The organism is Streptomyces sp. NPDC002276, assembly GCF_053891435.1.
In genome coordinates this window covers 57,672-173,014 of sequence record NZ_JBSFCQ010000003.1, presented here as the reverse complement: position 1 = coordinate 173,014, position 115,343 = coordinate 57,672, and the positions used below count along the sequence as shown (strand labels likewise).

92 protein-coding genes (2 of these 92 cut by a window edge) are annotated in these 115,343 nt (G+C 70.2%); 43 read left to right on the top strand and 49 right to left on the bottom strand.

Going from position 1 to position 115,343, the window contains the following annotated elements; all coding sequences use genetic code 11:
* The 5 genes in view from sbnA to ACWIHT_RS09870 are tightly spaced (at most 55 nt apart) and all read right to left on the bottom strand, a layout consistent with a single transcriptional unit that may run on beyond the window.
* A protein-coding gene (gene sbnA, locus ACWIHT_RS09890) for a 2,3-diaminopropionate biosynthesis protein SbnA (RefSeq protein ID WP_456166314.1) crosses the window boundary here: on the bottom strand, positions 1-843 show its 5' portion. The gene continues 144 nt to the left of window position 1, outside the view; only the first 843 of its 987 coding nucleotides appear in the window; the start codon lies at positions 841-843; the stop codon falls past the left edge of the window.
* 34 nt (positions 844-877) lie between these two features.
* Positions 878-1,921 (bottom strand): 2,3-diaminopropionate biosynthesis protein SbnB, encoded by a 1,044-nt coding sequence (gene sbnB / locus ACWIHT_RS09885; protein ID WP_456166312.1) that lies wholly within the window; start codon positions 1,919-1,921, stop codon positions 878-880.
* Positions 1,918-2,922, bottom strand: coding sequence for a TauD/TfdA family dioxygenase (locus tag ACWIHT_RS09880; RefSeq protein WP_456166310.1), 1,005 nt, complete (start codon positions 2,920-2,922; stop codon positions 1,918-1,920). Before ACWIHT_RS09880 ends, sbnB begins: the two co-directional genes overlap by 4 nt.
* Positions 2,923-2,977: 55 nt before the next feature.
* Positions 2,978-5,062 carry a non-ribosomal peptide synthetase gene (locus ACWIHT_RS09875; RefSeq protein ID WP_456166308.1) on the bottom strand — a complete coding sequence of 695 codons (2,085 nt, stop codon included), beginning with the start codon at positions 5,060-5,062 and terminating at the stop codon, positions 2,978-2,980.
* Positions 5,063-5,104: 42 nt separating this feature from the next.
* Complete coding sequence (locus tag ACWIHT_RS09870) at positions 5,105-7,555, bottom strand: Pls/PosA family non-ribosomal peptide synthetase (protein ID WP_456167099.1); 2,451 nt, start codon at positions 7,553-7,555, stop codon at positions 5,105-5,107.
* Positions 7,556-8,018: 463 nt separating this feature from the next.
* Here ACWIHT_RS09870 and ACWIHT_RS09865 point away from each other — a divergent pair, with 463 nt between their 5' ends.
* On the top strand, positions 8,019-9,206 hold the full coding sequence (locus ACWIHT_RS09865) for a YihY/virulence factor BrkB family protein (RefSeq protein ID WP_456166306.1): 1,188 nt from the start codon (positions 8,019-8,021) through the stop codon (positions 9,204-9,206).
* 28 nt (positions 9,207-9,234) lie between these two features.
* Here ACWIHT_RS09865 and ACWIHT_RS09860 read toward each other — a convergent pair whose 3' ends face one another.
* Positions 9,235-10,071 carry an NmrA family NAD(P)-binding protein gene (locus tag ACWIHT_RS09860; protein WP_456166304.1) on the bottom strand — a complete coding sequence of 279 codons (837 nt, stop codon included), beginning with the start codon at positions 10,069-10,071 and terminating at the stop codon, positions 9,235-9,237.
* An 81-nt stretch (positions 10,072-10,152) separates the two neighbouring features.
* On the opposite strand from ACWIHT_RS09860, the gene ACWIHT_RS09855 reads away from it, so the two are divergent.
* Together ACWIHT_RS09855 and ACWIHT_RS09850 are read left to right on the top strand one after the other, a co-directional pair.
* Complete coding sequence (locus ACWIHT_RS09855) at positions 10,153-11,088, top strand: AraC family transcriptional regulator (protein ID WP_456166302.1); 936 nt, start codon at positions 10,153-10,155, stop codon at positions 11,086-11,088.
* Positions 11,089-11,098: 10 nt separating this feature from the next.
* Entirely contained in the window at positions 11,099-11,797 is a 699-nt protein-coding gene (locus ACWIHT_RS09850; protein ID WP_456166300.1) for a helix-turn-helix domain-containing protein, read from the top strand.
* On the opposite strand, the gene ACWIHT_RS09845 is transcribed toward ACWIHT_RS09850, so the two are convergent.
* Both ACWIHT_RS09845 and ACWIHT_RS09840 read right to left on the bottom strand, forming a co-directional pair.
* Positions 11,794-12,195, bottom strand: a complete 402-nt coding sequence (locus ACWIHT_RS09845; RefSeq protein WP_456166298.1) for a VOC family protein — start codon at positions 12,193-12,195, stop codon at positions 11,794-11,796. The two genes, ACWIHT_RS09850 and ACWIHT_RS09845, sit on opposite strands and share 4 nt — an antisense overlap.
* Before the next feature lie 59 nt (positions 12,196-12,254).
* Positions 12,255-12,887 (bottom strand): VOC family protein, encoded by a 633-nt coding sequence (locus ACWIHT_RS09840; RefSeq protein ID WP_456166296.1) that lies wholly within the window; start codon positions 12,885-12,887, stop codon positions 12,255-12,257.
* Between the two features lie 38 nt (positions 12,888-12,925).
* Between ACWIHT_RS09840 and ACWIHT_RS09835 the strand changes: the two genes are divergently transcribed.
* From ACWIHT_RS09835 to ACWIHT_RS09825, 3 genes are read left to right on the top strand one after another with little or no spacing between them, the layout of a single operon-like run.
* Entirely contained in the window at positions 12,926-13,522 is a 597-nt protein-coding gene (locus ACWIHT_RS09835) for a hypothetical protein (protein WP_456166294.1), read from the top strand.
* A gap of 28 nt (positions 13,523-13,550) precedes the next feature.
* The gene (locus ACWIHT_RS09830; RefSeq protein ID WP_456166292.1) at positions 13,551-14,219 is read left to right on the top strand and encodes a ThuA domain-containing protein; all 669 of its coding nucleotides are present in this window, start codon (positions 13,551-13,553) and stop codon (positions 14,217-14,219) included.
* Complete coding sequence (locus ACWIHT_RS09825; protein WP_456166290.1) at positions 14,216-14,899, top strand: hypothetical protein; 684 nt, start codon at positions 14,216-14,218, stop codon at positions 14,897-14,899. The genes ACWIHT_RS09830 and ACWIHT_RS09825 overlap by 4 nt, the downstream gene beginning before the upstream one ends.
* 22 nt (positions 14,900-14,921) lie before the next feature.
* On the opposite strand, the gene ACWIHT_RS09820 is transcribed toward ACWIHT_RS09825, so the two are convergent.
* The 7 genes from ACWIHT_RS09820 to ACWIHT_RS09790 form a co-directional block, all read right to left on the bottom strand.
* Complete coding sequence (locus ACWIHT_RS09820) at positions 14,922-15,965, bottom strand: LacI family DNA-binding transcriptional regulator (protein WP_456166288.1); 1,044 nt, start codon at positions 15,963-15,965, stop codon at positions 14,922-14,924.
* A gap of 178 nt (positions 15,966-16,143) precedes the next feature.
* On the bottom strand, positions 16,144-17,745 hold the full coding sequence (locus ACWIHT_RS09815) for a family 43 glycosylhydrolase (RefSeq protein WP_456166286.1): 1,602 nt from the start codon (positions 17,743-17,745) through the stop codon (positions 16,144-16,146).
* Positions 17,742-18,647 carry a carbohydrate ABC transporter permease gene (locus ACWIHT_RS09810; RefSeq protein ID WP_456166284.1) on the bottom strand — a complete coding sequence of 302 codons (906 nt, stop codon included), beginning with the start codon at positions 18,645-18,647 and terminating at the stop codon, positions 17,742-17,744. Before ACWIHT_RS09810 ends, ACWIHT_RS09815 begins: the two co-directional genes overlap by 4 nt.
* Positions 18,647-19,531: a carbohydrate ABC transporter permease gene (locus ACWIHT_RS09805; RefSeq protein ID WP_456166282.1), complete on the bottom strand. Its 885-nt coding sequence runs from the start codon at positions 19,529-19,531 to the stop codon at positions 18,647-18,649. Before ACWIHT_RS09805 ends, ACWIHT_RS09810 begins: the two co-directional genes overlap by 1 nt.
* Before the next feature lie 10 nt (positions 19,532-19,541).
* Positions 19,542-20,873, bottom strand: a complete 1,332-nt coding sequence (locus ACWIHT_RS09800) for an ABC transporter substrate-binding protein (protein WP_456166280.1) — start codon at positions 20,871-20,873, stop codon at positions 19,542-19,544.
* 201 nt (positions 20,874-21,074) lie between these two features.
* Positions 21,075-22,166: a LacI family DNA-binding transcriptional regulator gene (locus tag ACWIHT_RS09795; RefSeq protein ID WP_456166278.1), complete on the bottom strand. Its 1,092-nt coding sequence runs from the start codon at positions 22,164-22,166 to the stop codon at positions 21,075-21,077.
* A 120-nt stretch (positions 22,167-22,286) separates the two neighbouring features.
* The gene (locus tag ACWIHT_RS09790; RefSeq protein WP_456166276.1) at positions 22,287-23,300 is read right to left on the bottom strand and encodes a hydroxyacid dehydrogenase; all 1,014 of its coding nucleotides are present in this window, start codon (positions 23,298-23,300) and stop codon (positions 22,287-22,289) included.
* 225 nt (positions 23,301-23,525) lie between these two features.
* Here ACWIHT_RS09790 and ACWIHT_RS09785 point away from each other — a divergent pair, with 225 nt between their 5' ends.
* Positions 23,526-25,103, top strand: coding sequence for a carboxylesterase/lipase family protein (locus ACWIHT_RS09785; protein WP_456166274.1), 1,578 nt, complete (start codon positions 23,526-23,528; stop codon positions 25,101-25,103).
* 198 nt (positions 25,104-25,301) lie between these two features.
* Positions 25,302-26,351 (top strand): LacI family DNA-binding transcriptional regulator, encoded by a 1,050-nt coding sequence (locus ACWIHT_RS09780; protein WP_456166272.1) that lies wholly within the window; start codon positions 25,302-25,304, stop codon positions 26,349-26,351.
* On the opposite strand, the gene mmuM is transcribed toward ACWIHT_RS09780, so the two are convergent.
* On the bottom strand, positions 26,338-27,264 hold the full coding sequence (mmuM, locus tag ACWIHT_RS09775) for a homocysteine S-methyltransferase (protein ID WP_456166270.1): 927 nt from the start codon (positions 27,262-27,264) through the stop codon (positions 26,338-26,340). The two genes, ACWIHT_RS09780 and mmuM, sit on opposite strands and share 14 nt — an antisense overlap.
* Positions 27,265-27,308: 44 nt before the next feature.
* A complete protein-coding gene (locus tag ACWIHT_RS09770) occupies positions 27,309-29,420 on the bottom strand; it encodes an autotransporter (RefSeq protein WP_456166268.1) in 2,112 nt (703 codons plus the stop codon).
* A 186-nt stretch (positions 29,421-29,606) separates the two neighbouring features.
* Between ACWIHT_RS09770 and ACWIHT_RS09765 the strand changes: the two genes are divergently transcribed.
* Together ACWIHT_RS09765 and ACWIHT_RS09760 are read left to right on the top strand one after the other, a co-directional pair.
* Complete coding sequence (locus ACWIHT_RS09765) at positions 29,607-30,677, top strand: glycoside hydrolase family 43 protein (RefSeq protein ID WP_456166266.1); 1,071 nt, start codon at positions 29,607-29,609, stop codon at positions 30,675-30,677.
* A gap of 1 nt (position 30,678) precedes the next feature.
* Positions 30,679-32,091 (top strand): RICIN domain-containing protein, encoded by a 1,413-nt coding sequence (locus ACWIHT_RS09760; protein ID WP_456166264.1) that lies wholly within the window; start codon positions 30,679-30,681, stop codon positions 32,089-32,091.
* A gap of 8 nt (positions 32,092-32,099) precedes the next feature.
* Here ACWIHT_RS09760 and ACWIHT_RS09755 read toward each other — a convergent pair whose 3' ends face one another.
* On the bottom strand, positions 32,100-33,173 hold the full coding sequence (locus tag ACWIHT_RS09755; protein ID WP_456166262.1) for a pectinesterase family protein: 1,074 nt from the start codon (positions 33,171-33,173) through the stop codon (positions 32,100-32,102).
* Positions 33,174-33,364: 191 nt separating this feature from the next.
* The gene (locus ACWIHT_RS09750) at positions 33,365-35,032 is read right to left on the bottom strand and encodes a rhamnogalacturonan lyase B N-terminal domain-containing protein (protein WP_456166260.1); all 1,668 of its coding nucleotides are present in this window, start codon (positions 35,030-35,032) and stop codon (positions 33,365-33,367) included.
* 187 nt (positions 35,033-35,219) lie between these two features.
* On the opposite strand from ACWIHT_RS09750, the gene ACWIHT_RS09745 reads away from it, so the two are divergent.
* The 4 genes from ACWIHT_RS09745 (at position 35,220) to ACWIHT_RS09730 (ending at position 44,326) form a co-directional block, all read left to right on the top strand.
* Positions 35,220-36,263 carry a rhamnogalacturonan acetylesterase gene (locus ACWIHT_RS09745; protein ID WP_456166258.1) on the top strand — a complete coding sequence of 348 codons (1,044 nt, stop codon included), beginning with the start codon at positions 35,220-35,222 and terminating at the stop codon, positions 36,261-36,263.
* Between the two features lie 87 nt (positions 36,264-36,350).
* Complete coding sequence (locus ACWIHT_RS09740) at positions 36,351-38,120, top strand: DUF2264 domain-containing protein (protein ID WP_456166256.1); 1,770 nt, start codon at positions 36,351-36,353, stop codon at positions 38,118-38,120.
* A gap of 99 nt (positions 38,121-38,219) precedes the next feature.
* The gene (locus ACWIHT_RS09735; protein ID WP_456166254.1) at positions 38,220-43,469 is read left to right on the top strand and encodes a caspase family protein; all 5,250 of its coding nucleotides are present in this window, start codon (positions 38,220-38,222) and stop codon (positions 43,467-43,469) included.
* Complete coding sequence (locus ACWIHT_RS09730) at positions 43,466-44,326, top strand: hypothetical protein (protein WP_456166252.1); 861 nt, start codon at positions 43,466-43,468, stop codon at positions 44,324-44,326. Before ACWIHT_RS09735 ends, ACWIHT_RS09730 begins: the two co-directional genes overlap by 4 nt.
* A 44-nt stretch (positions 44,327-44,370) precedes the next feature.
* Here the strand turns inward: ACWIHT_RS09730 and ACWIHT_RS09725 are convergent, their stop codons facing one another.
* Positions 44,371-45,936 (bottom strand): hypothetical protein, encoded by a 1,566-nt coding sequence (locus ACWIHT_RS09725; RefSeq protein WP_456166250.1) that lies wholly within the window; start codon positions 45,934-45,936, stop codon positions 44,371-44,373.
* 170 nt (positions 45,937-46,106) lie between these two features.
* On the opposite strand from ACWIHT_RS09725, the gene ACWIHT_RS09720 reads away from it, so the two are divergent.
* Positions 46,107-46,529, top strand: coding sequence for an NUDIX hydrolase (locus ACWIHT_RS09720; protein WP_456167097.1), 423 nt, complete (start codon positions 46,107-46,109; stop codon positions 46,527-46,529).
* On the opposite strand, the gene ACWIHT_RS09715 is transcribed toward ACWIHT_RS09720, so the two are convergent.
* The 3 genes from ACWIHT_RS09715 to ACWIHT_RS09705 all read right to left on the bottom strand — a co-directional run bounded on the left by ACWIHT_RS09715 (position 46,516) and on the right by ACWIHT_RS09705 (position 49,386).
* On the bottom strand, positions 46,516-47,241 hold the full coding sequence (locus tag ACWIHT_RS09715; RefSeq protein WP_456166248.1) for a hypothetical protein: 726 nt from the start codon (positions 47,239-47,241) through the stop codon (positions 46,516-46,518). The genes ACWIHT_RS09720 and ACWIHT_RS09715 overlap by 14 nt on opposite strands.
* A 22-nt stretch (positions 47,242-47,263) precedes the next feature.
* Positions 47,264-48,673, bottom strand: coding sequence for a hypothetical protein (locus ACWIHT_RS09710; RefSeq protein ID WP_456166246.1), 1,410 nt, complete (start codon positions 48,671-48,673; stop codon positions 47,264-47,266).
* A gap of 131 nt (positions 48,674-48,804) precedes the next feature.
* Positions 48,805-49,386 (bottom strand): TetR-like C-terminal domain-containing protein, encoded by a 582-nt coding sequence (locus tag ACWIHT_RS09705; RefSeq protein ID WP_456166244.1) that lies wholly within the window; start codon positions 49,384-49,386, stop codon positions 48,805-48,807.
* Positions 49,387-49,512: 126 nt separating this feature from the next.
* Here ACWIHT_RS09705 and ACWIHT_RS09700 point away from each other — a divergent pair, with 126 nt between their 5' ends.
* From ACWIHT_RS09700 to ACWIHT_RS09690, 3 genes are all read left to right on the top strand, one after another.
* Positions 49,513-50,793, top strand: coding sequence for a YhgE/Pip domain-containing protein (locus ACWIHT_RS09700; RefSeq protein WP_456166242.1), 1,281 nt, complete (start codon positions 49,513-49,515; stop codon positions 50,791-50,793).
* 65 nt (positions 50,794-50,858) lie between these two features.
* Positions 50,859-51,476 (top strand): ArsR/SmtB family transcription factor, encoded by a 618-nt coding sequence (locus ACWIHT_RS09695; RefSeq protein ID WP_456166240.1) that lies wholly within the window; start codon positions 50,859-50,861, stop codon positions 51,474-51,476.
* Positions 51,473-52,747: an MFS transporter gene (locus ACWIHT_RS09690; protein WP_456166238.1), complete on the top strand. Its 1,275-nt coding sequence runs from the start codon at positions 51,473-51,475 to the stop codon at positions 52,745-52,747. Before ACWIHT_RS09695 ends, ACWIHT_RS09690 begins: the two co-directional genes overlap by 4 nt.
* A gap of 60 nt (positions 52,748-52,807) precedes the next feature.
* On the opposite strand, the gene ACWIHT_RS09685 is transcribed toward ACWIHT_RS09690, so the two are convergent.
* The 15 genes from ACWIHT_RS09685 to ACWIHT_RS09615 all read right to left on the bottom strand — a co-directional run bounded on the left by ACWIHT_RS09685 (position 52,808) and on the right by ACWIHT_RS09615 (position 69,410).
* The gene (locus ACWIHT_RS09685) at positions 52,808-53,299 is read right to left on the bottom strand and encodes a PASTA domain-containing protein (protein WP_456166236.1); all 492 of its coding nucleotides are present in this window, start codon (positions 53,297-53,299) and stop codon (positions 52,808-52,810) included.
* The gene (locus tag ACWIHT_RS09680; protein ID WP_456166234.1) at positions 53,296-53,865 is read right to left on the bottom strand and encodes a SigE family RNA polymerase sigma factor; all 570 of its coding nucleotides are present in this window, start codon (positions 53,863-53,865) and stop codon (positions 53,296-53,298) included. Before ACWIHT_RS09680 ends, ACWIHT_RS09685 begins: the two co-directional genes overlap by 4 nt.
* A 90-nt stretch (positions 53,866-53,955) precedes the next feature.
* Positions 53,956-54,762 (bottom strand): ABC transporter permease, encoded by an 807-nt coding sequence (locus ACWIHT_RS09675; RefSeq protein WP_456167095.1) that lies wholly within the window; start codon positions 54,760-54,762, stop codon positions 53,956-53,958.
* Positions 54,762-55,565 carry an ABC transporter permease gene (locus ACWIHT_RS09670; protein WP_456166232.1) on the bottom strand — a complete coding sequence of 268 codons (804 nt, stop codon included), beginning with the start codon at positions 55,563-55,565 and terminating at the stop codon, positions 54,762-54,764. The genes ACWIHT_RS09675 and ACWIHT_RS09670 overlap by 1 nt, the downstream gene beginning before the upstream one ends.
* Position 55,566: 1 nt before the next feature.
* The gene (locus tag ACWIHT_RS09665) at positions 55,567-56,598 is read right to left on the bottom strand and encodes an ABC transporter ATP-binding protein (protein ID WP_456166230.1); all 1,032 of its coding nucleotides are present in this window, start codon (positions 56,596-56,598) and stop codon (positions 55,567-55,569) included.
* A gap of 34 nt (positions 56,599-56,632) precedes the next feature.
* Positions 56,633-57,790, bottom strand: coding sequence for an MFS transporter (locus ACWIHT_RS09660; RefSeq protein WP_456166228.1), 1,158 nt, complete (start codon positions 57,788-57,790; stop codon positions 56,633-56,635).
* Complete coding sequence (locus tag ACWIHT_RS09655) at positions 57,787-60,648, bottom strand: glycoside hydrolase family 2 TIM barrel-domain containing protein (RefSeq protein ID WP_456166226.1); 2,862 nt, start codon at positions 60,646-60,648, stop codon at positions 57,787-57,789. Before ACWIHT_RS09655 ends, ACWIHT_RS09660 begins: the two co-directional genes overlap by 4 nt.
* A 27-nt stretch (positions 60,649-60,675) precedes the next feature.
* Positions 60,676-61,548 (bottom strand): carbohydrate ABC transporter permease, encoded by an 873-nt coding sequence (locus tag ACWIHT_RS09650; protein ID WP_456166224.1) that lies wholly within the window; start codon positions 61,546-61,548, stop codon positions 60,676-60,678.
* On the bottom strand, positions 61,545-62,510 hold the full coding sequence (locus ACWIHT_RS09645) for a carbohydrate ABC transporter permease (protein ID WP_456166222.1): 966 nt from the start codon (positions 62,508-62,510) through the stop codon (positions 61,545-61,547). The genes ACWIHT_RS09650 and ACWIHT_RS09645 overlap by 4 nt, the downstream gene beginning before the upstream one ends.
* 17 nt (positions 62,511-62,527) lie before the next feature.
* Positions 62,528-63,793 (bottom strand): ABC transporter substrate-binding protein, encoded by a 1,266-nt coding sequence (locus ACWIHT_RS09640; RefSeq protein WP_456166220.1) that lies wholly within the window; start codon positions 63,791-63,793, stop codon positions 62,528-62,530.
* Between the two features lie 213 nt (positions 63,794-64,006).
* On the bottom strand, positions 64,007-65,863 hold the full coding sequence (locus ACWIHT_RS09635; RefSeq protein WP_456166218.1) for a glycoside hydrolase: 1,857 nt from the start codon (positions 65,861-65,863) through the stop codon (positions 64,007-64,009).
* Between the two features lie 11 nt (positions 65,864-65,874).
* Positions 65,875-67,122 carry an ROK family protein gene (locus ACWIHT_RS09630; RefSeq protein ID WP_456166216.1) on the bottom strand — a complete coding sequence of 416 codons (1,248 nt, stop codon included), beginning with the start codon at positions 67,120-67,122 and terminating at the stop codon, positions 65,875-65,877.
* Positions 67,123-67,297: 175 nt separating this feature from the next.
* The gene (locus ACWIHT_RS09625; protein ID WP_456166214.1) at positions 67,298-68,542 is read right to left on the bottom strand and encodes an FAD-binding protein; all 1,245 of its coding nucleotides are present in this window, start codon (positions 68,540-68,542) and stop codon (positions 67,298-67,300) included.
* On the bottom strand, positions 68,539-68,865 hold the full coding sequence (locus ACWIHT_RS09620; protein ID WP_456166212.1) for a hypothetical protein: 327 nt from the start codon (positions 68,863-68,865) through the stop codon (positions 68,539-68,541). The genes ACWIHT_RS09625 and ACWIHT_RS09620 overlap by 4 nt, the downstream gene beginning before the upstream one ends.
* Positions 68,866-68,870: 5 nt before the next feature.
* A complete protein-coding gene (locus ACWIHT_RS09615; RefSeq protein WP_456166210.1) occupies positions 68,871-69,410 on the bottom strand; it encodes a TetR/AcrR family transcriptional regulator in 540 nt (179 codons plus the stop codon).
* 127 nt (positions 69,411-69,537) lie between these two features.
* Between ACWIHT_RS09615 and ACWIHT_RS09610 the strand changes: the two genes are divergently transcribed.
* The 8 genes from ACWIHT_RS09610 (at position 69,538) to ACWIHT_RS09575 (ending at position 78,421) form a co-directional block, all read left to right on the top strand.
* Positions 69,538-70,197, top strand: a complete 660-nt coding sequence (locus tag ACWIHT_RS09610; RefSeq protein ID WP_456166208.1) for a pyridoxamine 5'-phosphate oxidase family protein — start codon at positions 69,538-69,540, stop codon at positions 70,195-70,197.
* 119 nt (positions 70,198-70,316) lie between these two features.
* Positions 70,317-71,636: a radical SAM protein gene (locus tag ACWIHT_RS09605; protein WP_456166206.1), complete on the top strand. Its 1,320-nt coding sequence runs from the start codon at positions 70,317-70,319 to the stop codon at positions 71,634-71,636.
* 214 nt (positions 71,637-71,850) lie between these two features.
* The gene (locus ACWIHT_RS09600) at positions 71,851-73,347 is read left to right on the top strand and encodes a cellulose-binding domain-containing protein (RefSeq protein WP_456166204.1); all 1,497 of its coding nucleotides are present in this window, start codon (positions 71,851-71,853) and stop codon (positions 73,345-73,347) included.
* A gap of 154 nt (positions 73,348-73,501) precedes the next feature.
* Positions 73,502-73,945: a MarR family winged helix-turn-helix transcriptional regulator gene (locus tag ACWIHT_RS09595; RefSeq protein WP_456166202.1), complete on the top strand. Its 444-nt coding sequence runs from the start codon at positions 73,502-73,504 to the stop codon at positions 73,943-73,945.
* Between the two features lie 28 nt (positions 73,946-73,973).
* Positions 73,974-76,073 (top strand): MFS transporter, encoded by a 2,100-nt coding sequence (locus tag ACWIHT_RS09590; RefSeq protein ID WP_456166200.1) that lies wholly within the window; start codon positions 73,974-73,976, stop codon positions 76,071-76,073.
* Positions 76,064-76,720 carry an isochorismatase family protein gene (locus ACWIHT_RS09585; protein WP_456166198.1) on the top strand — a complete coding sequence of 219 codons (657 nt, stop codon included), beginning with the start codon at positions 76,064-76,066 and terminating at the stop codon, positions 76,718-76,720. The genes ACWIHT_RS09590 and ACWIHT_RS09585 overlap by 10 nt, the downstream gene beginning before the upstream one ends.
* On the top strand, positions 76,717-77,283 hold the full coding sequence (locus tag ACWIHT_RS09580) for a YbhB/YbcL family Raf kinase inhibitor-like protein (protein ID WP_456166196.1): 567 nt from the start codon (positions 76,717-76,719) through the stop codon (positions 77,281-77,283). Before ACWIHT_RS09585 ends, ACWIHT_RS09580 begins: the two co-directional genes overlap by 4 nt.
* A gap of 145 nt (positions 77,284-77,428) precedes the next feature.
* A complete protein-coding gene (locus ACWIHT_RS09575) occupies positions 77,429-78,421 on the top strand; it encodes a L,D-transpeptidase (protein WP_456166194.1) in 993 nt (330 codons plus the stop codon).
* On the opposite strand, the gene ACWIHT_RS09570 is transcribed toward ACWIHT_RS09575, so the two are convergent.
* Positions 78,405-79,622, bottom strand: coding sequence for a SufS family cysteine desulfurase (locus ACWIHT_RS09570; RefSeq protein WP_456166192.1), 1,218 nt, complete (start codon positions 79,620-79,622; stop codon positions 78,405-78,407). The genes ACWIHT_RS09575 and ACWIHT_RS09570 overlap by 17 nt on opposite strands.
* A gap of 68 nt (positions 79,623-79,690) precedes the next feature.
* On the bottom strand, positions 79,691-79,864 hold the full coding sequence (locus ACWIHT_RS09565) for a hypothetical protein (RefSeq protein ID WP_456166190.1): 174 nt from the start codon (positions 79,862-79,864) through the stop codon (positions 79,691-79,693).
* Here ACWIHT_RS09565 and ACWIHT_RS09560 point away from each other — a divergent pair.
* Complete coding sequence (locus ACWIHT_RS09560; RefSeq protein WP_456166188.1) at positions 79,833-80,105, top strand: OsmC family protein; 273 nt, start codon at positions 79,833-79,835, stop codon at positions 80,103-80,105. The genes ACWIHT_RS09565 and ACWIHT_RS09560 overlap by 32 nt on opposite strands.
* A 182-nt stretch (positions 80,106-80,287) precedes the next feature.
* Here ACWIHT_RS09560 and ACWIHT_RS09555 read toward each other — a convergent pair whose 3' ends face one another.
* Positions 80,288-81,187 carry a LacI family DNA-binding transcriptional regulator gene (locus ACWIHT_RS09555; protein ID WP_456167093.1) on the bottom strand — a complete coding sequence of 300 codons (900 nt, stop codon included), beginning with the start codon at positions 81,185-81,187 and terminating at the stop codon, positions 80,288-80,290.
* Positions 81,188-81,360: 173 nt separating this feature from the next.
* Between ACWIHT_RS09555 and ACWIHT_RS09550 the strand changes: the two genes are divergently transcribed.
* The 7 genes from ACWIHT_RS09550 (at position 81,361) to ACWIHT_RS09520 (ending at position 97,661) form a co-directional block, all read left to right on the top strand.
* Positions 81,361-82,005: a bifunctional 5,10-methylenetetrahydrofolate dehydrogenase/5,10-methenyltetrahydrofolate cyclohydrolase gene (locus tag ACWIHT_RS09550; RefSeq protein ID WP_456166186.1), complete on the top strand. Its 645-nt coding sequence runs from the start codon at positions 81,361-81,363 to the stop codon at positions 82,003-82,005.
* A gap of 352 nt (positions 82,006-82,357) precedes the next feature.
* Positions 82,358-86,593 carry a LamG-like jellyroll fold domain-containing protein gene (locus ACWIHT_RS09545; RefSeq protein WP_456166184.1) on the top strand — a complete coding sequence of 1,412 codons (4,236 nt, stop codon included), beginning with the start codon at positions 82,358-82,360 and terminating at the stop codon, positions 86,591-86,593.
* A gap of 193 nt (positions 86,594-86,786) precedes the next feature.
* Complete coding sequence (locus ACWIHT_RS09540; protein ID WP_456166182.1) at positions 86,787-93,557, top strand: polymorphic toxin-type HINT domain-containing protein; 6,771 nt, start codon at positions 86,787-86,789, stop codon at positions 93,555-93,557.
* Between the two features lie 30 nt (positions 93,558-93,587).
* Positions 93,588-93,866 carry a DUF6959 family protein gene (locus ACWIHT_RS09535; protein ID WP_456166180.1) on the top strand — a complete coding sequence of 93 codons (279 nt, stop codon included), beginning with the start codon at positions 93,588-93,590 and terminating at the stop codon, positions 93,864-93,866.
* A 616-nt stretch (positions 93,867-94,482) separates the two neighbouring features.
* The gene (rsgA, locus tag ACWIHT_RS09530; protein WP_456166178.1) at positions 94,483-95,598 is read left to right on the top strand and encodes a ribosome small subunit-dependent GTPase A; all 1,116 of its coding nucleotides are present in this window, start codon (positions 94,483-94,485) and stop codon (positions 95,596-95,598) included.
* Between the two features lie 117 nt (positions 95,599-95,715).
* The gene (locus tag ACWIHT_RS09525) at positions 95,716-97,161 is read left to right on the top strand and encodes a bifunctional transcriptional activator/DNA repair enzyme AdaA (protein ID WP_456166176.1); all 1,446 of its coding nucleotides are present in this window, start codon (positions 95,716-95,718) and stop codon (positions 97,159-97,161) included.
* Positions 97,158-97,661 carry a methylated-DNA--[protein]-cysteine S-methyltransferase gene (locus ACWIHT_RS09520; RefSeq protein ID WP_456166174.1) on the top strand — a complete coding sequence of 168 codons (504 nt, stop codon included), beginning with the start codon at positions 97,158-97,160 and terminating at the stop codon, positions 97,659-97,661. Before ACWIHT_RS09525 ends, ACWIHT_RS09520 begins: the two co-directional genes overlap by 4 nt.
* Here ACWIHT_RS09520 and ACWIHT_RS09515 read toward each other — a convergent pair.
* On the bottom strand, positions 97,658-98,029 hold the full coding sequence (locus ACWIHT_RS09515; protein ID WP_456166172.1) for a PPOX class F420-dependent oxidoreductase: 372 nt from the start codon (positions 98,027-98,029) through the stop codon (positions 97,658-97,660). The genes ACWIHT_RS09520 and ACWIHT_RS09515 overlap by 4 nt on opposite strands.
* A gap of 172 nt (positions 98,030-98,201) precedes the next feature.
* Between ACWIHT_RS09515 and ACWIHT_RS09510 the strand changes: the two genes are divergently transcribed.
* The gene (locus ACWIHT_RS09510; RefSeq protein ID WP_456166170.1) at positions 98,202-99,437 is read left to right on the top strand and encodes an SGNH/GDSL hydrolase family protein; all 1,236 of its coding nucleotides are present in this window, start codon (positions 98,202-98,204) and stop codon (positions 99,435-99,437) included.
* 55 nt (positions 99,438-99,492) lie between these two features.
* On the opposite strand, the gene ACWIHT_RS09505 is transcribed toward ACWIHT_RS09510, so the two are convergent.
* Together ACWIHT_RS09505 and ACWIHT_RS09500 are read right to left on the bottom strand one after the other, a co-directional pair.
* Entirely contained in the window at positions 99,493-99,975 is a 483-nt protein-coding gene (locus tag ACWIHT_RS09505; protein WP_456166168.1) for a DUF456 domain-containing protein, read from the bottom strand.
* Between the two features lie 36 nt (positions 99,976-100,011).
* Positions 100,012-100,992, bottom strand: a complete 981-nt coding sequence (locus tag ACWIHT_RS09500) for a helix-turn-helix transcriptional regulator (RefSeq protein ID WP_456166166.1) — start codon at positions 100,990-100,992, stop codon at positions 100,012-100,014.
* A gap of 471 nt (positions 100,993-101,463) precedes the next feature.
* Between ACWIHT_RS09500 and ACWIHT_RS09495 the strand changes: the two genes are divergently transcribed.
* Positions 101,464-103,245: a protein phosphatase 2C domain-containing protein gene (locus ACWIHT_RS09495; protein ID WP_456166164.1), complete on the top strand. Its 1,782-nt coding sequence runs from the start codon at positions 101,464-101,466 to the stop codon at positions 103,243-103,245.
* Positions 103,246-103,318: 73 nt separating this feature from the next.
* Positions 103,319-105,061, top strand: a complete 1,743-nt coding sequence (locus tag ACWIHT_RS09490) for a pyruvate dehydrogenase (RefSeq protein WP_456166162.1) — start codon at positions 103,319-103,321, stop codon at positions 105,059-105,061.
* Here ACWIHT_RS09490 and ACWIHT_RS09485 read toward each other — a convergent pair.
* On the bottom strand, positions 105,058-106,176 hold the full coding sequence (locus tag ACWIHT_RS09485) for a helix-turn-helix domain-containing protein (RefSeq protein WP_456166160.1): 1,119 nt from the start codon (positions 106,174-106,176) through the stop codon (positions 105,058-105,060). The genes ACWIHT_RS09490 and ACWIHT_RS09485 overlap by 4 nt on opposite strands.
* Positions 106,177-106,364: 188 nt before the next feature.
* Here ACWIHT_RS09485 and ACWIHT_RS09480 point away from each other — a divergent pair, with 188 nt between their 5' ends.
* Positions 106,365-106,835: a hypothetical protein gene (locus tag ACWIHT_RS09480; protein WP_456166158.1), complete on the top strand. Its 471-nt coding sequence runs from the start codon at positions 106,365-106,367 to the stop codon at positions 106,833-106,835.
* A 475-nt stretch (positions 106,836-107,310) separates the two neighbouring features.
* Positions 107,311-107,763, top strand: coding sequence for an ATP-binding protein (locus tag ACWIHT_RS09475; protein ID WP_456166156.1), 453 nt, complete (start codon positions 107,311-107,313; stop codon positions 107,761-107,763).
* An 81-nt stretch (positions 107,764-107,844) separates the two neighbouring features.
* On the opposite strand, the gene ACWIHT_RS09470 is transcribed toward ACWIHT_RS09475, so the two are convergent.
* Both ACWIHT_RS09470 and ACWIHT_RS09465 read right to left on the bottom strand, forming a co-directional pair.
* The gene (locus ACWIHT_RS09470) at positions 107,845-108,876 is read right to left on the bottom strand and encodes a DUF2637 domain-containing protein (RefSeq protein ID WP_456166154.1); all 1,032 of its coding nucleotides are present in this window, start codon (positions 108,874-108,876) and stop codon (positions 107,845-107,847) included.
* Between the two features lie 303 nt (positions 108,877-109,179).
* Positions 109,180-110,028: a (2Fe-2S)-binding protein gene (locus ACWIHT_RS09465; protein ID WP_456166152.1), complete on the bottom strand. Its 849-nt coding sequence runs from the start codon at positions 110,026-110,028 to the stop codon at positions 109,180-109,182.
* A 157-nt stretch (positions 110,029-110,185) separates the two neighbouring features.
* On the opposite strand from ACWIHT_RS09465, the gene ACWIHT_RS09460 reads away from it, so the two are divergent.
* Positions 110,186-110,998 carry a GntR family transcriptional regulator gene (locus ACWIHT_RS09460; RefSeq protein WP_456166150.1) on the top strand — a complete coding sequence of 271 codons (813 nt, stop codon included), beginning with the start codon at positions 110,186-110,188 and terminating at the stop codon, positions 110,996-110,998.
* Positions 110,999-111,126: 128 nt separating this feature from the next.
* The gene (locus tag ACWIHT_RS09455) at positions 111,127-111,384 is read left to right on the top strand and encodes a hypothetical protein (RefSeq protein ID WP_456166148.1); all 258 of its coding nucleotides are present in this window, start codon (positions 111,127-111,129) and stop codon (positions 111,382-111,384) included.
* Between the two features lies 1 nt (position 111,385).
* Here ACWIHT_RS09455 and ACWIHT_RS09450 read toward each other — a convergent pair whose 3' ends face one another.
* On the bottom strand, positions 111,386-112,168 hold the full coding sequence (locus ACWIHT_RS09450; RefSeq protein ID WP_456166146.1) for a hypothetical protein: 783 nt from the start codon (positions 112,166-112,168) through the stop codon (positions 111,386-111,388).
* A gap of 117 nt (positions 112,169-112,285) precedes the next feature.
* The gene (locus ACWIHT_RS09445) at positions 112,286-113,959 is read right to left on the bottom strand and encodes a PucR family transcriptional regulator (protein ID WP_456166144.1); all 1,674 of its coding nucleotides are present in this window, start codon (positions 113,957-113,959) and stop codon (positions 112,286-112,288) included.
* A 311-nt stretch (positions 113,960-114,270) separates the two neighbouring features.
* Between ACWIHT_RS09445 and ACWIHT_RS09440 the strand changes: the two genes are divergently transcribed.
* Together ACWIHT_RS09440 and ACWIHT_RS09435 are read left to right on the top strand one after the other, a co-directional pair.
* Positions 114,271-115,161 carry an FAD binding domain-containing protein gene (locus tag ACWIHT_RS09440; RefSeq protein WP_456166142.1) on the top strand — a complete coding sequence of 297 codons (891 nt, stop codon included), beginning with the start codon at positions 114,271-114,273 and terminating at the stop codon, positions 115,159-115,161.
* Positions 115,161-115,343: the 5' portion of a (2Fe-2S)-binding protein gene (locus ACWIHT_RS09435; RefSeq protein ID WP_456166140.1), read on the top strand. Its footprint extends 411 nt past the window's final position; only the first 183 of its 594 coding nucleotides appear in the window; the start codon lies at positions 115,161-115,163; the stop codon falls past the right edge of the window. The genes ACWIHT_RS09440 and ACWIHT_RS09435 overlap by 1 nt, the downstream gene beginning before the upstream one ends.

Sequence of the window (115,343 nt, the reverse complement as noted above, 5' to 3'; positions counted from 1 at the left end):
CCAGCCGTTCCGGGCCAGCCACTGCCCCGCCCCGCTGACGACCGTGCCGGTGGACCCGCCGAACAGGAAGCCCCGCGCGGCCAGTCGGCGGCAGGTCTGGACGGTGTCCGTCTCCTCGACATGGATCACGTCGTCGATGTACGACTCGTCGAGGAAGGGCGAGCCCACGCTGGTGCCGAGCCCCGGGATCATCCGGGGTCCCGCCTCCCCGCCGAAGGTCACCGAGCCGACGGCGTCCACGGCGACGATCCGCACCCGGCGCCGCCACTGCCAGAACCAGCGCGCGCAGCCCATCAGGGTCCCGGTGGTACCGGCCCCCACGAACAGCACGTCCAGCTGCGGGAACCGGCGGGCGATGGCGGGTGCCGTGGTGCGGTAGTGCGCCCGCCAATTCCCTTGGTTGGTGTACTGGTTGAGCCACACGTACCGCTCGTCCGAGGCGCACAGCGCCCGCACGTACGCGATCCGGGCGCCCAGGAAACCGCCGTGCCCGTCCGGCTGGTCGATGATGTGGACCCGGCTGCCCAGTGTCTCCATCAGCCGCACCGTGGGCAGGTTGCACCGTCTGTCGGTCACACAGAGGAACCCGTAGCCGCGGCTCGCCGCGATCACGCTCAGGGCCACCCCCAGGTTCCCGGACGACGACTCGACCAGCACCGAGCCGGGCCGCAGGATGCCCTCCCGCTCGGCGGCGTCCACCATCTCGGTGGCGGCCTTCATCTTGATCGAGCCGGCGAAGTTGAACCCCTCACACTTCAGATAGAGCGGCAGCCCCAGCGAGGCCCGCAGATCGACGTACAGCTCGTCCTCGTTGAACTCCGCGGGATCGGAGATCACAGCCATGATTTTCCCCCCTTGTGGTGCGCCACGATCGCCGTCAGCCGTACCGGCGCAGCTCGTGGAAGAACCCGTCGACGACGCGCAGTTCGCCCCGTCGAGCCACTTCGTCATGGACGAACCTGCCGACCGCGAGGTCCAGCACCCCCAGGCCGAAGGGCGAGAACACCACCGTGCGGTCCGCCGGTACGCCCACCCGCCCGGTCAGCACGTCGTCCAGCGTGCCGTCGATGAACTCCCGGCTCCCGGTGGCCTGTTCGGCCAGATGCGGTGAGGTGTCGGCCTTCAGGCAGTGCTCGACGTCGTCCACGAAGTTCGCGGACGCGAGCAGGATCGCCGGGTCGAGATCCCGCAACGACACGTGCAGGACCAGCGGATGGTGGTCGAACCAGGCCGGATCGTGGATGTGCGGCGAGCCGGCGATCGTCGCGAAGACCAGCAAGTCGCTGGAACGGACGAGGCCTTCGGCCTTGTCGTGCACGGTGATCCGCCCCTGCGCGCCCGACCGCTCCAGATACCCCCGGAACCCCTCCGCGCTGTCCGCGGACAGGTCGTACACGCCCGTCTCCTCGAACTCCCAGCCGGTGGCCCGGAGATGGGTGTGGATGTAGCGGGCGATCAGCCCCGTCCCGACGAACCCGACCCGCGGTGGACGCGTCCGCCCCTGGCTGAGCTTCTCGGCCGCGAGCGCCGCCGAACTCGCCGTACGCGTCGCGCTGATCACCGAACTCTCCAGGCACGCGTACGGATAGCCGGTGTCGGGGTCGTTCAGGATCAGCACCGCCGACGCCCTGGGCAGCCCCGAGCCGGTGTTCCCCGGGAAGCTGGAGATCCACTTCAGGCCGTCCACCCGCAGCGGCCCGCCCAGCGACGCGGGCAGCGCGATGATCCGGGACGAGGGGCGGTCCGCGAAGCGCAGGAAGTACGACGGCGGGTTCACCGAGTCGCCCGCGCCGTGCAGCCGGTAGGTGGCCTCGACGAGTTCGCCGATCTCCGACTCCCGCCCTGCCAGGGCCTGTTGGACCTGTTCGCCGCTGACGACCGCGAACGAGGGCGTGTCGAAGTCCCTGGTGAATTCGCTCATGCCGCCCTCACCCCTCCCGTCGGCGCGCAGTCCGTGAGCCGTACCGGGTCGCCGAGTCCCGCGAGCACCTCGCGCGGGCCCTCGAAGGGGTCCCGGCCGTGCGCGGTACGGATGTTGTCCACCAGCAGCAGATCCCCGGAGCGCCACGGCGTGCGCCGGACGTGTGTGTCGTAGGCCCCGTTGATCGCCGACACGATGTCCGCGTCGACCGGATCGCCGTTCCCGAAGCGGGTGTTGAAGGGCAGCGCGTCGGCGCCGTAGACGTCGATCAGGTACTCGCGGACCTCGGGCTCCATCGTCCACTCGTTCAGGAACGCGATCTGGTTGAACCAGCAGCGGCGGCCGGTGACCGGGTGGCGGAGCACGGCGGCGCGGTGCTGCCGGGTGTGCAGCGAACCGTCGGACTGCCAGGCGAAGTCGATGCCCTGGGCCCGGCAGTAGCGCTCCACGACGGTACGGTCCTCGGTGCCGAAGGCCTCGGCGACCGACGCCCCGATCTCCTCGTGGTAGGTCCGGGTCAGCAGCCAGCCCTCGCGCTCGAAGCGGTCCACCAGCGTGGTGGGCAGCGAGGTCAGGACGGCCTCGGCGTCGGCGACCGGGGTCGCACCGCCCTCGGTCGGCGCGTCCAGGCAGGCGAAGAGCAGCAGCCCGGGGAAGTCCAGCGCGTAACTCGACTCGTGGTGCAGGCACATGGGCTGGTCGGTCGGCCACTTGGTGGCGGAGTACACGCCCTCCGCGTAGGTGCGGCGGGGTGCGAACGGCTCGCGGTCGGGCATCAGGGAGTCGGTGAGCCGCCGGAAGACGGTCTCGGCCCCGGCCGGGTCGGCGAGGCCCAGGCCCCGGACCAGGACGCAGCCGTGCTCGGCGACGACGGCCCGCAGCGCCGTACGGTGCCGGTCGGCCCAGCCGACCGGGTCCGCGCCGGCGTCGGCGTACAGCAGCGGCGGACCGTCCGGGCTCAGGTTGACGGCGTGGAGAAGGGTCGCGGATGAGAGCGACATCTCGGTGTTCCTTTCGGTGGTGCTGTCGATCGTTCGGCCGGGGGCGCGGCGGGTCTCAGGAGGAGACCGGCCGTTCCAGCAGTCCGGCCAGGTCCGCGAGGACCGGGTGTCGGGTGACGTCCTTGAGGCTGATCGCCCGGTCGAGGGCGACCGCGAGCTTCACCGCGGCCAGCGAGGTGCCGCCGCGGTCGAAGAAGTGGTCCTGGCGGCCGATCCGGTCGGCCGGGATGCCCAGCACCACCGCCCAGGCGTCGGCCAGCCGGCGCTCGGCGGGCGTGCCGGGCCCCTCGCCGACCGCGTCCAGGTCACCGGCGAGCGCGGAGAGGGTCCGGCGGTCGGTCTTGCCGTTGGCGGTCAGCGGCAGCGACGCCCGCCAGTGCACGACCGACGGCACCATGTACGCGGGCAGCGACTCGGCCAGCCGGGCCCGCACCGCGTCGGCCTCCACCGGCCGCGCACCCGTGCAGAACGCCACCAGCTGCGTCCCGCGTACGACGACCACCGCGCCGTCCCGCACCCCGTCCACCCGCAGCAGCGCGTTCTCGATCTCGCCGATCTCGATGCGGAAGCCGCGGATCTTCACCTGGCTGTCCCGGCGCCCCAGGAACTCCAACTTGCCGTCCGGACGCCAGCGCCCGTGGTCGCCGCTGCGGTACAGCCGCTCACCGGGCCGGTACGGGTCCTCGGTGAAGGCCGCCGCCGTCCGCTCGGGATCGTTGACGTACCCCCGGCCCACGCACACACCGGAGAACACGATCTCGCCGGGCGCCCCCAGCGGCACCGGCACCAGGTCCTCGTCGACGACGTACACCCGCACATTGCCCACCGGCCGGCCGAGCGGCACCCGGGGCCCGTCCGGTGCCCGGTCCATCACCTCGTGGTTGGTGTCGTCCGAAGTCTCGGTCAGGCCATAGGCGTTGACCAGCCGCACCCCGGGCCGCGCCGCGAACCAGCGCTCCACCAGCTCCTTCTTCACGGCCTCCCCGGTGACCGACACACACCGCAGGTCCGGGAGTTGACGCGGCTGCCGCTCCAACTCGGCCAGTACGGCCTCCAGATACGACGGCACGACCTGGAGCACGTTGACCCGCCCCGCCTCGACCGTGTCGACGAACCGCGGCACGTCCAGGATCACGTCCTGCTCGACCAGCAGCGTCCGCCCGCCCACGAGCGGCGCGCAGACCAGCTGCCACAGCGAGATGTCGAAGCACTGGGGAGCGGTCTGGGCGACCACCTGCCCGGCCCCGATCCCCAGGTCGTCCAGCTTGGCGAAGACGTGGTTGACGAACCCCGCGTGCTCGCACATCGCGCCCTTGGGCTCACCCGTGGAGCCCGACGTGAAGTAGATGTAGGCGAGTTGACCGGGCGTGACCTCGATCCCGGGGTTCCCGTCCGGATGCCCCTCGGCGTAGGCCTCGTCTACGTAGAGGGTGCGGTCCGGCGCGGCCAGCGAACCGTCGCTGCCGTGCTCGGTCAGCACCAGCTCGCACCCGGCGCGCTCCAGCACCCGCGCCACGCGGTCGGCCGGGAAGTGCGGCTCGACGGGGAGATAGACCCCGCCCGCCTTGAACACGGCCAGTACGGCGGCCATCCAGTCGAGGTCGCGCTCCAGCACCACGGCGACCACACCCTCGCGGGTCAGACCGCGGGTCAGCAGTGCCCGACTCAGCTGGTTCGCGCGGGAGTTGAGCTCCCGGTAGGTCCAGCTCCGGTCGCCCCGCACGGCGGCGACCGCGTCCGGGCACACCTCCACCATGTCCTCGAACAGCTCGTGCACCCGCCGGTCCGGCAGTTCACGGCGCGGACCCGCCAACTCCTCCAACTGGAACCGGACTTCGGCCTCGGACAGCAGGCTCGTCCGCTTCGGATCGGTGAGGACCGTGACGTGGTAGCCCGCGACACGGGCGGCGGCCTCGGCGTCCAGGACATCGGTGCGGTACCGCAGTCGCAGCGTGCGGCCCGTGACGCTCACCTGCAACGCCGGGTCCTCCTCGACGCTCTCCCCGGAGAGCGCGGCGAGCACGGTCGCATGGGCGGCCTTCACAGCCGCGGGCTCGATCAACAGCCCTTCGGGCAGGGACACTTCGTGCTCCGCCACACCGGGCACCGGAGCGAGCGTCCACCGCGGAATGATCTCCATCTTTCTCTTCCCCCCTGTTTCCTTCCCCCTGCGGCCAGGCCGTCAGGCGGACACCTGCTTGACGGCGCCGCGCTGGGCCACCGCCGGATTTCCGCCCCACCGCGACAGCGCGGGCATCTCCTCGCCCTTCATCAGGAACGAGTCGGCGGCGAGTACGGCCCCGTCGCCCATCGACACCCCGTAGTGCACGAGCGCACCCACCCCGAGGGTGCAGCCGTCGCCGATGGTGATGAGTTCGGACTTGAACGTGCCGTCCTCCTGCGAGTGGGACTGCACCTTGGTGTGCGCCGACAGCGTGCAGTCGTCGCCGATCGCGGTGAGCGTGCGCTCGGTGATGTAGGCACCGTCGTCGAAGACCCGCCGCCCCATCTGTACGCCCAGCAGCCGCCAGATCAGGTTCTTGAACGGCGTCCCGTTGAACACCTGGATGTAGTGGTCCGGCACCTTCCACAGCCGCTCGTGCCACCAGAAGTACGGGTCGTAGATCGAGCACAACTTGGCTTCCAGCGGCCGGAATCCGCCGACCAGGCGCTCCACCAGCACGTAGTACCCGGCGGTGAAGCCGAGCCCGAGCATCAGGGACGCGCCGATCAGCAGCCCCCCGCCGATGCCCTCGCCCCCGTACAGGTCGACGGCGGTGAAGCCGATGACGGTGAGCACGAACCAGTGCAGCCAGCGCACGAACAGATACAGGCCCATCGAGCGCAGGTTGGCGCGGTTCTTCAGGGTCAGCCGGCGCTTCAGCTCGTCGCCCTCGCGCAGATGGTCGAAGCGGCTGTCCCGCTCCACCGAGCGCGGGATCTCGAAGCACGGCGAGCCCAACAGGCCCACGCCCTCCCGGACTTCGCCGTCGAGCGGCACCATCACCTTCGTGGCGAGCAGGCAGTTGTCGCCGGTGCGGCCCCCGGAGGGGTAGGCGATGTTGTTGCCCAGGAAGTTGCGCGGCCCGATCGAGGCCCGGGTCAGCCGGAACGACGTACTGGAGAAGTCCGCGTTGACGATCGACAGACCGTCCGCGACCATCGTGCCGCTTCCCACACTGGCCAGATACGGCGTCTCGTGCTGCACCTCCGTACCGAAGTTGGAGCCGGTCTGCTCCACCTCGCCGAGGTCGTAGCCGATGGCCTTCAGATAGCCGACGATGTACGAGCTGTCGCCGCACAGCCACTTGAAGAACTTCAGGTTGGTCAGGCGGGCCACCGCGCGCTGCACCGAGTAGTGGAAGCCGTACAGCGGATACACCCGGTCCGGGCGCAGCAGCGGCCGGAGCAGCCTCGGCAGCAGGGAGACGGAGGCGAAGCCGAGCACCACGAAGGCGACGAACGCCACCAGTGACAGACCCAGCGCCTCGCCGTAGAAGCGGGCCGAGTTGAGGTCCTTCTTGCCTGGGTCGAGCAGGTGGTCCAGGGCCGGTACCACCGTCAGCACCATGTAGGTACCGCCGAGCGCGAGCGGGACGTAGACCACCAGCATCTGAAGGAGCGCGCCCAGGCCGTAGCCGAAGCGCCGCGCCGTGGAGCAGTTCGCCGCCGGGACGCGGACGTGGTCGACGTCAGTGGCGACGGCCGGTGAGCCGTGCACGCGCCCGCCCGCCGGGACCCGCGCGTCGTCGTACAGGGCGCTGGAGTGGCCGAGTTGGGCTCCGTCGCCCATGGTGGTGCCGATGTCGAGGACCGTCTTCTCGCCGACGTACACCCCGCTGCCGAGCGTGACCCGGCCGGTGCGGATACGGCCGGCGTGCGCCTGGTAGCAGAGGAAGAAGGAGTCCTTGCGGATGACCGTTCCGTCGCCGATGGTCAGCAGGTCGGTGCAGACCGGGACGGAGTGGGACAGGATCGTGACGCCCCTGCCGATCCGGGCGCCGAGGGCGCGCAGGTAGAGGACGTACAGCGGGTTGCCGGCGAACAGGATCATCGGGTTGGCGTGCAGCAGCGCCTTGACCGTCCAGAACCGGACATAGGCGAGGCTCCAGACCGGGAACTCGGTCTCCTTCCAGCGGCCGACGAGTACCCACTTGGCCACCACCGGCACCGTGCACACACCGATGAACACCGCGCCGCCGAATATCGCGGAACGCAGATAAACCTGTGCCACTCCGGAACCGCCGGAAACCCATTCGTAGCCGCGGCCCGTGACAAGTCCGGCGAGTGCGCAGTACACCGCGAATACAAGGAACTGAATCAACCCGCACAACAGATAGCGGGCCGTGCTGCCGGGCGGCGGAGGCTCCGCGACGGCCGGCTCGGAAGGCTCGTCGGTGTCGGCGAGGGCCGCCGCGAGACTACGGATCGTCGGATGGCCGTAGACGTCCCGCATCGAGACCGACGGGAGATCGTCGCGTTTCCTGACCCGGGCGCAGAAGTGCGCCATCACCAGCGAGTTGGCGCCCAGGTCGTCGAAGAAGTGACTGTCGAGCGGTATTGCTTCCTTGCGTACGACACCGGCCAGGACCTCTGCGAGAACGGTCTCGGTGCCGGTGCCGGGTTTTCCCACCACGTGGCTCCTTGGTGCTGATCATTGTCTTTGAATTGCCAAAATCGCCAAAGACGAAAACGGCACACGCGAAACGGGTGGGGTGAAAGTGAATTTCTGGGACGGGGTCCTGGTCATGGACCCAATGTGATTCCCCCGAGTCGTGTGCGCTGACGTCGTCCCAACGCGCGCAACGAATGCAGTCCGGATTATTTCTGGACATTCCGGAACGGGTCAAGGCCGTTTTGGGCAATGGCGCTTTTTCGACTTCACGAGGCGCGGGGAAGGTCAATCATGATTGACGGACGAAGTCCTCACCGGGAAGCTCTCCAAAACAACCATTAAAATCTCGAATGCCAATTCGAATTCCGGACCGAAAAGTTTCGGCCAGCGCGAGCATGACACGGCCGGTGGGCAGGCACCCTGTCCCGGCCGACGCCCCCGGGGGATGAGTGCATCCCGGCACGGCGGATACCTTTAGGGCGTGCAGTCAGCAAGTGAAACCCCCGAGCGGCCCACCGGCCGGTTCCACCGGGCGCGTGCCCTCTACCGGAACGTCTCCAAGCGCAGGACCGCCTGGCTGCTGGTCAAGGACACCGTCAACTCCTGCATGGAGTACCGCATCCTGGGCCTCGCGGCCGAGGCCGCGTTCTTCACGCTGCTGTCCGTCCCGCCGCTCCTGCTGAGCCTCATCGGCCTGCTCGGCTACGTCGACAGCTGGACCGGCGCGCACAGCATCGCCGGCCTGGAGAACAACATCCTGGAGGCGTCCCGCACCGTCCTGACCGACAAGGGCGTCCACGAGATCGCCCAGCCGATCCTGCACGACGTCATGAAGGGCGGCCGTCCCGACGTCATCTCCATCGGCTTCCTCTTCGCCCTCTGGTCGGGCTCCCGCGCGGTCAACGTCTTCATCGACACCATCACCGTGATGTACGGCCTCGACGGCGTACGCGGCCTCGTCAAGACCCGGATCGTGTCCTTCGTCCTGTTCATCGCGGCCCTGCTGATCGGCTCGGTCGCGCTGCCCCTGATGGTCGCGGGACCGGACGCCGTGGTGAAGGTCGTGCCCTGGTCGGAGACGGTCGTACAGGTCCTGTACTGGCCGGTCGTCATCGTCCTGTCCGTCGTCTTCCTCACGACGCTGTACCACGTCTCCGTCCCCGTCCGCTCCCCGTGGATCGAGGACGTGCCCGGCTCCCTGGTCGCCCTCGCCATGTGGGTCCTCGGCAGCTACCTCCTGCGCATCTACCTCACCGGCACGGTCGAGGGCCCCACCATCTACGGCTCCCTCGCCGCGCCCGTCGCCGTACTGCTGTGGATCGGCGTGTCCGCGTTCGCCGTACTCGTCGGGGCCGCCGTCAACGCGGCCATCGACCGGGTCTGGCCGGCCGCCGCGACGGCCGCCGCCCGCGCCGCCAACGAACGCAGGCACGAGGAGCAGGCCGCCGAGTACGTCGCCCGCATGGCCGCCGCCCGCACCCAGGGCGGCGAGGACGACGAGGACTTCGACGACCCCGAAGACGGCGACATGCCCTCCGAGTTCCCGGAACGCTGGTCCCGCTTCCTGCCCCCCGAGGACGTCACGTCCCGACTGCGCACGCACGCGAAGAGCACGCACGCCAAGAGCACCCACAAGAGCGGCGGAGACACCCCGGGACCGGTGAAGTAACGCTCCGCTACAGCTTCCAGACGCCCGCTCACACCTTCCAGACGCCCGCCGCCGAGGCTTCCCGCGCGAACTCCGCGAAGTCGCGCGGCTCACGCCCCAACACCTCCTGAACCCCGTCCGAGAGATACGAGTTCCGCCCGTCGAGCAGCGACTCGAACAGCTCCACCAGGAACTCGACCTCCCCGTCCGGCACCCCGAACCCGGCCAGCTCGTCCCCGTACTGACGGGCCGACACCGCCCGGTACGTCAACGCCCGCCCCGCCGCCTCGGAGATCTCCGCGATCGCCTCCCCGAAGGTCAGCAGCCGCGGCCCGGACACCGTGAGCGCCTGCCCGGCATACCGGTCCCCGGCCGTCACCGCGGCCACCACCACGTCCGCGATGTCCCGTACGTCGACGAAGGGCTCCCGCACCTCACCGGCCGGGAACACCAGTTCCCCGCTCTCCCGCAGCCCCTCCACCAGCGGTCCCTCGCTGAAGTTCTGCGCGAACCACGCGGCCCGTACGACCGTCCAGTCCGCCCCCGACCCGCGCAGCGCCTCCTCGGTCGGCCGCGCCCGCTCCTCGCCCCGCGAGGACAGCAGCACCAGCCGCCGTACGCCCAGCGAGACCGCCTCGTGCGCGAACATCCCCACCGCGCCGGGCGCGTCCAGCGCCCCGACGTCCGAGGGATACACCAGGTACGCGGCATCGGCGCCCCGCAGGGTGTCCGCCCACGTGGACCGGTCCAACCAGTCGAAGCCCTGCGCCCGCGAAGCCTCCCGTACGGTCAGTCCCGCGGCCCGCGCCGCCTCCGCCACCCGGCGCCCGGTACGACCCGAAGCGCCCGTCACCACCATCGTCATGTCCCGTGCGTTCTCTGTCATGCCGTCCAGTCAACGCCCGCGCGCGGGCACGGACCATCGCTGAACGGCTCATTCCCATAAGCGCGCGTCTACGCTGGCCGCATGGACGCCCTGTCAGGCCTTCTTGAGGGTCCACGCGCGCGTGGCGCCTTCATGATCCGCGCGTGCTTCGACCCGCCGTGGGCCCTGCGCATCGAGGACCGCGCACCCCTGACGGTCATGCTCATGGTCCGCGGCGACGCCTGCGTCACTCCCGAGACGGGGGAGCGGATACACCTCCGGGCCGGCGACCTCGCCATAGCGCGCGGCCCCGACCCGTACACCTGCGGCGACGCCCCGGACACACCCCCGCAGGCGCTGATCCTGCCCGGCGGCGAGTGCAGCTACCCCGACGGCACGTCCCTGAAGGGCTCGATGGACCTCGGCGTCCGCACCTGGGGCGACCGTTTGGAAGGGTCCACGGTGATGCTCATCGGCACGTACCTCATGCGCGGCGAGATCAACGGGCGTCTCCTGGACGCGCTGCCACCCCTGCTCTCCCTCCCCTCCGAGGTCTGGGAGTGCCCGCTCACGCCCCTCCTCATGGAGGAGATCGTCCGCGACGAACCCGCCCAGGAAGTCGTCCTGGACCGCCTCCTGGACCTCCTGGTCATCGCCGCCCTGAGGGCCTGGTTCTCCCGCCCGGAGGCGGAGGCCCCGGCCTGGTACCGCGCCCAGGCGGACCCGGTGGTCGGCAGGGTCCTGCGCCTCCTCCAGGACGACCCCGCCCACCCCTGGACGGTCGCCTCCCTCGCCGCCAAGGCCGCCGTCTCCCGCGCGGCCCTGGCCCGCCGCTTCACCGACCTGGTCGGCGAACCCCCGATGTCCTACCTCACCGCCTGGCGCCTCGCCCTCGCCGCGGACCGCCTCCGCGACACGGACGACACGATCGCCGCGATCGCGCGGGACGTGGGCTACGGCAGCGCGTTCGCGCTCTCCAGCGCCTTCAAACGGGTCTACGGCGTCAGCCCGCAGGAGCACCGGACGCGGTCGGCGTAGCCTGGCCTGCATGTACGCGGAGAGGGCATCGCGGCTGCCGGGCGCGGTGGTGTGGACCCGCACCATGGAGAACCCCGTCTCGACCCCGGTCCACCCCGTCCTGCCCGACGGCTGCATGGACCTCCTCTGGAACGAGGGCCGCCTGCTGGTCGCCGGCCCCGACACCCGCGCGTACGTCCCCGGGACGGAACCCGCCCACTGGGCCGGCCTCCGCTTCGCCCCCGGCACCGCCCCCACCTATCTGGGCGTTCCCGCCCACGAACTCCGCGACCTCCGAGTCGACCTCACCGACCTCTGGCCCGCCGCGACGGTACGACGCCTGCACGCCCGCCTCGCCACGGCCCCCGACCCGACGACCGCACTGGAGGCCCTGGCACTGGAACGCGCCGCGCACGCACCCCCACCCGACCCGCTGCTACGACACCTCGTGGCGGCCCTCGACACCGGCCGCCCCGTCGCCGCCACCGCGGACGAACTCGGCCTGGGCGCCCGCCAGTTGCACCGCCGCTCACTGGCCGCCTTCGGCTACGGCCCCAAGACCCTGGCCCGGGTGCTGCGCCTCCAACGCGCCCTCGCACTGGCCCGCGCCGGAGTCCCCTTCGCGGAGACGGCGGCCCGCTCCGGCTACGCGGACCAGGCCCATCTCGCCCGGGACGTCAGGGAGTTGGCGGGGATGCCGCTGGGGCAGCTGCTCGGCCGGAGCGGCTAGGCAGGGCTCAGCGGTGCGAAGAGATCCACTCCGTTGCCGTCGGGATCGTGCACGACGGCGTACCGCTGCCCCCAGAACGCGTCCCACGGCTTGAGCTCCCCGTGGTGCCCGGCGCCCACCAACTCCTCGTAGACCCGGTCGACTTCGGCGGGGTCGTCGCAGAGCAGGGCGAGCGCGGCCCGGCCGCTGCCCCCGGTGGGCGGCCGCCAACCCGCGTGGAACGAGCGGACGGTGTCCTCCGTGTCCAGCAACAGCCGTAGCCCACCGGGGAGTTGGGCCTCGGCATGCGGCTGGTCCTCGGCAGCCTCGGGGAAGCCGAACCCGAGCAGACGGTAGAAGGCGACAGAGGCGGCCATGTCGGAGACGACCAGCCCGATCGCGTCAAATCGTGGAGTCATACGACCACGGTAGGCGGAGCCTCGGCGCCCGGTCTTGAACGAATCGGACACCTCCGCCCTCAGCCGAAGGTCACTGCCCCACGAGGCGTGTCCAGCGTGAAGGAGAGCGCCACCGGGCCCTCGGTCAGCGCCAGCTCCACGCCCACGGCGGAGAGCAGCGGGCGGATCTCGTCCGGTGCCGGGGCGGTCGCCGCCAGCTCCAGCAGGGGCGCGACGGGCAGGTCCGAGGCGGTCGGATGGGGCGACGCGCTCCAGTCGATCAGGAACGGCACCAGACCGGAAGGGTGTGCCGTGTCCCCGTCCGTGAGCCGCCACTCCAGCAGCGTGCCGTCGGGGCGGCGGCGGCTCATCGCCCGCACGGGCCCGGGGTCGTACCCCTGGGCGCGGGCCGCCGCGACCGCCGCGTCCAGATCGGGCGGACTGATCGCCCAGGTCACGGTCCGCGCGCCGGACAGCCCGTCGACACCGAACGGCCGCGGCCCCGACGGCTCGGCCTGCTCCGGGTCGGGACCGAGGATCTCCAGGTAGCGCGAACCGCCGAGAGACACCAGGTAGTTGCGGGTACCGAGCCCGACATGGACACCACCGGCCACCGGTGCGATACCCGTGCGCGAAGTGAAGTCGGCGACTGTCGCCGCGAGTTCGGGGGTCGCGAGGACGAGATGGTCCAGGTGTGCGGGAATGGCATTCATCCCCACCAAGGCTACGCGGTGTACGGCAGGATGGCCCCATGATCCGTGCCGTGCGCGTCCTGCCGTTATTGCTGTTGCTGCCCGCGCTGATGGTCGGCTGCGGTACCGAGAAGTCGGGCGCCGGTACCGGAACCCCGAAGACCTCGTCCTCCCCTTCCACTTCCCCGACCCCGGCGACGTCTGCCGAAATCGCCGCCCGCGCAAGGACGTTGGGCTTCGACCCCGACCTTGTCTACGTCATCGACCCGCCCGGATTCACCCTCGCCGAGCAGTCGGTGGGCGTCTCGGACGTCGGTCTCTCCGTGGCGTACATATCGCCGAAGAACGGTGCTGTGATCAACCTGCGTGTGGAGCCCGGCACGATGACCGACGCGAACTGCACGACGCAGGCGGTGACCACCGAGCACATGACCTGTGTACGCGACGGGAACGCCTGGTACCGCACAGGTGGGGGAGACGCCGAGTACGTGATGGCGGCGAAGGGCCACCTCGTGCACATCGCCGCCGAGCAGGGCAAGGTGAGCCGCGAGGTCCTGCGCGAGTCGGCCCGGTCGCTGCGCCGCCCGTACAAGAGCGAACTCGCCGTGGTCCTCCCGCCCAGGGAGTTCGGCGACAGCGCGGGGTCGGGCGGTTGAGCGCGCGGAGTGAAATAGGCTGCCCCGTATGGCTGTTGCCGCACCCCGCCTCCTGGTCTGCACCCGCACCACCGCCTACCGCCACGACTCCATCCCGGCCGCGGTGACCGCCCTGCGCGCCCTCGGCCCCTTCGAGGTGACCGCCACGGAGGACCCGGCCGCCTTCGAACACCCCCTGGACGACTACGCGGCCGTCGTCTTCCTCTCCACCAGCGGCGAGGTACTCACCCCGGCGGGCCGCGAACACCTCGCGTCCTACGTCGAGTCGGGCGGCGGCTTCGTCGGCGTCCACGCGGCGGCCTGCACCGAGTACGACTGGCCGTACTACGGCGACCTCCTCGGCGCCCGCTTCGACCGGCACCCCGCCCACCAGCCCGGCAGGGCCGTGATCGAGGACCGTACCCATCCGGCCACCCAACACCTGCCCGCCGTATGGCGGTTCACGGACGAGTGGTACGACTTCCGCACCAACCCGCGGAGTTCGACACACGTCCTCCTCACCGCCGACGAATCCTCCTACGAGGGCGGCGGGATGGGCGCCGACCACCCCCTGGCGTGGTGCCACGAGAAGGGCGCGGGCCGGGTCTTCTACACGGCCCTCGGCCACGCGGCGGAGGCGTACGACGACCCGGACTTCCGCGCGCATCTGCTGGGCGGGATCAACTGGGCGGCGCGGCCGGGGAAGAACGGGGGATGACGAAGGTGTCCGCTCATCTGGTCGAGGTCGGATCCGAGCCGCTCGACGAGCCGAACCGGAACTCGGTCGGCGGTCGGCCCTACCTCGACGAAGGCCAGTCATGGCCCGAGTGTTTCTGCGGCGAGCGGCTCGTCCTGTACTTCCAGCTGGACATACCCCCGGACGTGGAGACTTTCGGCGGCGACCACCTGCTGGTCTTCCACTGCCGTGCGCACAACGACGCGACCTTCCCCGAGATGGCCGACGGTCGGCTCATACCCCGGTACTGGGACGCTCCGCAGCCGCCGTACCCGGGCCCGTTCTGGCGCGTGCTGCTCCAGCGTCGCGCGACGCTGCCGGCGGCGGGGACCGAACCGTCCCTGCGCGCCCTGCCGTTGACGCTGCGCCCCTTCACGGACACCCCGGACGCGGAAGGGGTCGGAGCCCAGACGTTCAAGGTGGGTGGCACACCGTCCTGGGCGCAGTATCCCGAGCACTGCACGTGCGCGTGCGGCGCCGATCTGGTGTATCTCTGCGAGGTCCCGGCGAACATGGATTTCGCCGTCCGCCCCGGGCAGCCGGAGCAGCCCTACAGCGGCGGCGCCGACGTCTACGGGCTGTTTCTCGGCAACGAGGTCTACCTGCTGGCATGTCCGGCCCACTGCGATCCGGCGGCGGTCTGGCCGCTGACCCAGAGCTGACGCGACCACTACGGGGCAGCTCTCAGCCCCGCGGCACCCCCGTACTGGCCCGCTCCACCAACCGCGTCGACAACTCCGTCCGCGTGCTCTCCGGCCGGTCGCCGTCCATCATGCGGACCAGGAGCCGGAGCGCCGTGGCCGCCATCTCCGACAGCGGCTGCCGGACCGTGGTCAGCGCCGGAGTCACCCAGCGGGCCTCGGGCAGGTCGTCGAAGCCGACCACGCTGATGTCGTCCGGCACGCTCAACTCCCGTTCCGTCAGGGCCTCGTAGACCCCGAGCGCCATACGGTCGGAGCAGACGAAGACCGCCGTCGGCGGCTCGGGCAGGTCGAGGAGTTCGCGCATCCGGGTGCGGGCCATGGCCTGGTCGAAGCCGCCGTGGCGGATGTAGTCCGGGCGCACGGATACCCCGGCGGAGGCCAGCGCGGAGCGGTAGCCGGCGACGCGGGCGCTGCTGCACATCTTGTGCCGGTGACCGGCGATCACCGCGATCCGTTCGTGGCCCAGGGACAGCAGATGCTCGGTCGCCGTCACCCCACCGTGCCAGTTGGCCGCGCCGACCGACGCGACACCCGGCGGCGGCTCCCGCACCGGGTCGATCATCACGAACGGGATCCGGTGCTGGTCGAGCCACGCGTACTGCGACGGCGTCAACTCGGCCAGATTGAACAGGACTCCGGAGGATCCCCTGCCGACCAGCTTGTCCAGCCAGCCCCGTTCGGGCCGGTCGGCCCGCGTCCGGGTCAGCCCGGCCGACACCACCACCTCAAGCCCGGCCTCGTACGCGGCCTCCTCCACCCCGTGCAGCACCGCCCCCGACCAGGAACTGTCCAACGAGTGCACGACCAGGTCGACAAGACCCGGTGCCTTGTTCGCGTCGAAGCGCGGCCTGCGCACATAACCGAGCCGCTCCAGCGCCTCCGTCACCCGCCGCCGGGTCTCCGGCGCCACGTCCTCCCGGCCGTTGACCACCTTCGACGCCGTCGGCACGGACACCCCCGCCTCACGGGCCACGACCGCCAGCGTCGGCCCTGCCGTCATGCTCGCGCTCCCCGCACGGACCATCGGGAACCACCTCTCCAGCCCGCCCGAGGGCCATCGAAAGTTTCGACCAGCGCTGTCCCACGGCCCGACCACCAACCGATCAGAAAGCGCTTCCTACGATAGGTGCGCGTCAACACGGCGGGAAGACCAGGGAATTCACGTGATGACGGCGACCTGATCTTTCGAAACCCCGAACAGCTCAGCGCGGCGGGGTGCACTCCAGGCGAAAGCCGCCGAAGTCGGCGGTGAACTCCGCCCCGACGAGATCCACGGCATGGATCCCGGCCATCGCCCCGGTGAAACGCAGCCGCGAGCCGTGGTCGTCCGAGAGCCGACCGAAGTCCAACACCGGTCCCACCGGCACGCGTTCGCCGTCACGGACATACCAGAACCGCGCGTCGGCACCGTCGACCGTCGCCCCCAGCGTCACCGGCGCCCCGAACTCGACCTCGACAACGGCCACTTCACGCGTGACATCCTCGTCCCGCTCCACCAGCCGCAGCACCGTACGCCCGCCGTCACCCCGCCACTGCTGACCCCGCTGCCCCTCACCCTCGGGCTCCGCCCACGTCAGGTCCAGGCCGAAATACGCGTCGGCGCCGTACCAGAGCACCAGCCCCGCCGCCTGCGTGAACGTCGACGGCCTTGCCTCGACGGTGACTTCGACCTCCGCCCGATGCTCCGTGAACCGTTGCGCCAGCAGACTGTGCGCCCACCGCGACTCCGGCCCGTGCCGCCCGCGCAGCCGGATCCAGCCGGGGCGGGTGGTGGCGTCGGCCCAGGACGGGTCGGGGTATCCGCGTGGACCGTTCCAAGGCCACCCCAACGGCCCTTCGGAGTACGCGACTTGGTCGGGTGGTGTGGCGGGGCGCGTCGGCACGGCGACCTCCTCCGCCGGGTGCCACCCCCCGTCCCGCAGCCTCGGCCAGCCGTCCGCGTCCCAGGTCATCGCCTGGACCGCCGTCTCCCGGCCCAGCGTGCACCGAGGTCCGGCGGGGGTCTGGACCGGTCGTGCCGTCAAGTGGCTCAACACCCAGTCACCGCGCGGCAGTTCGACCAGCTCGCCGTGTCCCGCCTTCTGCAAGGGAACCGACGGATCGTCCCGGGATGTCAGCAGTGGACGGTCGTCGACCTCGTACGGACCGGTGACCGTACGGCCGCGCGCCACCAGCACCCCGTGCTCGAACCCGGTGCCGCCCTCCGCGAGCAGCAGGTAGTACCAGTCGCCGCGCCGCACCAACTTCGGTCCCTCGACGAGCCGTTCGTGCTGGAGCAGGAGATGGGTCGGGCCCGCTGGAGCGAGCGTGTCCCGGTCCAACTCGGTCGCGACGATCCCCGCGAAGCGCCGGCCGCCGGGGCGGTGGTCGTTCTGGAGGTTGAGGAGCCACAGTCGGCCCTCGTCGTGGAACAGCGCCGGGTCGAAACCGTGGCTCTCGACCCGTTGTGGAACGGTCCACTTCCCGCCGATGTCCGTGGCCGTGGTGACGTAGGTGTCGGTGTCGAAGTACGGCGTGCCGACCGAGCGGACGATCGAGTACGTCATCCAGAAGCGTTCGCCGTCCCAGCTCAGCGAGGGTGCCCAGATGCCGCCCGAGTCCGGGACGCCCGCCAGCGACTCGCCGGGGACCGCTCCACGGACGTGGCCCGCGTACTCCCAGTGCGCGAGGTCGCGCGAGCGGTGGATCGGGATCGTCGGGAACCACTCGAAGGAACTGGTCGCCACGTAGTACCAGTCGCCCACCCTGACCATCGAGGGGTCGGGGGCGAAACCGCGGACAACGGGGTTGTGCAGCAAGGTCACTTGAGGGCTCCCAGGGTGACGCCCGTGCGCCAGTACCGCCGCATCGCGACCATCATCACGGCCATGGGCACGATCGACAGCAGTGCGCCGGTCAGGACCAGGCTGGTGAGGTCGACGCCCGACTCCAGGCGTTTTCCCGACCAGTTGTAGAGGCCGATGTTGAGGGTCCAGTTGTTCTCGCCGCGCAGCACGGTGAGGGGCAGGAAGAAGGCGTTCCAGGTGTTCACGAACGCGAGCAGGAAGACCGTGGCGCCGCCCGTCGTCATCATCCGCAGCACGATGCTGACGAAGATGCGGAGTTCGCCCGCGCCGTCCAGACGGGCCGCTTCCAGGAGTTCGAAGGGGATCGTGGCCTCGGTGTACACCTTGGCGAGGTAGACGCTGAACGGGTTGATCAGGCAGGGGATCAGCATCGCCCAGGGGGTGTCGACCAGGCCGATCTTCGAGAACATCAGGTACAGCGGCAGTGTGAGCAGTGCGATCGGGATGAGGAACGAGCCCACCACGCACGCGAACACCGCGCTGCGGCCCGGGAATTCGAAGCGCGCGAGGCCGTAGCCCGTGGCGAGCGCGATGAGGGTGCCGCCCAGGGAGCCGACGCCCGCGTAGAGGAACGAGTTGGCGGTCCAGCGCAGGAAGATGCCGTTCTCGTAGGTGAAGACCTGACGCAGGTTCTCCCACAGGTGCATGCCGGAGAACCACAGGCCGTTGCTCTGGTAGAGGCCCGTGCGGTTCTTGGTGGCGGCGACGATCAGCCACCACACCGGGAACAGGCTGTAGGCGCTGGCCAGGACAAGTCCGACGAGCAGGAAGCGCTGGCCGCCGCGTGAACGGGCCGCCGGATCGGGCTTGTTGAGGCGGCGGACCTGCTGTGCCTTCCGGCGCTCTTCGGTGAGAGTCATCAGTCGGCCTCCTTCGCGGTGAGCCGGTAGAAGAGGAAGGAGGCGAGGCCGAGGATGAGGGCGAGGAGGACCGAAAGGGCCGCCGCGTAGTGGTAGTTGCCCGCGTTGAACGCCTGGTTGTAGATGATCATGATCGGGGTGAAGCTGTCGTTCACCGTCTGCGGGGTGACGTTCCGGAACAGCGCCGGCTCGTTGAAGATCTGGAGCATCTGGATGATCGAGAGCATGCCGGTCAGCACCAACGCCCCTCGTACGTAAGGGATTTTGATGCTCGTCGCGACCCGGAACTCGGAGGCGCCGTCGAGCCGGGCCGCCTCGAAGAGGTCGCGGGGCACGCCCTGGAGCGCCGAGTAGATGATGACCATGTTGTAGCCGATGCCGTGCCAGGTCAGCAGGTTGCCGATGGACGGCCACACCATCGAGGGCGCGAAGAAGTTCCAGGACAGGCCGAACACCTTGCCCAACGGGGTCAACGGGCCGACGTCCGGGCTGTACAGGTTGATCCACACGATCGCCGCGACCACCCCGGGGATCATGTACGGCACCAGGAGCAGGATGCGGAAGCGGCCCGCGACCTTCGACGACAACGCGTCCAGGAACAGTGCGAGGAGCAGGCTGACGAGCAGCATCACCGGGATCTGCACGCAGGCGAACAGCACCACGCGCAGTACCGAGTTCATGAACGCCGAGTCGGTCAGGCCCTGTTGGTAGTTGTCCAGGCCGGAGAACCTCTCCGTGGAACCGCCGAGACCGAGCCCGGACTGGTGCTCCACGAACAGCGACTCGTAGACGGCGTACCCGATCGGTATCAGGTAGAGGAACACGAAACCGAGCTGGAAGGGCACCGTGAACGCGGCACCCTTCCAGCGCTGGGAGCGAATCATCTGCGCTGCCTCAGCCCTTGACGCTGATACCGCGGGACTTCAGGTCCTTGACCGTCCACTCCTGCATGTGCGCCAGCAGATCGGTGACCTTCTCCTCCTTGTTCATCACCTTCGCCCAGCCCGTCTGGAGTTCGGTGAACATGGCGGTCCAGTCCGGGCCGAACACCCAGTCCGAGGTGACGGTGTCGAGGCTGTCGGTGACGACCTTCTTCGCGGGCTCGTAGTTCGTGCCGAGCAGCTTGTCGGAGATCGCCTCGGCGACGTACGCGTTGCTGTCCGCGAGTGCCGGCATCACACCGTTGCCGGTGGTCGGGCTCGCCATCGTCTTCACCGCGCCGGTGTCGGTCGACATCCACAACGCGGCCTCGGCGGCCTGCTGTTGGTGCGCGCACTGCTTGGTCACCAGGGTGACGCCACCGCTCTGGTTGGTGCCGGCCGGTGTCTTGGCGGCCTCGCCCGCGAAGGTCGGCCAGGGCGAAAGCGCCCACTTGCCGTCGGACTTGGTGAAGTTCTGCACCATGCCCGCCATCTGCCAGGTGGAGATCTGCCGGGTCGCGGTGCCGCCGTTGTCGTAGTTGCGCTGTACGGCCGCGTAGTCGGCGAAGGAGAGCTTGGAGTTGAGGTCGTTGTCGACGATGTCCTGGATCACCTTCGCCGCCTTGAGGCTGCCCGCGTCCTGGAAGTCCACCTTCCAGGAGTTGCCGTCGATGGCGTACCAGTGCGCCCCGGCCTGCATGGAGAGGACCTCCAGGGTGCTCGGGTCCTCACCGGCGTAGTTGGTGATCTTGATGCCGTGCTTCTTCAGCACCTTGCCCGCGGCGATGAACTCGTCCCAGGTCGTGGGCGCCTTCAGTCCGTACTTCTGGAAGATGTCGGTGCGGTAGATCGTGAAGGCGGGGGCCGAACTGGTGGGCACGCCATAGGACTTGCCCTGCACCTGCGCACTGGCCCACGCGCCCGCGTTGAACTTGTCCTTGTCGGCGGAGACGTACCGCGAGATGTCGGCGAGCGCGCCCTGCGAGACCCAGGTGGTCACGTACTCCGCCGTGTTCTGCACCAGGCAGGGCGCGTTGCCGGCCTTGACCGCGTTGGTGAGCTGCTTCTGCATCGTCAACTGGTCGGTGACCTTGGTGTACTTGAGCTTGATGTCCTTGTGCGCGGCGTTGAACGCCTTCACTACGGCGTCCTGTCCGTTGGCCCAGCCCCAGAAGGGGAGGGTGACCGGACCGGAGGACGTCTTGTCTCCCGAGCCGGATCCGCCGCAGGCGGAGAGCAGACCTGTCAGTGCGAGGCCCGCGACGGCTGCCCGAGCGAACCTTCTCCGGGGGCTGGTGAAGTTCATCAGACCGTGTTCCTTCTGAAGAGAAGAGGTAGAAACCGGTTGCTTGGAAGGTAGACATCGGGGCCTGTTCGGAGCAAGAGGCGTGCAGCGACTTGTTTCGACAGCCCAGCACAGACCCTGTCTGGCCTGGGGATTTGAAGGGAAACCGGTTACGTAACGCCCTGGTTCCGGGTGCCTTCTGTGTGCTTTCCGTGTGCTGAACTAGTCCCGGCGGGCGGGCGGTCGCACCGAGTTCCGCACGACGACATGCGTGCCCAGCACCAGATGGTCGCCGTCGCTTCCCCTGCGCCGACTCGTGCCGCCGCCCTCGCGCCGGTCCGCCACCGCGCGCAGCGCGACCCGGCCCATCTCCTCGTACGGGACGTGCACGGTGGTCAGCTGCGGGGTGAGCTGGGAGGCCAGCGGGATGTCGTCGTAGCCGACGATCGACACGTCCTCGGGCACGCGCAGTCCGCCCGCGCGCAGCGCCTGCATGGCACCCGCGGCGACCACGTCGGTGCCCGCGAGGACCGCGGTGAAGTCCACCCCTCCCTTCAGGCTCTCCTCGACCGCCTCGTACCCGTGCTCGTAGTCGTAGGGACCGTGCCGCACCATCCCCGGGTCGAACGGCACGCCGTACGCCTCGAAGGCTCGTTGCGCCCCCCTCAACCTGCCCTGTGCCGTGGTGAGTTCGGCGTGACCGGGCAGCAGCAGGACCCGGCGGTGGCCGGCCGAGAGGAGGTGGCTGGCCATGGCGTAGGCGCCGCCCTCGTTGTCGTAGTCGACCGTCGTGGCCGGGACGTCGCCCTCCAGCGGCGGGCGGCCGACGAGCACGAGGTGCGAGCCGACCGCGTCGAGGGAGCGGGCGAAGCGGGCCATGCGCAGCTGGTACTCGTCGACGTCGTAGGCGCCGCCCAGCAACACCACGGCGGCCACGCCCTGTTGGCGCATGAGGTTGACCAGCGCGAGTTCGCGCTCCGGGTCGTCGCCGGTGGTGCCGACCAGGGAGAGCCAGCCGCGCAGCGTGGCCGCGCCCTCAACTCCCTTGGCCACATGGGCGAATGCCGCGCCTGTGATGTTGTTGATGAGGATCGCCACGGTCGGTGTGCCGCCGCCCGCCAGGGAACGGGCGTGCGCGTTGGTGACGTAGTCGAGGTCGCCGACGACCTTCATCACCCGGCGGCGCAGCTCCTCCGACACCGGGTAGTTGCCGGACAGCACGCGCGAGACGCTCGCCACCGAGACCCCGGCGCGCTCCGCCACGTCCCGGATCGTGGCCCGGCCGACGTCGCCCGACGTCTTGCGCTGACTCACCGTGGCGACTCCTTCGCGGTATCGGCTTTCCCACCGGGCGCGCGAGGCCCTGCTCCCGCGCCGGTCCGGAAACCGTATCCCATCGTTGTTCCAGGCAGGAGGGCCTGTGGACGGCCCGGATCAGGCGACACGGGCCAGGTCCGCGTGCCGTACCTCGTGGGCGGGCGGCAGGCCCGCGGCCAGCCGCTCCAGCTCGTCGACGACGATGCCGCCGAGCCGTGCCAGCTCGTTGCCGAGCGAGCCCGCGATGTGGGGGGTGAGGAAGACGTTCGGCAGCTGGTAGAGCGGGGAGGCGGCAGGCAGCGGCTCGGGTTCGGTGACGTCCAGGATCGCGGTCAGCCGCCCGGACAGCAGCTCGTCGGTGAGGGCGTCGTGGTCGATCAGCGCGCCCCGGGAGGTGTTGATCAGCACCCCGCCGTCCCGGATCAGGGCGAGCCGCCCGCGGTCGAGCATGCGCTGGGTCTCGGGGATGTCGGGGGCGTGCAGGCTGACGATGTCGCTGTTGCTCAACAGGTGGTCCAGCGGCAGGAGTTCGGCACCGAGCACGGCCGCCTCGCTGACGCTGACGTAGGGGTCGTGCAGCAGGACCTCGAAGTCGTGGGGCCGCAGCAGTTCGAGCAGGCGGCGGCCCACCCGGGAGGCGCCGATGACGCCGATCCGGCGGCCGAGGTTGCCGATCGCGGCGGTCTCGGCGGGCGTCGGGTACGCGTGCGCGTGCCGGAACCGCTCCCGCTGCGCGAAGGTGTCCTTCCCGGCGAGCAGGATCATCGCGAGGGTGTACTCGGCGACCGGCAGCGCGTTGCCGGTGACCGCGCTGGATACGGTTACCCCGCGTTCCCACAGGGCCTTGCCGATCAGTGAGCGGACCGAGCCCGCCGCGTGCAGCACGGCCCGCACCCGGGGTGCCACCGCGAGGGCCTCGGCGTCGAGGTGCGGGCAGCCCCAGCCGGTGATCAGGACCTCGGCCCCGGCCAGGGCCGCGGCAGCCTCGGGTGCGGCGAAGTCCCGTACGACGAGCCCGGGGTCGATCTCGGCCGTCTGCCGGAGCCGTGCCATCAGGGGTGGGGGGAAGAGCAGGGGCAGGTGCACCGGATCCATGGCGAACACGGCCCTCGGCGGCTGGGCGCTGGGCATGACCCTCCAGTAATGCTGCGGCTTGGGATGCTGCTCGGAAACATTTTCTGAAAGCGTCTTCTACCGTAGATCTGCCGGGGAGCGGGGGTCAATCGGTGAGAGCGGGCCCAGCGGACGGAATCCTCGCGTGACCCGGCCGGCGGAGTTCGTCCGCCGGAATAGCGCGGTCCGATGTGATGCTCTGATGAGCATGGTTCACGAGCGCGGTGAGGAGCTGGTGGGCAGATGACAGCAGAGCGGACGAACCCCGTGGTCGGCACCCCCTACGGGGCGGTACGCGGCCGGTACGAGAACGGGATCGCGGTCTTCCGGGGCATCCCCTACGCGGCGCCCCCCTTCGGCCCGCGCAGATTCCGCCCGCCCGTCCCGCCCGAGCCCTGGACCGGGGTGCGCGACGCGCTCGCCTTCGGCCCGACCCCGCCGAAACCGCCGTACTCCGACGCCTTCGCCAAACTGCTCTCCGACCCCGTCGTGCCGGGCGACGACTGCCTCAACCTCAACGTGTGGACCCCCGAGCCCGGCCCGGGCGCCCGGCTGCCGGTCATGGTCTGGCTGCACGGCGGCGCGCTCACCCGTGGCTCCTCGGCCGTCCGCGTCTACGACGGACACGCCTTCGCCCGCGACGGAGTCGTCCTCGTCTCGGTCAACTACCGTCTGGGCGTGGAGGGTTACGGCCTCTTCCCGGACGCGCCCGCCAACCCCGGTCTGCGCGACCAGCTCGCCGCGCTGCGCTGGGTGCACGCGTCGATCGCGGAGTTCGGCGGCGACCCCGACAGGATCACCCTCTTCGGCCAGTCCGCCGGTGCGATCAGCATCGGCGCCCTGCTCGCCGCCCCGCAGGCCCAGGGGCTCGTACGACGGGCCGTCCTCCAGAGCGGACCCCCGGAGGCCTTCGACCGGGACAAGGTACGGCGGATGGCGCGCCGCATGGCGACCCGGCTGAAGGTCCCCGCCACCGCCGAGGCCTTCGCCGCCGTCGACCGCGAACTGCTGCTGCGCACCCAGGCCGACGTGGGCAGGCTCAGCAGCCCGGTGCTCGGCGGGCCCACGTTCGGCATCGTCATCGACGGCGAACTGGTGCCCCGCGACCCGCTGGAGGCCCTCATCGACGGTCAAGTCGCCCGCGACGTGGACCTGTTGATGGGCTGGACCCGTGACGAGTACCGGCTGTGGCTGGTGCCCGGCGGTCTGCACGAGCGCGTCGACCGGCTCGGCGCGGTCGCCCTGGCCGGTGCGATGGCCCGCTGCCACTGCGGTGTCGAGGTCCCGCGCGGCTACCGCGCCCTGCACCCCGGAGCGGGCACCGCCGAGACCGTCGGCCAGCTCGTCACCGACCACCTGCTCCGCTACCCGCTGCACCGCCTGGCCGACGCGCGCCCCGGAAACTCCTACCTCTACGAGTTCGCCTGGCCCTCCAACCTCCCCGACCTCGGCTCCTGCCACGCCCTCGAACTCGGCTTCGTCTTCGACACCGGCGACATCCCCGAGGCCGCCAAACTCGCGGGCGAGGGCGCACCCCAGGAACTCGCCGACACCATGCACGCGGCCTGGGTCCGGTTCGCCGTGGACGGCGACCCGGGCTGGCGCGCCTGGGACGACTCGCACCCGGTCCAGATCTTCGGCGAGGGCGCGCCCCACATCGCCGCCGGCCCGCGCGACCCCGAGTTCGCCCTGTGGGCGGCCGACACGACGACGCGCGAGCCGGTGGTCCCGGTCGTGGGCACGCCCGCACGCGGTGCCGTCGAACTGCGGTCGGTCGTACGGCGGTTGCGGCGGACCGGGGATGTGCCGAAGTCGTCGTGAGCGGGCGGGAAGGGGCGGGAACGGGCTGGAACGGTCCAGAAACCGGTTGCCCAACGTCTGTGGCAGGCACGTGCCGCCCTGACGTAGGCGCATTGGCCGACGCACGCCTCTCCTCCCGACCGTCGCTCGCTGCTACCCTCCGCGCAGGGAACCGGTTGCCGGACGTGTTCCCGCAGGCAGGGGAGGGGCGGGCGGCGCATGACGAGGAAGAGCCAGGACGCGAGCGGGAGCACCATCCGGGACGTGGCGGCCCGCGCCGGAGTGTCCGCCTCCACGGTGTCGCGGGTGCTCGGCGGCGAGTACCCGGTGAGCACGGCGACCCGCACCCGCGTGCTGCGGGCCGTACGCGAACTGGACTACGTCGCCGACGCGCGCGCCAAGGCCATCGCGGGCGTCGGGACCCCGACCCTCGCCTTCGTCCTGGAGGACATCACGGGACCGTCGTTCGCGCTGATGGCACACGGCGTGGAGCGCGAGGCGACCCGGCTCGGGCATCTGTGCCTGGTGTGCAGCACGGAGGGCGACGTCCAGCGCGAACTGGACTTCATCGAGACCATGCGCGCCCAGCGCACCGCCGCCGTGATCCTCGTCGGCGGCACCGCCGACACCCCCGAGTACCGCACCCGAACCCGCCGTATCGCCGACTCCCTCGCGGCGGCCGGTTCGCGGCTCGTCCTGTGCGGACGACCGCCCCTGGGGCCGGGCGCACCGGTCACCGTCATCGAGTACGACAACGAGGGCGGCGCCTACGCCCTGGTCGCGCACGTCCTGGCCCAGGGCCACCAGCGCGTCCTGTTCCTCGGCGGCAAGCCCGACCACGCGACCGCGCAGGGCCGCGAACGCGGTTACCTCGCCGCCCATCGCGCCCGCGGCCTCGAACCCGACCCGGAACTCCTGCTCCACGGCGACTTCACCCGTGACTCGGGCCACCGGCTGATGCGCCAGGCGCTGAGCCGGAAACTGGCCTTCACCGCCGTGGTCGCCGCCACCGACATGGTCGCGGCGGGCGCGCTCACCGCGCTGCACGAGGCGGGCCTGAGCGTCCCCGGCGATGTCTCGCTGGCCGGTTACGACGACATCCCCTTCGCCCGCGACCTGTACCCCGCCCTGACCACGGTCCACGTCCCCTACGAGGAGCTGGGCCGCCTCGCCGTCCGCACCGCGCTGGGCCGGACCCCGGAGTCCCCGGACGAGCACTTGCTGCTGGGCACGCACGTGGTCGTACGGAACTCGATCACGACGCTGTGAGCGTCCGCCGGATGTCCGCGATCGCCTCGGGCCCCACCCGGCAGCAGCCGCCGATCAGCCGCGCGCCGGCCGCCCGCCAGCCCTCGACCTGCTCGGCGGTGAAGGTGGAACGGCCCGTCCACGCGCGGGAGTCGGCGTCCCAGGTCTCACCGCTGTTCGGGTAGACGACGACCGGCTTCCCGGTGACCCGGGCCGCGATCTCCACCGCGCGATCGACGTCCTCGGGGGCGCTGCAATTCACGCCCACCGCGATGATCTCGTCCGCGTCCGCGGCCAGGGCGAACGCCTCCTCCAGCGGCTGCCCGGCGCGGGTGCGGTCCCCGGCGATGGAGTACGACAGCCAGGCGGGGGTCCGCAGCCCCCGCACCGCCCGCAGCAGCGCCTCGGCCTCGACGGCGTCCGGGATCGTCTCGAAGGCGAGCACGTCAGGACCGACGAGGTCCAGCACCTCCAGGCGGGGCCGGTGGAAGGCCTCCAGCTCGGCCACGCTCAGCCCGTACCGGCCCCGGTACTCGGAGCCGTCCGCGAGCATCGCGCCGTACGGTCCGACCGAGGCCGCCACGTACAGGGGCCGCCTGCTGCCCCGCCGCCCGGCCTCCACCGCGGCGCCGATGCCCAACTCCACGCTCTCGGCCATGAGTTGGGCCGCGCGGTCGTGCTTGATGCCGCGTTTCGCGAAGCCCTCGAAGGTGGCCTGGTAGCTGGCGGTGATCGCCACGTCGGCGCCCGCCTCGAAGTACGCGAGATGCGCCTCGGCGATCGCCTCGGGCCGGTCCGCGAGCAGCCGCGCCGACCACAGCTCGTCGCTCAGGTCGTGCCCGGCCGCCGCGAGCTGGTTGGACAGCCCGCCGTCGAGAACGAGCGTTCCGGCGGCGAGGGCGTCGGTGAGGAGGGGAGCGGTGTCGCTGGTCATGTGTCGACGCTAGTCGATACGGCCGCGCGAGCGCCTGCCGGCCGCTACGCCGCGTGCCTCCCGCCCCCGCCGCCGCGCCTGCCCCCGCCCCGGGTGCGCTTGGTCGCCGGGACCAGCAGGGCGCCCAGGAGGCCGAGGCCCAGAGCGTAGGGCCACCAGCCGAAGCCGGCGCCGCGGGCGGTGTTCTCGGTGCGGGCCTCGGTGATCGTCGTCCCGGACGACGACTTGGGGCGGGCGGTGGGGGAGGAGGAGCTGTTCGCGGTGACGGCGGTCAGGACGACGTCGTTGCCGTCGCCGCCCCGGTAGCTGATCCGGTACATCGTGTCGGCGAGCTTGAGCTTGCCGCCCTCGCGAAGTCCCTTGAAGGAGCCGGTCGTTGGGGCGTGACCCGGGTGGTCGAGGATCGTGACGGTCCGTGCGGGGTGTGTTCCGGCGGCCGACAGATCCAGGTCGCCGGCCAGTCCGACCTTGCCCGCGACCTTCAACGGCTTCTCGCGCAGGACCAGTTCGCCCTTCGCGCTCTGCGTGTAGTTCCCGGTCACGGTCAGCCCGGTCGTCACCACGCTGTCGTTCGTCACCGAACCCTTCACCGCGCCCACACCGGTTAGGCTGGTCGACACACGCAGGCCCCCCGTCCCCACGTCCAGCCGCGCCCCCGCCGAGGTGAGCCGGATCGCCCTGCTGTGGACGAGAGTTGCCCCCGAGCGGAGCGCCAGCGTGCCCTTCGAGACCGTCGTCGTCCCCGTGTACGTGACCGCCGCGCCCGTCAGTGTCGTCGTCGCGGCGCCGGACTGGACGAGGGACCCCTTGCCGGACAGATATGACAGTTTCACGGGGAGTGACACGTTCCGTGCGACAAGGGTCCCGTCGTCGACGATCCGCCGCTCCTCCGTGCCGGTCAGCAGCCCGCCGTCGCCGCCCCGCTTCCCGGACCCCAGCCGCAGCACCGCCCCCTTCTCCACGGTCGTCGACCCGTCGTAGTACTGCGGCGCCGCGAAGGTCACGTCGTTGCCGCGCGTCCCCGCCACGACGATGTCCCCGGCGCCGGGCGCGGCCAGCGTGTCGTGGTACTTGCCGCCGCCGATCGGTGCGCCGAGGGTGACCGGACCGTCGTAGTCGAAGGTCAGCCTGGACCGGACCCCGCTCGCCGCGTGGAGGTTGATGTACACGGTGTCCTTGGTGCCCGGCATGAAGATCTGGTGGGTGGTGCCGTCGCCCCACTGGACGTCCGCGCCCTCGATGTTGGTGCCGCGCTTGTTCAACTGGTGTGCGATCGCACGCCAGTTGAGGTCGGGGTCGCTGAGCGACGGATCGGTGTCGCCACCCTGGTCGCTGTAGCTGTACTGGCCCGTGAGGACGACCTTGCTGCCCGGCCGGGAGTGGACGTTGACGTCGCTGCCGTACGCGCGCTGGTAGAAGTTCTGGCGCAGGGTGATCGTCTGGTACAGCGGGGTGTCGATGATCCAGGAGCCCTGGTTGAGGATCGCGCGGGCGTTGGGCAGCGCCACCGGGTACTCGGGGCGGCCGACCGCCATGCCGGTGCCGTTGTCGATGACCCCTGAAAAAGGGTGAGTTCCGGCGAGGTCGAGGGTGCCCCACATGTTGCGGGGCTGGGTGACCAGGCCGGAGCCGCTGATGGTGCCGATGTTGAAGGTGCGGGTCAGGGAGAGACGGAGGGTGCCGTCGACCCGGACGTTCAACTCGTTGAGCTGGTAGCCGGGGGTGTTGTACGGGAAGTGACCGATCAGGCCGGTGCCACCACCCGTGCCGTACTGGAGAGTCGCGCCCCGCTCGACCGTGATCGCGGGCGGATCCGGGTTGCTGACGGTCGTGTACGGATGGTTGCCGCCCTGGGTGGTCACCTTCTGCCGCTGCCGGGCCGCCGGGAGCGTGAAGTCGCTGTCCTTGGTGAGGATCAGCGTTCCGCCGCCGCGCACGGTCAGAGTCCCCTGGCCGCGGAACACCCCGTCGTACGTCGTCGTCCCGGCCGGCACGGTGACCACCGTGTCGCCGGTGAGCGTGACATCGCGGTCGGCGAGCACGTCGGCGGTCGCGTCACGGGCGTCGGCGGCCGAGGCCGGGGGAGCGCCGACCAGGAGGGCGACGGTCACGAGGGCGCCTATGGCTGCTGCTGTCTTGCGGGTATGGCTGCGCACGGGAGTGGAGACGGTTCGAGACGCATCGGGATAACAGAAATTTCGAGAGCGGTCGGAAAGCGCTCTCTGAATGTCTCGTCGGACCCGTTGACCTCGTGGTGACACACCCTTACCTTTTCGGCGTTCGAAGTCGTTCGTAATGACAGATGGTGTTCGCCACCTCGAACGTTTCCGAGAGGCAGCCGTATGAGCCGCTACGACGAACTGCCCCATGCCCCCAGCCGAAGGCTGATGCTGAAGGGAGCCGCCCTGGCCGCGGGCGCCCTGGCCATCGCCCCGGCCCCGGCGACCGCGTCCCCGAAAGCAGCCCCGTTCGTGAACCCGCTCGTCCGCCAACGCGCCGACCCGTACATCCACCGGCACACCGACGGCCACTACTACTTCACCGCCACCGTCCCCGAGTACGACCGCATCGTCCTGCGCCGCTCCCGCACCCTCAACGGCCTGGCCACCGCCGCCGAGTCGGTGATCTGGACCAAGCACGCGACCGGTGTGATGGGCGCCCACATCTGGGCGCCGGAGATCCATCGCATCGGCGGCAAGTGGTACGTCTACTTCGCCTCCGCGCCCGCCGAGAGCGTCTGGGACATCCGCATCTGGGTCCTGGAGAACGCCAACCCCGACCCCTTCCAGGGCACTTGGGAGGAGAAGGGTCAGCTCAGGACCGCCTGGGAGACCTTCTCCCTGGACGCCACCACCTTCACCCACCGGGGCACCCGCTATCTCGCCTGGGCCCAGCACGAGCCCGGCATGGACAACAACACCGCCCTGTGGCTGTCGAGGATGGCGAACCCGTGGACCCTGACGGGCCCTCAAATACGCCTGTCCACACCGGAGTACGACTGGGAGACCGTCGGCTACAAGGTCAACGAGGGCCCGGCCGTCATCGCCCGCGACGGCCGCCTCTTCCTCTCCTACTCGGCCAGCGCCACCGACTGGCACTACTGCATGGGCCTGTTGACCGTCGACGCGAACGCCGACCTGATGGACCCCGCCAACTGGTCCAAGTCGCCGACCCCCGTCTTCACCAGCAACGACACCACCGGGCAGTACGGCCCCGGCCACAACTGCTTCACGGTCGCCGAGGACGGCCGCGGCGACGTCCTCGTCTACCACGCGCGCCAGTACAAGGAGATCACCGGCGACCCCCTGAACGACCCCAACCGCCACACCCGGGTCCAGCTCCTCGGCTGGCACCCCGACGGCACCCCCGACTTCGGCGTCCCCGTGGCCGACACGGTGAAGGAGAGTGTGTGAGATGAGACGTGCGTACGCCATCCTGCTCGCCCTGGTCTGCGCCCTCGCCGCCGGCCTGGTGACGGCGGGCCCGGCCCAGGCCGCGGCCCAGACCATCACCAACGGCACGCAGTTCACGGACACTTCGGGCAACGCCCTGCACGCGCACGGCGGCGGGGTGATCAAGGTCGGCAGCTACTACTACTGGTTCGGCGAGGACCGAAACGCCGACAACACCTTCAAGTACGTGGACGCCTACCGCTCCACCGACCTGAAGAACTGGGAGTTCCGCAACCACGTCCTGACCCAGTCCAGCGCCACCGAGCTGGGCACCGCCTACATCGAACGGCCGAAGGTCATCTACAACGCGTCCACCGGCCAGTTCGTGATGTGGATGCACAAGGAGAACGGCGTCGACTACAGCGAGGCGAAGGCCGCCGTCGCCGTCTCCTCGACCGTGGACGGCAGTTACGCCTACCAGGGCAGCTTCCAGCCGCTCGGCGACAACATGTCCCGCGACATCACGACCTTCGTCGACACCGACGGCACCGCCTACATGGTCTCCGCCGCCAACGAGAACTACGACCTCCACATCTACAAGCTCACCGCCGACTACACCGCCATCGACAGCCTGGTCGCCAACCCCTGGGTCGGCGGACACCGCGAGGCACCGGCCCTGTTCAAGCGCAACGGCGTCTACTTCATGCTGACTTCGGCCGCCACCGGCTGGAGCGCCAACCAGCAGCAGTACGCCACCGCCACCAGCATCACCGGCCCGTGGACGGCCTTCACCAACGTCGGCGACTCGACCACGTACAACTCGCAGACCGCCTACGTCCTCCCGGTCACGGGGACTTCGGGCACCTCGTACCTCTACATGGGCGACCGCTGGGGCAACTCCTTCGGCGGCACCGTCAACGACTCCCGTTACGTCTGGCTGCCGTTGACCTTCCCGACCACCACCTCGATGTCCATGGCGTCCTGGTACCCGGAGGTGTCCATCGACACGGCCGCCGGCACCATCACCGGGACGAGCGCGACGTACAACACGCTCATCGCCCGCAACAGCGCCAAGTGCGCGGACGTGGCGAACCAGTCCCTGTGGCAGGGCATCGCGATCAGCCAGTACACCTGCAACAGCGGCACCAACCAGAAGTGGTGGTTCAAGGACCTCGGCACCGGCTACTACGAACTCATGGGCCGGGGCAGCTCGTTGTGCCTCCAGGAGAACTCGACCAACGTCACCCAGGAGAACTGCACCGGCGCCACCACCCAGCAGTGGAGCCTGACCACGTCCGGCAGCTACGTCCTCGTCAAGGCCAGGACGAGCGGCGAGTGCCTCGACGTGAGCGGCGCGTCCACCGCCAACTCCGCCGCGATCATCACCTACACGTGCAGCGGAGCGACCAACCAGCAGTGGACGCGCGGGAGTTGACACCCGCGTTACCGGACCGGATTCCAGCCGTCCGTGCCCGCCAGATACTTCTGGGCCGTGTAGTTCGCGGCCTGGGAGTCGGTGAGCTGCGGGCGGTTGGAGTTCACCGTGGCGCCCGCCCCGGTGTTCTTGTACTCGAAGAAGCGGGCGTTTTTCCACGAGTAGCCGCTCATGTCCGTCCAGGGCCCGGCGACCTTCACGGCGGCGGGCAACGAGGTCTGGCGGACGACCAGTTGGCCGACCGCGTCCGCCGTCGGATGCCAAGGGCGGCCCAGGTAGTACGTGTTGGCCGCCGCCGAGCTGGTCACCGAACTGCCGGTGACCAGGATGCCGTACGTCTTCGCGGAGCTGGTGTTGGGCGCCGACAGGAAGCCGTTGAGACCGCCCGCCGCCGCGCCCGAGTCGCGCAGCTGGATGTTGACGCGGTCGTAGACGGCGGTCGCGTTGCCGAAGACGAAGTCCACGTCGCCCGAGATGAACGACGAGTAGAAGTACTGCCGGTACTGACCGGTCGACGACGGCGACCAGTTGAGGACGGTGTCCTGGCGGCTGATGAACCGGTCGTTGGTGAAGGTCTGCCGGTCGCCCTGCGCGGTGACCGCGACGGCCTGCGTGTCCGTGACGTCGGGGTGGGCCGCCTTGTCGAAGGTGTTCCGCACGGTGATCCCGGTGACGGTGAGACCGCTCGCCGAGAACGTTGCCACCGAACTGCCCAGCGTCCCGTACTTGTTGCCACTGGCGTCGGTGTAACCGGCGGCCCGGTCATAGGTGATGACGACGTCCTCGGCGTTGCCGGTGGCGCCCTGGATGGTCAACCCCGTTTTCCCGGAAGGGACGTTGACGATCTCGGCGTAGGTGCCCTTGGCCACGGAGATCGTGTCGCCGGCGGCCGCCGCGTTCACGGCGGCCTGCACGGTGGTGAAGCGGCCCGAACCGTCCTTGGCGACGGTGATGACGGTGGCGGCCCGTGCCTGGGACGCCAACGACACCGCGACCAGCCCGAGGGCGGCCGCGGCACCGGTCGCCACGGCGGCGGCTCGACGCCGGGCGGGTGAGCGGCGATGCGTGTTCGGCTCAGTCATGCCTGCAAGTCGCCGTCCCCGGCCCGGAGGTTGCCGCTCCTCAGCGGACCCGGGGAAGTCGACTGCGGATCGGTAGCGCCCTGAAGGGCGCGGGGCTGTGTCGAATGTGCGGCTACCGCCGCGTGGGCGCGACCAGCCACGACGGCCCCGCAGCCGACAGACAACCCCTCGCCGCCCATCCAGCGGAGCGCTCACGCAAGAAGGTCGATCGCGTCGATGGACGTACCGGCGCTCAGGAACGACGTCGACCCCGACCCGCTCGCCACATAGATCTTCAGCGTGTTGTACGCGCTCGCGTCCGTCAGCCACGCCGACGCCGGAACGCTGTACGTGAACGTGTTGTTGTTGCCCCGGTACGAACCCACGGTCAGCGACCGCGTGCTCGGCTGGGTGGGCGGCGACGGGACGGCCGAGGTCCAGGCGTCGTTGACGACGACCTGCGGCCGGCCGTTCGCGTACGCCGTCGTCACCCCGATGCGCAGGGTGTGCGCGGCGGCGAGCTGAGCGGCCGTCAGCTTGAAGTACACGATGAGACCGCTGTTGACGTCCTTCCACAGATAGCAGGGGAACGCCGAGGTCTCCGTCCCGCTGCCGATGACGACATTCCCGGTCCAGGAGGCCGCCCGCACGTCAGAGGGGTGCGCGTACGTCATCAGGTCCGCGTTCTTGAACCCGCCCGGTGTGCCGTCCCAGTTGCCGATCCGCCAGATCGCGCTCGCGTTGGACGGGTCGTTCGAGGCCGGGATCGCGATGCTGTTCAGCGTCGTCGTACCGCCCGCCGTGACCGCCACCGACCCGGTGTAGACGGCGAGTTCACCCTTGAAGACGGTCAACGTGTAGGTCCCCGGCAGCGCTCCGGCAATGGAGAAGTAGCCGTCCGAGGCGCGCGCCGAACCCCAGTACTGGGCCGCCGAGTTGGCGAGCCCGACCGTGTACGCGTACGCCGTGTCCCGCCCGGTGATCCCCACGCCCGCGACCCGGCCCCGGCCGCCGGAAGCCACGTACCCGGAGATGCCGAGCGAATCCGCCCACGAGGTCGTGAGGTTGGCGTGGTACAGCGAGGAGGCGGGCTCACCGCCGTCCGTGAACGCGATGACGTACGGCCCCTGGAGACCGAACCGCTGGGCCTCCGTCTGGTTCTCGCCGTAGTACAGGATCTCGTACAACCCGCCGCCGTCCGCGCTCTGGTGGCGCAGCAGGGAGCGGTAGAACGGGCCGCCGGACGCCTTCTCGTGGTTGCTGCGCACGACCCACAGGCCGACGCTGCCGGTGGTCCAGCCGATGTAGTCGTAGTCGATGACGCGGTTCTTCGAGTAGTGCTTGGAGCGGGTCTGGCCGTCGGACTTCGCGAAGACGTCGGCGGACTCGATGGTGGTCGGTGCGTAAGTGTAGGAATCCGGCTCGTCGTTGAGGAACAGACCGGCCTTCACGCGCACGATGTAGCGGGTCGCGCTGACGGAGTCGTCGGCCTTGTTGGTCCACAGGTAGACGTTGTTCTCACCGCTGCGGGCCGCGTAGTAGTGCTTCAGCGTGCCGTACGCGACGGAGATCAGGATCGTCGTGCCGGACTGGGCGATCGTCACGGTGGAGGTGCCGAGGCCGGACTCGACGTGCGAGTTCTTGCCGCCGTAGCCCTGGTACTCGGTGCCCTTGTAGACCAGCGAGGTCAGATCGCCGTTCGTCTTGCTGACCTTGAAGACCAGGCTCGCGCCGGTGTCGACGACGTAGTTCGAGCCGTCGTCGGAGTAGCCGAAACTCGCGGCGGACGCGGTCCCGGCGAGCGCCGCCGTACCGGCCACGGCCGCCGTGCCGAGGACGAAGGTGCGGCGACGGACCGGTCTGTTCACAGAACCGGACATGGGGGTGCCTCCTTCGGGAGGTGGGGGTGCGGGTGCTTTGGAGGGTGACAGTTGAATCGATTTCGCGAAAGGGCTTTCGCAGCCCGGGAGTTGGGGATGGAAGGAAATCCGGCACGGGTCTAGAAAGCGCTTGTCCGGAGCGATACGGTCCACCGCCAGGCCATGTCGTCGGACGGAGGAGCCACGGATGAGACGTTTCAACATCGCCCTGCTGGCCGCGGTGACCCTCAGCACCGCCCTGTCGGCCGCACCCGCACAGGCCCACGACCGCACGCCTCCGCTCGGCATCGCCAACTGCACCGCCACCGCCTGCCACTTCGACGTCCCGCCCGGCACCTACGACGTGACCCTCCGCCTCGGCGGCGAGTCGGCCGCGAGCACGGCGATCGGCGGCGAGACCCGCCGCTCCTTGCTCCCCGAGACGGCCACCGCCGCCGGGCAGACGGTCACCCGCAGCTTCACCGTGAACGTCCGTACCCCCGAGGGCGAACCCACCGGCCCCGACGGCACCCCCGGCCTCGACCTCACCCTCAGCGGCACCGCCCCCGCACTCGCCGACATCAAGGTCACCCCCGCCCGGCGTGCCCACCAGATCATCCTGATCGGCGACTCCACGGTCTGCGACCAACCGGGCGACCCGTATTCGGGCTGGGGCCAACAGCTCCCGCAGTTCCTGCGCAAGGGCGTGTCCGTCGCCAACTACGCCGATTCCGGGGAGAGTACGGTCACCTACCTGGCGAATCCCCTGCTCTGGGGGACAGTTGAGCCGCTGATCCGCCCCGGTGACCTGGTCCTGGTCCAGCTCGCCCACAACGACAAGACGACCGACGAGGCCACGTACAGGGCGAACTTGGAAACCCTGGTAACGGGTATACGGGACATGGGCGGTCGTCCGGTTCTGGTGACACCGATCGTCCGACGCTGGTTCAATGCCGACGGCACACTGAACAACGACACAGCACTGCTGGTGAACGGACTCGGCGTGGACCTGCCGGGCGTCATCCGCTCGGTCGCCGCCGCCGAGGGGGTAACACTGATCGATCTCACGGCGCAGACCAAGGCGCTGGTGGAATCGCTGGGAGTCGAAAACTCCAAGGCGATCTATCTCTACAACGAGAAGAAGGACAACACGCACACCTCCGTGCACGGTGCCACGGTGTACGCGGGCCTGGTCCGCGACGCACTCGTCGCCGGGCATCTGCTGCCGGAGGACCGGGTACGGGTGGGTTGAGACCCGAAAGACCCCTGGGGCGTTCCGACCGGAACCGGGGCGCCCCAGGTTTCACCCGCCGCACCCGTCGCCCGTGAGAGTGAGCCGATGCAACTGCCTTCCGACGACCGCGCGTTGAGCCCCCGCACCGGGTACACCCGCGCCCACTGGGAGACGGCAGCCGACGCCCTCCTCGCCGCCGTGGAGCCGTACGCCACCGAGGACCGCGCGCTCTACCACCTCCCCGGCACCCACACCAGCTGGTCCGGCAGGCTCTCCGACGGCCTGGAGGGTTACGCCCGCACGCTCCTGCTGGCCGCCTTCCGCCGCGACGAGACCGCGCTGGCACGCTACGCCGACGGACTCGCCGCGGGAGTCGCGGGCCGCTGGCCCCGCATCGAGGACCGCGGCCAGCCCCTGGTCGAGGCGGCCTCGATCGCCCTCGCCCTGCGCCTGACCCGACCCCTCCTCTGGGACCGCCTCGACGAGCCCGTACGACAGCGCGCGGCGGCCTGGCTGGCGGACGCCCTCACCGCCCAACCCTGGCCCTGCAACTGGGAGTTGTTCCCCGTCACGGTCGGCGGCTTCCTCCAGGAGATCGGCCACGAGCCCGAAGCCTCCCGCAAGGCGATCGACCGGGGCCTGTCGCGCATCGAGGACTGGTACGTCGGCGACGGCTGGTACACCGACGGCGACGGCCGCAAGTTCGACTACTACAACGGCTGGGCCATGCACCTCTACCCGGTCCTGCACGCCTGGCTCGCCGACGACACCCGACTCCTCGACCTCTACGGCACCCGCCTGGCACGCCATCTCGCCGACTACGCCCGCCTGTTCGCCGCCGACGGCGCCCCCATGCACCAGGGCCGCTCCCTCACGTACCGCTTCGCGACGACGGCTCCGCTGTGGCTGGGCGCGCTGACGGGCCGTACGCCACTGGCGCCGGGGGAGACCCGACGGCTGGCGTCGGGCGCCCTGAAGTACTTCCTCGACCGGGGCGCGGTCGACGACCACGGCCTGCTGACCCTCGGCTGGCACGGCCCCGACGAGGCGGTCCTGCAAGGCTATTCGGGCCCCGCGTCCCCGTACTGGGCCAGCAAGGGATTCCTCGGCCTGCTCCTCCCACCGGACCACGAGGTGTGGACGGCGACGGAGGAACCGGCCCCCGCGGAACTGGCGGACGCCGTCACGCCGATCGCCCCCGCCAACTGGCTGCTCCAGTCCACCAGTTCGGACGGCCTGGTCCGCCTCCACAACCACGGCAGCGAGGACGTCCGCTACGACCCGTACTACACACGCCTCGCCTACTCCACGGCTACGGCGCCCTCGTCGTCGTACGACAACAGCGTGATCGTCGGCGGGGATCCGAGCCGGACGGGGATCGTGCCGTTGGGAGTGGGGGAGGGGTGGGCTGCCTCCCGGCACCGGACGGGTGGCGGCGGCGAGGTGACGAGCGTCGTGCTGGCGCGGGGCGCGGTGGAGGTACGGGCGTTCCGCGTGACGGAGGTGACCGAAGGGACGGAGATCCGGGTCACCGGCTGGGCCGCGGGCGACGGACTGCGCTCCGAACTCCTGCCTGTGGCGGGGCTGGTGGAGGTGAAGGCCACGCCGGACGGCGTCGATGAGGAACAGACCGGTGCCGTCGGTGAGTTGACGGGTGCCGTCGGCGCCGAGCCGGGCCTCTTCGTGGCGCTCGTCCGGCTCGCCGCCGAGGCGGATTCGGCGCTGACGGGAACGGTCACCGCCGAGGCTGATGCGGCGCTGACGGAAGCGGTCGCCGTCGAGGTGGCCGGCCCGGAGGCTTTCGTCGTTCGCTGGACGGACGGACCCGTGCACGAAGTACGACTGGGGCTGGGTCAGGTCACGGTCTCCGGCTGAACAGAGCCCGGAGACAAGGTCGTTGGGCATGCGCCAAGGGCGCTCCCGGAGCGTGATCGCGCCGCTACAGTGGACGGAAGTGCTGCGGGGGGACGTGTGATGGCGCTGCGGGTCGGTCGGCGATTCTTTCTCGCGTTGGGTGTCGGCCGGTACTGCCATCTCCCGGCGCACGAACAGCTGGGGCAGGTCCCCGCGGACGCGCGCGCCGTGCGCGATCTGTTCGCGGGTCTCGGATACCAGCCCGTCCTGCCCGGCCTCGGGGAGTACGACACCGCCGAGCAGATCCGCCAGAAGCTGCGCCACTGGTCCACCGACGCCGCCCTCACCACCGACGACGTGGTCGTCCTCTACTACGCCGGACACGGCCTGGTCCAGGACCGTGACCGGCACTACCTGATGTGCTGGGACTCCCGGGCCGACGAGGACGCGGCGACCACGGCCCTGGCCACCGAGGACCTCGTCCGTATCCTGTGCCGGGGTGAACTGCGCCATCTGCTGCTCGTCCTGGACACCTGCTCCGGCGGGGCGGGCGGGGCGGAGGCCGCAGCGCTAGCGTTGCAGTCGCTCGCCTACCGTCACGGCGGTGACGGAACCTCCAGCGGCCTGTGGTTTCTCGCTTCCGCCCGCCGCAAGGACATCGCCGAGGAAGGCCGATTCGTCGCGGCGCTGACCTCCGCCGTCGAGATCACCACCGGGCGGACCGGGCAGCGGCAGCAGTACCTCGACCTTTCCGAACTGGTGAAGGCCGTGAACGAGCGGTTCGAGGCGGACGGCCTCGGCCAGCGAGCCGAACTCGCCAGCGGACTGGTGACCGGCCTGGCGCCCTTCCTCCCCAACTCCGGCTACCGGGAGGCACTACCGCCCATCGGCACGGATCTGGAGATCCAGCGCCGGGTGGCCGGGCAGGACCTCGCGGAGCACTTCGGACCGCGCTCACGAGGGGTCGAGTTCGAGTCCGAGCACGGCCTGTACTTCAGCGGGCGCGCCCGTGTGCTTGCCGAACTCACCGCATGGCTGACCGGTGAGGAGGGCGACGGCCGGGGCCGGGTCGTCACCGGCCGGCCGGGCTGCGGCAAGTCGGCCGTCCTCGGCCGGGTCGTCGCCCTGTCCGATCCCGGCTACCGTCCCCGCTTCGACCTCGGTGCGCTCGACCCCGCGACGGTCGTCCCCGAGGGCTGTGTGACGGCCGCGGTGCACGCCCGCCACAAGCGCCTGGACGAGATCGTCGAACGGATCGCGGACAACCTGGGCGTGAGCGTCGACGGCTCCGCCGCCCTCCTCCAGGAACTCACCCGGCGCGGCCGCAAGGGCCCGCCGGTCGTCATCGTCGTCGACGCGGTCGACGAGGCCGGCTCCGACACGGCCGCCGACGCCGGCGGGCACGGCGAACCCCGCCGGATCACCCGCGAGTTGCTGCGGCCCATGTCCGAGATCCAGGGCGTACGGCTGCTGGTGGGCACCCGCCACGAACTGGTCACCCCGCTCGGTTCCACCTTCCACTGCATCGACCTCGACCGCCCCGGCTACCAGGCGGAGCGGGACGACGTGGCCGGATACGTCACGAAGATGCTCCTCGCCACGGACGAGCCCGAGGTCCACAGCCCCTATCGCGACCGTCCCGAACTCGCCCGGGCCGTCGCCGCGGGAGTCGCGGCCAGGGCCGCCGGGGTGTACCTCTACGCCCGCACCACCGCCCGCACCCTGCGCTCGGACCGCGTCGCCGTCGACATCCAACGCCCGGGCTGGGCGGACGAGTTGCCCAGCGAGATCGGCGAGGCCTTCGACGACTACCTCGCCCGCTTCGGCCCCGACGAGCCGAGGGTCCGCCGCATGCTGCTCGCCCTCGCCTTCTCCGAGGGCACCGGCCTCCCGCGCGGGAGCATCTGGACCAGGCTCAGCAGCGTGATCTCCGGGATCGAGTGCACGGAGGCGGACGTCTCCTGGGCCCTCGACGTGGCCGAGGCGTACGTCGCGGAGGTGGTCGACGACGACCGGCGCTCGGTGTATCGGCTGTATCACAAGGCGTTGGCGGAGCATCTGCGCAAGACCGCGGGGCGGGCGATCGCCGACATACAGAGCTCCGTCGTCGAGGCACTCGTCTCGGTCGTGCCCGCTGCGGCCGACGGACGGCGGGACTGGTTCGGGGCGGTGCCCTACGTACGGCAGCACCTGGCCACCCATGCCGCGGCCGCGGGTCGGCTCGCGGAACTCATCGAAGATCCCGGCTTTCTCCTGGTCTGCGAGACGCTCGGGCTGCTGAGGGCGCTCGCCTCGGTAGACGGTGAGGCTCCGCGGCGTATCCGTACCGCCTACGAGCAGGTGGCGCACCGCCTGACACCCGACCGCGCGCCGGGCGCCCGTGCGGCCGACCTGCAACTGTCCGCCCGCCGCTGCGAAGCGGACGAACTGGCCGACCGGATCGACCGGTTGGGGGTCTCACTGCCGTGGACGGCACGCTGGGCGTGGTGGTCGGCGAGTGGTGCGCACCGGCTGCTGAGCGGACACACCAAGCAGGTCGACTGTGTCGCCGTGGGCGATCTCGACGAAAGGCCCGTGGCCGTGACCGGCAGCGTCGACGCGACGGTCCGGGTGTGGGACCTCACCACCCAGCGGCAGATCGGCGAGCCGCTGGCAATGGGGGTTGCCGTGAGCGCGGTCGCCATCGGAGAACTCGGCGAATACACCGTGGCGTTGGCCGGTGGAGTTGATGGCACGGTCAGGATCTGGGACCTCTCGGCGGGCCAGGAGTACGGCAAACCCCTGACCGGACACACCAACGGAATCGAGGCCATCAGAATCGGTGCGCTCGGGGAGCGTCCGGTCGTGCTGACGGCGAGTGGTGACGGTACCGCGCGGATCTGGGACCTGGCCGAGCGCAGACAACTCGGTGCCGATCTGTCCGGGCACCGGCGCACGGTGAGGGATGCGGCCCTGACGGAACTCGACGGACGCCCGGTGGCCATCACCGGTGGAGACGACAAGGCGGTCCGTGTCTGGGACCTCACCGAGGTGCCCGGCGGTGGTGACGCACGTGTCGACGGGAGCCCGCTGATCGGGTCGGTCGAAGCGGTGACAGCGCTGTGCACGGGGCACGTGGACGGCTGCACCATCCTGCTTGTCGGGGACAGGACCGGCATGTTGAGCCTGTGGGACTTGGCCGCTCGTCGGCAGATCGGCGAACCCGCCGTCGCTCACCGCCACTTCAGTCGCAGCGGCGTCGCTTCGGCCGAGATCGGGCGGTTCCGCGGTCGTGTGGTCGCTCTGACCAGCGGGTGGGAGGAGACACGTCTGTGGGACCTGCCGAGCCTGCGTCAGCTCGGCCCCCCGCTGCGTGGCCATGTCGACGAGATCCGTGCCGCGGCTCTCACCAGCCGTGGGGACGCATCCCTGGCGGTGACCGTGAGTCGTGACCGCACGGCCCGCATCTGGGACCTGTCGGCCGACCAACCCGCCGAGGCGCACAGCGGACAGGTGTATTGCGTTGACATGCAGGAGACGTTGGGGCGGCCCCTGGCTGTGACGGGTGGGGCTGACGGAACGGCCCGGCTGTGGGACATGCGCGCACGCACCCAGATCGGGCGGCCGATGGGCGGCCATCTGGGCGCTGTGCAGGCTGTTGCCCTGGGCAGTGCCGGGGGACGGACCATTGCGGTGACCGGTGGTGAGGACACCTGTGTCAGGCGCTGGAATCCCTTCATCGGCGAGCCGTTGGGGCCGCCGCTGACCGGACACACCAACGCCGTGAGGTGCGTCGCGATCGGCGAGGTGGACGGCGTAGTGGTCGTCGTCAGCGGCAGTGAGGACGGCACGGTCCGAATCTGGGACCAGAGCACCGGCGAACTCGTGGCGCCGCCCCTTTCCGGCCACATCGGCGGGATCGAGTACCTCAGGGTGCGCGGCGTCGGCCGTGAACTGGAGATCGCCGTCGCGACCAAGCGTGATCACGCGTATCTCTGGCGGGTGGGTGATCGGACACCGCAAGCACCGGAAGTCCACTTCGACCTTGAAGACATCACCCCGTACACCGAGGCTCTGGGCGTGGCCTTTCTCGGCGACCGACCGGTCGTATTGTCGACACGCGAAGGCAACGGGGTGTACGTGCACGACATCCTGACGCGCGCCCAGATCGGTGGTCCGTTCATCGGTCACACCAGCCGGGTCCTGGCCGCCACGCTCTCCTCCGTCGTCGGGGTGGTCCGGGTGGCCAGCGTGGCCTACGACGACACGGCCCGGGTGTGGAACCTGGAAACGGCCGAAGCCGTGGGACCCCCGCTGGAGGGGCAGACACGGCTGTCGGGCATGCGCCTCTGCCCGGCGCCGGCGATGGGCGCGGTCGATGGAACACCCGTCGCGGTGACCGCCTTCTGTCATGAAGTCCGGGTGTGGGATCTCACCACGATGTCTCCCTCCGGCGAACCGCTGTGCGGAGCGGATCGTCATCTGGTCGCGGCAAGCATCCTGCCGGCCACTGATGGCCGGGCCATGGTGGTCACGGGCAGCGGAACAAGTGGCGTGCGTTTCCATGACCTCGCCGACGGACATCAGGTCGGCCCGCACGTCACGTCGATCCACTACTCGCTCTACGACATGGCGACCGCCCGAGTGGACGGACGGACCGTGGTCGTCACGAGCAGTTGGTGGGGCGCGGACATCTGGACCTTCGACCCGCGTCAGAGGCTCGGGAAACGGCCCGGTACGACATGGAGGACGTCCTTGCACACCGTGGACGGCAGGACCTTCGCCGTGTCGGTGGCGGACGACTTCGCCCTGCACGTTTGGGATCTGCGGACCCAGGCTCCGATCTGTCCACCGATGACCGGCCATACTTCGATGGTCACAGACCTCCGGGGCGCGGACAGACTCGGTGCCCCGCATCTCCTGGCCAGTGCCTCCCTGGACGGCACTGTGCGGCTGTGGGATGTGCGTACCGGCAACCTCGTCCTCGATCCGCTCACGGGCCGGTCCATGACCGCGTACAGCGTCGATTTCCTCCGACTCGACCGTGACTTGGTCGTCTCGGGCACCGGCGATGGCCGTGTGCATTTCTGGGATCTCACCAGCGGGGTGTCCGCGGGTCCCGATCTTGAACCATTTCCCTCCGCCGTAGTGCAACTTGGGTCGGCTGACATCAAAGGTGTCCCGATCCTTGTCGCGGGAGACGGATACGGCCTCGTACGGATCTGGGACACGCGCTCCGCGGGCTGGACCGCCGAACTCGACGTCGGTGGTGGCATCAACGGCCTGGCGGTGGCCGACACCGGCCATGTCTCCATCGCTACCGCCATGGGTGCCGTCGTTCTCGGTGTGAACATCCCCGATGCCCCGGCAAACCGCGGAGACCTCCCATGACCCGCCTCGTCCTCCTCCACGGCATAGCCCAGCAGCACAAGGGCCCCGAGTCCCTCCTCGCCGACTGGTACCCGGCCCTCGCCGACGGCGTCACCCTCGCCGGAGCTACGCTCGAACGGCGGGACGTGACCATGGCGTTCTACGGCGATGTGTTCCGTCCCGCGGGTCACCGGGGCCTCGGTGAGCCCGAACTGGATGCCTCCGACGTCGAGGACGGGCTCGAACGGGACCTGCTGCTCGCCTGGTGGGAGGCGGCGGCCCGGGCGGAGAGCCGGGTGCCAGGACCGGACGCGGCAGCGCGAGGCCGTACCCCCCACCTGGTGCAGCGCGCCCTGAACGCCCTCAGCCACTCCGCCTTCTTCACCGGTCTCAGCGATCGGCTGCTGATCTCCGACGCCCGTCAGGTCCGCCGCTACTTCACCGAACCGGACGTGCGCGGCGCCGTCCAGGAACGCTTCCTCGCCGCCCTGACCGAACGGACCGAGGTCGTCGTCGCCCACTCGCTGGGCTCGGTCGTCGCCTACGAAGTGCTGTGCGCCCACCCGGAGTTGGCCGACCTCGCTCTGGTCACCCTCGGCTCGCCGCTCGCGGTGCACGGCCTGGTCCTCGACAGGCTCCAACCGGCCCCGCGCGACGGACGGGCCCGCTGGCCGGCGCCCGTCAAACACTGGACCAACATCGCGGACCGGGGCGACGTCGTGGCCCTGACCAAGGAGCTGGCACCGGCGTTCGGTGATCGGGTCACCGACCTCCTGGTGCACAACGGAGCCAAGGCCCACGATGTACGGCCCTATCTCACCGCACGTGAGACAGGGCGCGCCATCGCCTCGGCCCTGAGAGGAACGCAGAGTGGTTGACGGCGAAGTGGATGCCCTCGCCGTCGAGGGGACCGACTACCGGTTCACGGAGTCAACCGGGCGATCCGGAGGCTCGTGGCGGTCGGTGACGCCCCGTTGAGCGGGGTCGCGTAGGTCGGGGTGACCGGTGCGTACGCCCAGGTGAGCGTGCCGTTCTTGAGGACCGCTATGTCACCGCTGATCCGGGCGCTCACGACCTTGTCCGCGCTCTGGAACTTGCCGTTCCAGTCGATGAGCCGCAGGTGGGTGCCCGTGAAGGTGCCGGTGCAGGTGCCGGCCGCGCACTTGGCGCCCTTCAGGGACTCCCAGGAGACCAGGAGGCGGTCCTTGCCGTACGGGGCCACGTGCACGTTGACGTTCTCGGTGCCCGCCGCGCTGGTGAGGTAAATCGCCTTGCCCGGGCCGGAGTTGCGGTTGGCCATGAAGGCGATGGCGACCTGGTGGGTGCTCGTCCTCGGGGTGACCGTCCAGCCGCGTCCGCTGGAGTCGGCGGAGTTCTTCTTGGCCGAGGCGGCACCACGGGAGGCGAAGGCGGTGGCGTACCGGCCGCTCGCCGACTTCACCAGGTCACCGGTGCGGCCGGGGAAGGTACCACCGCAGTACCCCGCCCAGCACTGCTCCCGCTGCACGACCGGCGCCACGTCCGGGGCGCCGATCCCGGTGGAGACGAACAGGCCGGAACGCCAGTCGTCGAAGCAGAGTGACGTGAACGCGCCGGTGGTCTCCGCGTGCAGCGCGATGCCCTCGTTGTGGCTGCAACCCCAGCTCCAACCACCGCTCAGCTTCGCGCCCTTGGCGCTGATGTACGCCAACTTGTCGCCGAAGTGGCCGTCCGCGAAGCCGCCCGCGCCGTGGACGACGAAGTACGCGCCGTACTTGCCGCCGTTCCAGGTGAGTTGGCCGTCGAGACCCGGGGAGGTGTCGTTCGAGGCGGTGCCGGTGAGCTTGGTGGAGAAGGTCTGCTTGCCGTTCGTGTAGCGGACGATCGCGGCGGCCGTCTCCTTCCACTTGTTGGTGTCGGCGACCCGGGTGAGCAGCGCGAAGCCGTCGTTGTGCGCGACCAGACCGCCGACCTCCTTGGCCCCCTTGACGACCGTGTCGGCGCCCGAACGCAGTCCGGCGGCGTTCAGCGGGGTGACATGGACGCCGTCGGCGGCGGGCCAGGCCACGCGCAGGGTGCCGTTCGGGGCCACCGCCGTGGTCGTACGGGTCCACTGGCGGGTGTTGTTGTAACCGGCCGTCAGGTAAGGGAACTTGGCGGTGAGTGCCAGCGTGGTGCTGGTCGGGGAGAGCGTGCCGGTCACGGTCTTGGCGGCGGCGGCCGGGGTCTTCGCGACCGCCTTCGGGGTGGACTTCGCGGGGGAGGCGGTCGGGGTCGTCGTGGCCGCGGTGGATGCGGAGCCGTCGGCGCCCGCGTCGTTGGACGGGGACGCCGAGGCGGTCGTCGTCCCGGCCGCGGTCGAGCCGCCGCTGCCGCTGTCCGTCGCCGCGGTCGCGTACCACGCGCCGCCCAGCAGGGCCGCGACGGCGAGCGAACCCGCGAGGGGCTTGCGGGCGATGCGGCGGGGGTCGCGGCGACGGTGCGAAGTGGTGCGTCTTGCGTTGGTCATGCCCCCAAGTCGCCGCCCGCGCGAAGGAGGTTGCCGTGGTGCCTGGTGCAATGTTCTGGAGGTGAGACCGGCTCCACAGCCCGGGCGGGCCGATCCTGGTACGTTGGATGCTTTCCTGGGTATCAGACCCTTTGGACTCATCTCCGGCGAGGGACCGAGGAACCATGACCATGGACCCCGGCGAGAAGCGGCTGGCCGCTGCCGTCGTGATGGACGACGACGGGCGCGTGCTTCTGGTGCGCCGCAGCGCGACCGAGCGATTCCTGCCCCGGGTGTGGGGCGTTCCCTGCGGGAAGCTGGAGCCGGACGAGCAATCCGAGGACGGCGCGCTGCGCGAGCTCAAGGAAGAGACCGGGCTGCTCGGCGAGATCGTCCGCAAGATCGGCGAGTCGTCCTTCGTCAGCGAGTATCAAGGCCGCGAGACCAAGAACTGGCAGGACAACTTCCTGGTCAGGCCGCTGACCCGGGACATCACTCTCCCCGAGCCCGATCAGGCGTACCGCTGGCTGAGGCCGTCCGAACTGGCCGACTCCGGCCTCGACATCGACGCGTACAACCTGGACGTCGTACGCCAGGCCCTCACGAACTTCTGAGCGACTCCGCCAGATCGTTCAACGCGCCCAGATAGTCCTTCACATCGAGCGGCACCTTCGCCACCGCGCCCGGATGCGGGCCCCCGGCCGTGAACACGTCGGTGTGGCGCCGCCGTTCGGCCCCCGTCTCCAAAAACAGCGTCACGGTCGGTGCGTCCGTGTCGCACCAGGCCCGGTGCAGGGTGTTCGCCGGGAGGGCGTAGGCGCTGCCCGCCGTGTACTGCCCCACATGCGTCAGCCGCAGCCGCGCCGGTCCCGTGGGCCGCAGCGTCCAGTCGGCACTGCGCCCGGCGAGGGACTCCTCGTACCGGTCCGCCGTGATCCCGCCGTCGCCGCGCGCCTCGTACAGCTCCATCGCGAGCCGCCCCCGCACCACGTAAGAGGCAAGCGGGGAACGGTGGTTGTGGATGTCCTCCGCGCCGATCGAAGCCGCTTCGGGATGCCAGAGGTGCGCGCGCAGCATGTGACGGGGCCCGCCGTCGATCAGCAACAGCTTGTCGAAACCAAGGACATGACGGTACGACAGCCCGGCGCAGTGCTCGGGATCGCCCTCGCCGGAGGCGAGTTCGGCCACCAGCTCCAACAGCCGCTCGGGAGAGCCCAGTTCGGCGATCACGGCACGGGCCGCGGTCACCGTCCCGTAGTCGGACAGGTCGCCGTCCAGCGCCTCGGTCAGCAGCCGTCGCGCCGCCAGGATCTGCCGACCACCCATGCACTCACTCCCCAACTCGCCCTCACACCGGCCTCGTTCGAGTATCCGGCTGATACATCCATACGGCATGTGCGCGCAGCGCCGAAAGCCCTTGATAGGTCATCCAGATCGGCTGGCGCAGTTCCTCCGTCGTCGTGAACATCGACCCGTCCCGGCTCCAGGACCAGATCCCGTCGGTCTGCGCCGCCCACACCGCGCCCGCCGCCCCGTTCAGCCGCTCCTGCCAGGCCTCCTCCAGGCCGTCCTCCCGGGCGATCTCCAGGGCGCCCGGGGTGAGCAGCGCGCGGACGATCCAACTCGCGGTGAAGTGCCGTACGTTCAGCACCTCGTGGTGCGAGGAGTCGTCCGGGTGGCGGCGGCGCACCTCCTCCCGCAGGTTCGCCAGATCGGCGCAGGCGTCGTGCGCGGTCGCCGGACAGGCCAGCAGCCAGCGCACCCCGTCCTCGCGCGCCGCACGCTCTACCGGCCCCTCGCCCAGCACCCGGGCCGCCCGGTCCAGGGCGACCACGGCCTGCGCGGTGTGCACGGCGGAGGGCTGGGCGGGCTGCCGGGCCGGGTGCACGGCCCACGGCAGCACCGCCAGGCGGTGGCTCCAGCAGCGGCGGTGCTGGCGCTGCGGGTCGGAGAGCGCGCCGTCGACCAGGGCCTCCCGCAGCACGGGAAGGATCGGCGCGTCCGGTGCCGCGCGCAGCAGCCCCCGCATCACGGTGGTGACGACATGGGTCAACGCCCGTCCCGTACTGTCGAGTTCGGGCGTGAACCCGGCCTCGCAGCGGGCCACCTCGTCCGCCAGCCGCTCCCGCGAGGCGCCCGCCCGGGCCAGCGCGCCCAGCACCATCGCGGTGACCTCCGGGCGGGCCACCGCCCCCTGCGAACGGGCCGACCAGCCGCCGCCCTGGAGCCGTAGCCGCCACAGCGTGTCGATGAGATCGCCGGTGTGCAGCCGTCCGTCCGGCACGCCCAGGTCCAGCACGATGTGCAGGCCGTAGGCCGTGGCCAGTGAGGTCGGCCGGGCCGGGCCGTCCAGCTCCAGGAGGGAGTGCGGCCAGCCGATGAGACGGCCGCGCACCGGGTCGTCGACCTCGGCGACCTGGGCGACGAGGGTGTCGTAGGCCGAACCGAAGACCTGTGGGAGCGGGCCGGGGACGGCCGGTGCCGGGGGCGCGGGGGCGGTGAGCGGTGCGGGTGCGGACGTGCGGGCCCGGAGCAGGGCCGCCGCCAGCCAGGTCATCCCGGCCGTGGCGAGGCCGCTCAGCCCGGAGATCAGATACTTGGCGGGCGCCCCGGCGATCGAGTCCGGCAGCACCTCGAACAGGAACTGGAACACCGCGTATCCGGCGGCCAGGCACCCGAACCGGCCCAGCCAGCCCACGAACCGGGCCGGCGGACTCCCGCCCTGCGGTACCGGACCGGGTGTTCCCGGCGCTCTCAAGGGACCACGTCCCAGCTGCTGTTGAGACAAGTCGCGCTCCCTCCCCCCAGGGTGGCACGTGGCATTCGCGAAGCTTCCAGTCTAAGTGGTCAGCGATGCGGCTGGGGCGTGGACCGGAACGAGCGTCTCCGTCAGCCGTCCGCGACTTCCCGCGGCCAGTGCGTCAGAGCCGTGTGCAACGCGTCGACCACCCGCTCCCACGACCGCCGCACATCACGCGGCGCGCCGAAGCCGCCGGTGGACTCCAGCGCGCAGTAGCCGTGGAACGTACTGCGCAACAGCCGTACGGCGTCGGTGAGATCGGGCTCCTCCAGGCCGTAGGCGCGCAGCAGGCCGTACGTGATGTCGGCGGTGCGGCGCAGGGCGGGGGAGGCGGCGACCAGGGACTGGTCGATACGGATCTGGGTGGCCGCGTACCGGCCCGGGTGCGCCAGGGCGTAGGCCCGGTACGCGTCGGCGAACCCGGCCAGCGCGTCCCGGCCGGTGCGGCCCTCGACCGCGACGGCGATCCGGTCGACCAGCTCGCCGCCCGCGAGGAACGCGACCCGGGTGCGCAGATCCTGGAGGTTCCTGACGTGCGAGTACAGGCTCGCGTCCTTCACGCCGAAGCCGCGGGCCAGCGCGGACAGGCTGACGTTCTCGAAGCCGACCTCGTCGGCGAGGTCGGCCGCCGCCGCCACGACCCGGTCGGCGGTGAGTCCCGCACGCGGCACCGTGGCCCACCACCTCTCCGTGACCTGCGAAAACCGAGGAGGCCAGAGTAGTCGTAGGCAACAAGTGGGGCGTCCGCCGTGTTTCCACACCGCCGCCACCGGACTCCGGCACCAGACTTGACCACCATGGACGACGACACCGGCACCCCCGCCCCCACCGGCCTCCGCGCCACCGCACTCCTCGGCCGCCCCAAGCTGTGGCTCATCCCCACCGTGCTGACCGGCCTGCTCGCGCTGCTGCTGTCCCTGCTCTACATGGGCGGCATCGTCAACCCCAACCGCGAGCTGCACGACCTGCCCATCGCCCTCGTCAACAGCGACACGAGCGACCCGCTCCCCGGGCAGCGGCAGAACCTGGGCACCCAGATCGCCCACTCCATCGTCACCGACACCAGCAGCCGCGCGGCCGGCTGGCGCCAACTCACCAGAGCCCAGGCCCAGAAGGAGCTGGATTCCGGCAAGGTCTACGGCGCCCTGGTCATCCCCGCCCGCTTCACGGACTCCGTCGCCGCGCTCACCACCACGAACGCCACCTCCCGGCCCACGATCACCGTGCTCACCAACCCCGGCAAGGGCAGCCTCGGCTCCTCCCTCGCGAGCAAGATCTCCACGACCGTGGCCCTGAAGGCCTCGCTCACCATCGGCAAGCAGCTCACGGCGGCGGCCCCGAAGGCCGACTCCACGCAGCAGCTGCTGCTCGCCGACCCGGTGCGGATCGCCACCCAGGTCGGCCACCCCATCGGCAACAACAGTGGCATCGGCCTGACCGCCTTCTACTACACCCTGCTGCTGGTCCTGGCCGGTTTCATGGGCGGCAACGTCATCAGCAACGGCGTCGACACCGCCCTCGGCTACGCCGACAACGAGATCGGCCCCTGGCACACCCGCCGCCCCACGGTCCCGATCAACCGCACCCAGACCCTGCTCCTGAAGATGGTCATGACGGCGGGCATCACCCTCCTCAGCGTCTCCCTGATCATGCTCGCCAGCGTCAGCATCCTCGGCATGGACGCGACCCACATCCCGCTGCTGTGGATCTACTCCTACTGCGCGGCCCTCGCCGTGGGCCTGGGCGTCCAGGCGATCAACGCGGCCTTCGGCGGCATCGGCCAGCTGGTCTCCATGTTCGTGTTCATCGTCCTGGGCCTGCCGTCCTCCGGCGCCACCGTCCCCCTCCAGGCCGTCCCCGGCTTCTACCGCTTCCTCTCCCACTTCGAGCCCATGCGCCAACTCAGCGACGGAGTAAGGGCGATCCTCTACTTCGACGCACGCGGCGACGCGGGTCTCACCCGCGCCTGGACCATGATCGGCGTCGGTACGGCCATCGGTCTGATCTTCGGTTTCGCGATGGTTCAGTACTACGACAGGAAGGGGCACAAACGCCTGACACCACAGCCGGAGGCCTGAGCCTCAACTGCCCGGCCGAATCTGAGAGTTGACTCCCGGACTTTCTGAGAGAACACTCTCAGACCATGGATTCCGGCAACCGCTTCGGCGACATGGAGATATCCGACCCGAAGACCATGCGGGCACTGGCCCACCCCGTGCGGCTCGCCATCCTCGAACGCCTTCAGCGCCACGGCCCGGCCACCGCCTCCCGGCTCTCGCCGCACGTGGGTGCCACCCCGTCCGTCACCAGCTGGCATCTGCGCCATCTCGCCGGTTTCGGCCTGGTCCGCGACGCCGAGGGCGGCACGGACCGGCGGGAGCGGCGCTGGGCGGTGGTGGCGCGGGGCTTCCGGTTCGAGATGCCCGAGGACGCGGACGACTCGGAGGGCTGGTCGGCCGCGCGGGTGCTGACCGGGGAGATGTTCGCGCGCAACGCCGACCTGCCCCTGCGCTGGCTCACCGAGACGGCGCCCGACCTTGAGCCGGAATGGTCGAGGCTGGCCGCCGCGAACAACACCCGGATCGTGGTCACGGCGGCCGAACTGGCCGCGCTGAAGGACGCGTTGGAGGCGCTGATCGCGCCGTACGTCATCCGCGAGCCGGACCGACGACCACCGGACGGCCGGGATGTCCGCCTGCTGATGTACGTGTTGCCGGAAGCGGCGGGGGACGAGGACCCCGACACGGACCCGGCGGAGTGAGCGGCCGTCGGATCACTCGGCCCGCGCCGGACTCGCTGTGGCGGGACCGCCGTTTCGTACGTTTCTGGTGCGGTCAGTCCGTCTCCCAGTTCGGCGACCGCATCTCCGAACTGGCCCTGCCCCTCATAGCGGTTGGCGCGCTGGGGGCCTCCGCGAACCAGGTCGCCTGGCTGACCGCCCTGGCCTGGACCCCCAACCTGCTCGGCCTGTTCCTCGGCGCCTGGGTCGACCACCGCCCCGGCAAACGTCAACTCATGCTGCTGGCTGACCTGTTCCGGGCCGCCGTACTCCTCACGCTCCCGATCGCCTACGCACTCGGCACGGTGACGCTGGGTCAGCTGTACACGGTGGCGCTGCTGACCGGCACGGCGGCGGTCGTGTTCAACACGGCCTACTCGTCCTTCTTCGCCCACCTCGTACCGCCGACGGCGTACGTCGAGGCGAACAGCAGGCTCAGCGCGAGCAGATCGGTGTCCTTCATCGCCGGCCCGGCGGTCGGCGGCGGCCTGGTCCAGGCGTTGACGGCACCGGTCGCGGTGCTCGCCGACGCGCTGTCGTTCGTGGCGTCGGCGATCCTGGTCGGCCGCACACGGGTCGACGAGCCGCTGCGTGAAGTCTCGGCGGGCTCTTCGTTGTTACGGCGTGCGAAGGAGGGCCTGGCCTTTGTGCTTCACGAGCCCGTCATGCGCGCGGGCCTCCTGAGCGCCACGACCGTCAACTTCTTCACGTTCCTGTCGGGCACCGGCCTGGTCGTCCTGTTCGCCGACCGGGCCCTCCAACTCTCCCCGGGGGCGATCGGGTTGGCGTTCGGCATCGGCGCCACGGGCGGCCTCCTCGGCGCGGTGGCGTCCCCCGCGATCGCCCGCCGGATCGGCATCGGCCGCAGCATCGTCGTAGGGGCCGTCCTGTATCCGGCCCCCATCGCCCTCATCGCGGCGGCGACCGGACCGACCTGGACCCGCCTCGGCATCCTGGGCGCCGCCGAGTTCCTCTCCGCCTTCGGTGTCATGCTCTTCGACGTCAACCTCAACTCGCTCCAGGCATCGGTCGTCCCGGACAACCTGCGCAGCCGCGTGGCCGGCGCGTACAGCACGGTCAACTACGGGGTACGCCCGCTGGGAGCACTGGTCGGCGGCGAAGTGGCCACGTTGATGGGGTTGAGAGTGACGCTGGTGGTCGCGGCGGTCGGGGGAGCGTTGTCGGCGGTGTGGTTGGTCGCTTCGCCGATACCGGGGATACGGGTGCTGAAGCCGGCGTCCGACCGGTCCTGAGCGGCTCGCGCGCGCACGCCCAGGACCGGGCCCTCAACCGGGTAGACCCGGTCGACTCGGTCAGCGCGCGCAGAGCTTCACGTTCACCGTGTCGCCCTTGAACACGATCTTCGGGCTGTGGGGGGTGAGTTCGACGACCGAGGTCGGCTTGCAGCCGGGGCTGACCACCTTGACGACCGTGCCGAGCTTGAGCTGGGCCTTCTCGAACAGGGCCTTCGCCGTGGCCAGGTCCTGGCCCGTGAGGTCGACCACGATGGGCTCCTTGAGACCGCCCAGGAGGAAGGTGGCCTTCGCGTGGTCGACGGTGGTGGCGGCCGGCGTCGTCTGCGAGGCGCTGCCGGAGATGGAGGCGAGCGCCGTGCCGCCGCCCGCCGTGATCAGGACCGCGGCGAAGGCGGCGACGAGGGTGGCCCGCCTGCGGCGGGTGCGGTGGACCATGCCGACCGTGTCGAAGGCCGGGGAGTCGGTGGAGTGCGCGAAGTCGTTCATGGCGTTGATCAGTTCCTCTTCGAAAGGTGTGCAGCCGGAGGACCGCGGATCGTACGTACTCATCGGGTTCCTTCCGTGAGCTGCTGTGATGAAGGGGCGGAGAGTGCGGGGAACTGGCTTCTCAACTGGCCGATTCCACGGGCCAGTTGGGAACGGACGGTGCTCTGCGAGATCTTCAGGTCCGCCGCTATCTCGGCGTCCGACAGATCGTGGAAGTACCGCAGCACCACCACCGTCCGCATCCGCATGGGCAGTTGCTGAAGAGCGCGCACCAACTGGTCACGGCTGTCGATCCGTCCGTACTCGTCACCCGGTGCGGCAGGCTCGCCGTCGACCGGGTGCTGAGCCGTACGGCGGAATCTTCGCCAGCGGTCGTTGGCGAGGTTGACCATGATCCGTCGTACGTACGCGTCCGGGGCGTCCTTGGCGCTGATGGTGCGCCACTTGCGGCAGGCCCGCTCCAGGGTCTCCTGGACCAGGTCCTCCGCCGCGTCGCGGCTGCCCGTCAGGACGAAAGCGCCCCGGAACAGCGCGGCCGACCGGGCGGCGACGAATCCATGGAAGTCCCCCTCCATCGACCCGACACCGTTGCTCCTCGCGTCCGTTGCCCACTTGGCTGCCAGATCCACACGCTCCTCCCTTCCTGTCACCCCTCCTCGACGGGAAAGCCCATGGATCTGCTGCACGGGTCTTGAGTGACCTGAGTCACTCCATCGCGGTCACCCGTTCACCCCCGTGTAGTTGCTGAGGCTCCACCGCCACAGCAGCCGCGCCCCGAGATAGGTCAGCAGGCCTACGAGGGGTGAGCCCGCCGCCAGCCAGTACGGCACCCCGATGTCGTGGCCGTGCCCGGTGAGGACGGCCGCCGGGAGGAAGGCGACGAACGCGAGCGGAAGGCCGTAGGTGAGGAAGCCGCCGACCGCGCGGGGCAGGACGTTGAGCGGGTAGTTGCCGAAGGTGCCGAGGAGGTCCTCGATCCAGCGGCTCCAGTAGTCCGCGGACGGGAAGCGGAGGGAGGCGGAGGCCACGGTCGTGAAGAGCGCCGCCTCCACGAGCATACCGCCGATGAGCGCGGCGATCAGATACGCGATGCGGCCCGCGTTCCAGTCCAGGTGGCTGCGGCTGAGCGCGCCGACCATGAGGCCGCCCGCCACCGTGAGGTCGCCGATCGCGTTGGTGGGGAAGTACTCCAGCTGTGCCTGGCGGTGGACCGGCATCGGCCGCACGAGGTAGATGTCGATGCGGCCTTCCTGGATGTAGCGGCCGAGGCCGTGCATTCGGCCCAGGAACAGCACCATCAGGCCGTGCGCCATCATCCGGGTCGCCGGGATCAGCAGCACGTCGGAGCTGTCCCAGCCGCCCATTCCGGAGAACCGGGTGAGCAGCACCGTGGCGAACACGATCACCGACACCTGCCAGATCGCGCCGATCGCGATCATCAGCAGGAACTCGGTGCGATATTCCAGCTGGGCACGGAAGTTGAGGCGCGTGATGCGCCACACGATCCGGACGGCTTTCACACGTATCAACCTCCTTGGGCCACGACTCGGCGGGCGGCGCGCCGCCACAGGAACCGGGTGAACAGGGAAAGGACCGCCACCCAGGCGGCCTGGAGGGCGAGTTGGGCGCCCGTGTCGGACAGCGGGATCCGGCCCACGTAGATCGAGAGCGGCACGCTGAGCGTCGCCTGGAACGGCAGGAAGCGGCTCATCGTGATGAACCAGTCCGGGAAGAACCACAGCGGCGCGTACACACCGGACAGCAGGTTCTGCGCGAAGATCAGGATGAGCATCGCGGCCCCGTTGCGGAGCGTCCAGAAGCACAACTGGTCGATGAGGAGCATGACGTAGTAGAGGACGAGTTGGCCCAGCAGCATGCTCAGTGCGAACACCCCTGCCACCGCTGGTGACTTGGGGGGTTCCACGACGCCCGCCGCGAGGCAGACGGCATATCCCGTCAGCGCCCAGGCCAGCCCGTACAGCTGCTCGCCGAACGCCCGCAGCGCGTAGTAGCGCTGGGGCGGCAGCGGGCGCAGATACCAGTAGATGATCGTGCCGAAGTGCATGTGCTGAAGGACCGTGTCCCGGCCCGCGTACTGGTCCAACTCCCGCAGCCGGGAGGCGAGCACTGCCAGTACGGCGTACGTCACCGCCTGGTCGCGGGTGAGTCCCGCGGTGGTGCCGGTCTGGGAGTACAGGCCGCGCCACAGGGACGCCACCAGCACGATCTGCACCGTCAGCCGGAGCAGGGCGGCGGTGATGCGGGGCGGGGCGAGGAGTTCGCCGAGCGGGGTGACACGGGCGGCGCGCCAGGCGTGCGGGGCGGCCATCTCAGGTCTCCTCGGCGCGCGGGCCGGCCTGGACGTACGCGGCCCGCATCACGTCCTCCAACTCGGCCTCGTCCATGGCGATTTCCGTGACCTCGTACCGCTCGATGACCTGTTTCAGCGCCTGGTGGACGGTCGGCCCCCCGGTGCCGTCCGGGCCGAAGACGAGTTGCGGTCCGTCCCGCCGTATCAGAGCGATGCCCGGCAGGGACACGGCCTCGGCGTGCGCGTCGGCGAGCGTCGCGCGGATCTGCCAGGTCGAGCCGAACCTGCGGCGGATCTCGTCGAGGGTGCCGTCGAGCACCAGTCGGCCGTGGTTGATGAGGACGACCCGCTCGGCGAGCCGGGCCACCTCCGTCATGTCGTGCGTGGTCAGCAGGACCGTACGGCCGCGTTCCTCCACCTGGTGGCGCAGGAACTCGCGCACCTGTTCCTTCACGACCACGTCCATGCCGATGGTCGGCTCGTCCAGGAAGACGACCGGCGGGTCGTGCAGCAGCGCGGCGGCCAGGTCACAGCGGACGCGCTGGCCGAGGGAGAGATGGCGGACGCGGGTGTCCCAGAACGACGACAGTTCGAGGAGGTCGTCGAACTCCCGCAGGCGGGCCGCGTGTTGGGCCTTCGGCACCTCGTAGATGTCCCGCAGGATCGAGAACGACTCGCGCACCGGCAGGTCCCACCACAGTTGAGTGCGCTGGCCGAACACCGCGCCGATATTACGGGCGTTGCGTTCCCGCTCCTGGTACGGCACCACGCCCGCGACCCTGGCCTCCCCGGAGGTGGGCGTCAGGATGCCGGTGAGGATCTTGATGGTGGTGGACTTCCCGGCGCCGTTCGGGCCCAGCAGGGCGAGGAGTTCACCCGGGGCGACGTCGAACGAGACGTCGGAGACGGCGTACTTGGGCACGCGGTCCGGATTGACGAGCGAGCGCAGACCGCCGACGAGACCGGGGCGGCGGACAGTGGTGTGGAAGGTGCGGGACAGCCCCCGGACCTCGATCTGATGTGCCGTTCGGGGCGTGTTGCGCGCGTTCACTCGATCAGCCTTCGCGTGAGCGGGAACAGGGCCTTCATGATGCGGACCTCCTCGTCAGTCGGATCAGCCGGAGCGTCGCCAGCAGCGAAGCGCCCGACATCGCGGTCAACAACCAGGGCACCGCGTGGATCCCGGCCGCCTCGATCCCGACGCCGAGCAGCGGTGGAGCCGCCACCCCGCCGACGTTCGAGGCCGCCATCACCCACGCTCCGGCCCGCTCGGCCTGGGGAAGCGCCCTGTTGAGCCAGGAAAGTCCCGTCGGGAAGACCGGTGCGATGAACAAGCCAACACCGGCATACGCCACCGGTGCCACTCCTTTAACCAGCGTCAACAGCAGACACACCGTCATCCCGACCGCGCACACCGCGAGGATGCGCTCGGGGGAGTACCGCAGGGTGATCGGGACGACGAGGAAGCGGCCCGCCGTCATCATCAGCCAGTAGACGGAGGTCGCCGACGCGGCGACGGCCGCCGTGTAGCCGACCGTCTCCAGATGCGTGGGCTCCCAGCCGCCGACGCTCGCCTCGACCGCCACGTTGAGGATGTAGAGGACGAGGAAGCCGACGAGGACCCGCGACAGGCCCAGCTCGACGCTTCCCGTCTGTGCTGGTGGATCGTCAGATACACGTGTACGTACGCCACTTGGCCCCGCGAACGCCAGCACCGCCGCCAGTGCCGCGCACAGCCCGAACGCGTACGGGTAGTCGTCCGGACCGAGCCAGGCCACCATCGCCGGGCCGAGCACCGCGCCGATGCCGTAGTGGGCGTTGAGCACGTTCAGCATGGCGGTGGAACGGTTGCCGAAGCCGACGGCGAAGAGCTGGTTGAGGCCGTAGTCGATGCCGCCGAAGCCGAGCCCGCACAGGAACGCGGCGGCCAGCGCGAGGGGCCAGTTCGGCGCCAGCGCGAAACCCGCGCCGCCCGCCGCGATCAGGGCGTAACCCCACACCAGCAGCGCCCTGTTGCTGATCCGGGCGTGGATCGCGTTGAAGGCGAGCACACCGGCGACCCCGCCCGCGAAGTGCAGGCTCAGGCCGAGCCCGGCGGCGGACGGGGAGAGCCCGAACTCGTGGCGCAGGCCCGGTATCGCGGGGCCGTAGAGGGCCTGGATCATGCCGATGAGGACGAAGCCGACGCAGGACGCGACCGTGGCCGGCCGGCTGAAGAGCCGGTCGGCCACAGGCGATGTCACGGCTGTGCCGAGAACACGAAGGAGAATTCGGCGGGTTCGGCGTTCAGGAAGTATCGCGGGAGCGGGCCCGGGCCGCAGGACTGCGAGCCGATGCCGTGCTGCCCGTGGTCGAGGTTCACCCACACTGTGTTGCCGGGCGTGAGGTCCGTGCGGTGGGCGGCCGCGTCCAGTTGCTCCGTCGTCCAGCGGCGGGCTGTGAACCAGAACTCCGGGTCGCCGTCGATCCGCAGCCCGCCCAGCTCCGCCCAACGGACGTCCGCGCGGGCGCCGTTCTCCTGCGGACGGACGTAGGGGGTCTGGAGAGCGTCGACCGTGGACTCCCAACGGCCCAGCAGCGAGGCCGACTTGGTGTCCGGGTAGCCCTCGCCGGGTCCGCCGCCGAACCACTTCACGCCGTCGGCGCCCGCGGTCAGCCCGAAGCGGATGCCGAGCCTCGGCAGCGGTACCGTCCAGTCGCCCTCGGGGGCCACGGACACCGTCAGCCGCAGCCGGTCGCCGTCCGAGGTCCAGCGGTACACCGTGGCGAGCCCGATCTCCCAGGCGGCGGGCGCCACCCGGGTCCGTACGGTCAGCGCGTCGTCGCCCAACTCCACGCCGTCCAGGCGGTGTCGCATCCGGTGCAGGCCCAACTTGCGCCAGAGCAGACCGTGGCGGACGTCCGTCTGCCAGGACGCGCCGTCGTCGTTGTCCGTGGTCGCCCGCCACACGTCCAGGCGGAGACCGGTGACGTCCACCGCGCCGATCGCCTTCAACTCGCCGGTCCGGGCGTCGAAGGAGGCCGGGCCGAGGGTGATCCGGCGCTCGCCGAGGACGGGAGCGGAGGTGGCGGAGACGTACGGCAACGGCCGTGCCGTGACCGGGATCTGGCCCCAGCCCACCACATGGCCGGCGGGAGCCCATGCGGTGTCGGCCGCCAGCGACGCCCTTACGGTCCACTGGGATTCGGCGCCTTCGGACTCCACGGGCGGTGCGGGCAGCTTCACGTCGGCCGACTCGCCGGGCGCGAGCGGCGGTACGGTCAGCGGGCCCGACTCGACCGTCTCGCCGTCCACTTGGTAGGACCACTGGAAGGCGAATGCGGACAGATCGGCGAAGTCGTGCTTGTTGGTGACCCGTACGGAGCCGTCGTAGTCTTCGGGGCCGTCGATGGAGACCGGCTCGATGACCTTCTTGAACTCGATCAGGCCGGGGGAGGGGGCGCGGTCCGGGAAGAGCAGGCCGTCGCAGACGAAGTTCCCGTCGTGCAGCTCCTCGCCGAAGTCGCCGCCGTACGCGAAGCCGTAGCGGTCGTCCTTGATGCCGTGGTCGATCCACTCCCAGATGAAACCGCCCTGGAGCCGGTCGTACGACTCGAAGAGGCGCTGGTAGTCGGCGAGTCCGCCGGGGCCGTTGCCCATGGCGTGGCCGTACTCACAGAGGATGAAGGGGAGTTGACGGCGTTTGTGGGTACCGCCGTCCAGGTGCCGGCCGATGCGCTCGACCTCGGCGTGGGAGGCGTACATCCGTGAATAGACGTCCGTGTCACGGCAGTTGATGTCGCCCTCGTAGTGCACCAGGCGTGAGCGGTCACGGCCGTGGATCCACTCGGCCATGGCGGTGAGACCGCGGCCGGTGCCGGCCTCGTTGCCCAGCGACCAGATCACGATCGACGGGTGGTTCTTGTCCCGTTCGACCATGCGGGCCGCGCGGTCCAGCAGGGCCGGGGTCCAGCGGTCGTCGTCAACGGGGTTGTCGCGCCAGGCCTGTTCGGTGAAGCCGTGGGTTTCGAGGTCGCACTCGTCGATGACCCACAGGCCGTACTCGTCGCACAGGTCGAGGAAGTCCGGGTGCGGCGGATAGTGCGAGGTCCGGACCGCGTTGATGTTGTGCCGCTTCATCAGCAGCACGTCCTCGCGCATCGTCTCCAGGTCGAGGGCGCGGCCCTTCTCGGGGTGCCACTCGTGGCGGTTGACGCCCTTGAAGAGGATCGCCCTGCCGTTGACCTTGATCAGGCCGTCGGCGAGTTTGACGGTCCTGAAGCCGATGCGGAGCGGGACGCGTTCACCCTCCGTCGTCAGCAACCCGTCGTACAGGTAAGGGAGTTCGGCGGTCCACGGCCGCACCGGCACGGTGACCGACTCGCCCGTCGCGACATCGATGTCCAACGCGGGCACGGTGATCCGGCCGTCGACGTCGGAGTCGACGCGCAGGGTGCCCGCGCCGCCGAGGTGGTCGTAGGAGGCGTGCACGAAGAAGTCGAGGGCGCTGCCCGGCGGGCGGTGCAGCAGGGTGACGTCACGGAAGATGCCGGGCAGCCACCACTGGTCCTGGTCCTCCAGGTAGGAGCCCGCCGACCACTGGTGGACGCGGACGGCCAGTACGTTGCCGCCGGGCTTGAGCAGGTGTCCGACCGCGAACTCGTGCGGCAGCCGGGAGCCCCTGAACTCGCCGATGTCCGTGCCGTTCAGCCAGACGCGGGCGCAGGACTCCACGCCGTCGAAGCGGAGGACCGCCCCGCCGTCCGAGGGCCACTCGGACGGCAGGTCGAAGACGCGCAGATGGTCGCCGGTCGGGTTCTCGGTCGGGACGTGCGGCGGGTCCACCGGGAAGGGGTAGAGGTGGTTGGTGTAGATGGGCGAGCCGTGTCCTTGCAGGACCCAGTGGCCGGGGACCGTGACCTCGGCCCAGTTCCCGGCGTCGTAGCCCTCCTCGGCGAACGAGTCGTCCTCGGCGTCGGCCGTCGCCGACACACGAAGACGCCAACTACCGTTGAGGGAAAGTGACTTCGCGTCCGAGGACGCGTACCGGGCGCGGGGTGGGAGGGCTCCGCTGCCCGGCGAGACGTCTTCGAGATGGTCGACGGCGGTGCTGGAGGACATGGATCTCCCGGTGGTGAGTGGCGGGTGTCAGCCCTTGATTCCGGTCTGCGCGATCCCCTGCACCAGCCAGCGCTGGAGGAAGAGGAACACGAACACCAGGGGCAGGATGGAAATCGCGGTGGCCATGAAGATGGTGTGGAAGACGACGGTCTGGTTGGTCATGTACGAGGAGAGCGCGACCTGGACGGTCCAGGCACCTGGATCCTGGCCGATGACCAGCGGCCAGAGGAAGGCGTTCCAGCCGCTGATGAAGGTGATCGTGGCGATCGCGGCGAAGAAGTTCAGCGAGTTGGGCACCACGACCTTCCAGTACGCGCCCCAGTAGCCGAGTCCGTCCACGCGTGCCGCCTCCTCCAACTCCTTGGGGAACCCCAGGAAGTACTGCCGGAAGAGGAAGCAGGTGAAACCACTGAACAGGCCCGGGATGATGAGACCCCGGTAAGTGTCGACCCAGCCCAGGGACGAGACGAGGACGAAACTCGGCACGAAGGTGACGGCCGTCGGAACCATCAGGGTGCCCAGGACGAGGTAGAAGATCTTGTTGGAGTGCTTGTACGGGATGCGGGCCAGGGCATAGCCGGCCAGCGAGCACACCAGCAGGATGCCCACGGTCATGGAGACGGCGACGACCAGCGAGTTCCACATCGACCGGGCGAACTCCACCGAGGTGTCGTCGAAGAGGTCGCTGACATTGCTCCACTGGAGGTTCGTGGGGAAGAACTTCCAGTGCTCCCCGGTGATTTCGGCATCGGTGGAGAGCGCGTTGCGGACCAGCAGATAGAACGGGACGAGGAAGAGGAAGGCGGCGACGCCGGTGGCGACGTACAGGCCCGTGTTGCCCAGGACGCCGCCGCGCCTCGGGCGCCGCTTCTTGCCCAACTGCGGTGCTGTGGTGGTCACTTGGCCTCCTCACCCCTTCCGAAACCCATGAGCTTGCCCTGGAACAGGGTGACGATGACGATCAGCAGAGTCAGGATCACGGCGCCCGCGCTGCCGGCGCCGTAGTCCTGGTTCTCGCCGAGCGCGGTGTAGTACAGCTCGACGAGGGGCGGGCGGCCCCAGGTGGTCTTGGACAGGAGGTTGAAGAACTCGTCGAAGGCCTGGTAGGCGGCGATGAGCAGCAGCAGGATCACCGCGGTGGAGGTGGCCCGCAGTTGGGGCAGCGTGATGTAACGGAAGGTCTGCCAGCCCGGCTTGGCGCCGTCGATCGCGGCGGCCTCGTACAGCTCGCCGGGGATGTTCTGAAGCGCCGCGAGGAACAGGATCATGTAGAAACCGGACTGGAGCCACAGACGCGCGGTGACGATGACGAACCAGTACCAGGGCGGGCTGGGGTTGGACAGCCAGGCGATGTTGTCGACCCCGAACCAGCCGATGACCGTGTTCATCAGGCCGAAGCGGACGCCGCTGAAGATGGACATCTTCCAGATCAGGGCCGCCGCGACATAGCTGCACGCGGTCGGCAGGAAGAACACCGACCGGAAGAAGGCCCGCATGAACCGGAGCCGGTTCACCAGCAGCGCGAGGCCCAGCGACAGGGCCCAGGTGGTGGGCACGATGAACGCGGCGAAGACGGTGAACGTGCCGAGCGAGCCGACGAAGTCGGGATTCGTCAGCATGTAGGTGTAGTTGTCGAAGCCGACGAACTTGCTCGGTGTGACGGTGAAGCGCGCCTCGAAGAAGCTGAGGTAGATGCTCCAGCCGATCGGCACATAGACGAAGACCATCAGCCCGAGGAGGAACGGGCCGATGAAGAGCCAGAAGTTGAAGGTGCGGTTGCCCCGCAGACCCCGCCGCGGCTTGGCCGAAGTGGCCTTCGCCGGGGCGGGGCTCGCGAGGTCGCGCGTCGTGGTCGTCGACATGTCCAGTCCGTCCGGGCCTATCCGAACAGCTTCTTGAGCTCGCGGTTCACCGCTGTGTCGGCCTTGTCGAGAGAGGCCTCCGGGTCACCGCCCTTGCGCACGGAGTTGGCGAACACGTCCTCCAGCGCGGTGATCATCGCCTGGGTCCAGCCGATGTTGTCGAAGTGGCCGAACTCGTTGAAGAGCTTGACGCCCTCGGCGGGCAGACCGGACTTGAGCTTGGTGGCCCCGGCGGCGATCGAGGCGCGCGGCGGGATGTGGAAGCCGTAGGAGGTGGCCCAGTCCTCCTGGTCCTTCTTCTGGTCGATCCACAGCCACTTCACGTACTCCTTGGCCGCGTCGACGTTCGCGCCCTTGGCGTTGACGAACATCGACCAACCGCCGTTGTAGACCGACTGCTTGCCGGAGTCGATGGTCTTCGGGAACGGGAAGACGCCGATGTCGTCGCCAAGTGCCTTCTGGAACTGCGGCATCGCCCACATACCGCAGAACTGGATAGCGCACAGGCCCTGGTTGAGGGCCGACGGGTCCCAGTAGTCCGTCGGGGCGTCGAGCAGCAGATGGCCGCTGGTGAACAGCTTGCGCATCTTCTTGATGCCCTCGATGACGCCGGGCGTGTGGTACGCGATCTGGTTCTGGGCGTCGAGGGTGTCGGCGCCGGCCGACCAGATCATGGGGTTGATGACCGCGTGCAGGTCGTTGCCGATGTACAGGCCCTTGACCTTGCCGGTGGTGAGCTTCGCGGCGGCCTCGATCAGCTCGTCGAGGGTCTCCGGCACCTTCACCCCGGCCTTCTCCAGGAGGGAGGGCCGGTAGAAGAAGAACTGCGGATCGTCGATCATCCGGACGCCGTAGATCTTCCCGTCCACCGTGTGCGAGGCGATGTCGGCCGGATTGAAGTCGGCCTTCACCGGATTGATGATGTCGCTCAGATCGGCCACCTGGCCGCTCTTCACCATCTGGATCTGCGGGTGGAACTCGAACATGTCCGGCGCGCTCTTGGTGAGCAGCGTGGCGAACAGCTTGCTCTCGTAGTCGCTGCTGGTGATCCACTGGGTGGCCACATCGGCCTTGGTGTACGCCTTCGCGTAGCGCTTGATGGCCTGTTCGGTCCCGGCCTCGCCGTAGGCGTGGAACATCTGGGTGAGGTTCTTGCCCGAACCGCCGCTCCCCCCACGCCCGTTGTTGCCGCCGCACGCGGCCAGCGTGCCGGCCGCGGCCATCCCCGCTGCCGCCCGGAATATCGATCGGCGGGACCAGTTGCTGTTGCTCATTGCCGACATGGTGACGTCCTTGTCTCTCGCGCGGCTGCGGCTCCACGGCTCAGCTGCCCGTGGCTGAATTCGAGGTGCGGAGCGGGACGTTAACCTTCGGCTAAGCCTTCGGCAAGGGGTTGGACGAAGCCTGTTCGAAGCGTTGCGCAACGTTCGGAATGCCGGACGTGACGATGGTGCGGGCCGCCGCGCGACGACCCGCACCATGCCTTCAGGTCGTCATCAGACCTTCGACCAGGCCTCGTTGGTCCCGCCGTTGCAGCTGTAGAGGATCACTTTGCTGCCGTCGACGGTCGCCTGACCGCTCACGTCGAGACACTTCCCGGACGCCTCGCTGAGGATCTGCCCGTTGGCGTTCAACAGCCACCGCTGGCCGGGATCACCCGTGAAGTCGGCGGCGGTCGTCAGCCCCGAACTCCCCACCGTCAGATACCCGTTGGCCCCCTTCAGACCACCCTTCGCGTCGTACGACCACGTCTGCCCGGCCCCACCCGTGCAGGTGCCGATCGCGGCCCCCGAGACGTCCGCCGTCAGGCACTTCCCGGACTGACCGCCCCGCAGGGCGCCGGTGACGGCCGTCGAACTCCCGTGTCCCTTGCGGGACTTCTGGTCGAGGACGTACGTCGTGATCGAACGGGCGGCGAGAGTTGTGGAGACCGTGGAGCCGCTCACGTCCGGCTTCGTGACCTGCGCCCAGTTCTCCGTGGCCGAGGTCCGGACCGCCTGGGTCGCACGGACCGGCACCTCGCTGTTGAAGTGCAGATTCAGCGAAGTGTCCGTGGTGTTCTGGTTGTTGACCACGACGACCCACTTGCCGTCCCGGTCGTAGGAGGTCACCTCGACACCGCTCGGCGCGCCCGTCACGTTGTGCGCGACCGAGCCCGGCCGGACGAACTTGCTGTACTGGCCGAGCGCGTAGTACCGCTTGGTGAAGTACAGGGTCTGGTTGCCGTCCGTCGCGTAGTCGGGGTCGTAGTAGATCAGCCCGTCGTTCCAGCCGACGTCGTTGCGCGCGGCCGGGTCCGTGCCGTAGCCGCTGGCGAGGGCCACCCACCACTGGAACGCCGAGTCGTGTGCGCTCGCGAAGTCCTTGTACATGATCCGGGACATCAGCAGGGCGTTGTCGATCGTCGGGTCGTACTCCTGGTTCCAGCCCGTGCTGCCCTTGCCGAAGCAGCAGATCTCGGTGGCCCAGGAGGGCTTGCCGACCGTCCTCGCCGTCTCGTAGACATTGCCCAACTGGCCGTCGTTCGGGTTGTTGTACGTGTGGTGCGCCAGCTCGGACACGTACTGCGCGGTGTCGGGCTGCGCGATCCACTGCGGAACCTCGGTGCTGAAGCTGACCGTGCTGCTCGACTCGTCGGCGATGATGCTGGTGTGCTGCTTCCGGGCGCGCTGCTCGGCGCCCAACGCCCGCACGATGTCGTCGCGTTGGTCGACGGTGACCTGCATGCCCTCCTGGCCGCAGTCGCCGAAGTCGTTGTTGGGCTCGTTGAAGGGGCTGATGTAGTCGAACTTCGCGCCCTGTTTCGCGAAGTGGGCGGTGACGTCGGCGACGTACTTCGCGTAGTCGCCCTCGTTCTCGGCCTTCAACTGGCCGCCGCAGCTCTGCCCGTTGGTCGTCCACTGCGCGGGCGCGCTGTTCACGAAACCGATCAGGTCCTGGACGCCGTACCTCGCCGCGTACTTGAGGAAGGTCCGCCCGCCCTTGTCCTTGCTCCAGTCGTACGTGCCGTCGGCGTTCAGGAAATCCTGGGCGGCGCGGGCCGGGGTGGTGACCGCGGCACCACCGCCGCCGATGTTGTAGCGGTAGGAGGAGAGGTCCAACCCCTTTGAGGAGAACAGGAGTTGGGCCACCCGGGCCTGGACCTCGGGCTTGAAGTACTGGAGGTCGTTGACCCACCAGGCGCCGGACGCGCCGATGTTGTCGATGGTCTGGGCCGCGTGGGGGGAGACTTCGGCCGGTGCGACGCCGTCGGCGTTCGCGGGCGGCGCGGATATCAGGGCCCCGGTGACGGCGAGCGCGGCTGCCGCTGTCGCGAGGATCGATCTCCTGGGGTGGGGCTGAGTCACGTGCATCCCTTCCGTCGTCATGAAGGTGGTGCGGTACGGCTCCTTGCCTGGGTGGTGCGGGTCTTGCCAGTCCTCTGTCCCACGGACTGAAGTGCCCCTTCGAGTGCGAACGTTGCCGCTCCGAGGCACGCCGGGTCGGTGGGGATGGGGGAGAGGACGATCTCGGTGGCGGCGAACGGCCGCCTGAGCGCGTGCCGTTGGACGGCCTCGCGCACTTCGTGCAGCAGGGGTTCGCCGAGCTTGCGGGCCACCCAGCTGCTGAGCACGACCACTTCGGGGTTGAGGACGTTGACCAGGTTGGCGATGCCCGCGCCGACGTAACGGGCCGTCTCCCGTACGACCTTGAGGGCCACGGGATCGTTCGCGGCCACGGCCCGGGCCAGCGCGTCGATCGTGGCCGTCTGGTCCTCGGGGTGCAGCAGCGGGCTCTGCGGGCTCAACTCCCGTAGATTCAGCATGATTCCGGGCGCGCCGACATAGGCCTCCACGCAGCCGTGGTTGCCGCAGCGGCACAACCGTCCGTCCAGGACGAGCGTGGTGTGACCCCACTCGCCGGCACTGTTGCTCACGCCCCGGTACAGCCCGCCGCCCAGCGCGAGCCCGGCGCCGACCCCGGTCCCGAGGTTGACCACCACCGCGTCCCCGCGCCCGCGCGCGGCCCCGAACCACATCTCGGCGACCGCGCCGGCCCGCAGTGGATTGTCCAAGTAGAGGGGGTAGGCGATGACTTCGGAGAGCAGGTCGAGCAACGGCACGTCGTGCCAGTCCCAGTTGGGCGCGTACTCCGAGACGCCGGTCTCGCGGTCCACCTGACCCGGCACGCTCACCCCGACACCGAGGACGCGCGCCGCCTCGACCCCGGCCTGCGCGACCACCGCCCCGACGGCGGCGGCGACATGGCCGACCACCTGCTCCGGACGGCTCTCGCCGGGCCGCATGTCCTCGTCGGCACGGGCTAGGACGTTCAACGCCAGGTCGAACAGCTCGACATGGACGTACGTCTCCGCGATGTCGACGCCGATCAGCGCGCCCCCCGACGCGTTGACCGCGACCAGACCCCGGGGGCGGCCCCCCGCCGAGTCCTCGAACCCGACCTCGGTGATCATCCGCAGGTCCAGCAGCTCACCGACGAGCGTGGCCACCGTGGCCAGGCTCAGCCCGGTCGCGGCGGCCAACTCCTGCCGGGAGGTGGGCGACCGGGCGATGATCTGACGCAGCACCTCGTAGCGGTTCGCGGTGCGGATGTCGCGTGAGGTGCGTTTCACCGAGTTGCCCCCAAGGCCTTCGCGGTCATGCCGGGGCACGACGGCTCCGGCGCGCGGCAAGGCTATGGGCTGCGGGTGACGTTCGACAAGGGGTTAGGAAAGGGGCTATACAAAGTCGCCCACCCGGTCGTCGGCCCGGTCCTTGGCCGGGCCGCCCGCCGAGTCGTGGACCGGGTCAGTCACCGATGACGTCCCGGACGAACGCATTCGCGAACGTGCCCTGCGGGTCGAGGTCCCGGGCCAGCGCCGCGAAGTCGCCGAGCCGCGGATAGCGCCCGCGCAGCATCTCCGCCGGGGTGGTGAACACCTTCCCCCAGTGCGGTCGCGCGTCGAAGCCGTCCAGCGCCTCCTCCAGCCGCCGTACCACCGGCAGTACCGTCGCCGTGTCCTCGATCCAGGTGAAGTGCAGCGCCACGGTGTCCCGCCCGTACGAGGGGCTCAGCCACTGTGCGTCGGCGGCGACCGTACGCACCTCGCAGATCTGCAGTACACCGGCGACCGTCTCCCGGATCCCGTCGACCGCATACAGCGCGTCGTATGCGGTCGACCGCGGCAGCAGGTACTCCGACTGCAACTCCGCCCCGCTGCTCGGGGTGAACTCCGCCCGGAAGTGCGGCAGCCGCTCGTGCCAGGGCCCCGGCACCCCGAGCTGCTCGGTGGTGTTGACCGCGGGCATCCCCGGCACCGGGTGCAGGGCCTCCGTCGCGGGCGCGGCCCACGGGAAGTCCACCGGCGCCTGGTCGGTGCGCCGCTTCAGCCACACCTGGCGGAAGCCGGGCTCCCGCCAGTCGGTGAACAGACTCACGCTGTACGCCGAGGCGGCCACCGTCTCGAAGTCCAGCCCGGCGAGGGGGAGTTCGGTGAAGACGTGCTGCTCGACCTCGAAGGCCGGTTCCAGGTCGAGGGTGAGTGCGGTGACGACACCGAGCGCGCCGAGCGAGGTCACGGCGCCGTCGAAGCGGTCGTCGCCGCGTGCGATCGTCACCGTCGAGCCGTCCGCCGTGACGATCTCCACCTCGCGGACGGCCGCCGCCAGCGAGCCGTTGCGGACGCCCGAGCCGTGGGTGCCGGTCGCCACCGAACCGGCCACCGAAATGTGCGGCAGGGAGGCCATGTTGGGCAGCGCGAGCCCGTGCGCGGCCACCCGGCGGGCCAGCTCCGCGTACCGGACGCCGCCCGACACCCGTACCGTCCGGGCCGCCGTGTCCACGTCGAACTCGGGCGGCAGTGCGGCGATCGACAGCAGGGTGCCGTCCGGGCCCGGCTCGGCGATCCCGTTGAAGGAGTGGCCGCTGCCCAGCACCCGCACCCGCGCGCTCTCGGCCACGAGGGTCCTGAGCGCGTCGAGTGTGCGCGGGCGGTGGAGTTCCTTCGCCGCGTAGGTGATGTTGCCGGCCCAGTTGGTGACCGTCTCCGTCATGCCTGCCGTCCCTCCGGGAGCGTGCGCTCGCGTGTTCTGCCCCAGGGGTCGGTACGCCACAGCCGGGCGTGGATCAGCCCGACCAGGAGGACTCCTGCCGCTGCCGCAGCATAAGTCGGCAGCGGATGCGCCCGCGTGTCGGTGTAGTGCCAGCAGACGGCCGCCGCGACGATCAGCACCCAGCCGGAGAGGACGTTGGCGACGGCGGAGGGACGGAACGGGCCGGGGCTGACGCTCTCTCCCGTACTGCCCATCACGTAGTAGGGGAGCCCGTCCCCCGCGCAGAAGCCTGCCGCGAGACCGAGGGCGAGTGTGCCGATCATGGTGCTCAACTCCTTTGACGTGGTGCGGTGTCGAGGCCGCCCATCACGAGGTCGACCAGTCGGCGCAGGCGACGGCGGAGTACCTCCGGGGTGCCCTCGGACTGGCCGATGCCGACGGTCGCGGCGAGCAGCAGCTCGGCGGTCTCCCGGGGTTCGGGAACCTCGCGGAGCAGGTCCGTCAGCGCGTCGACCAGCCGGTCCTCGACCGAGGTCAGCCCCATCGCGGCGGCCTCCGCGATCAGCTCCTGCCGGAACCCGGCCTCGGTGACGCCGATCGCCGTCTCCAGCTTCACCGAGAGCACACCGTGGACCTGGTCGGCCGGTGTCCCCTCAGCGTCGCGAGCCCGGTGCGCCGCGTCCGTCATGAGGTCGGTGACGCGGGCGGCGACGGCGGCGAAGACGTCCTGCTTGTTCGTGAAGTGTTGGTACAGCGCGGGCCGGGACACGCCCGCGGCCCGCGCGAGGAGTTCCATCGAGGTCTGCCGGAACCCGTACCGGCTGAAGACGTCGACGGCCGCTGTGACGATGTCGTCCCGCTTGCCCATGCTGACAATTCTGACGATAAATGTCAGCTGCGTCAATGCTTCGGATTCCGTCGTCGAGAGACCTTCGCTATGCGGTATTCAAAATATGTATGGCCTTTTAAATGCCGTATCGGTAGTCTCCGGCGATATGACCGACCGCCTGCCCGAGACCGACCTCACCCGCCACAGCCGACTCCGCGAACAGGGCAGCCTCGACCGCGCCGACCTGGACGCGATCCTGGACGCCGGTTTCGTCTGCCACCTCGGGGTCGTGATCGAGGGGCGGCCCGTCGTCGTACCCACGGTGTACGGGAGGGACGGGCGGCGGCTGTATCTGCACGGGTCCGTCGCGAGTCGTAGCCTCGCGGGCGGAGCGCCCGTGTGCGTCACCGTCACGCATGTCGACGGGCTGGTGCTGGCCAGGTCCGTCTTCGAGCACGGCGTGAACTACCGCAGCGCGATGATCCACGGGGTGCCCCGCAAGGTCACCGACCCCGACGAGAAGCTGGCCGGCCTGCGCCGCCTCACCGAACAGGCGACGCCGGGGCAGTGGTCGTACGCCAGGCGTCCGAACCGCAGGGAACTCGCCGCCACCACGCTGCTCGTCCTCTCGCTGGAGGAGGCCTCCGTCAAGATCCGCACCGGCGGGCCCGACGACGGCGACGGGCCCGACGCCGAACTGGGCCTGTGGGCGGGGACGCTGCCGCTGACCTCGGCCTGGGGCGCGCCCGTGCCCGACCCAGTACTGCCCGCGGGCATCCCGGTACCGGACCACATCGCGCGCCGCGAGGGAGCCGGGCAGGGCTGACCCGGCAGGCGGCGACCTGCATCACACCGTGCCCCCCGCTCCCACCGCGCGGCCGTCGGAGGCATACCGTGAGGAGTCGTACGTCTGAGCAGGGCGCACGCGCCGGGAGGAGATACGGGATGGGCAGCCGCACCGCACTGGTCGAGGACCTGATGGAGCGCTTTCCGCATGTGCCGCGGGAAGCCGTCTTCAAGGAGGACCTGCTGCGCGGGGGTGTCGCCTTCGACCCGTCCGCGCTGAGCGACAACGAGGACGGCGAGGTCAAGCCGAAGTCGTACTTCATCTTCTCCTTCGACCACGGCACCCTGCCGGAGCTGGGCGAGGCCGCGCTGCGCCGCCCGCCGGAGGAGATCATCCTCACCGGTGGCCCGTACGACCTGAGGCGGACCGTCGTCTCCGTGCGGGTGAATCCGACCTCGCCGTACCGGGTGGCCTCCGACGAGGACGGCGTCCTCGGGCTCTATCTCGACGGGAAGCGGATCGCGGACGTCGGTGTGCCGCCGATGCCCGAGTACTACAAGCACAAGCTCGCCAACGGGAAGTCCGTCATGGAGGTGGCCCCGACGATCCAGTGGGGCTACCTGATCTACCTGACCGTCTTCCGGGTCTGCCAGTACTTCGGCGCCAAGGAGGAGTGCCAGTACTGCGACATCAACCACAACTGGCGCCAGCACAAGGCCGCCGGTCGACCGTACACAGGAGTCAAGGACGTCGAGGAGGTCCTCGAAGCCCTGGAGATCATCGACCGCTACGACACCGCGAAGGTGTCGACCGCATACACCCTCACCGGCGGCGCGATCACCAAGACGGTCGCCGGGCGCGACGAGGCCGACTTCTACGGCCACTACGCCAAGGCCATCGAGGAGCGCTTCCCGGGCCGCTGGATCGGCAAGGTCGTCGCCCAGGCGCTGCCCAAGGACGACGTACAGCGCTTCAAGGACTACGGCGTGCAGATCTACCACCCCAACTACGAGGTGTGGGACGAGTATCTGTTCAAGCTGCACTGCCCGGGCAAGGAGCGCTACGTCGGCCGCGCCGAGTGGCACAAGCGCATCCTCGACTCGGCCGAGATCTTCGGCGCGCGCAACGTGATCCCCAACTTCGTGGCCGGCGTGGAGATGGCGGAGCCGTTCGGCTTCAAGACCGTCGACGAGGCGATCGCCTCCACCACCGAGGGCCTGCGCTTCTTCATGTCGCAGGGCATCACGCCCCGCTTCACCACCTGGTGCCCCGAACCGACCACCCCGCTCGGCAAGGCCAACCCGCAGGGCGCGCCGCTGGAATACCACATCCGGCTGCTTGAGGCCTACCGCTCCACGATGGAGGACTTCGGCCTCAAGTCCCCGCCCGGATACGGCCGGCCGGGCCCCGGCCACGCGGTCTTCTCCGTCAGTTCCTTCATGGACAGTCTCCCCGCCGAGGAGCCCGCGCCTTTGTAAGGTAACGGTGTGGACAACTCCTGCGACGGGTGAGACAGGAGGGGCTCGGACACGTACAACTGCACAGAGGCGACTGACGGTTACCGCAATTGAATACCCGGCTTGTCAGTTGTGTGGGACGCGTGAAAGGCTCTGGCCCTGTCACGAGGCAGCCCCCCTCCAACTCGCTTAATGTCAGAGCTAGTTGGCCGTCATTCGTGGATGCAGGAGACCCATGCCCGACCTGCCGACTCCTCAGGACGCCGCTGAGGCAGCGCTGTTCACCGAGTGCTGGGACGCCGTGCTGTCCTACGCCGACCTGTGCACGTCCGGCACCGCCTCGGCCACCGAGCTGGCGAGCGAGGCCTTCGCCCTCGGCATACAGGAGGCCCGGTCCGCCGGGTCCGGCCCGCTGCGCGGACCGACCCGTCGCGTCCTGCCGGTGATACCGCTGCTGCTGACCGCCGTACGGACCACGGCCGCGGAGTGGGAGTTCGCCGGACGGGGGCACCGGCTCGACCCGGACCTTCGGCTGTGGCTCAACTCGGAGAAGGCGGCCCGCTTCCACGGCATGCCGTTGCAGCGCCCGATCGCCCTGCGCGGACTGCGGGACCTCCAGGAACCGGACGCGGCGCTGCTGTGGCTGGCCGAGGTCGAGGCGCTGCCGCTGACCGTCGTGGCCCGCCGCCTCGGCCTCGACCCGGCGATCGTCTCCGGTGAACTCGCCCAGGTGCGCGGCCTGTTCAGGGACCGCTGCCACCGCAACCACCTCGACTCACCGATGGCCGCGGAGTGCCGCAGCTACGCCCGGCTGCTCGACGCGGTCACCCGGTCGCCGTCCGCCGACACCCCCGAGGACCTCTCCCGCCACCTCGCCACCTGCGTGCAGTGCGCGGAGGCCGCCGCCTGTCTGCGACTTCAGGGCGGCGGACTGCCGTCGGCCCTCGCGAGCGGAGTGATCGGCTGGGGCGGGCTCGCCTACCTGGAGCGCCGCCGCCGGGCGGCCGAGGTACGGCTCGGTGCCGGGCGCCCCGTGGCCGAACTGGAGGCGGGGGAGTCGAAGGAGGGCGCGAGCAAGGCACGGCTGGTCCGCAACAGTCTGCTCGTCGCCGCCGTCGTCCTCTCGTTCGTGGCGCTCGGGGTGTCGATGATGCCGATGGGCGGCTCCGGGCGCGAGAACACGGCCAGCGACGACGCCGACAGCCAGCCGGTGCTCGACCCCGGCTCCACCGTGTCCTCCGTCGGCACGCACCCGTCGAGCACGCCGTCCGCGTCCGGCCGGCCGACGGCGAGCGACAACACGGCGTCCGCCGCGCCCAGCGACAAGAACCCCGACACGGAACCCCAGGGCACCGCCTCGGCCACCGCGAGCGACGCGCCCGCGCCGACCACCAGCGCGTCGGCGCAGCCGCCCGCCGCGGCGAGCTGCGACGTCACCTACGACCTGGTCGGCCAGTGGAACGACGGTTTCCAGGCCACGGTCACCGTCACCACCACCAAGGCCCTCGACAACTGGCGGGTCGCCTGGTCCTACCGCGACGGCCAGCAGGTCACACAGATGTGGGACGCGAGCGTCGCCCAGGACGGCTCCCGGGTCACCGCCACCGCCGCCGACTACAACAAGGACGTCGCCGCGGACGGCAGCCTCACCTTCGGCTTCCTCGGGACCTGGAACAACAGCAAGAACTCCGCACCGTCCGGCTTCACGCTCAACGGGGCTGCCTGCGACTAGTTCTGACGGTGGGTCAGAGAAACGTGTGCGACTGACGGAGGATCCCGGGAACGGGGTCCTCCGTCCGTGTGTGTGGGTCGGCTCGGGGGCGCGTGCGATCGGCTGCCGTGGTGCGGCAATTTACTAAGGCAGATTGATAAAGTAGCCTTAGTGTATGAGTCACGAAGACCTGGACCCCGAAGCCGTCGCCGCGGCCCTGCTGGCGAGTATCGGCGTGCTGGTGCGACGGGTGCGCCAAGTGCCCGTCGAGGGCGGGCTGACGATGCCCGAGCGGGCCGCCCTGGCGCAGCTCGACCGCAGTGGCCCCACCACCTCCTCGGCGCTGGCCCGGGACGCCCAGATCACCGCGCAGGCCATGGGGGCGACGCTCGGCGCGCTGCGGACCCGGGGCCTGGTCGAGCGCCGCCCGGACCCGGAGGACGGGCGGCGCGCGGTACTGAGCGTGACCGACGCGGGCAAGCGGGCGCTGCGGAACAAGCGCAACGCACGCGCCGAACTCCTCGGCCGGGCCCTGACCGGAGGCACGTTCACCCCGACCGAGCTGGAGCAACTCGCCGCAGCCGCACCGCTGTTGGAGCGACTGGCCCAGAAGATCTGACGCCGACGGCCACGGAGGAAGCAAGCCGATGACGACACCTCCCAGGACGCGCACCCCGCGCCGTCCGGCCGGCGAGGACCGCTACAAGTGGACCGCGCTGACGAATACCACCGCCGCGGTTTTCATGTCCGCGCTCGACGGCTCCATCGTGCTCATCGCCCTGCCGGCCATCTTCCGCGGAGTGCACCTGGACCCGCTCGCCCCCGGCAACATCGCGTACCTGCTGTGGATGATCATGGGATACCGGCTGGTCCAGGCCGTCCTCGTCGTCACGGTCGGCCGCCTCGGCGACATGTACGGCCGGGTCCGGATCTACAACTCCGGGTTCGCCGTCTTCACCTTCGCCTCGGTCCTGCTCTCCTTCGACCCCTTCGACGGCGGCCACGGAGCGATGTGGCTGATCGCCTGGCGCGTGCTCCAGGCCATCGGCGGCTCGATGCTGACCGCGAACTCGGCCGCGATCCTGACCGACGCCTTCCCCGAGGAACAGCGCGGCTTCGCCCTCGGCATCAACCAAGTCGCCGCCCTGGGCGGGATGTTCATCGGCCTCGTCGCCGGCGGGCTGCTGTCGGCCTGGGACTGGCGCGCGGTGTTCTGGGTGAACGTCCCCGTCGGCGTGTTCTTCACCGTGTGGGCCTACCGCACCCTCCGCGAGACCGCCCGACACGACGGCGGCCGTATCGACTGGTGGGGCAACATCACCTTCGGCGTGGGCCTCAGCGCCACCCTGATCGCGATCACCATCGGCCTCCAGCCCTACGGCGGCCACACCATGGGCTGGACCAACCCGCTGGCCGACGCGCTGATCGCCGGGGGACTGCTCCTCCTCGCGGCCTTCGTCGTCATCGAGCAACGCGTCTCCGCGCCCATGATCCAGCTGAACCTGTTCCGCCAACGGGCCTTCACCTTCGGCAACTTGGCGGGCCTGGCCATCTCGATCGGCCGTGGCGGAATGCAGTTCGTGCTGATCATCTGGCTCCAGGGCATCTGGCTCCCGCTGCACGGCTACGACTACGCCGACACACCCCTGTGGGCCGGCATCTTCATGCTGCCGCTGACCGCCGGCTTCCTCGTGGCCGGACCCGTCTCCGGCTACCTCTCCGACCGGCTCGGCTCACGCGGCCTGGCCACCGGCGGGGCGCTGCTGTTCGGCGCCAGCTTCCTGGGCCTGATGTGCCTGCCGATCGACTTCGGATACTGGATCTTCGCGCTGCTGATCACCGTCAACGGCATCGCCAGCGGGATGTTCGCCTCCCCCAACTCCTCCTCGATCATGGGGAGTGTGCCCGCGAGCCTGCGCGGTGTCGCCTCCGGAATGCGCGCCACCTTCCAGAACTCCGGCACCGCCGTCTCCATCGGAGTGTTCTTCTCCCTCATGATCGCCGGACTCGCCAGGAGCCTCCCGCAGGCGCTCACCGCGGGCCTGCAACAGCAGGGCGTACCGGCCCACATCGCCACCCAGGTCGGCGAACTGCCCCCGGTCTCCTCCCTGTTCGCCGCCCAGCTCGGCGTCAACCCGGTCCAGCACCTGCTCCAGCCGAGCGGCGCCCTGACCCACCTCACCGCGGCACAGCAACACGCCCTCACCGGAAGCGAGTTCTTCCCGACCCTGATATCCGGGCCCTTCCACTCCGGCCTGGTCATCGTGTTCGCCTTCGGCGCCACCCTCGCACTCCTCGCCGCGATCGCCTCGTTCCTGCGCGGGGCGAATCCGGCCGCTCCCAGGGCTCGGGGGGCGCGAGCATCTGCCATCGCTGAGCCTTCGGGATCGCGGTCACCTGCGACCGCCGAGCTTCCGGGATCGCGATCACCTGCCACCGCCAAGCCTCCGGGGCCGCGGACATCTGTCACTGCCAAGTCCCCGGGACCAGGGACACGCGCTACCGCCGAGGCTCCTGGACTGGGAACACCCGCCGCCACTGAGCCTCCGGGACCAGGAACACCCGCCACCGCCGAGCTTCCGGTGCCGCGGACATCTGCCGCCACCACGCCTCCGGGGCCGCGAACACCCGCCGCCACCGAGCCCCCGGGATCACCAACACCCGCCACCACCAAGCCCCCACGCGCCCGGACGGACACTCCGACGCCCGGGACCACCACCACTGGAGAGACACCCCCGTGCCACTGACAACGATCGACCCCACAGCCGCACTTGTCGTGATCGACCTCCAGAAGGGCATCGTCTCGGCCCTCGCCGACACGGCACGGCAGGCCGCCGCGAGTACCGTCGGCCGGGCGGCCCACCTGGCCACCGAGTTCCGGCGGCACGGGCTGCCCGTCGTCCTGGTCAACGTCACCGGCCGTGCCCCGGGTCGTACGGACACCGGACGGTCCGCGAGCAGCAGAGACACCGGACGGTCCGTGAACGGCCCGGACACCGGACGGTCCGCGAACAACACAGACACCGGACGGCCTGCGAACAGCCCCGCGCCGTCGGCCGGTTGGGCCGAGCTCGTCGATGAACTCGACGTGCGGCCGACCGATCACCTGGTCACCAAGCGGCGGCGCAGCGCGTTCCACGACACCGGTCTCGACACCCTCCTGCGGGATCTGGGCGCCACACAGATCGTGCTCGTCGGCATCTCGACCAGCTCGGGTGTCGAATCGACCGCACGCTCGGCCTCCCACCACGGCTACCACGTCGTCCTGGCCACCGACGCCATGACCGACCCGGACCCCGAGGCCCACCGGCACAGCGTCGAGCGGGTCTTCCCCAAGCTCGGCGAGACCGCGACCACCGCCGAGGTCGTAGCGATGGTGGAGGCGACGCGATGACCCTGCTCGGCCGACTCCTGAACAACCGCAGAGCGGGCGAGACCCACACCGCGTGGAATCTGCCGCAGCTGCGCGGCCCCGAGCTGGGGACCCTCACCAGCCAGGACTTCGACGACGGCGCCACCATGCCGCTGCGGAACTGCGCGAAACACATCGGCGGCACCGACCTGTCCCCGCACCTGGCCTGGACCCCGCCCCCGCCCGGCACCGCCCAACTCCTCCTGGTCGTAGAGGACATCGACGTCCCGCTGGCCAAGCCCGCCGTGCACTGCCTGGCGTTGATCGACCCGGCGGCGGCCGGACACCTGGAGCCCGGCGCGCTGTCCGCGCGACACCCCGGTCCCGGGGTGCGGGTCCTGCGGTCCACCGTCGGACGCGGCTACCACGGCCCGGCACCCATCAAGGGCCACGGCCCACACCGCTACGTCTTCCAACTGTTCGCCCTCCAGACCTCTCTCGACGGCGGCACGCCGCTGGACCGGGTACGCCCCCGCGCCCTCCTGCCCACCGTCCCCGCGCCCGTCCTCGACCGCGCCCGTCTGATCGGCGTCTTCGCACGCTGACTCCGGTCACGCACGGTGAGGCGGCGACGCACAGCGAATCTTGGGACACGTTTTACGTGGCAGACGAAACTGCCGCACCCTGGGTAACCGTCTGACATGGAGTCGGGCCCGTTCGGGCCGCAGCAACGAGAGAGTGGGGCACGTCGTGGGACGGCGCAAGGGCAGCATAGGGATCGCACTCGTCACAGGTGTGGTGCTGGTGGGCGCGAGTGCCTGCGGCGGGGGCGGCAGCGACAAGGCGAGCGGGAGCGGGGACGACGCGAAGGCGTCGGACAAGCCCAGCGCGAGTGCCTCGCCGTCGCCGACGAAGCCCGCGGGCCCGCCGATGCTGCTGGACACGATCACCCCGCAGACGGGAACCACGGTCGGCGTGGCCATGCCGATCTCGGTGATCTTCACCAACCCGGTGGCTGCCAAGGCCCACGCCACGGTCGAGAAGGCCATGAAGGTGAGCGCCTCGCAGCCGGTGGTCGGCGCCTGGCACTGGATGGGCAACCAGCGCGCCGACTGGCGCCCGAAGACGTACTGGCCCTCCGGCACGACGGTGAAGATCGACGCCGACATGACGGGCGTCAGCAACGGCAACGGCCGTTACGGCGTGCACAATTACACCCACACTTTCAAGATCGGCGACGATGTGCGCGCCGATGTCTCGGTCACCAACCACACCATGAAGGTGACCAAGAACGGCGCGGCGGTTCGCACCCTGTCGATCAACGCGGGCAGCGCCGAGTTCCCGACGTGGGACGGCACGATGGCCGTCATCGACAAGCAGAAGAAGGTCCACATGACCTCCTGTAGCGTCGGCATCAGCTGCGACAAGGGCAGCGCCAACTACTACGACCTGACGCTGCCCTGGGACATCCACCTCACCCAGTCCGGCACCTACGTCCACTACTCGACCGGCGACCCGAACCCGGGCAGCGGCAGCGCGCGCGGTTCGCACGGCTGCGTCCACCTCTCCCTCGCGGACGCCGAGTGGTTCTACGGCCAGGTCAAGCAGGGCGACCCCGTCACCATCACCGGCTCCCCGCGAGGCAAGGCCCCGGCCGACAACGGCTACGCCGACTTCAACCTCGACTGGAGCCAGTGGCTCGCGGGCAGCGGCTCGGGCGAGGGGACTACGGCGACGCTGTGAACTGCCGTCGCGCGCGGGTCAGTTCGGCCACCAGCAGGTCGACTTCCGCCCGGGTGTTGTAGAAGGCGAAGGACGGTCGTACGGCGGCTGTCAGGCCGTAGCGGTGGAGGGTCGGCTGGGCGCAGTCATGCCCCGCGCGGACCGCGATTCCGACGTGGTCGAGGGTCTCGGCGATATGGGCTGGGTCCGTGCCGGGCAGGGTGAAGGCGGTGACGCCGACGCCGTCCGGCGGGCCCAGCAGGCGCAGTTGGGGGACGTCGTCGGCGAGGCGGCGGCGCGCGTACGCGAGAAGGTCCGCCTCGTGCGCGTGGGCGGCGTCCGGGCCGATGGATTCGAGGTAGTCGACGGCGGCGGCGAGCCCCACGGCACCGGCGATATGGCCGGTGCCCGCCTCGAACTTCTGTGGTGGCGGGGCGTATTGGGTGTGCTCGAAGGTCACCGACGTGATCATCGAGATGCCGCCCTGCCACGGCGGCATCTCCTCCAGGAGTTCGGAACGGCCGTACAGGACACCGATTCCGGTGGGGCCGAAGAGCTTGTGCCCGGACATGACGTAGAAGTCGCAGCCCAACTCCCTTACGTCCACCCGCAGATGGGGGACGGCCTGGGCGCCGTCGACGAGCACGGTCGCGCCGTGGGCGTGTGCCGCGTCGGCCATCGCGCGCACGGGCAGGATCGTGCCGAGGACGTTGGAGACGTGCGCGAGGGAGACGATCCGGGTGCGCGGGCCGAGGAGTGAGTGGTAGGCGGGCAGGTCCACGGTGCCGTCGTCGTGCAGCGGTACGACCCGCAACCGGGCGCCGTTCCGCGCGGCCAGCAGCTGCCAGGGGACGATGTTGGCGTGGTGTTCGAGGGTGGTGAGGACGATCTCGTCGCCGTGGCGCAGCTGTTGGCGGCCCCAGGTCTGGGCGACGAGGTTGATGCCCTCGGTGGCGCCCCGCACGAAGACGATCTCCCGCGCCTGGGGCGTGCCGAGGAAACCCGCCATACGGGCCCGGGAGTTCTCCAGCAGGTCGGTGGCCTCGCGGGCGAGGGTGTGCGCGCCGCGGTGCACGTTGGAGTTGTGGTGGGTGTAGAACTCCCGTACGGCGTCGATGACTTGGCGGGGTTTGTGGGCGGTCGCGGCACTGTCGAGCCAGACCAGGGGGCGGCCGTGGACGGTGCGGGAGAGCGCGGGGAAGTCGGCGCGCACGGCGGTCACCGGGAAGGATCCGTCCGTCGGCGGGTGCGGCCTCGCGGCCGGAGGGAGCCAGTAAGGGGCGGGGGCGTTCATGCGTACTCGTGGTAGTGGGCGACCTGCACCCGCTCCAGCGCGGCGATCGCGTCCTCCACGAGCACGGCCGCCGAGAAGTACGAGCTGACCAGGTGCGAGGCGACCGCCCGCCGGTCGAGGCCCATCTCCCCCGAGGAGTTGATCGCCGCGGCGCAGGGAGCCTGCTTCACCCTGATGCTCTCCCACGTCCTCACGGAGGCGGGCACCCCACCCCTCAGTGTCACCACGGAATGCGCGGCGACCATGAAGGTCGGCACGGGCTTCACGCTCATCAGCATCAAAATCAACGCGGCCGTCCCAGGAATTACCGAGGAACAACTCCAGCAGGCCGCCGCGACGGCCGAACAGAGGTGCCCGGTGAGCCGGGCGCTGAGCGCGATTTCGTCGAATGTGGAGGCGATACTGGTCTGAAAAGAGGCCCCGGAAAGCCTGGAAAGCCTGGAGGGCCCGGAAATCCCGGAGAAGCGTGATCTTCGGCGTCAGGCCGGTCGGTACGGGTTTCTCCGTGTGCGTACGGTCGAGCCTCGCGCTGAGTACCGCGCCCAGGAGAGCCACGGCCGTGAAGGTGATCCAGAGGCGCGAGTTCCGCCGCGTCAGGTCGACTCGCGGACGACGACCCGCGCGGGCGGGGGCTCCAGGCCGCTGGTGCCGAGCCCCAGGACGAGCCGGGCGCTGAGTCGGCCGTGGGCCTCGCCGTCGACGTTGATCGTGGTCAGCGAGGGGATGACGTGTTCGCCGTAGCCGTTGTCGTCGAAGCCGATCACGGCGGTGTCGTCCGGCACGCGTCGGCCCAGGTCGCGCAGGGCGGTGAGGACGCGCAGGGCCACGTCGTCGTTGAAGCCGGCGATCGCGGTCACCGCGGGGGTCCGGGAGAGGAGTGCGCTGACGGCGTCGGCGCAGGTGGACCGGTCCCGGGGGGCGGTGAAGGAGACCGGAGTGGGGACGGCGAGGTTCTGCGCGGCGTGCGCGGCGAAGCGCAGGCGGGCCGCGGCGAGTGGTGACTCGGTGTCCGGCAGTGCCAGGGCGATGTGGGTGTGGCCGTGCTCGACGAGGTGGCGGAGCTGGAGCGCGGTGTGGGCGGCGAGGCCGTTGCGCCAGCCGCCTCCCACGTCGTCGAGGGCGTGACCGGTGAGGTAGGTCTCGCCGAAGCGGATCACCGCGCGGGGGACGATGACGTCCAGGACCTGCTGTCTGGACTGTTCGGTGTGGTGGCCGTACCGGACCAGGAGGACGTGGTCGTGGGCGGCCAGTTCCGCGTCGAGTCCGTGGATGTAGCTGCGGGAGTACGCGCCTTCCATGCCCGCGTCGATGTTCAGGACGACCACCCGGGAAGACCCTTCGCGCAGTGCTCTCGCCACGCCGTGCGGAACGTAGCCGAGAGTCCGGGCGGCCTCCTTCACCCGGTCGCGGGTGGCGGCCGAGATCGTCTGGTGCGGGTCGTCGTTGAGCACGAAGCTGACGGTGGCGCGGGAAACACCGCTCGCCGCGGCCACGTCGTTCAACGTGACTCTTCTGGAAGTCCCCATCGCCCCTGCTCTGACGTTGTCGTGCGCACGTGCGTCCCGGCGACCCGGCGTTCACCCATTGTAAGGAGACCGACGGGAGCCGAGGCGTGATCGACGACGGGCAACCGACGAGCAACCGATGATCGACATGCGACGCGCCGTTGCGCAGCCGCCCCCGAAAGGTTGGCGGCCGAGCCGGACGTCTCCGGAATCCTGCTCCAACTCCCGCTGCCCGCCCACCTCGACGCCGCGCCCCTGATCGACGCATCCCCGCGGCCAAGGACGTCGACGGCCTGACCACGGCCAGCGCGGGCCGGCTGGCCCGCGGCGAACGCGGACTGCGCCCCTGCACACCGAGCGGTGTCATCGAACTCCTCGACACCGAGGGCATCGAACTCAGGGGCGCGTGCGTCGCCGTCGTCGGCTGGGGCGAACTCGTCGGCCGCCCCCTGGCCCAGTTGCTGCTGCGGCGCGGTGCCACGGTGACGGTCGCCCACGAGTTCACCGCCGACCTGGCAGCCATCACCCGCCCCGCGGACATCGTCGTCGTGGCCACCGGAGTCCGGGGTCTTGTCGGACCCGAGCACGTCAAGCCCGGCGCCACCGTCATCGACGTCGGCATCCACCGCACCCCCGAGGGCCTGACCGGCGACGTCCGCGCCGCCGAACTCGACGGCGTCGCCGGCCGCATCACCCCCGTTCCGGGCGGGGTGGGCCCGATGACCATCGCCATGCTGATGGTCAACACCCTCCGGGCGGCCGAGTGGAACACCGTGCCCAACACCGTTCCCGTACAGGTGAGTTGACCGGTCGGCCCGCCGTCGCCCGCCCGGTGCGGGGGAGTTCCGTGCGTGGATGTCGGTTTCTGGCGAACATCGCGCACTTTTGTGAAATGCGCCACGCTGCCGGTTTGCATTTTTGTCATCTTCTGTGACTCATGTCCATTAGTGAGTCTCTAGTAAGAAAGCTGTGGATGTCTTATGTTGCGATCCGATCACCTGGCCGAGTGCGGTCGGTGATGGTCCAACTCATCTTCATACGGGGGTAGTTCACGTGAGGTTGTACGGGGGCAGATGTAGGCGGCACAGAGCCGCCGCCGTACTCGTCGCAGCGTTAGTGCTGGCGGCGAGTGCGGTCGACGACGCCACGGCGGTGACCGTGACGAAGACCGGTGGTTCGGCCGCGGCAGCGACCGGCGCGGACACGACCGGTGCGGCGGCCGACGCCGACACCGGGGATGGCGGGGGCGAGGACACCCGGGCGTTGGCCGAGGCCGCGCGTACCGGCAAGCTCGTCGAGATCGCCTCGCTGCGCGGGGAGAGCAGCGAGGTGTACGCCACCCCGGAGGGGAACCTGGAGGCCCGGGAGCATCTGCGCCCGGTGCGGACCCGGGTCGACGGCAAGTGGCAGGACATCGACACCACCCTGACGAAGCGGGCGGACGGAACGGTGACGCCCAAGGCCACGACCGTCGGCCTGACGTTCTCCGGTGGCGGGTCGGATCCGCTGGTGCGGATGACGAAGAGCGGCCGTGAACTCGCACTGTCCTGGCCCGGGGAGCTGCCGTCCCCGGAGCTGAACGGAAACACCGTCACCTACCCGGACGTGCTGCCCGACGTCGACCTGCGGATGGCGGCTCAGCAGGACGGCTTCACCCAGCTCCTGGTCGTCAAGTCGGCCCGAGCCGCGGCGAGTTCGGAGCTGAGCGAACTGCGTCTGAAGCTGGACGCCGACGGCATGCGGGTGGAGGAGACCGCCGAGGGCGGCCTCGCCGCGGTCGACCAGGGCGCGGGAAGCCCCGTCTTCGAGGCCCCCCGGCCCATGATGTGGGACTCCAGCAGCCAGGCACCGGCCGCCACCGCCACCGCCACCGCGACCGCGACCGCGACCGCCAAGCAGTCCGCCACCGGTTCCCGCACCGCTGCCGCCGAGACCACCACACGCTCGTCCCGGGCCGCGGCCGGCGAGTCCGCCAACATGGCTCCGGTCGGCGTGGACGTTCCCGCCGGGCAGAACACCCTCGTGCTCACGCCCGACAGCGACGTGCTGCGCGGCAAGGACACGGTGTACCCCGTGTTCATCGACCCCCAGTGGTACTCCCCGAAGGCCACGGCCTGGACGATGGCCTCCAAGTACTGGGCGTCGTCCCCGCAGTGGAAGTTCAACGGCGACTCGGACGCGGGCATGGGCTACTGCAACTGGTCCTACTGCGCGCCGAACGACACCAAGCGGCTCTTCTACCGCATCCCGACCTCGAAGTTCGCGGGCCGGAGCGTGCTCCAGGCGGAGTTCGTGGTCCGCAACACCTGGTCGGCGTCCTGCTCGGCGCGGAGCGTGGAACTGTGGCGCACCAAGGACATCTCCTCGTCGACGACCTGGAACTCGCAGAACGCGAGCGGCTTCTGGATCGACCAGCTCAAGACCGCGTCCTTCGCCTACGGGTTCACCGGCTGCGCCGCCAAGGACGCGGAGTTCGACGTGAAGTCCGCCGTGCAGGACGCGGCGAACAAGAAGTGGTCGACGATGACCTTCGGCCTGAAGGCGGCGAGCGAGACCGACGAGTACGGATGGAAGCGGTTCTCCGACGACGCCTACCTGCGCGTGCAGTACAACCGCCCGCCGCCGCAGGTCAAGATGTCGCAACTGACCATGGAGTACGGCGGCTCGTGCAAGAAGCCGGCCGCCGCCGCGCGGGTCGGCACCCGGGGCAAGATCTATGCGAACAACATCACCGACCCCGACGGCGACTCCGTCTCCGTCGAGTTCTGGGCGAGCTGGGACACCGGTGACGGCAAGGGAGTGGTCACCCGCTGGAAGTCCGGACGGACGACGGCGAAGAAGTCCGGCTCGGACTTCGCGATCACCCTACCGACCTCCCTGCCCGCCAACAAGACGGTGAGCTGGTACGTCCGTTCCTACGACGGAGCCCAGTACTCGCCGTGGTCGTACTCGGGTGACCCGACCGCCTGCTACTTCGTGTACGACACGAGCGTGCCCAAGGCGCCGGGCATCTCGTCCGCCATCTACCCGGCCATGAACTCCGACGATCCCGAGGACCCCTGGTACGACGGGGTGGGCCAGTACGGCGACTTCGTGATCACGGGTGCCGTCTCGGACGTGACCAAGTACTGGTTCGGCATCAACAACGACCCGGTGTCCACCAACACCGTCACCACCTCCGGCGGCGCGGCCAGGACCGTACCGGTCCTCCCGCTCAAGCCCGGCCTCAACACCTTCACCGCACGCTCCTTCGACGCGGCCGGAAACGGCTCCGAGATACGCACCTACCAGTTCCGCGTCAAAGCGGGACAGCGGGAGCGAGCCGACTGGTCCATGGACGAGGCGGCCGGCGCCACCGCGGTGGCCGGCAGCGCACCCGAGCAGACAGCCACCCTCTACAACGGCCCGACGCCGAAGACCGAGGGGAAGTTCGGCACGGCGGTGCAGTTCGACGGTGTCGACGACTACGCCGCCACGGACATCGCCACCATCAACACCGACGTCAGCTTCTCGGTGTCCGCATGGGTGAAACTCTCCGCCATGCCGACCGGAGCGGCGGTCGCGGTCTCCCAACGCGGCAACCACGCAGCGGGATTCGAGCTGTACTACTCCAAGGGCTACGACCGCTGGGTGTTCAACCAGTACAGCTCCGACAGCTCCAGCGGCACCCCCGTCCGTGCGATGCAGGCCGCCGCCGGCGGGGTCAAGGCCGGGGAGTGGACTCACCTGGTCGGCGTCTTTTCCGCCGGTGAGAGTCTGCTGAAGCTGTACGTCAACGGCGTACTGGCCGGGACCACGGCCTACAGCACGCCCTGGAACGCACGGCGCGGCATGATCATCGGCGGCAGCTACCTCGACGGGGCGACCACGCCCGCCTCGCCCTTCCCCGGCGCCGTCGACGAGGTGAAGACCTTCGAGAAGCCGCTGGGAGCGGCCGATGTCGCGAGCCTGTACAGCTCCAACTCGATCGGCGGCCGCCCCGCCCGCATGGTCTTCCACATGGACGACGACGCCGACGTGACCGCCCTGAGCGGCGCGGCCGACGTCAATCCCGCGGTCCTCAAGGGCGGCGCCGCCACCGGCTCGGCCGGTGTGGACGGCAACGCGCTGACCCTGGACGGAACCGACGACTACGCCACGACCGGCGGCCCGCACATCAACACCTCGCTCAGCTTCGCGGTGTCGGCCTGGGTGAAACTGCCGAAGACCAAACCGACCCACGCGGCGACCGTCGCCACGCAGATCGGCACCACGGTGACGGGACCGGAGCTGTACTACTCCAACTCCTACGACCGCTGGGTGTTCAACCAGCACAGCGCCGACACCGCCGACTCCACGGTGGTACGGGCCATGCAGCCCACAGGAACCATCGCGTACGGCGGCGAGTGGACCCATCTGGTCGGCGTCCAGGACACCGAGGCGGACACGCTCTCGCTGTACGTCAACGGGAGCCTGGCCGGCACGGTCGCCCTGCCCTCGACCTGGTACGCCGGGGGCGCGGTACAGATCGGCGCCAGCTCGTTCCAGGGAGCGGCCACCTCGTTCTTCCCCGGACAGATCGACGACGTACGGCTCTTCGACCGGCCGGTGTCCGCCGGTGAGGTGCAGCAGCTGTTCAAGCAGCGGGCCGTGGTCAAGGGGCGCTGGAAGTTCGAGACGTCCTCCACCGGCTCCCCGCCGACCACGCCGGACGCCTCGGCCTCGGCCAACGCCATGACCCTCTACAACGGCGCCACCACCGGCTACGGCTGGGTCGACGGAGGCGTGATCCTCGACGGCACGGACGACTACGCCACGGCTCCCGTGGTGCCGGTCGACACCAGCGGCAGCTTCACCGTCAGCGCCTTCGTCCAGGCGGCGGCCGTCCCGACCGCCCCCGTCACCGTCATCAGCGCACCCGGGGCCGCGAAGAGCGCGTTCGCGGTGCGCTACGAACCCAGCGCCAACCCGGCCGCCGATCCGGGCCGTTGGCGCATCGCCACCGCCGACACCGACAGCTCCTCCGCCGCCGTCTCCGACATCGGCAACGGCAATTTCTACACCGCCACCGACTGGAACCACGTGGCGCTCGTCTACGACGGCTTCTCCAAGGAGATCCGCCTCTACGTCAACGGGGAGCTCCAGGAGACCGCCTGCGCCGACGACGACGAGGACGGCGTACAGGACGACGCGAGCTGCGCCGACAGCGTCTCGTGGGCCGACACCGTGCTGATGTACAAGGCCACCAAGACCCTGCAACTCGGCCGGGACACCGTCGGCACCACGCCCGGCCAGTACTTCCCCGGCTCGCTCTCCGACGTCTGGGTCTTCCAGGGCGCGCTGACCGAGACGCAGATCGACCACCTCGCCGTCGGCAACCCCGGCGTGGAGACCTCGGTCCCCAGCGGCGACTGACCGGCACAGCCGCCGGGGACGGGCCGCCGTGTGCGGCCGGCCCGTCCCCGGCCACGCACTTCACCGCGTCGTGCGCGGTTCCCCGCTGCCCGCGGGGCACTCAACGGGAGGAAGACGAACGCGTATGAGGATCGGACACCGTTCCAGAACGACACGGCCGTGGCGCAGGGTGGCCGCCATCACGGCCACCGTCATGACCGCGACCCTGCTCCAGGCGGCGGGGGTCCCCGCCGTCGCCGAAGGCTGGCGCATGCCCGCCGTGCCGCGGGCCGAGTCCCCCGTCCCCAGTGTCCCGGTGGGCAAGGCCGTGCCCCGCACGGTGACGAAGGGCCCCCGAACGCCCGCCGAGGCACCGGCCACCAGCTGGCCGAAGACGACCACCGCGGAAGTGACGCTCCGTCAAAAAGCCTCCCGGGTGCAGGAATTACCTCTCACTCTGGGTGTCAAGGACCGATCGGACGCGGCCACCGGTACCTACACGGTGCGCACGCTGTCGCGCGCGGACTCACGCAAGGCGGGTGCCGACGGTCCGGTCTTCACCCTGGCTCCCCGCGAGGGCGCCGCGCAGCGGTCCGGAAAGGCGCACGCCGAACTGGACTACTCCTCGTTCGCAGGCCTGTACGGCGGCGACTACGCCTCCCGGCTGACCCTGGTCCGGCTGCCGGGGTGCGCGCTGACTACACCGGAGAAGAAGCAGTGCCGTACGACCGAGCCGGTGCCGACCGTCAACGACACCGCCAAGCAGACCCTGACCACGGACTCGGTCGCCCTGAGTGCGAGCACGACGACCGTCCTGGCCGTGACCGCCTCGGCGAGCAGCGACAAGAGTGACTTCACGGCCACCTCGCTGGCCGCCTCGTCGACCTGGAACACCGATCTGAGCAGCGGCTCCTTCTCCTGGGCGTACGACATGCCGGTGCCGCAGGTGCCCGGCGGGCTGACTCCGCAGGTGGGTCTGTCGTACTCCTCCGGTGGCGTCGACGGCCGGACGGGCAACACCAACAACCAGGCCTCGTGGGTCGGTGACGGCTTCGACCTGGCACCCGGCTTCATCGAGCGCACCTACAAGAGCTGCGCGGACGACGGGGTCACCAACGCCGACGGGAACAAACCGGGCGACCTGTGCTGGGCGTACGACAACGCCACGCTGTCGCTGAACGGTTCGGGCGGGGAACTGGTACCGAACGGCACGAACTCCTTCAAGCTCCAGAACGACGACGGCACGAAGATCGACCGGATCTACGGCACCTCCACCGACGTGCGGTCCAACGGCGCCCGCAACGACGAGTACTGGAGGGTGACCACCCCCGACGGCACCCAGTACTACTTCGGCTACAACCGGCTGCCGGGCTGGGCGAGCGGCAACGAGACCACCGACTCGGCCTGGACCGTACCGGTCTTCGGCGACGACGCCGACGACCAGTGCCACGCCTCGACGTTCGCGGCGTCCTGGTGCCAGCAGGGCTGGCGCTGGAACCTGGACTACGTCGTGAACCCGCACGGCGACGCGGTCGCGTACTACTACGACAAGGAGACCAACTCCTACGGCCGCAACCTGACCGCCGCGGACGACACACCGTATGTGCGCGGCGGGACCATCGACCGCATCGAGTACGGGCTGAAGAGCACGGCCATGTACTCGGCGAAGGCGCTCGCCAAGGTCGATTTCACCAGCGGCGAGCGATGCATCCCGGACAGCTCGACCACCTGCTCGTCCATCTCCACGGACGCCCAGTACTGGTACGACACTCCATGGGACCAGAACTGCACCGCGGGAACCGACTGCGACAACGGCCGGTTCTCCCCGGCGTTCTTCACCCGCGACCGGCTGACCTCCGTAGCCACCCAGGTCCTGGTGTCCGGCTCCTACAGCAATGTCGACGGCTGGAAGCTCGCCCATCGGTGGGGCATGGCCGACACCGACTACCAACTGCTGCTGGACTCCGTCCAGCGCACCGGCTACGGCACCGGCGGCACGTCGATCACGCTGCCGAAGGTCACCTTCGCGTACACCCAGCTCGCCAACCGGCTGGACAAGACCGGCGACGGCTTCGCCCCGTTCATCAAGTCCCGGCTGTCCACGGTCGCGGACGAGTCGGGCGGTCAGATCGACGTCGGCTACTCGGCGTCGGAGTGCGACTTCGCCGCGCTGCCCACACCGGAGACCAACACGACCCGCTGCTTCCCGCAGTACATCGGCGGCAGCACGAGCGACGACCCCGTCCTCCAGTGGTTCAACAAGTACGTGGTCGCCACGGTCACTTCGACCGACCGTACCGGCGGTTCGCCCGACCAGGTCACCATGTACGACTACCTGGACGGCGCGGCCTGGCACTACGACGATGACGACGGGATGACCAAGGAGAAGTCCAAGACCTGGTCGCAGTGGCGTGGTTACGGCCACGTCAGGGTGCGCACCGGCGGTCAGGGCGGCGCCTCGGTGATGAAGTCGCAGGAGGACTCGTACTTCCTGCGCGGCATGGACGGCGACCGCAAGAACGCCTCGGGCGGCACCAGGAGCGTGTCGGTCGACCTCGGCTCGGGCGAAGGCGACGCGATCACCGATCACGAGTCGCAGGCCGGTTTCGCGTACAAGACCGTCACCTACTCCGGCCCCGGCGGCAAGGTGCTCGCCAAGTCCGTCAGCCGACCCTGGTACCAGCAGACCGCGAAGAAGGTCCGCACCTGGGGCACGGTGACGGCCAACCTGACCGGCAACGCCTCCACCAGGTCCTGGACCTCGCTCGACGACGGCGCGGGCGCCAAGTGGCAGACCACCTCGACGTCCGACACCCACGACACCACCACGGGCCTGGTCACCCAGACCGACGACCTCGGCGACACCACGACCGCCGCCGACGACCAGTGCACCCGCACCACCTACGTATCCGGCAGCGTTCCCGTCGGCGCCCCCGCACGGGTGGAGACGGTCGCCAAGGCGTGCGACGCCACCACCAGCCGACCGGCCGACGTCATGTCCGACGTCCGAACCGCCTACGACGGCGGGGCATACGGCGCCGCGGCCACGAAGGGCGACGCCACCAGGACCGCCAAACTCAAGACGTACAGCGGCTCCAGCGCGGTCTACCTCGAATCCGGCTCCACCTACGACGGCTACGGCCGGGCGCTGGCCACCACCGACCTGACCGCCGACGTGACGGTCACCTCCGCGGGCACGCCGACGCGGTCCGCCCGTACCGACGGCCGTACCACCACCACCGCGTACACCCCGGCCACGGGCTTCCCGACGAGCAGTTCGGTGACCACCCCGCCCGCCACGGCCGGGGACACCACGACCGCGCAGACATCCACCACCGCCTACGACACCCTGCGCGGCCTGCCGCTCACGGAGACCGACACCAACGGCAAGGCCGTCACCCACGCGTACGACGCCCTGGGGCGCACCACCAAGGTGTGGCAGGCGGACCGCACCACCGGCCAGACCCCCAGCTACGAGTTCGGCTACACCGTCGCGGACAACCAGCCGGTCGTGGTGTCCACCAGGACCATCGGCAACTCGGGCGCGCAGGACACCTCGTACACGTTCTACGACGGCTTCCTGCGCACCCGGCAGACGCAGGCGCCCGGCCCGGAGGGCGGAGCACTGCTCGCGGACACCTTCTACGACGAACGGGGCCTGGTCACCAAGGAGTTCGCGACCTACTACATCACCGACGCGCCCTCGACCACGCTCCTGAAGCCCGAGAAGGCACTGAGCGTGGAGACCCAGAACCGGCACACCTACGACGGTCTGGGCCGGGAGACCGAGCTACGGCAGATCGCCGGAAACGGTGACGGCGGCACTGTCCTCGGGATCACGAGGACCAGCTACGGCGGCAACACCACCACGGTCATCCCGCCGGTGGGCGGCACCGCACACACCACGGTCACCGACGCCCGCGGCCGCACCAGCGAACTGCGCCTGCTCCACTCCAGGGCCGCCGACGCCTCCTACGACACCACCACCTACGGGTACAGCCCCCGGGGCGAACCGACCGACGTCACCGACCCGGCCGGCAACGACTGGACCTGGAAGTACGACCTGATGGGCCGGCTCACCGACACCACCGACCCGGACAAGGGAGCCGGCCACAACGAATACGACGACCGCTCCCAGCTGACCACCGCCAGAGACGGCCGCGGCAGCGTCCTGGCGTATGTCTACGACGGTCTGGGCCGCACGACCGAGCTGCGGGAGAACTCCTCCACCGGCACGCTGCGCGCCAAGTGGGTCTACGACACCATCAGCGGCAACAAGGGCCATCTCACCTCCAGTTCCCGCTACAGCGGCGGCCAGGAGTACAAGTCGAGCGTCGTGGCCTACGACCGTCTGTACCGGCCGCTGCGCACCTCGGTGACCATCCCGTCGACGGAGAGTGCCCTCCAGGGCACCTATCTGACGACGACCACCTACAACGCCTCGGGCACGGTGTCCGGCGTCGGCTACCCGAAGGCCGGTGACCTCGCCGCCAACACCGTCACCTACACGTACGAGGACGGCACCCAGCGGCCCGTCAAGGTCAGCGGCCCGCTCAACCTGACCGCGAGCACGAACTACAGCTACACCGGCAAGCCGCTGCGGTACGTGATGGCCGCGAACGGCGGGAAGACCACGTACGAGGACAACACGTACCAGTGGGGCACCCAGCGGCTGGCCACCTCGGCGGTGGGACGCCAGGACGTGACGGGATCCGACCAGAACAACACCTACACGTACGACGAGGCGGGCAATGTCCTGTCCGTCTCGGACACCTCCCGCTCCGGCACGGACGACCAGTGCTTCGGCTACGACTACCTCGGCCGGCTGACCGAGGCCTGGGCCCAGTCGACCACCGGCTGCGCCACCACCCCCGGCACCAGCACGTTGGGCGGCCCGGCCCCGTACTGGACCTCCTACTCCTACGACAAGGTCGGCAACCGTCTCACCGAGACCCAGCACGCCACCACCAGCGGCGCCTCGAACACCGAGCGGAGCTACCACTACCCCGATCCGGGTACGGCCCAGCCGCACAAGCTGAACTCGGTCGACACCACCACCGGCACGGTGAAATCGACCGACAGCTTCGGCTACGACACCGGGGGCTACACCCACACCCGGCAACTGGGCAACGGCACCTCCCAGACCCTGGACTGGGACATCGAGGGCCATCTCGCCAAGGTCACCCAGCCGGTCGAGGGCGGCAGCGACAAGGTCACCGAATACCTGTACGACGCTGACGGCTCCCGTCTGATCGGCCGCACCCCGACAGAGACCACGCTCTACCTGGGCGACACGGAGATCACCCTGGCGACGGGCGCCACGACTGCGAAGGGCACCCGCTACTTCGGCATCGGCGGCGGCCACCAGGCCGTCCAGGCCAACGACGGAACCCTCTCCTTCACCCTGGCCGACCACCACGGCACCGCCCAACTGTCCGTCAACGCCGACACCCAGGCCCTGACCCAACGCCGGACCATGCCCTTCGGCGGGCTGCGCGGAACCGTGCCGGCCACCTGGACCGGCACCAAGGGCTTCGTGGGCGGCACCACCGACACCGCCACCGCGCTCACCCATCTCGGAGCGCGCGAGTACGACCCCGCGACGGGCCGCTTCCTCTCGGTCGACCCGGTCTTCACGGCCGGCGACCCGCAGCAGATGCACGGCTACACCTACGCCAACAACAACCCGCTGACCTATTCCGACCCGGCGGGCACGGAGATCGGCTCCAAGCCCAACTCCTGCCAGTACGACCTCAGTTATTGCAGCAAGGAGACCAAGAAAGAAGTCGGCTACGACGACAAGTCCGGCACGGTCGACTACCGCCGCGGCACGATCTACAAGCGTGCCCAGGCCGCGAAGAAGCAGTGGGTCGCGGCCAACACTCCGGTCACGAACAAACTCAACAAACTCGCGGACGACTACTGGTCCCCCAGAATGAACGGGGAGTTCACAGACGACTTCTGGTACAACCCGGTCTACGAGTCCGCCGACGAAGGCTCTGCCTGCTACGGCCGCGAGGGATGCCGTCAGGCCTACCTCTACGTACTCCACGGCGGCAAGGACGTCGAGAAGGCCAAGGAGATCGCGGCCACCTACTGCGTCTACAACGCGGAGGAATGCAGTGACAAAGCCGCGGCCGTCGCCCGTGGCAACTTCATCGAAGACGTCATCGATACGGTCGTGTTGGCCTATCTGGGTGGGGCTGCCGGAGCCGAAAAGCCCTGCAACAGCTTCATTCCCGGCACCCAGGTCCTGATGGCCGACGGAACGACCAAGCCCATCGAGGACGTGAAGACCGGTGACAAGGTCCTCTCCACGGACCCGAAGACCGGCCGCATCGAATTCAAGACGGTCACTGCCGAGATCACCGGCAAGGGTCTGAAGAACCTGGTCAGACTCACCCTTTCCATCGAAGTCGACGGCAAGAAGAAGACCGCCTCGGTCACCGCCACGGCCGGACACCCCTTCTGGGTCCCTGAACTCGGCAGCTGGGTCGACGCAGCCCAGCTCATCAACGGAGAACGACTCAGCACATCCACCGACGCCGTCATCCACATCACCGGCGTCGACCGATGGACCCAGCCGGCCACTGTTTACAACCTCACCGTGGCCGACATCCACACGTACTATGTCCTGGCGGGCGAGACTCCGGTACTCGTTCACAACAGCACTGGGTGCGGGCCGTCAGTGGGGCCAGGGGCGGACTTGGCGAATCTCACGGGGTCGGAGCAGGTTCGCATTCAAAACGCGGCAAATCGCATCGGGAAGCCAATCTCGGTGGTCGGAAGTCGGGCGACCGGGAAAATCAATCCTCTGTCGGATTGGGATTATGTGATCGAGGGGATCAATGGTCGAACGGCGCATTCGGTTTCCAGCTCGCTACCGAAGGCAGACATTACCGTAGGTGTTGGAAGGCAGATAGATATACATATAGCTACGCTTGATCCTTCCGTGCCCCATATCACTTTCTATCCTCAAGGGTAGAGACAGTTGAATCGCATAGGACGAGTAGAGATGAATGAATCACAGAGGGTAGCTACGGTCCTGGGCCTGTCGGGGAACTACGCTGTTGTTCAGATCGAGGGTCGGCGTTATCCTGCGTTGGCGATGCAGGGGGATTCCTTGAAGATTCTCCAGGGAGTTGTCGAGGAATTGGCTGGGTATATTCAGTCGAGAGACCTGGCTGAGGCCGAGTTTTCGGTGGATCAGATTCAGTCGACCGTCGCATCGATGCTCTCTCTCTATGAAGAGACATTGAGACAGGCGGGCCTGGGGCTTCCCTACGTCAAATGAGTGGAGAATCAAGCTCGGATCGCGGCGGATGGTGCGGCTCGTAGCCGCAGGCTTCGGCGTGGTCGCGTGACGTCCGGTTCGTGATGATCCACTGCATCACAGGACGAGGCGACTGCGCCGAGGCGGCGGTCGAAGACGTGATCACCCTGTCCACCCCGGCGTGGGGATCCGTCAGCAAGGGGCTCGTGGCGCGGAGCGTCGAGAACGGTCGTAGCGGAGGTCGAGGGGCCGACAGGGACGGCCGTGTCTCCGAATGGGCAAGTGAAGCGCTGTGCCGGCCCGACCCCCACCAACTTCGCTGAGCCGGCATGGCCGAGTCGGTGGGGGTCGGGCTCGACGGGAGCAGTTGGACGTGTTGCGTCATGGGCGCGCCATAATTTGCTGGCGTCGCGGCCCGTAGACCTTCTAGGGTTGGTGGTGTTCGAGCGGCAGCTTCACGTTGCCGCCAGTGACTCGGCTTGTGCTGTGGGAGGTGTGACCGATGGCTGTCTCTGTGATGGGCGCTGCCCGCATCCGGAAGTTCATCAAGTCCACTCCCGTGGCCTCCGGCTGACCTCTCCTCTCTTCCCGCGTCTGTGTGCGCGGTGCCGGGGCCACCCTTGTGAAGGGTCACCCCTTGTCTTTCTCTTCTCTCCCGGGTCTGCTCCCGTCTCCCTCACACCCGCTCCAGCCGTACGGCTGGGACGCGGACCGGGAGGCCGAGTTCGTCCCCTTCGCCGAGCAGGGCCTCCTGCCCGGCCGTGTCGTACGGGTCGATCGCGGCCTGTGCGATGTTGTCACGTCGGGCGGTACGGTCCGTGCCGACACGGAGTTCGTCGTCCCCCGTGACCCGATGAAGGTCGTGTGCACGGGCGACTGGGTCGCCGTCGACCCCGCGGGCGTCGACCCGCGCTATGTGCGGACGCTGCTGTCGCGCCGTACCGCCTTCGTGCGTTCCACCTCCTCCAAGCGGTCCGAGGGGCAGATCCTCGCGGCCAACGTCGACCACGCGATCGTCGCCGTACCGCTGACCGGGGACCTCGACCTCGGCCGGATCGAACGGTTTCTCGCGCTCGCCTGGGAGTCCGGTGCCCAGCCCGTCGTCGTGCTCACCAAGGCCGACCTCGTGCCGGACGCGGTGACGTTGTCGTATCTCGTCCAGGACGTGGAGACCACGGCGCCAGGCGTGCCGGTGTTCGCTGTCAGTGCCGCGACCGGGGAGGGCATCGACGTGCTCGCCGCGGTCGCCGCCGGTGGTACGTCCGTGCTGCTCGGGCAGTCCGGTGCCGGAAAGTCGACGCTCGCCAACGCGCTGCTCGGCGAGGACGTGATGGACGTGCGGGCGACGCGTGACGTGGACGGCAAGGGCCGTCATACGACCACCACGCGCAATCTGCTCGCCCTGCCCGGCGGCGGTGTCCTGATCGACACGCCGGGGCTGCGCGGGGTCGGACTGTGGGACGCGCAGACCGGGGTCGGGCAGGTGTTCGCCGAGATCGAGGAACTGGCGGGACAGTGCCGGTTCCAGGACTGCGCCCACACCGCGGAACCGGGGTGCGCGGTGCTGGCCGCCGTCGAGTCGGGCGAGCTGCCCGAGCGGCGGCTCGACAGCTACCGCAAGCTCATGCGCGAGAACCAGTGGATCGTCGCCAAGACCGACGCCCGGCTCAGGGCCGAACTGCGGCGCGACTGGAAGCGGAAGGGGGCGGAGGGGAAGGCGGCCATGGAGGCCAAGCGGGGGCGTTGGGGGTAGCCCCCCTCGCGACAGGGCGGCCCGGTCTCGTCCGGCAGTCCGTCCTCCCGCCCGCTCAACGCCACGTCCGATTTCCGCCAGCCCCACCCCCGGGGATGGCGGAGACTGGAGGGCGTGATGGACGAAGACACCAGGTACGAGGCCGTACGGAGCCGGGACGCCCGGTTCGACGGCGAGTTCTTCTTCGGCGTCGCCACCACCGGGATCTACTGCCGGCCCAGCTGTCCGGCCGTGACTCCGAAGCGGCGCAACGTGCGGTTCTTCATGACGGCCGCCGCCGCGCAGGGCTCGGGGTTCCGGGCCTGCCGGCGGTGCCGCCCGGACGCGGTGCCGGGGTCGGCCGCGTGGAACGTGCGCGCCGATGTCGTGGGCCGCGCCATGCGGCTGATCGGCGACGGAGTGGTGGACCGCGAGGGCGTCGCCGGGCTCGCCGTACGGCTGGGATACAGCGCACGGCAGGTCCAGCGGCAGCTCACCGCCGAACTCGGCGCCGGTCCCGTCGCCCTCGCCCGGGCCCAACGGGCGCACACCGCACGGGTGTTGGTTCAGACCACCGACCTGCCGATCACGGAGATCGCGTTCGCGTCCGGCTTCGCCAGCGTGCGCCAGTTCAACGACACGATCCGCGCCGTGTACGCGTCGACCCCCAGCGAACTCCGCACCAACGCGCCCCAGCCACCGGCCAAGTCACCGGCAGGAGAGCTGGGCAGTGTCGCGCCCGGCGACGGGACCGGTCCAACAGCCGAACCGTCCGCCGGAATCCCGCTGCGGCTCGCGCACCGCGGCCCGTACCAGTCCGCCGCCGTCTTCGATCTGCTGCAACGCGAGGCCGTCCCCGGCATCGAGGAGGTCACCGGTACCCGCGGCGGCCGTACGTACCGGCGCACCCTCCGCCTCCCCTACGGCACGGGGATCGTCGCCGTCGCCGAGCGACCCGGCACCCTCAAGGGCGTGTCGCGCTCCCACCCCGGTGGCTGGCTCGACGCTCGTCTGCATCTCACCGATCACCGTGACCTGACGACCGCCGTGCAGCGGCTACGGCGGCTCTTCGACCTCGACGCCGACCCGTACGCCGTCGACGAGCGGCTCGGTGCCGATCCGCGGCTCGGTCCACTCGTCGCCGCCCGGCCGGGGCTCCGTTCGCCGGGCACCGCCGATCCGGCGGAACTGGCCGTGCGGGCGCTGGTGGGGCGGGCGGAGGCCGAGCGGCTGGTGCGGCGCCACGGCGGGACGCTGGACGTGCCGTCCGGCAGTCTCACCCACCTCTTCCCCGAACCGTCCGTACTGGCCGAGGCCCTGCCCGCAGAGCCCCTGGCCGGCCTCGTCACCGCCCTCGCCGACGGCACCGTACGACTCGATGTCGGCGCCGACCGCGACGACGCTCAAGCCGCCCTGCTCGCGCTGCCCGGGATGGACGCCGCCACGGTCGCCGTCATCCGTGCCCGCGCCCTCGGCGACCCCGACGTGGCACCGCCCGGCGCCGACATCCCGGACGCCTGGCGCCCCTGGCGTTCCTACGCCGTACAACACCTGCTCGCAGCAGGGGAGTTGGAGTTGCCATGACCATCCGCTGGACGCATTTCGAAAGCCCCCTGGGGCAGTTGCTCCTCACCGCCGACGACGACGGCGCCCTCACCTCCCTCTCCGTCCCCGGTCAGAAGGGCGGTCGTACCGTCCAGCCGGAGTGGCGGCAGGACCCCGGTCCCTTCCGCGCGGCCGACGAGCAGCTCGCCGCCTACTTCGCCGGTGAACTCAAGGAATTCCAGCTGGAGTTCCACACCTCCGGCACGGACTTCCGCGAGCGGGTGTGGAGCGCGCTCGACTCCGTTCCCTACGGTGCGACGACGACGTACGGCGAGATCGCCGCCCGGATCGGCGCGTCCCGGGCCGCGGTGCGGGCCGTGGGCGGGGCGATCGGTGCCAACCCGCTGTTGGTCGTCCGCCCCTGTCACCGGGTGATCGGCGCCGACGGATCACTCACGGGCTATGCGGGCGGCCTCGACCGCAAGGTCCAACTCCTCACCCTGGAGGACGCGTTGGACCCGTCGGCCCCTTCGGACTAGTCGGCCTCCAGGCCCCAGCTGTGGATCCGCCGCGGATGGACGCGGATCACCTCCTCGCTCATGTGCGGCCCCAACTCGTGCGGGCCGATGAGGAGTTCGGCCTCGCCGCGGATGTCGATGCCGCGTACCCGCCACGGGCTGACGCTGACGATGTCGTCGACGACCAACGCGACCTTCGGGTTCGCCCGCAGGTTGCGCCACTTCTTCGTCGTACCCATCGCATACCCGCCGACCAGGATCGTGCCGTCGTCCTGCGGGAAGAAGCCGACGGGGTTGGCCTGCGGCTGGCCGTGGGGGTCGACGGTGGCCAGTCGCCCCAGCCGCTGCGACTTGAGGTACGCGCGCTCGGCCTCGGTGAATTCGGTCATGCCCGCAGCCAAACACGCCCGCCCGCCCACCGCATCGGTTTCAGGGACCAGGACTTCCGCCCTACTCCGGACAGGCGGATACGGCGGTGGCCACCGGTGATGCTCCGCCGTCCGCCGCGTTCCGCGTGCCACGGTCGCCTCCTCGTGATCGGTGGGGAGAGGCGGAGCGCTCATGATCGGGGCCGGACGGATCGGCGTGGCACTGCTGGTAGTGGCGTTGGGGGCGGGAGTCGGGCAGGGCACGGCGGCGGCCGGGGCCCCGGCCCTGGAGCCGTCCGACACCTGGACCGGGAGCTGGGAGGCCGCCCCCTCCGGGACCACCACGGGCCATCCCGGCGCCTCCTTCCGCAACATCGTGCATCTCAGCGTCGGCGGCGACGCCGTCCGCGTCCGGCTCACCAACCGGCTCGGCACCGCGCCCCTCCGCCTCGACACGGTGACCGTCGCCCTGCGCGGGACCGGTCCAAACGCCGTCCCCGGCTCGATGCGCACCGCCACCTTCAAAGGCGCCGGCACGGTCACCATCCCGGCGGGCGAGGACCTGGTCACCGATGCCGTCCCGCTTGCCGTTCCCGCGGCGGCGGACCTGCTTGTCACGGTCCACACACCCGGCGACTCCGGCCCGGCCACCTACCACCGAGCCGCCGGACAGACCAACTACCGCACCCCGAGCGGCAATTGGGCGGCCGACAGCGACGGCGCCGCCTACACGACGACCACCACCTCCTGGTACTACGTCACCGGCGTCGACGTCCTCGACGCCCCGTCGACCGGCAGTGTCGTCGCCTTCGGCGACTCCCTCACCGACGGCAACGGCTCCACCCGTGACGCCAACCACCGCTGGCCCGACCGACTCGCCGAGCGCCTGAGAACCCTCCCCCCGTACCGCCGCCTCGGCGTCCTCAACGCCGGGATCTCCGGCAACCGCCTGCTGCGCGACGACACCGGGCCGAGCGCCCTGGCCCGGCTCGACGCGGACGCCCTGTCGCGGTCGGGCGTGCGGGTGCTGATCGTCATGGAGGGCATCAACGACATCAAGGGCACCCCGAACGCCACCGACCCCGACGCCTTCGAGACCGCCTACCGCACCCTCGTCACCCGCGCCCACGCCCACGGCATCCGCGTCATCGGCGCGACCCTCACGCCGTACGGCGGCAACGGCGCGTACACGGCGGCCGGGGAAGCCGTACGGCAGGCGGTCAACGCCTTCGTCCGGGGCGGGGCCGGCGGGCTCTTCGACGCGGTCGTCGACTTCGACGCGGCCGTCCGCGACCCGGAGCGGCCGCAGCGGATCCGGCCCGCCTACGACCCCGGCGACCACCTCCACTTCAACGACGCCGGCATGCGCGCGCTCGCCGACACGGTCGACCTCACCACGCTGGCGCCCTTGACCCCGTGGACCTCGTAGATCCCGTAGAACCCGTAAAACCTGTAAAACCCGTAGAACCCGTAGACCTCAGGGGTCAGCCCCAGATCGTGGCGCCCAGCCATGCCCCCGCGATCAGCAGGCAGGTGAACAGTTCGGTCAGCACGCTGGAGCCGCCCGAGCGCATCGCCGTACGCAGGGAGGCCATGGCCTCGGCGTGCCGGCCGAGCCGCAGGCGTTCGTGGACGTAGACGCCCGCCATGAAGCCGGGGATCGCGCCGACCACGGGAAGCAGCACGAAGCCCAGCAACGCGCCGGTCCCCGCGTACACCGCCATCCGGGGGGTCGCGCCGCTCGCGCGCAACCGGCGGGGCGGCAGCGCCCAGCGCACCACCTGGGAGATGAGGAGAGCGACCGTGGCGCCCACGAGGACCCCCCAGGACACCGGCTGGGGATCCTTCAGCGCCCACCACAGGACCGCGGCCCACACCAGCCACGACCCCGGCACGCCGGGCACCAGGACTCCGCACAGGCCGAGCACGATGACGACGCCGACCAGCAGGAGTTCAGCCACTCCCATCTGCCCAGCCTGCGGGATCCCGGAGGAAACCGCAGGTCAGTAACGGGTCACCCAGCCCCGTTCGTAGGCGTGCCAGCCCAGTTGCAGCCGGGTCGTCACCCCGGTCAGCCCCATCAGCCGCTTCACCCGGCGCTGGACCGTCCGCAGGCCCAGATCGAGCTGTTTCGCCACGCTCGCGTCGGTCAGCCCGGCCAGCAGCAGGGACAGCACCTCCAGGTCGGTACCGTCGGGGCCGTCCGGCTCCTGCTCGGCGGCGCCGGACGCGCCCAGGCGCAATGGGTGCGTGTCCCGCCAGACCGACTCGAAGAGCCCGCAGAGCAGCTCCAGCAGGCCGCTCGCGTGCACGACGAGCGCGGCGGGTTCGGCGGTGTGCGAAGTCAGCGGTACAAGGGCGAGAGTGCGGTCGGCGATCACCAGCTTGGTCGGCACCTTGTCCACCACCCGCACCTGCTCGCCGCGGCCGAGCGCGGCGGCCAGTTCGGTGGGTCCGTCCGGCAGGTCGAGCACCGCGCGTTCGAGGACGACCCGGTAGCGGACCCCGCGTCCGGCGGCCTGCTCCTCCGCGTCGTTCTCCATGCCCGTGACGGCGACCGGCTTCCCGGTGACCAGCGCGCACACCTCGTCGCTCGCGCCGAGCTGGAGCTGGAGAAACCGCCGGGTGACGGCCGCGGCCCCGGTCACCACCTCCACCAGATCGTGTACGGCGGTCTCGGCGGCGGCCGCCCGGTACTCCTCGGCGAGCAGCGCGGCGGCCAGCTCGGCCTTCTCCAGTTCGTGCCGCTGCTGGGTGAGCAGGGCGCCGAGAGCCACCCCGGGCGGGGCCGCGACCCAGCGGCCGGGACGGGCCGTCGACTGGGCGGCGAGTCCGTGCAGTTCCAGTCGGCGAAGGGCGCGCTCGGTGTCGTACTCCCCGATGGTCAGCCGTCGCGCGAGATCGGGCACGTCCGCGGCGCCGACGGACACCAGCGCCCGGTACGCCGACTCGTGCGCCTCGTCCAGGCCTATCGCTCCCAGCATCAGGTTCCGCCCCTCCCCGAAGACCCAATCGCGCGGGCCGTGGCGGAAACCGGCCACGGCGCGAACCCGCCTCCGCACATCATCGCCGTACCACCCGCCACTCTGCCAAGGTTGCGCCACCGAGGCACCAACACCCGTCCGCAATGCCTGGATTGGGCTTGTTCGGCCTGCGGATTCGCGCCCGGAGAAACTCATAGGGGAGTCGGGCGCGCATCACAGCGGCCCTTCAGGAAGGCAAGCCACACTCGGGGCCGGACGGGCCGGATCCGCGACGGGATCCGGTCACTCGGTCGTCGCCGGGCGGTTCTCCCGTGGGGGGTGGAACCGCCCGGCGGCTCTGTGCTGTCCTGAACGGCCCTGTGGCGGAAGGGTGTTCGGAATGTCATCCGACACGCCGTTCGAGAAGGGGCGCGCACCGGATTTTCCCGACGCCCCGTTTTCATCCGGCCCGCGCGGTGGACAATTAGGGGCATGAGCCAGCAGGGGGGAAAGCCGCCCGGTCACGAGGACGACTGGTGGGGCCAGCTGTACGACGACTCCACCGACGACACGGGGCCCACGGCCGCGGCCGACTCCCTGGAGGACCGGTTCGCCTCGGCGGCCGGAACCGTGGACGAGGGCGCGCGTGCGGTACCGGGGCGTGCGGGTGAGGGCGGGCGTTCCGCGCCGGGGACCGTGGAAGAGGGCGTGAGTCCGGTGTCGCGGGCTCCGGGCGAGGGCGTGCGTCCAGCGCCTGGATCCATGGGCGAGGGTCCGCGTCCGGCAGGACCAGGACCGACGGGCGAGGGTCCGCGTCCGGCAGTGTCTGGGCCCGTGGGCGAGGGTCCGCGTCCGGCAGTGTCTGGGCCCGCAGGCGAGGGCCCGCGTCCGGCAGCGTCCGGGCCCATGGGCGACGGTCCGCGTCCGGTGGCCGGTTCGGGGGTTCCGGTGCCGCGTGCCGGTGTCGGCGGTTCGCGCCTGGGCGGTACGGCGGACGCCGACGCGTCGGGTCACCGTCCAGCCGACGTGCCGGGCCACCGTCCGACCACGACCGCCGCCACGGGCGACGACAGCTCGCCGTCTCCGGCCGGGCAGGGCGTCGGCACGGCCCCGCCCCTCGGCGCATCGCCCTTCCCGCCACCACCGCCACCGATCGGCCCCGCACCGCCCGTACCGCCCATCCCGCAGCGCCTCCGCGGGGACGCCCCGTTCGCCGCGCCCGCCTACCCACCGCCCCCGGCCGCCCTCACCGGCCCGCCCCCGAACCTCCCCGCCCTCCCGCCACCGCCCCCGCCGCCCACGACACCCCTCACCCTCGACTACGTGGGCTCCGGTCCTCCCACCTACGACGCCGAGCCCACCGCCCTGCCGCCCGCCGATCCGGACGACCTGGACGACCTGGTCGCGGACACCGTGCTGGACGGGGCGCGGTACGGGAGCAGCACGCTGCGGGCCGCTTCCGTGCGGGGGGATTCCGCGCGGTTCCGGGGTGAGCCGCGCCGGGACTCGTTGCTGACCGCGCGGTTCGGGGTCGGGGACCAGGCCCTGGTGCTGGTCGCGATGGCGACCGGGGCGCGGGCCACACCGGGGGCGCACCGGGCCGCCGCCGAGGCCTGTCACTGGATCGGGCGGGCTGTCGGACGGAGTCACGCGCGGCTCGCCGAGGACATCCGGGCCGCCCGGCGCGGTGATCTCAAGTCCGGTCTGCACCGGCTCACCGACCGCAGCCTCGGCAAACTCCGGGCCAGCGCCGCCGAGCAGGGCATCGACCCGGACGAGTACGCGGCCACCCTGCGCTGTCTGCTCCTCCCCGCGGACCCGGAGTGCCGTACCCGTGTCTTCTTCGGGGTCGGCCCCGGCGGTCTGTTCCGGCTGCGTGACGGTGAGTGGCAGGACATCGAGCCCACGGCGGGCGAGGCGGCGGGCGAGGCAGTCGTCGGCTTCGGCTCGCAGCCCGCCGAGACCCCCGAGGGCGACCGGCTCACCATGGACCTCGGCATCCCGACCCCGCCGAGCCCGTACGAACCGGCCCCCGAGCCGCCCCGCGAACCCTTCCGCTTCCGTGCCTCCGTCGCCCGCCCCGGCGACACCCTCCTGATGTGCACGGGCGGACTCGCCGAGCCGCTGCGCGGCGAGCCCGAACTGTCCGCCCATCTCGCGGGCCGTTGGTCCGCCGCCACCCCACCCGGCCTTGCCGCGTTTCTCGCCGACACCCAAGTGCGGGTCAAGGGTTATGCCGACGACCGCACGGCCGCCGCCGTTTGGGAGGCGTGAGCGCCCGGGCTGTGAATTCATGGAACCCAGAGGGATCCGCAGGACACAGGAAACCGAAGGGCACGCGAGAACCATGGCCAAGCAGAACGTTGCCGAACAGTTCGTCGACATCCTCGTCCGCGCCGGAGTCAAGCGGCTCTACGGCGTCGTCGGCGACAGCCTCAACCCGGTCGTCGACGCGATCCGCCGCAACTCCTCCATCGACTGGATCCACGTACGGCACGAGGAGACCGCCGCCTTCGCGGCAGGCGCGGAAGCGCAGATAACCGGGAAGCTCGCGACCTGCGCCGGCTCCTGCGGCCCCGGCAACCTGCACCTCATCAACGGCCTCTACGACGCCCACCGTTCCATGGCCCCGGTCCTCGCCCTCGCCTCGCAGATCCCGTCCAGCGAGATCGGCCTCGGCTACTTCCAGGAGACCCACCCGGAGCGGCTCTTCCAGGAGTGCAGTCACTACAGCGAACTGATCTCCAGCCCCAAGCAGATGCCCCGCCTTCTCCAGACCGCCATCCAGCACGCGGTCGGCCAGTCGGGCGTGAGTGTCGTCTCCCTCCCGGGTGACATCGCCGCCGAGCCCGCCCCGGAGAAGGCCGCCGAGACCGCCCTCGTCACCTCCCGCCCCTCCGTCCGCCCCGGCGACGCCGAGATCGAGAAGCTCGTCGAGATGATCGACGCGGCGAACAAGGTCACCCTCTTCTGCGGCAGCGGCACGGCGGGCGCGCACGCCGAGGTGATGGAGTTCGCCGGGAAGATCAAGTCCCCGATCGGACACGCCCTTCGAGGCAAGGAATGGATCCAGTACGACAACCCGTACGACGTCGGCATGAGCGGACTCCTCGGCTACGGCGCCGCCTACGAGGCCACCCACGAGTGCGACCTGCTGATCCTCATCGGCACCGACTTCCCGTACAACGCGTTCCTGCCCGACGACGTGAAGATCGCCCAGATCGACGTACGGCCCGAACACCTCGGCCGGCGCTCGAAGTTGGACCTCGCGGTGTGGGGCGACGCGAAGGAGACGCTGCGCTGTCTCATCCCCCGGGTGAAGCCGAAGGGGGACCGGAAGTTCCTCGACCGGATGCTCAAGAAGCACGCCGACGCGCTGGAGGGGGTCGTCAAGGCGTACACGCGGAAGGTCGACAAGCAGGTCCCGATCCACCCCGAGTACGTGGCCTCCGTGCTGGATGAACTGGCCGACGAGGACGCCGTGTTCACCGTCGACACGGGCATGTGCAATGTGTGGGCCGCCCGCTACATCACGCCCAACGGCCGCCGCCGCGTGATCGGTTCGTTCTCGCACGGCTCGATGGCGAACGCGCTGCCCATGGCGATCGGCGCGCAGTTCACCGACACCGAGCGCCAGGTCATCTCGATGTCCGGCGACGGCGGATTCTCTATGCTGATGGGCGACTTCCTCACCCTCGTCCAGTACGACCTGCCCGTGAAGGTCGTCCTGTTCAACAACTCCTCTCTGGGAATGGTCGAGTTGGAGATGCTGGTCGCCGGTCTCCCGTCGTACGGCACCACCAACAAGAACCCCGACTTCGCCGCCGTGGCGCGTGCCTGCGGTGCCTACGGTGTGCGGGTCGAGAAGCCCAAGGACCTGGAGGGCGCGTTGAAGGCGGCCCTCAAGCACAAGGGCCCGGCCCTCGTAGATGTCGTCACCGACCCCAACGCGCTGTCCATCCCGCCGAAGATCAGCGCCGAGATGGTGACGGGCTTCGCGCTCTCGGCCTCAAAGATCGTGCTGGACGGGGGAGTTGGGCGCATGCTCCAGATGGCCCGCTCCAACATCCGCAACGTGCGCGGACTCTAACCGTCGTACGGTGCCCAGCCCTTGGCCGAGTACCAGTAGCGCGGCAGGCCCTTGATGCTCGTCGTGCGGAACGGCCTGCCGTGGTCGTCGATCCGGAGGGTGCCGGTGCGGCCCTGGGAGGACCAGCCGAGTTCGAGGTACCAGCGGCAGTCGCAGGTCTGGGTCCGGGCCTTGACGAGCAGTACCTCCGGGTCCTGCGCGGAGACCTTGTAGGGCAGGTGCACCGCGGGGACCGGCGTGCCCAGGTCGCTTCCGGCGACCGGGCGGGCCAGGGGGCGGGGGGCGTCCAGGTCCACCCCGAAGTAGCGGGGGCTGACCTCGCCGCCGCAGCCCTGGTCCATGGCGTAGGCGGTGCCGTGGACGGGGGTGGCCCGGCCCACGACCCGGACGCGCAGCGACTCCAGGACGACCGCCGTGCTCGTCCGCCCCTGCACCGAGATCTCGACGTCGGTCTCCCGCCCGTGCACCGCGCGCTGCTTCGCCGCCCAGGTCCCGGCGTCCTCCGGGGCCGGGGGCGGCGGAACCCGCGCGGGTGACTTCTCGACGACGTAGTCGTGGCTGCAATGGATGGCCCACGCCTGGGAGTTGGCGGTCCAGGCGAGGGGCGCGAGGGGCGCGGGGGGTGCGGACGGTACGGACGGTGTGGCCTTGGGCTTGGCGGTGTGGTGGGTGGTGATCGCCGACAGGGTGCCCCACACCGCGAGTACCGCGCACACCGCGGCGGCGGTGAGCGTGAGTCGGTGCCGCCGTCGGTACCAGGGGCCGGGCACCGGCGCGGGGGCCTCCTCCGGCACCGGCACCGGTTCGGGGTCGGGGTCGGGGTCGGGGACCGGATTCCCGGCGGGCCGGGGGCGCTGCCGGGCCGCCACCGCCAGGATCCAGTACCGGTGCAGCCGCAGCCGTTCCTCCGGTGTCGCCCCGCACAGGGCCGCGAACCGCTCCACGGGGGCGAAGTCGAGTGGGACCGCCTCGCCCACGCAGTAGCGGTGCAGGGTCGAGGCGTTCATGTTCAGGCGGCGGGCCAGCTGGCCGTAGCTGCGGTCCGCGCGGTCCTTCAGCCGTCGCAGCAGCGCCGCGAACTCCTCGACATCCTTGTCGTCGCCCTCGCCCGACACCGTTCCCCCGTGCGCGCCGCGTCCCGGGACGGCATCCCAGGCACTCCACATATGAGGAGGTCAGCGGGGGTGGGACGGTTCCACCGTTGCGGGTTCGGTGTCGGTCATTGCAGTCGGTCGGGCCGCGCGCCGAAGCTCTGGGGGACCACACCACACCGCACGGCATCGCACCGAAACGGGGAACCCACGTGAACAGCAAGAAGGCCACGCGCCGCACCGCCCTCGCCGCCGGACTCGCCCTCGCCCTCGGGCTGGGCGTGGCGGCCCAGGCCTCGGCCGGCGGCCCGCGCACCGTCAGCGGCTCACCGTCCGACAACATCACCCGCATCGCCGACTTCTACGGCGCCTACGTCGACGCCGAGAGCGACCTCGACGGCGGAGGCGGCAAGCTCGCCCAGCAGCTGCGCGCGTACTACCTCACGCCCGCCTACCTGAAGCAGCTGACGGCCTGGGAGGACAAGAACCACGCGGACGGCGTCCTCCAGGCGCAGAACACGCCCCTCAGCTGGAAGGTCACCGACAACGGCACCGCCGACTACACCGAGGCCGCCATCACCCTCACCTGGGGCGGCGGCGACACCACCAAGCTGATCGTCGACATGACCCGTACGACCCACAAGATCTTCCACATCGGGACGAAGGGCATCGGCGGCAAGTAGGGCTCGACGAGGGGCCGTTGGCGGTTCCTGAGCGGCTGATTCCGGCCAGATTCGCGGTGGACGGGCCCTCGGGGAGTTTCGGGGGGACCAACCGCCCCACGCCTTCGCGGACTACGGCCGGATCGGCAGCCCGGCATCGGCAGTCGGGGCGATCGCCGGTGGTCAGGACGGCACGAGGTGTCTGGTCCCGGCGCCCGGCGCCATGACATCGCGGGGGTGGACGTCCAGGCCGGCCCGCCCGCGCCGCATGCTCCGTACGGTGGCCGTTCGACCGTACGGACGTCAACGGCCCCGATTCCTCCGTCCCGCCGGATTCGGCCCAACCATGGCCGAACACCTGGTCGTTGACGACTCGACATGACTGGCCCGTTCCGGACGAGGGCATGGATCCCCGTGAACATGTTCGAGCAGGAGGGGAACCGGAAAACCGGCGCAGGCGGGGGTCATGAAGAGGCAAGCACGAGGGGGCGGTCCCATGGCGGTCGGGGCCTCCTCGGCGAAAACGGTGGAGGAAACGGCCGACAGCGCCATGGAACCGGCGCAGTCGCCTCAACTGAGGCGCAGACTCGGACGCGCGGACCTGCGGGCGGTGCCCGAAGCGCGCAGGGCGTTGCGTGAACTGTTACGGCACTGGGGGAGGCCGGGACGATCGGAGATAGCCGAGCTGCTCACGAGTGAACTCGTCACCAACGCGCTGATCCACACCGACCACGACGCCGTGCTGACGGCGACGGTCGGACCGCGTGGACTGCGCGTGGAGGTACGGGACTTCGTGGCGCGGAGGCCCAGACTGCGCGCACCGACCGCCGACGACGGTACGCACGGACGGGGCCTGGTCCTGGTGCAGTCCCTCGCGGACGCCTGGGGAGTGTCGCCCCACGGGGTGGGCAAGTCCGTCTGGTTCGAACTCGATTCGGACGCGGCATGAGCAACGGGACGGGGACGGCGTCCAGTTGGACTCCGTCCCCGTCCCGTTGTCGCCCGGTCCCGGACCTCGTGGTCCCGGATCTCAGCCGAACTGCTGCTCCAGGTCCTTGAGTTTGCGCTCAAGGGAGTCGAGCCGCGGCAGTGCCATGGTGTCGTCCTCCGCGGTGAGGTCGACGGTTATCGGGTCAGATGCCCCGCGGACTGGCTGGAGTGAGGGACGCGTGCGAACTGGCAGCGGTTCTCCGGTCGATAGAGCAGGCTCCGCGGAAGGCTGTGCGGAGCCGCGCTCCAGGGCCTGCGGTTCCGGCGACCGGCGGCCGATGATGCCGCGCTGGCCCCGGCTTATGGCCTTGAGCTGGGCCCGCTCGATCCGCTGCTGGTCGCGGCGGCGCAGTCGGGTCTCTTCCTTCTTCGCCTTGTCCTCGCGCACCTCGTCGACCGCCTCGTCCAGGCTGCGCACGTTCTCCAGGAGCATCAGCGACCAGGCGCTGTAGGTCTCGCGGGGGGCCCGCAGCCAGCGGACGATGCGGATCTGCGGCAGCGGACGCGGCACGAGACCCTGCTCGCGCAGGGCGGCACGACGGGTCTGCTTCAGCGCGCGGTCGAACAGGACCGCGGCCGACAGGGACATGCCGGAGAAGAACTGCGGAGCGCCCGCGTGGTCGACGCCCCTGGGCGCGTGCACCCAGTTGAACCAGGCGGCAGCGGCCGCGAACGTCCACACGAGTATGCGGGAGCCGAGGGCCGCGTCGCCGTGGCTGGCCTCGCGGACCGCGAGGACGGAGCAGAACATGGCCGCACCGTCGAGGCCGAACGGGACCAGGTACTCCCAGCCGTCGGTGAGGCCGAGGTTCTCCTGGCCGAAGCCGACCAGTCCGTGGAAGGAGAGTGCCGCGGCGACGGCCGCACAGCAGAACAGAAGGACGTAGGAGGCGATGCCGTATATGGCCTCCTTGCGCCTGCGGCGCTCCTCCGTGCGCTCCCACGAGTCGTCTTTCGCGTGCTCCCCGCCGGACCGCTTGCTCCGCGCGAGCACCGCAACCGCCGCCAGCATGCCCAGGAGCAGTACGGCGCCGGGAAGCAGCCAGTTAAGCGATATGTCGGTCAGTCTCATCTGGGGTCCCTTGCATTGGGATAGGGCGTAACGCCCGCCATAGTGGCCCAATCCCAACGGCCCTCAGGCGTTTTCGGGGCAAGAGGCCGCCAAGGAGGTGCAAGGGGATGCCCAGGGCGGCTTTCTGCTCGAACTGCCGCTTGAGGGGCGGGAGTTGAGTTCGAATAAGACTACCCGTACGGGTGGTTCCACGGAAAGTTCCTGCGACAAGTGAGGAAGTTGTGAAGCACCTGTAACCGGGCGGGCGTCTCGTTCGCGGCCGATCCTAGCGGGCCCGGAAACGGGCCCCGCACTGAGGGTCCCTCAACTCGCGGCGGCGGCCAGCAGTTTGGTGACCCGCTCCGCCTCGCAGGTACGCGGACAGGTCGGGCAGGCGTCCAGCGCGTCCAGCGTGTAGTACATGCAGCAGCTCGCCCGGTCCCGGGTCGGCAGCGCCTCGCCGTTCGGGCCGGTGACCTCGCGGAACGCGGCGGAACCGACGTACGGCTTGGTCGCGCCCGGCAGCAGCCGCTCCAACTCCCGCACCGCGCGCGGCTGTTCGCCGAAGAGATCGGCGACGTACCAGATCCCCTCCACGACCTCGTCGGTCGCCATGCCCCACAGCGCGCGGCCCCGCCGCCGCATCCGCGGGCCGAAGCCGGCCAGCAGGGGCTCCATGTGCTCGGCGACCGCGGCCCGCACCTCCGCGCGCAGCGCCTCCTCGTCCGCGACCACCCGCGCACCGGGCAGCGCCGCCGCCGGGTCGCCGGGCAGGCAGGCGAACGAGTCGGTGCGCACGGCCAGGTGGCCCATGTCGAGGCCCTCGGCGGTGCGGTCGTATGTGACGTGGTTCACGGGGAGACGGGGGACCCGGCGGTGCAGGAACCAGGGCACGGTGAACAGGAGGCAGACCGGCCAGGCGTAGCGGTGCAGGCCGAAGGTGGCTATCACGTCCGGACGGCCGGGCCGCCCGTGGTCGCGCAGGACCTGGGCGTCGTCCCAGGCCAGGAACGCCTCCAGGTCCGCTCCGCCGGCGGCGAGCCCGGCCGCCGAGGCCCAGCCGCCACCGCTGGGGAGCGGTTGTTCCAGGGGGAGTTCGGTGATCGCGAGCCCGGGGATGACCTCGGTGAGGCGGGCGTACGAGTCCGCTACGGCCGAAGAGGGCAGGGGCATGCCGGGACCACCGATTCACCGTTGGTTTAGAGGTAAGGCTTACCTTACCCACCCCGTCCGTAATTTGAACTAGTCCGATCTGCGCCTAAGGTGCTTGACGGACGAGTAACAAGCAGCCGTAATGACCCCAAGTACCGACACGTCCGGAGGAGGACCCGTGAAGCAGGGCGCGCAGGGCTCCGCCGGGACCGGCATACCGGACCCGCGCACCCGAGAGGCCCGGGTGCCGCCGCAGTCGCGCGCCGCCGACGTGGACCGCGACCGGGGCCGGCACCTCGCGGACGGCGCGGACGCCGTGCGCGGCGAGCACACGCACAGCGAGACGCCGTTCCCGCGTCCCCGGCAGACCCTTCAGCGGCCCTCCGTGCGCGGACAGATACTCGACGCCCTGCGCACCGCGCTCGTCGGCGGCGAACTGACCCCCGGCGAGGTCTACTCCGCGCCCGCGCTCGGCGACCGGTTCGGCGTCTCCGCCACGCCCGTGCGCGAGGCCATGCAGCAGCTCGCCACCGAGGGCGCCGTCGAGGTCGTACCGAACCGGGGTTTCCGCGTCGTCGAGCGCGGCGCCCGCGAACTCGCCGAACTGGCGGAGATCCGCGCCCTGATCGAGGTGCCCGTGATGCTGCGGCTCGCCCGTACGGTGCCCACCGCCCGCTGGGCCGACCTGCGCCCGCTGGCCGAGGGGACCGTGCGCGCCGCGTCCTCCGGGTGCCGGGCGACCTACGCCGAGTCCGACCGGGCCTTCCACCGCGCGGTCCTCGCCCTCTCCGGCAACGAACAGCTCGTCCACCTCGCCGAGGACCTGCACCGCCGCACCCAGTGGCCGCCGGCCGGCGGACCGGTCACGCGCGGACGCGCGGACCTGGTGGCCGACGCGGCCGAACACCTCGCGCTCCTGGAGGCGTTGGGCGCGGGGGAGTGGGACGTGGCGCAGTCACTGGTGCGGGAGCACTTCGCGGGCGCCGAGTGACACCGAATATGTGACTCCGGTCACGAGCGGGTCCGGGTCCGGCGACCGTGGGCCCCGACGGGAACCCGCCCGGCCGATGGTGACGTGCCCCACGGAAAGGGATGTCCGTTCCGTGGGGGAGAGCGCCGATGTTTCCGAATCCCGGCCAGCAGGCCGCACAGCGAGGTGCCGAACAGTCCGCACGCCGGGCGGCGGAGGACGGGATGCGGGCCGCGCAGGCGGGCGCCCGGCGCGGCAACTCCCGTTCCGGCGGCGGCCTGTTGAGCTTCCTGCTGCTCGTCGCCGTCGTGGTGCTGGTTGCGCGCGACCCCGAACTCCGGGCGTCCGTCCTGCACTTCGTCCACCACGTCGTGAACGTCGTCCAGAACCGGACCGACCACGCCTGACCTACGCCGTCGCCGCCCCCGGCGCGGGCACCGCCAACTGCCGTGCCAGCCACGTCGGTACACCGCCGAGCAGCCGGAACAGCCGCCGCGCCTCCTCGCGCAGCCGGGACGCCTCCGGCTCGGCCTCCGCGTCCGCGAGCGACGCGAGGGCCGGTGCCGTACCGACGAGGTAGCCCAACTCCTCCCGGATCCGCAGGGATTCGGCGAAGCCGTGCCGGGCCTCCGCCAACTCCCCGTCCCGCAGGGCGAGTCCGGCCAGATGACGCCAGGTGAACGACAGCAGCAGCGGGTCGGCGTGATCGGCGGCCCCCGCGTGGGCGCGCCGGTACGCGGCCCGCGCGGCCTGCGGTGAACGCGCCAGGTTCTCCGCGAGCAGCCCCCGCCGGAAGTCCAGCAGCGCCCGCCCACCGCCGCCCGGCGGGATCAGCGCCGCCGCCCGCCCGAGCGCGGCCCGCGCCTCGTCGGCCCGGTCGCGGACCCCGTGCAGCGTCGCCGCGTAGGCGAGGTACCCGCGCTCACAGGCCGCCGCGCCCCGCTCGTCGTCGCTGTGGGCCAGCGCCTCGGCCGTCCGCAGCGCGTCGTCGGCCTCTTCCCAGCCCTGCTCGGTGTAGAGACACCGCTCCACGAACAGGGCGGTCCGCTGGAGGGCCGTCGCCGCGGTGTCAGGCCGCAGCAGCGCCGCCGCGTCGACCCAGCAGGCCCGCGAGCGCAGCCGCCACACCGCGGTCTGGAGGGGATCGTCACCTTCGGTCGTTCCGTATCCAGACATGGCGGAATGCGCCACGTTGCCCTCCCCGAGCACACCATTGAGCTGTTGAGTGGTGGCCGCATCTCAGCACGAATCCCGGCGCCCGGCCAAGGGGGTGGGTGAAAGAATTCACAAAGTCGTGGGATCTTCCGGTCAGCTCATCCGCAGTGCCAGGAAGAAATCCAGCTTGTCCTCAAGGCGCGAGAGGTCCCGACTCGTCAACTGCTCGATCCTGCCGACCCGGTAGCGCAGCGTGTTGACGTGCAGGTGCAGCCGGGTCGCACAGCGCGTCCACGAGCCGTCGCACTCCAGGAACGCCTCCAGCGTCGGAATCAGCTCCGCGCGGTGCCTGAGGTCGTAATCGCGCAGCGGGTCGAGGAGCCGCGCGGTGAACGCCCGCCGCACGTCGTCCGGCACGAACGGGAGGAGCAGCACGTGCGAGGCCAGCTCCTGGTGGCCCGCCGCGCACACCCGCCCCGGCCGCGCCGCCGCCACCCGCCGCGCGTGCCGCGCCTCCTCCAGCGCCCCGCGCAGCCCCTCCGCCGAGTGCACGGCCGCGCTCACCCCGAGCGTCACCCGCCCGTCGTCGTCGAGCCCGGCCGACAGCGGATCCCGTACGGCCTCCAGCAGCACGTCCGCGTGGAGCCCGGACTCGGAGCCGTCGTGCTCCGCCGACACCGCGGGCAGCGGTACGAGCGCGATCGCCTCGTCGCCCGAGTGGGCCACGGCGATCCGGTCGGAGGGCTCGGGACCGGTGGTCAGCGGATCGACCAGGATCTCCTCAAGCAGCGACTGGGCGACCGGCCCGGCCTCGATGTCCCCGCCCTCCCACTCCACCCGGGCGACGACCACCTGCCAGTGCGGGGCGGCCCCCGACCCGGGCAGCAGGACCGGCGCGGCGACCCGCAGCCGCGCGGCGATCTCGGCCGGTGCGGCACCCGTCTGGACCAGCTCAAGGACCTCCTGCGCGAGCCGTCTGCGGACCGTGCGCGCCGCGTCCCGCCGGTCCCGCTCGACCGCGATCAGCTGCGTGACGCCCTGCAACAGATCGAGCCGCTCGTCCGGCCAGTCCCCGGCGTCCGCCTCGACGGCCAGCAGCCAGTCCGACAGCACCGTCTCGCGCACGTCCCGCGAGCCCTGCGGGGACCGCCCGCTGCTGCGGATCGGGAACAGGGAGTACGTCGCCGCCCCCAGCGCCAGCCGGTGCGGTCCCCGGCGGCCCGTGCGGGCGGCGGCCAGATGCTCGGCGGCCAGCTTGGCGCACACGTCCACGGGCAGCGCGGCCCCCGCCACCTTCGAGCCAGCGATCAGCCGCCCGGTCGGCGACAGCACCCACGCCCGCAGATCCAGGTCCGAGCCGAGCAGGTCCAGGACCACGTCCGGGCCGCCGCCCGCCGGACCCGAGGTCATCATTCGCCGGTGCCGGTCCACCACGGCCGCCAGATCACCGGCCCGCTCACCGGACACCTGCCGTACGACATGCTCGGTGATCGTCGCGAACGCCACCGACTCGTTGACCGCGAACAGCGGCAGCCGGTGCTTGGCGCAGGCGGTCACGAGGTCGTCCGGGACGGGCCCCAACTCGGCCTCGCCGGCGGCCAGCGCGGCCACCCCGGCGGACACCAGGAGCCGTACGAACGGCTCGGAGTCGTCCGCGCTCCGGCGCCAGGCCAGACCGGTCAGGACCAGCTCGCCGCCCGACAGATAGCGGCTGGGGTCGCGCAGGTCTGTGGTCATCACCCCGCGTACCGTGCGGTCCAGCTCGTCCGCCCCGCCGAGCAGCCGCAGCCCCAGCGCATCGGTGTCCAGAAGTGCGCGCAGCCGCATCGCCGTCGCCGCCGTTCTTTGTCTAGAAAACTACGATGAACCGTGAGGTGCTGTGGGTGCGGGGCCGTGCGGGGCTGGTTCCCACGTTTCCACAGGGAATCGGAGGGGTTACTGATGACCTCCGTTCATACGAATCTACAAGATGCCCGCGCTGGCCAGCCAACTCCTTCATGGTTTCCGTGACTGACCCAGGGGAGCACGGCCCTGTGTACTGACCTCACGCCGCATTAACAGCGCATGAACGAGCCGGGCCCGCCGCACACGAACTGGCTTGATCCGTACGACCCACGAGACGAAGAAGAGAGCCGGTCATGGACTTCCTTCGCCCCGCAAGCTGGGAGGAGGCGCTCGCCGCGAAGGCCGAGCACCCCACCGCAGTACCGATCGCGGGCGGCACCGATGTGATGGTCGAGATCAACTTCGACCACCGCCGGCCCGAGTACCTGCTCGACCTCAACCGCATCGGTGATCTCTACGAGTGGGAGGTCGGCGCCGACAGCGTGCGGCTCGGGGCCTCGGTCCCGTACACCCGGATCATGGAGCACCTGCGCACCGAGCTGCCGGGCCTCTCCCTCGCCTCGCACACGGTCGCCTCCCCGCAGATCCGCAACCGCGGCGGCGTCGGCGGCAACCTCGGCACCGCCTCCCCGGCCGGTGACGCCCACCCCGCGCTCCTCGCGGCCGGCGCCGAGGTCGAGGCCGAGTCGGTGCGCGGCACCCGGCTCATCCCGATCGACGAGTTCTACACGGGCGTGAAGCGCAACGCGCTCGCCCCCGACGAACTGATCCGCGCCGTCCACGTAAAGAAGGCGGACGGCCCGCAGCAGTACTCGAAGGTCGGTACCCGGAACGCCATGGTGATCGCCGTGTGCGCCTTCGGCCTGGCCCTGCACCCCGACACCCGCACAGTCCGCACCGGCATCGGCTCGGCCGCGCCGACCCCCGTACGGGCGAAGGCCGCCGAGGAATTCCTGAACGCGGCGCTCGACGAGGGCGGCTTCTGGGACAACGGCCGGATCATCACCCCGTCGGTAGCCAAGCAGTTCGCGGACCTGTGTTCCGCCGCCTGCAACCCGATCGACGACGTCCGGGGCACCGCGAGCTACCGCCGCCACGCGGTCGGCATCATGGCCCGCCGCACGCTGACCTGGACCTGGGAGTCGTACCGCGGCACCGCCGCTCACACGGAGGGAGTCGCGTAATGCGCGTCAATTTCACGGTCAACGGCCGCCCGCAGGAAGCGGACGACGTGTGGGAGGGCGAGTCCCTGCTGTACGTGCTGCGCGAGCGGATGGGCCTGCCGGGATCCAAGAACGCGTGCGAGCAGGGTGAGTGCGGTTCCTGCACGGTCCGGCTGGACGGCGTTCCGGTGTGTTCGTGTCTG

Bases quoted from the DNA above. Each gene is read 5' to 3' on its own strand.
- sbnB (WP_456166312.1), bottom strand. From the start codon at position 1,921: ATGAGCGAATTCACCAGGGACTTCGACACGCCCTCGTTCGCGGTCGTC.
- ACWIHT_RS09880 (WP_456166310.1), bottom strand. From the start codon at position 2,922: ATGTCGCTCTCATCCGCGACCCTTCTCCACGCCGTCAACCTGAGCCCG.
- ACWIHT_RS09875 (WP_456166308.1), bottom strand. From the start codon at position 5,062: ATGGAGATCATTCCGCGGTGGACGCTCGCTCCGGTGCCCGGTGTGGCG.
- ACWIHT_RS09860 (WP_456166304.1), bottom strand. From the start codon at position 10,071: ATGACAGAGAACGCACGGGACATGACGATGGTGGTGACGGGCGCTTCG.
- ACWIHT_RS09855 (WP_456166302.1), top strand. From the start codon at position 10,153: ATGGACGCCCTGTCAGGCCTTCTTGAGGGTCCACGCGCGCGTGGCGCC.
- ACWIHT_RS09850 (WP_456166300.1), top strand. From the start codon at position 11,099: ATGTACGCGGAGAGGGCATCGCGGCTGCCGGGCGCGGTGGTGTGGACC.
- ACWIHT_RS09845 (WP_456166298.1), bottom strand. From the start codon at position 12,195: ATGACTCCACGATTTGACGCGATCGGGCTGGTCGTCTCCGACATGGCC.
- ACWIHT_RS09840 (WP_456166296.1), bottom strand. From the start codon at position 12,887: ATGAATGCCATTCCCGCACACCTGGACCATCTCGTCCTCGCGACCCCC.
- ACWIHT_RS09835 (WP_456166294.1), top strand. From the start codon at position 12,926: ATGATCCGTGCCGTGCGCGTCCTGCCGTTATTGCTGTTGCTGCCCGCG.
- ACWIHT_RS09830 (WP_456166292.1), top strand. From the start codon at position 13,551: ATGGCTGTTGCCGCACCCCGCCTCCTGGTCTGCACCCGCACCACCGCC.
- ACWIHT_RS09825 (WP_456166290.1), top strand. From the start codon at position 14,216: ATGACGAAGGTGTCCGCTCATCTGGTCGAGGTCGGATCCGAGCCGCTC.
- ACWIHT_RS09820 (WP_456166288.1), bottom strand. From the start codon at position 15,965: ATGGTCCGTGCGGGGAGCGCGAGCATGACGGCAGGGCCGACGCTGGCG.
- ACWIHT_RS09810 (WP_456166284.1), bottom strand. From the start codon at position 18,647: ATGACTCTCACCGAAGAGCGCCGGAAGGCACAGCAGGTCCGCCGCCTC.
- ACWIHT_RS09805 (WP_456166282.1), bottom strand. From the start codon at position 19,531: ATGATTCGCTCCCAGCGCTGGAAGGGTGCCGCGTTCACGGTGCCCTTC.
- ACWIHT_RS09800 (WP_456166280.1), bottom strand. From the start codon at position 20,873: ATGAACTTCACCAGCCCCCGGAGAAGGTTCGCTCGGGCAGCCGTCGCG.
- ACWIHT_RS09790 (WP_456166276.1), bottom strand. From the start codon at position 23,300: ATGCCCAGCGCCCAGCCGCCGAGGGCCGTGTTCGCCATGGATCCGGTG.
- ACWIHT_RS09785 (WP_456166274.1), top strand. From the start codon at position 23,526: ATGACAGCAGAGCGGACGAACCCCGTGGTCGGCACCCCCTACGGGGCG.
- ACWIHT_RS09780 (WP_456166272.1), top strand. From the start codon at position 25,302: ATGACGAGGAAGAGCCAGGACGCGAGCGGGAGCACCATCCGGGACGTG.
- mmuM (WP_456166270.1), bottom strand. From the start codon at position 27,264: ATGACCAGCGACACCGCTCCCCTCCTCACCGACGCCCTCGCCGCCGGA.
- ACWIHT_RS09765 (WP_456166266.1), top strand. From the start codon at position 29,607: ATGAGCCGCTACGACGAACTGCCCCATGCCCCCAGCCGAAGGCTGATG.
- ACWIHT_RS09760 (WP_456166264.1), top strand. From the start codon at position 30,679: ATGAGACGTGCGTACGCCATCCTGCTCGCCCTGGTCTGCGCCCTCGCC.
- ACWIHT_RS09755 (WP_456166262.1), bottom strand. From the start codon at position 33,173: ATGACTGAGCCGAACACGCATCGCCGCTCACCCGCCCGGCGTCGAGCC.
- ACWIHT_RS09750 (WP_456166260.1), bottom strand. From the start codon at position 35,032: ATGTCCGGTTCTGTGAACAGACCGGTCCGTCGCCGCACCTTCGTCCTC.
- ACWIHT_RS09745 (WP_456166258.1), top strand. From the start codon at position 35,220: ATGAGACGTTTCAACATCGCCCTGCTGGCCGCGGTGACCCTCAGCACC.
- ACWIHT_RS09740 (WP_456166256.1), top strand. From the start codon at position 36,351: ATGCAACTGCCTTCCGACGACCGCGCGTTGAGCCCCCGCACCGGGTAC.
- ACWIHT_RS09735 (WP_456166254.1), top strand. From the start codon at position 38,220: ATGGCGCTGCGGGTCGGTCGGCGATTCTTTCTCGCGTTGGGTGTCGGC.
- ACWIHT_RS09730 (WP_456166252.1), top strand. From the start codon at position 43,466: ATGACCCGCCTCGTCCTCCTCCACGGCATAGCCCAGCAGCACAAGGGC.
- ACWIHT_RS09725 (WP_456166250.1), bottom strand. From the start codon at position 45,936: ATGACCAACGCAAGACGCACCACTTCGCACCGTCGCCGCGACCCCCGC.
- ACWIHT_RS09720 (WP_456167097.1), top strand. From the start codon at position 46,107: ATGGACCCCGGCGAGAAGCGGCTGGCCGCTGCCGTCGTGATGGACGAC.
- ACWIHT_RS09715 (WP_456166248.1), bottom strand. From the start codon at position 47,241: ATGGGTGGTCGGCAGATCCTGGCGGCGCGACGGCTGCTGACCGAGGCG.
- ACWIHT_RS09700 (WP_456166242.1), top strand. From the start codon at position 49,513: ATGGACGACGACACCGGCACCCCCGCCCCCACCGGCCTCCGCGCCACC.
- ACWIHT_RS09695 (WP_456166240.1), top strand. From the start codon at position 50,859: ATGGATTCCGGCAACCGCTTCGGCGACATGGAGATATCCGACCCGAAG.
- ACWIHT_RS09685 (WP_456166236.1), bottom strand. From the start codon at position 53,299: ATGAGTACGTACGATCCGCGGTCCTCCGGCTGCACACCTTTCGAAGAG.
- ACWIHT_RS09670 (WP_456166232.1), bottom strand. From the start codon at position 55,565: ATGGCCGCCCCGCACGCCTGGCGCGCCGCCCGTGTCACCCCGCTCGGC.
- ACWIHT_RS09655 (WP_456166226.1), bottom strand. From the start codon at position 60,648: ATGTCCTCCAGCACCGCCGTCGACCATCTCGAAGACGTCTCGCCGGGC.
- ACWIHT_RS09645 (WP_456166222.1), bottom strand. From the start codon at position 62,510: ATGTCGACGACCACGACGCGCGACCTCGCGAGCCCCGCCCCGGCGAAG.
- ACWIHT_RS09640 (WP_456166220.1), bottom strand. From the start codon at position 63,793: ATGTCGGCAATGAGCAACAGCAACTGGTCCCGCCGATCGATATTCCGG.
- ACWIHT_RS09635 (WP_456166218.1), bottom strand. From the start codon at position 65,863: ATGCACGTGACTCAGCCCCACCCCAGGAGATCGATCCTCGCGACAGCG.
- ACWIHT_RS09625 (WP_456166214.1), bottom strand. From the start codon at position 68,542: ATGACGGAGACGGTCACCAACTGGGCCGGCAACATCACCTACGCGGCG.
- ACWIHT_RS09620 (WP_456166212.1), bottom strand. From the start codon at position 68,865: ATGATCGGCACACTCGCCCTCGGTCTCGCGGCAGGCTTCTGCGCGGGG.
- ACWIHT_RS09615 (WP_456166210.1), bottom strand. From the start codon at position 69,410: ATGGGCAAGCGGGACGACATCGTCACAGCGGCCGTCGACGTCTTCAGC.
- ACWIHT_RS09610 (WP_456166208.1), top strand. From the start codon at position 69,538: ATGACCGACCGCCTGCCCGAGACCGACCTCACCCGCCACAGCCGACTC.
- ACWIHT_RS09605 (WP_456166206.1), top strand. From the start codon at position 70,317: ATGGGCAGCCGCACCGCACTGGTCGAGGACCTGATGGAGCGCTTTCCG.
- ACWIHT_RS09600 (WP_456166204.1), top strand. From the start codon at position 71,851: ATGCCCGACCTGCCGACTCCTCAGGACGCCGCTGAGGCAGCGCTGTTC.
- ACWIHT_RS09595 (WP_456166202.1), top strand. From the start codon at position 73,502: ATGAGTCACGAAGACCTGGACCCCGAAGCCGTCGCCGCGGCCCTGCTG.
- ACWIHT_RS09590 (WP_456166200.1), top strand. From the start codon at position 73,974: ATGACGACACCTCCCAGGACGCGCACCCCGCGCCGTCCGGCCGGCGAG.
- ACWIHT_RS09580 (WP_456166196.1), top strand. From the start codon at position 76,717: ATGACCCTGCTCGGCCGACTCCTGAACAACCGCAGAGCGGGCGAGACC.
- ACWIHT_RS09540 (WP_456166182.1), top strand. From the start codon at position 86,787: ATGACCGCGACCCTGCTCCAGGCGGCGGGGGTCCCCGCCGTCGCCGAA.
- ACWIHT_RS09535 (WP_456166180.1), top strand. From the start codon at position 93,588: ATGAATGAATCACAGAGGGTAGCTACGGTCCTGGGCCTGTCGGGGAAC.
- ACWIHT_RS09525 (WP_456166176.1), top strand. From the start codon at position 95,716: ATGGACGAAGACACCAGGTACGAGGCCGTACGGAGCCGGGACGCCCGG.
- ACWIHT_RS09520 (WP_456166174.1), top strand. From the start codon at position 97,158: ATGACCATCCGCTGGACGCATTTCGAAAGCCCCCTGGGGCAGTTGCTC.
- ACWIHT_RS09515 (WP_456166172.1), bottom strand. From the start codon at position 98,029: ATGACCGAATTCACCGAGGCCGAGCGCGCGTACCTCAAGTCGCAGCGG.
- ACWIHT_RS09510 (WP_456166170.1), top strand. From the start codon at position 98,202: ATGATCGGGGCCGGACGGATCGGCGTGGCACTGCTGGTAGTGGCGTTG.
- ACWIHT_RS09505 (WP_456166168.1), bottom strand. From the start codon at position 99,975: ATGGGAGTGGCTGAACTCCTGCTGGTCGGCGTCGTCATCGTGCTCGGC.
- ACWIHT_RS09500 (WP_456166166.1), bottom strand. From the start codon at position 100,992: ATGCTGGGAGCGATAGGCCTGGACGAGGCGCACGAGTCGGCGTACCGG.
- ACWIHT_RS09495 (WP_456166164.1), top strand. From the start codon at position 101,464: ATGAGCCAGCAGGGGGGAAAGCCGCCCGGTCACGAGGACGACTGGTGG.
- ACWIHT_RS09490 (WP_456166162.1), top strand. From the start codon at position 103,319: ATGGCCAAGCAGAACGTTGCCGAACAGTTCGTCGACATCCTCGTCCGC.
- ACWIHT_RS09475 (WP_456166156.1), top strand. From the start codon at position 107,311: ATGGCGGTCGGGGCCTCCTCGGCGAAAACGGTGGAGGAAACGGCCGAC.
- ACWIHT_RS09470 (WP_456166154.1), bottom strand. From the start codon at position 108,876: ATGAGACTGACCGACATATCGCTTAACTGGCTGCTTCCCGGCGCCGTA.
- ACWIHT_RS09465 (WP_456166152.1), bottom strand. From the start codon at position 110,028: ATGCCCCTGCCCTCTTCGGCCGTAGCGGACTCGTACGCCCGCCTCACC.
- ACWIHT_RS09455 (WP_456166148.1), top strand. From the start codon at position 111,127: ATGTTTCCGAATCCCGGCCAGCAGGCCGCACAGCGAGGTGCCGAACAG.
- ACWIHT_RS09445 (WP_456166144.1), bottom strand. From the start codon at position 113,959: ATGCGGCTGCGCGCACTTCTGGACACCGATGCGCTGGGGCTGCGGCTG.
- ACWIHT_RS09440 (WP_456166142.1), top strand. From the start codon at position 114,271: ATGGACTTCCTTCGCCCCGCAAGCTGGGAGGAGGCGCTCGCCGCGAAG.